At 73.2% G+C, this 99791-nt stretch carries 100 protein-coding genes, 2 pseudogenes and 1 riboswitch (1 of these 103 cut by a window edge); of the genes and pseudogenes, 61 read left to right on the top strand and 41 right to left on the bottom strand.

What is annotated here, in order from left to right:
- Positions 1-550 (bottom strand): Scr1 family TA system antitoxin-like transcriptional regulator (locus AB0E19_RS05730; RefSeq protein ID WP_362173759.1); only part of this gene is annotated, 550 nt, incomplete at its 3' end.
- A 193-nt stretch (positions 551-743) separates the two neighbouring features.
- Between AB0E19_RS05730 and AB0E19_RS05725 the strand changes: the two genes are divergently transcribed.
- A complete protein-coding gene (locus AB0E19_RS05725) occupies positions 744-1226 on the top strand; it encodes an ATP-binding protein (protein WP_362173756.1) in 483 nt (160 codons plus the stop codon).
- Positions 1227-1279: 53 nt separating this feature from the next.
- On the opposite strand, the gene AB0E19_RS05720 is transcribed toward AB0E19_RS05725, so the two are convergent.
- From AB0E19_RS05720 to AB0E19_RS05710, 3 genes are all read right to left on the bottom strand, one after another.
- Complete coding sequence (locus tag AB0E19_RS05720; RefSeq protein WP_362173753.1) at positions 1280-2926, bottom strand: ATP-binding cassette domain-containing protein; 1647 nt, start codon at positions 2924-2926, stop codon at positions 1280-1282.
- A gap of 257 nt (positions 2927-3183) precedes the next feature.
- The gene (locus AB0E19_RS05715) at positions 3184-3600 is read right to left on the bottom strand and encodes an SsgA family sporulation/cell division regulator (protein ID WP_362173750.1); all 417 of its coding nucleotides are present in this window, start codon (positions 3598-3600) and stop codon (positions 3184-3186) included.
- Positions 3601-3807: 207 nt separating this feature from the next.
- Positions 3808-4290 (bottom strand): (4Fe-4S)-binding protein, encoded by a 483-nt coding sequence (locus AB0E19_RS05710; RefSeq protein ID WP_362173745.1) that lies wholly within the window; start codon positions 4288-4290, stop codon positions 3808-3810.
- 147 nt (positions 4291-4437) lie between these two features.
- On the opposite strand from AB0E19_RS05710, the gene AB0E19_RS05705 reads away from it, so the two are divergent.
- Positions 4438-5520 (top strand): oxidoreductase, encoded by a 1083-nt coding sequence (locus tag AB0E19_RS05705; protein WP_362173823.1) that lies wholly within the window; start codon positions 4438-4440, stop codon positions 5518-5520.
- A 9-nt stretch (positions 5521-5529) separates the two neighbouring features.
- On the opposite strand, the gene AB0E19_RS05700 is transcribed toward AB0E19_RS05705, so the two are convergent.
- Both AB0E19_RS05700 and AB0E19_RS05695 read right to left on the bottom strand, forming a co-directional pair.
- Positions 5530-5829: a YciI family protein gene (locus tag AB0E19_RS05700; protein WP_360315913.1), complete on the bottom strand. Its 300-nt coding sequence runs from the start codon at positions 5827-5829 to the stop codon at positions 5530-5532.
- Positions 5830-5865: 36 nt separating this feature from the next.
- Positions 5866-6423 carry an SMI1/KNR4 family protein gene (locus AB0E19_RS05695; protein ID WP_362173741.1) on the bottom strand — a complete coding sequence of 186 codons (558 nt, stop codon included), beginning with the start codon at positions 6421-6423 and terminating at the stop codon, positions 5866-5868.
- Positions 6424-6465: 42 nt separating this feature from the next.
- Here AB0E19_RS05695 and AB0E19_RS05690 point away from each other — a divergent pair, with 42 nt between their 5' ends.
- From AB0E19_RS05690 to AB0E19_RS05675, 4 genes are all read left to right on the top strand, one after another.
- Complete coding sequence (locus AB0E19_RS05690) at positions 6466-7170, top strand: endonuclease V (RefSeq protein ID WP_362173738.1); 705 nt, start codon at positions 6466-6468, stop codon at positions 7168-7170.
- Between the two features lie 113 nt (positions 7171-7283).
- Positions 7284-7424, top strand: coding sequence for a hypothetical protein (locus AB0E19_RS05685; protein ID WP_360609339.1), 141 nt, complete (start codon positions 7284-7286; stop codon positions 7422-7424).
- Positions 7421-7801, top strand: coding sequence for a VOC family protein (locus AB0E19_RS05680; RefSeq protein WP_362173734.1), 381 nt, complete (start codon positions 7421-7423; stop codon positions 7799-7801). The genes AB0E19_RS05685 and AB0E19_RS05680 overlap by 4 nt, the downstream gene beginning before the upstream one ends.
- 52 nt (positions 7802-7853) lie before the next feature.
- A complete protein-coding gene (locus tag AB0E19_RS05675) occupies positions 7854-8288 on the top strand; it encodes a RidA family protein (protein WP_362173731.1) in 435 nt (144 codons plus the stop codon).
- A gap of 72 nt (positions 8289-8360) precedes the next feature.
- Here AB0E19_RS05675 and AB0E19_RS05670 read toward each other — a convergent pair whose 3' ends face one another.
- Complete coding sequence (locus tag AB0E19_RS05670) at positions 8361-9578, bottom strand: saccharopine dehydrogenase NADP-binding domain-containing protein (RefSeq protein WP_362173728.1); 1218 nt, start codon at positions 9576-9578, stop codon at positions 8361-8363.
- A 166-nt stretch (positions 9579-9744) separates the two neighbouring features.
- Between AB0E19_RS05670 and AB0E19_RS05665 the strand changes: the two genes are divergently transcribed.
- The 4 genes from AB0E19_RS05665 to AB0E19_RS05650 are packed head-to-tail and all read left to right on the top strand — an operon-like array spanning position 9745 to position 15523.
- Complete coding sequence (locus AB0E19_RS05665) at positions 9745-10893, top strand: CaiB/BaiF CoA-transferase family protein (protein WP_362173725.1); 1149 nt, start codon at positions 9745-9747, stop codon at positions 10891-10893.
- On the top strand, positions 10890-12041 hold the full coding sequence (locus AB0E19_RS05660) for an acyl-CoA dehydrogenase family protein (protein ID WP_362173722.1): 1152 nt from the start codon (positions 10890-10892) through the stop codon (positions 12039-12041). The genes AB0E19_RS05665 and AB0E19_RS05660 overlap by 4 nt, the downstream gene beginning before the upstream one ends.
- A gap of 48 nt (positions 12042-12089) precedes the next feature.
- Positions 12090-13304 (top strand): acetyl-CoA C-acetyltransferase, encoded by a 1215-nt coding sequence (locus AB0E19_RS05655; RefSeq protein ID WP_362173719.1) that lies wholly within the window; start codon positions 12090-12092, stop codon positions 13302-13304.
- 44 nt (positions 13305-13348) lie between these two features.
- Entirely contained in the window at positions 13349-15523 is a 2175-nt protein-coding gene (locus tag AB0E19_RS05650; protein ID WP_362173716.1) for a 3-hydroxyacyl-CoA dehydrogenase NAD-binding domain-containing protein, read from the top strand.
- On the opposite strand, the gene AB0E19_RS05645 is transcribed toward AB0E19_RS05650, so the two are convergent.
- From AB0E19_RS05645 to AB0E19_RS05635, 3 genes are read right to left on the bottom strand one after another with little or no spacing between them, the layout of a single operon-like run.
- Positions 15510-16247, bottom strand: coding sequence for a MerR family transcriptional regulator (locus AB0E19_RS05645; protein ID WP_362173713.1), 738 nt, complete (start codon positions 16245-16247; stop codon positions 15510-15512). The genes AB0E19_RS05650 and AB0E19_RS05645 overlap by 14 nt on opposite strands.
- Before the next feature lie 41 nt (positions 16248-16288).
- Positions 16289-16813, bottom strand: coding sequence for a Clp protease N-terminal domain-containing protein (locus AB0E19_RS05640; protein WP_362173710.1), 525 nt, complete (start codon positions 16811-16813; stop codon positions 16289-16291).
- Complete coding sequence (locus AB0E19_RS05635) at positions 16813-17022, bottom strand: helix-turn-helix domain-containing protein (protein WP_360609349.1); 210 nt, start codon at positions 17020-17022, stop codon at positions 16813-16815. Before AB0E19_RS05635 ends, AB0E19_RS05640 begins: the two co-directional genes overlap by 1 nt.
- A gap of 83 nt (positions 17023-17105) precedes the next feature.
- Between AB0E19_RS05635 and AB0E19_RS05630 the strand changes: the two genes are divergently transcribed.
- Together AB0E19_RS05630 and AB0E19_RS05625 are read left to right on the top strand one after the other, a co-directional pair.
- Complete coding sequence (locus AB0E19_RS05630) at positions 17106-17588, top strand: macro domain-containing protein (protein ID WP_362173707.1); 483 nt, start codon at positions 17106-17108, stop codon at positions 17586-17588.
- 93 nt (positions 17589-17681) lie between these two features.
- Complete coding sequence (locus AB0E19_RS05625; RefSeq protein WP_362173704.1) at positions 17682-18212, top strand: hypothetical protein; 531 nt, start codon at positions 17682-17684, stop codon at positions 18210-18212.
- A 10-nt stretch (positions 18213-18222) separates the two neighbouring features.
- Here AB0E19_RS05625 and sph read toward each other — a convergent pair whose 3' ends face one another.
- Positions 18223-19209: a sphingomyelin phosphodiesterase gene (gene sph, locus AB0E19_RS05620; RefSeq protein WP_362173701.1), complete on the bottom strand. Its 987-nt coding sequence runs from the start codon at positions 19207-19209 to the stop codon at positions 18223-18225.
- A 172-nt stretch (positions 19210-19381) separates the two neighbouring features.
- Between sph and AB0E19_RS05615 the strand changes: the two genes are divergently transcribed.
- Together AB0E19_RS05615 and AB0E19_RS05610 are read left to right on the top strand one after the other, a co-directional pair.
- Positions 19382-19873, top strand: a complete 492-nt coding sequence (locus AB0E19_RS05615; RefSeq protein ID WP_362173698.1) for a hypothetical protein — start codon at positions 19382-19384, stop codon at positions 19871-19873.
- A 134-nt stretch (positions 19874-20007) separates the two neighbouring features.
- The gene (locus AB0E19_RS05610) at positions 20008-20958 is read left to right on the top strand and encodes an oxygenase MpaB family protein (RefSeq protein ID WP_362173695.1); all 951 of its coding nucleotides are present in this window, start codon (positions 20008-20010) and stop codon (positions 20956-20958) included.
- A gap of 46 nt (positions 20959-21004) precedes the next feature.
- On the opposite strand, the gene AB0E19_RS05605 is transcribed toward AB0E19_RS05610, so the two are convergent.
- Positions 21005-22513, bottom strand: a complete 1509-nt coding sequence (locus tag AB0E19_RS05605; protein ID WP_362173692.1) for a M1 family metallopeptidase — start codon at positions 22511-22513, stop codon at positions 21005-21007.
- Between the two features lie 212 nt (positions 22514-22725).
- Between AB0E19_RS05605 and AB0E19_RS05600 the strand changes: the two genes are divergently transcribed.
- Positions 22726-24054 (top strand): M14 family metallocarboxypeptidase, encoded by a 1329-nt coding sequence (locus AB0E19_RS05600; protein WP_362173689.1) that lies wholly within the window; start codon positions 22726-22728, stop codon positions 24052-24054.
- Positions 24055-24170: 116 nt separating this feature from the next.
- Positions 24171-24476 carry a hypothetical protein gene (locus AB0E19_RS05595; protein WP_189946093.1) on the top strand — a complete coding sequence of 102 codons (306 nt, stop codon included), beginning with the start codon at positions 24171-24173 and terminating at the stop codon, positions 24474-24476.
- Positions 24477-24557: 81 nt separating this feature from the next.
- Here AB0E19_RS05595 and AB0E19_RS05590 read toward each other — a convergent pair whose 3' ends face one another.
- A complete protein-coding gene (locus tag AB0E19_RS05590; protein ID WP_362173686.1) occupies positions 24558-25514 on the bottom strand; it encodes an FAD-dependent oxidoreductase in 957 nt (318 codons plus the stop codon).
- A 52-nt stretch (positions 25515-25566) separates the two neighbouring features.
- Between AB0E19_RS05590 and AB0E19_RS05585 the strand changes: the two genes are divergently transcribed.
- The 3 genes from AB0E19_RS05585 to AB0E19_RS05575 are packed head-to-tail and all read left to right on the top strand — an operon-like array spanning position 25567 to position 28336.
- Entirely contained in the window at positions 25567-27204 is a 1638-nt protein-coding gene (locus AB0E19_RS05585; protein WP_362173683.1) for an ABC-F family ATP-binding cassette domain-containing protein, read from the top strand.
- A complete protein-coding gene (locus tag AB0E19_RS05580) occupies positions 27204-27935 on the top strand; it encodes a 2-phosphosulfolactate phosphatase (RefSeq protein ID WP_362173680.1) in 732 nt (243 codons plus the stop codon). Before AB0E19_RS05585 ends, AB0E19_RS05580 begins: the two co-directional genes overlap by 1 nt.
- Positions 27932-28336 carry a hypothetical protein gene (locus AB0E19_RS05575; protein WP_362173677.1) on the top strand — a complete coding sequence of 135 codons (405 nt, stop codon included), beginning with the start codon at positions 27932-27934 and terminating at the stop codon, positions 28334-28336. Before AB0E19_RS05580 ends, AB0E19_RS05575 begins: the two co-directional genes overlap by 4 nt.
- A 390-nt stretch (positions 28337-28726) precedes the next feature.
- Here AB0E19_RS05575 and AB0E19_RS05570 read toward each other — a convergent pair whose 3' ends face one another.
- A complete protein-coding gene (locus AB0E19_RS05570) occupies positions 28727-31123 on the bottom strand; it encodes a Tex family protein (protein ID WP_362173674.1) in 2397 nt (798 codons plus the stop codon).
- Positions 31124-31236: 113 nt separating this feature from the next.
- The gene (locus AB0E19_RS05565; RefSeq protein ID WP_362173671.1) at positions 31237-32103 is read right to left on the bottom strand and encodes a hypothetical protein; all 867 of its coding nucleotides are present in this window, start codon (positions 32101-32103) and stop codon (positions 31237-31239) included.
- Positions 32104-32230: 127 nt separating this feature from the next.
- On the opposite strand from AB0E19_RS05565, the gene AB0E19_RS05560 reads away from it, so the two are divergent.
- The gene (locus AB0E19_RS05560; protein ID WP_362173668.1) at positions 32231-33229 is read left to right on the top strand and encodes a GlxA family transcriptional regulator; all 999 of its coding nucleotides are present in this window, start codon (positions 32231-32233) and stop codon (positions 33227-33229) included.
- A 14-nt stretch (positions 33230-33243) separates the two neighbouring features.
- Positions 33244-33885, top strand: coding sequence for a DJ-1/PfpI family protein (locus AB0E19_RS05555; RefSeq protein WP_362173665.1), 642 nt, complete (start codon positions 33244-33246; stop codon positions 33883-33885).
- A 3-nt stretch (positions 33886-33888) separates the two neighbouring features.
- Here the strand turns inward: AB0E19_RS05555 and AB0E19_RS05550 are convergent, their stop codons facing one another.
- The gene (locus AB0E19_RS05550) at positions 33889-34650 is read right to left on the bottom strand and encodes an enoyl-CoA hydratase/isomerase family protein (protein WP_362173662.1); all 762 of its coding nucleotides are present in this window, start codon (positions 34648-34650) and stop codon (positions 33889-33891) included.
- 72 nt (positions 34651-34722) lie between these two features.
- Between AB0E19_RS05550 and AB0E19_RS05545 the strand changes: the two genes are divergently transcribed.
- The gene (locus AB0E19_RS05545; protein ID WP_362173659.1) at positions 34723-35388 is read left to right on the top strand and encodes a DUF308 domain-containing protein; all 666 of its coding nucleotides are present in this window, start codon (positions 34723-34725) and stop codon (positions 35386-35388) included.
- A 130-nt stretch (positions 35389-35518) separates the two neighbouring features.
- Positions 35519-36034 carry an ATP-binding protein gene (locus tag AB0E19_RS05540; protein WP_362173656.1) on the top strand — a complete coding sequence of 172 codons (516 nt, stop codon included), beginning with the start codon at positions 35519-35521 and terminating at the stop codon, positions 36032-36034.
- Here AB0E19_RS05540 and idi read toward each other — a convergent pair.
- The 3 genes from idi to AB0E19_RS05525 form a co-directional block, all read right to left on the bottom strand.
- Positions 36000-36533 carry an isopentenyl-diphosphate Delta-isomerase gene (idi, locus tag AB0E19_RS05535; protein WP_362173820.1) on the bottom strand — a complete coding sequence of 178 codons (534 nt, stop codon included), beginning with the start codon at positions 36531-36533 and terminating at the stop codon, positions 36000-36002. The two genes, AB0E19_RS05540 and idi, sit on opposite strands and share 35 nt — an antisense overlap.
- 261 nt (positions 36534-36794) lie before the next feature.
- Positions 36795-38060, bottom strand: coding sequence for a bifunctional class I SAM-dependent methyltransferase/N-acetyltransferase (locus AB0E19_RS05530; protein WP_362173653.1), 1266 nt, complete (start codon positions 38058-38060; stop codon positions 36795-36797).
- A 204-nt stretch (positions 38061-38264) separates the two neighbouring features.
- Complete coding sequence (locus AB0E19_RS05525; protein WP_362173650.1) at positions 38265-39218, bottom strand: cation diffusion facilitator family transporter; 954 nt, start codon at positions 39216-39218, stop codon at positions 38265-38267.
- A 409-nt stretch (positions 39219-39627) separates the two neighbouring features.
- Between AB0E19_RS05525 and AB0E19_RS05520 the strand changes: the two genes are divergently transcribed.
- The 17 genes from AB0E19_RS05520 (at position 39628) to AB0E19_RS05440 (ending at position 57370) form a co-directional block, all read left to right on the top strand.
- A complete protein-coding gene (locus AB0E19_RS05520) occupies positions 39628-41442 on the top strand; it encodes a DUF5941 domain-containing protein (RefSeq protein ID WP_362173818.1) in 1815 nt (604 codons plus the stop codon).
- Positions 41439-42176 (top strand): phosphocholine cytidylyltransferase family protein, encoded by a 738-nt coding sequence (locus AB0E19_RS05515; protein ID WP_351105465.1) that lies wholly within the window; start codon positions 41439-41441, stop codon positions 42174-42176. Before AB0E19_RS05520 ends, AB0E19_RS05515 begins: the two co-directional genes overlap by 4 nt.
- The gene (locus AB0E19_RS05510) at positions 42164-43225 is read left to right on the top strand and encodes an iron-containing alcohol dehydrogenase family protein (protein WP_360609371.1); all 1062 of its coding nucleotides are present in this window, start codon (positions 42164-42166) and stop codon (positions 43223-43225) included. The genes AB0E19_RS05515 and AB0E19_RS05510 overlap by 13 nt, the downstream gene beginning before the upstream one ends.
- Positions 43203-43982 (top strand): CDP-alcohol phosphatidyltransferase family protein, encoded by a 780-nt coding sequence (locus AB0E19_RS05505; protein WP_362173645.1) that lies wholly within the window; start codon positions 43203-43205, stop codon positions 43980-43982. Before AB0E19_RS05510 ends, AB0E19_RS05505 begins: the two co-directional genes overlap by 23 nt.
- Before the next feature lie 184 nt (positions 43983-44166).
- On the top strand, positions 44167-45066 hold the full coding sequence (locus AB0E19_RS05500) for an ABC transporter permease (protein WP_362173815.1): 900 nt from the start codon (positions 44167-44169) through the stop codon (positions 45064-45066).
- Complete coding sequence (locus AB0E19_RS05495; RefSeq protein ID WP_362173642.1) at positions 45059-45847, top strand: ABC transporter ATP-binding protein; 789 nt, start codon at positions 45059-45061, stop codon at positions 45845-45847. The genes AB0E19_RS05500 and AB0E19_RS05495 overlap by 8 nt, the downstream gene beginning before the upstream one ends.
- 169 nt (positions 45848-46016) lie before the next feature.
- Positions 46017-46652, top strand: coding sequence for a TetR/AcrR family transcriptional regulator (locus AB0E19_RS05490; RefSeq protein ID WP_362173639.1), 636 nt, complete (start codon positions 46017-46019; stop codon positions 46650-46652).
- A gap of 289 nt (positions 46653-46941) precedes the next feature.
- Complete coding sequence (gene hpnC / locus AB0E19_RS05485; RefSeq protein WP_362173636.1) at positions 46942-47847, top strand: squalene synthase HpnC; 906 nt, start codon at positions 46942-46944, stop codon at positions 47845-47847.
- A complete protein-coding gene (gene hpnD, locus AB0E19_RS05480; protein WP_362173633.1) occupies positions 47844-48791 on the top strand; it encodes a presqualene diphosphate synthase HpnD in 948 nt (315 codons plus the stop codon). Before hpnC ends, hpnD begins: the two co-directional genes overlap by 4 nt.
- Positions 48791-50194: a hydroxysqualene dehydroxylase HpnE gene (gene hpnE / locus AB0E19_RS05475; protein ID WP_362173630.1), complete on the top strand. Its 1404-nt coding sequence runs from the start codon at positions 48791-48793 to the stop codon at positions 50192-50194. The genes hpnD and hpnE overlap by 1 nt, the downstream gene beginning before the upstream one ends.
- Complete coding sequence (locus AB0E19_RS05470; protein WP_362173627.1) at positions 50191-51291, top strand: polyprenyl synthetase family protein; 1101 nt, start codon at positions 50191-50193, stop codon at positions 51289-51291. The genes hpnE and AB0E19_RS05470 overlap by 4 nt, the downstream gene beginning before the upstream one ends.
- 107 nt (positions 51292-51398) lie before the next feature.
- On the top strand, positions 51399-53396 hold the full coding sequence (gene shc, locus AB0E19_RS05465; RefSeq protein ID WP_362173623.1) for a squalene--hopene cyclase: 1998 nt from the start codon (positions 51399-51401) through the stop codon (positions 53394-53396).
- A complete protein-coding gene (locus tag AB0E19_RS05460) occupies positions 53393-54061 on the top strand; it encodes a 1-hydroxy-2-methyl-2-butenyl 4-diphosphate reductase (RefSeq protein WP_362173620.1) in 669 nt (222 codons plus the stop codon). The genes shc and AB0E19_RS05460 overlap by 4 nt, the downstream gene beginning before the upstream one ends.
- A 7-nt stretch (positions 54062-54068) precedes the next feature.
- Positions 54069-55085 (top strand): adenosyl-hopene transferase HpnH, encoded by a 1017-nt coding sequence (gene hpnH, locus AB0E19_RS05455; RefSeq protein ID WP_362173617.1) that lies wholly within the window; start codon positions 54069-54071, stop codon positions 55083-55085.
- Positions 55086-55095: 10 nt separating this feature from the next.
- Positions 55096-56481, top strand: a complete 1386-nt coding sequence (locus tag AB0E19_RS05450) for an aspartate aminotransferase family protein (protein ID WP_362173614.1) — start codon at positions 55096-55098, stop codon at positions 56479-56481.
- Between the two features lie 75 nt (positions 56482-56556).
- On the top strand, positions 56557-57186 hold the full coding sequence (locus AB0E19_RS05445; RefSeq protein ID WP_362173611.1) for a helix-turn-helix domain-containing protein: 630 nt from the start codon (positions 56557-56559) through the stop codon (positions 57184-57186).
- A gap of 19 nt (positions 57187-57205) precedes the next feature.
- A complete protein-coding gene (locus AB0E19_RS05440) occupies positions 57206-57370 on the top strand; it encodes a DUF6126 family protein (RefSeq protein WP_189848334.1) in 165 nt (54 codons plus the stop codon).
- Positions 57371-57392: 22 nt separating this feature from the next.
- On the opposite strand, the gene AB0E19_RS05435 is transcribed toward AB0E19_RS05440, so the two are convergent.
- Positions 57393-58214 (bottom strand): tyrosine-protein phosphatase, encoded by an 822-nt coding sequence (locus AB0E19_RS05435; RefSeq protein ID WP_362173606.1) that lies wholly within the window; start codon positions 58212-58214, stop codon positions 57393-57395.
- A gap of 394 nt (positions 58215-58608) precedes the next feature.
- A riboswitch (cyclic di-AMP (ydaO/yuaA leader) is annotated at positions 58609-58764 on the top strand.
- Positions 58765-58768: 4 nt separating this feature from the next.
- Here AB0E19_RS05435 and AB0E19_RS05430 point away from each other — a divergent pair.
- On the top strand, positions 58769-59725 hold the full coding sequence (locus tag AB0E19_RS05430; RefSeq protein WP_362173603.1) for a LysM peptidoglycan-binding domain-containing M23 family metallopeptidase: 957 nt from the start codon (positions 58769-58771) through the stop codon (positions 59723-59725).
- A gap of 161 nt (positions 59726-59886) precedes the next feature.
- Positions 59887-60699: an SGNH/GDSL hydrolase family protein gene (locus AB0E19_RS05425; protein WP_360609386.1), complete on the top strand. Its 813-nt coding sequence runs from the start codon at positions 59887-59889 to the stop codon at positions 60697-60699.
- Here the strand turns inward: AB0E19_RS05425 and AB0E19_RS05420 are convergent.
- Genes AB0E19_RS05420 through AB0E19_RS05400 form a run of 5 tightly spaced genes read right to left on the bottom strand, consistent with a single transcriptional unit; the run spans position 60686 to position 65862 of the window.
- Positions 60686-61555 (bottom strand): STM4011 family radical SAM protein, encoded by an 870-nt coding sequence (locus AB0E19_RS05420; protein ID WP_362173599.1) that lies wholly within the window; start codon positions 61553-61555, stop codon positions 60686-60688. The genes AB0E19_RS05425 and AB0E19_RS05420 overlap by 14 nt on opposite strands.
- An 8-nt stretch (positions 61556-61563) precedes the next feature.
- On the bottom strand, positions 61564-62901 hold the full coding sequence (locus AB0E19_RS05415) for an STM4012 family radical SAM protein (RefSeq protein WP_362173596.1): 1338 nt from the start codon (positions 62899-62901) through the stop codon (positions 61564-61566).
- Positions 62898-63719: an STM4013/SEN3800 family hydrolase gene (locus AB0E19_RS05410; protein ID WP_362173812.1), complete on the bottom strand. Its 822-nt coding sequence runs from the start codon at positions 63717-63719 to the stop codon at positions 62898-62900. The genes AB0E19_RS05415 and AB0E19_RS05410 overlap by 4 nt, the downstream gene beginning before the upstream one ends.
- An 11-nt stretch (positions 63720-63730) precedes the next feature.
- On the bottom strand, positions 63731-64906 hold the full coding sequence (locus AB0E19_RS05405; protein ID WP_362173593.1) for an STM4014 family protein: 1176 nt from the start codon (positions 64904-64906) through the stop codon (positions 63731-63733).
- Positions 64903-65862 carry an STM4015 family protein gene (locus AB0E19_RS05400; protein ID WP_362173590.1) on the bottom strand — a complete coding sequence of 320 codons (960 nt, stop codon included), beginning with the start codon at positions 65860-65862 and terminating at the stop codon, positions 64903-64905. The genes AB0E19_RS05405 and AB0E19_RS05400 overlap by 4 nt, the downstream gene beginning before the upstream one ends.
- 178 nt (positions 65863-66040) lie before the next feature.
- On the opposite strand from AB0E19_RS05400, the gene AB0E19_RS05395 reads away from it, so the two are divergent.
- From AB0E19_RS05395 to AB0E19_RS05385, 3 genes are all read left to right on the top strand, one after another.
- Positions 66041-66367 (top strand): hypothetical protein, encoded by a 327-nt coding sequence (locus AB0E19_RS05395; protein WP_362173587.1) that lies wholly within the window; start codon positions 66041-66043, stop codon positions 66365-66367.
- A gap of 108 nt (positions 66368-66475) precedes the next feature.
- Positions 66476-67513 (top strand): DUF6745 domain-containing protein, encoded by a 1038-nt coding sequence (locus AB0E19_RS05390; protein WP_362173584.1) that lies wholly within the window; start codon positions 66476-66478, stop codon positions 67511-67513.
- Between the two features lie 174 nt (positions 67514-67687).
- Complete coding sequence (locus tag AB0E19_RS05385; protein WP_362173581.1) at positions 67688-68491, top strand: SIMPL domain-containing protein; 804 nt, start codon at positions 67688-67690, stop codon at positions 68489-68491.
- Between the two features lie 254 nt (positions 68492-68745).
- Here AB0E19_RS05385 and AB0E19_RS05380 read toward each other — a convergent pair whose 3' ends face one another.
- Positions 68746-69351, bottom strand: a complete 606-nt coding sequence (locus tag AB0E19_RS05380; protein ID WP_362173578.1) for a TetR family transcriptional regulator C-terminal domain-containing protein — start codon at positions 69349-69351, stop codon at positions 68746-68748.
- Between the two features lie 129 nt (positions 69352-69480).
- Between AB0E19_RS05380 and AB0E19_RS05375 the strand changes: the two genes are divergently transcribed.
- The gene (locus AB0E19_RS05375; RefSeq protein WP_362173576.1) at positions 69481-70722 is read left to right on the top strand and encodes an MBL fold metallo-hydrolase; all 1242 of its coding nucleotides are present in this window, start codon (positions 69481-69483) and stop codon (positions 70720-70722) included.
- A 727-nt stretch (positions 70723-71449) separates the two neighbouring features.
- The gene (locus tag AB0E19_RS05370) at positions 71450-72412 is read left to right on the top strand and encodes a sigma-70 family RNA polymerase sigma factor (RefSeq protein WP_362173573.1); all 963 of its coding nucleotides are present in this window, start codon (positions 71450-71452) and stop codon (positions 72410-72412) included.
- Here AB0E19_RS05370 and AB0E19_RS05365 read toward each other — a convergent pair.
- Positions 72315-73361: a hypothetical protein gene (locus AB0E19_RS05365; protein ID WP_362173570.1), complete on the bottom strand. Its 1047-nt coding sequence runs from the start codon at positions 73359-73361 to the stop codon at positions 72315-72317. The two genes, AB0E19_RS05370 and AB0E19_RS05365, sit on opposite strands and share 98 nt — an antisense overlap.
- A 579-nt stretch (positions 73362-73940) precedes the next feature.
- Here AB0E19_RS05365 and AB0E19_RS05360 point away from each other — a divergent pair.
- The 4 genes and pseudogenes from AB0E19_RS05360 to AB0E19_RS05345 all read left to right on the top strand — a co-directional run bounded on the left by AB0E19_RS05360 (position 73941) and on the right by AB0E19_RS05345 (position 76972).
- Positions 73941-74531 carry a TIGR02391 family protein gene (locus AB0E19_RS05360; protein WP_242484344.1) on the top strand — a complete coding sequence of 197 codons (591 nt, stop codon included), beginning with the start codon at positions 73941-73943 and terminating at the stop codon, positions 74529-74531.
- 650 nt (positions 74532-75181) lie between these two features.
- A pseudogene (locus AB0E19_RS05355) lies at positions 75182-75850 on the top strand (hypothetical protein); the annotation flags it as partial.
- 275 nt (positions 75851-76125) lie between these two features.
- Positions 76126-76494 carry a cupredoxin domain-containing protein gene (locus AB0E19_RS05350; RefSeq protein ID WP_362173566.1) on the top strand — a complete coding sequence of 123 codons (369 nt, stop codon included), beginning with the start codon at positions 76126-76128 and terminating at the stop codon, positions 76492-76494.
- A 40-nt stretch (positions 76495-76534) separates the two neighbouring features.
- Complete coding sequence (locus tag AB0E19_RS05345) at positions 76535-76972, top strand: hypothetical protein (RefSeq protein ID WP_362173563.1); 438 nt, start codon at positions 76535-76537, stop codon at positions 76970-76972.
- On the opposite strand, the gene AB0E19_RS05340 is transcribed toward AB0E19_RS05345, so the two are convergent.
- The 10 genes from AB0E19_RS05340 to sigK all read right to left on the bottom strand — a co-directional run bounded on the left by AB0E19_RS05340 (position 76941) and on the right by sigK (position 85520).
- A complete protein-coding gene (locus tag AB0E19_RS05340) occupies positions 76941-77336 on the bottom strand; it encodes a hypothetical protein (RefSeq protein ID WP_190044984.1) in 396 nt (131 codons plus the stop codon). The two genes, AB0E19_RS05345 and AB0E19_RS05340, sit on opposite strands and share 32 nt — an antisense overlap.
- Positions 77337-77384: 48 nt before the next feature.
- The gene (locus AB0E19_RS05335; protein ID WP_362173560.1) at positions 77385-78146 is read right to left on the bottom strand and encodes an alpha/beta fold hydrolase; all 762 of its coding nucleotides are present in this window, start codon (positions 78144-78146) and stop codon (positions 77385-77387) included.
- Positions 78143-78973, bottom strand: coding sequence for a DUF1295 domain-containing protein (locus AB0E19_RS05330; protein ID WP_362173557.1), 831 nt, complete (start codon positions 78971-78973; stop codon positions 78143-78145). The genes AB0E19_RS05335 and AB0E19_RS05330 overlap by 4 nt, the downstream gene beginning before the upstream one ends.
- The gene (locus tag AB0E19_RS05325) at positions 78970-80256 is read right to left on the bottom strand and encodes a cyclopropane-fatty-acyl-phospholipid synthase family protein (RefSeq protein WP_362173554.1); all 1287 of its coding nucleotides are present in this window, start codon (positions 80254-80256) and stop codon (positions 78970-78972) included. Before AB0E19_RS05325 ends, AB0E19_RS05330 begins: the two co-directional genes overlap by 4 nt.
- Positions 80253-81587: a cyclopropane-fatty-acyl-phospholipid synthase family protein gene (locus AB0E19_RS05320; RefSeq protein WP_362173551.1), complete on the bottom strand. Its 1335-nt coding sequence runs from the start codon at positions 81585-81587 to the stop codon at positions 80253-80255. The genes AB0E19_RS05325 and AB0E19_RS05320 overlap by 4 nt, the downstream gene beginning before the upstream one ends.
- Positions 81584-82342 carry a DUF1365 domain-containing protein gene (locus AB0E19_RS05315; RefSeq protein WP_362173548.1) on the bottom strand — a complete coding sequence of 253 codons (759 nt, stop codon included), beginning with the start codon at positions 82340-82342 and terminating at the stop codon, positions 81584-81586. Before AB0E19_RS05315 ends, AB0E19_RS05320 begins: the two co-directional genes overlap by 4 nt.
- Positions 82339-83604: an FAD-dependent oxidoreductase gene (locus AB0E19_RS05310; RefSeq protein WP_362173545.1), complete on the bottom strand. Its 1266-nt coding sequence runs from the start codon at positions 83602-83604 to the stop codon at positions 82339-82341. The genes AB0E19_RS05315 and AB0E19_RS05310 overlap by 4 nt, the downstream gene beginning before the upstream one ends.
- Before the next feature lie 125 nt (positions 83605-83729).
- Positions 83730-84212, bottom strand: a complete 483-nt coding sequence (locus AB0E19_RS05305; protein ID WP_362173541.1) for a peroxiredoxin — start codon at positions 84210-84212, stop codon at positions 83730-83732.
- Positions 84213-84249: 37 nt separating this feature from the next.
- Positions 84250-84999, bottom strand: a complete 750-nt coding sequence (locus AB0E19_RS05300) for an anti-sigma factor (protein ID WP_362173538.1) — start codon at positions 84997-84999, stop codon at positions 84250-84252.
- Complete coding sequence (gene sigK / locus AB0E19_RS05295; RefSeq protein ID WP_362173809.1) at positions 84996-85520, bottom strand: ECF RNA polymerase sigma factor SigK; 525 nt, start codon at positions 85518-85520, stop codon at positions 84996-84998. Before sigK ends, AB0E19_RS05300 begins: the two co-directional genes overlap by 4 nt.
- Before the next feature lie 439 nt (positions 85521-85959).
- Here sigK and AB0E19_RS05290 point away from each other — a divergent pair, with 439 nt between their 5' ends.
- Positions 85960-86199: a chaplin gene (locus AB0E19_RS05290; RefSeq protein ID WP_351852149.1), complete on the top strand. Its 240-nt coding sequence runs from the start codon at positions 85960-85962 to the stop codon at positions 86197-86199.
- Positions 86200-86349: 150 nt separating this feature from the next.
- Here AB0E19_RS05290 and AB0E19_RS05285 read toward each other — a convergent pair whose 3' ends face one another.
- Positions 86350-86760 carry an ATP-binding protein gene (locus AB0E19_RS05285; RefSeq protein WP_362173534.1) on the bottom strand — a complete coding sequence of 137 codons (411 nt, stop codon included), beginning with the start codon at positions 86758-86760 and terminating at the stop codon, positions 86350-86352.
- Positions 86761-87161: 401 nt separating this feature from the next.
- Between AB0E19_RS05285 and AB0E19_RS05280 the strand changes: the two genes are divergently transcribed.
- The 3 genes from AB0E19_RS05280 (at position 87162) to AB0E19_RS05270 (ending at position 91575) form a co-directional block, all read left to right on the top strand.
- Positions 87162-89186, top strand: coding sequence for an MMPL family transporter (locus AB0E19_RS05280; RefSeq protein ID WP_362173531.1), 2025 nt, complete (start codon positions 87162-87164; stop codon positions 89184-89186).
- Positions 89187-89262: 76 nt separating this feature from the next.
- On the top strand, positions 89263-90837 hold the full coding sequence (locus tag AB0E19_RS05275) for a molybdopterin-dependent oxidoreductase (RefSeq protein WP_362173528.1): 1575 nt from the start codon (positions 89263-89265) through the stop codon (positions 90835-90837).
- An 84-nt stretch (positions 90838-90921) separates the two neighbouring features.
- Positions 90922-91575, top strand: coding sequence for a fasciclin domain-containing protein (locus tag AB0E19_RS05270; protein WP_190044977.1), 654 nt, complete (start codon positions 90922-90924; stop codon positions 91573-91575).
- 150 nt (positions 91576-91725) lie between these two features.
- Here AB0E19_RS05270 and AB0E19_RS05265 read toward each other — a convergent pair whose 3' ends face one another.
- A complete protein-coding gene (locus AB0E19_RS05265) occupies positions 91726-92595 on the bottom strand; it encodes a DUF4394 domain-containing protein (protein ID WP_362173525.1) in 870 nt (289 codons plus the stop codon).
- Between the two features lie 1010 nt (positions 92596-93605).
- Between AB0E19_RS05265 and AB0E19_RS05260 the strand changes: the two genes are divergently transcribed.
- The 4 genes and pseudogenes from AB0E19_RS05260 to AB0E19_RS05245 all read left to right on the top strand — a co-directional run.
- A complete protein-coding gene (locus AB0E19_RS05260) occupies positions 93606-95120 on the top strand; it encodes a DUF4331 domain-containing protein (RefSeq protein WP_362173806.1) in 1515 nt (504 codons plus the stop codon).
- Between the two features lie 336 nt (positions 95121-95456).
- On the top strand, positions 95457-96548 hold the full coding sequence (locus AB0E19_RS05255) for a tetratricopeptide repeat protein (RefSeq protein WP_362173522.1): 1092 nt from the start codon (positions 95457-95459) through the stop codon (positions 96546-96548).
- Positions 96545-98167 (top strand): nickel transporter, encoded by a 1623-nt coding sequence (locus AB0E19_RS05250; protein ID WP_362173519.1) that lies wholly within the window; start codon positions 96545-96547, stop codon positions 98165-98167. The genes AB0E19_RS05255 and AB0E19_RS05250 overlap by 4 nt, the downstream gene beginning before the upstream one ends.
- Positions 98168-98499: 332 nt before the next feature.
- Positions 98500-98847, top strand: a pseudogene (locus tag AB0E19_RS05245) (MBL fold metallo-hydrolase); the annotation flags it as partial.
- A 16-nt stretch (positions 98848-98863) separates the two neighbouring features.
- Here the strand turns inward: AB0E19_RS05245 and AB0E19_RS05240 are convergent.
- Both AB0E19_RS05240 and AB0E19_RS05235 read right to left on the bottom strand, forming a co-directional pair.
- The gene (locus AB0E19_RS05240) at positions 98864-99139 is read right to left on the bottom strand and encodes a hypothetical protein (protein WP_362173516.1); all 276 of its coding nucleotides are present in this window, start codon (positions 99137-99139) and stop codon (positions 98864-98866) included.
- Entirely contained in the window at positions 99136-99345 is a 210-nt protein-coding gene (locus AB0E19_RS05235) for a sigma-70 family RNA polymerase sigma factor (protein ID WP_362173513.1), read from the bottom strand. Before AB0E19_RS05235 ends, AB0E19_RS05240 begins: the two co-directional genes overlap by 4 nt.
- Between AB0E19_RS05235 and AB0E19_RS05230 the strand changes: the two genes are divergently transcribed.
- Together AB0E19_RS05230 and AB0E19_RS05225 are read left to right on the top strand one after the other, a co-directional pair.
- A complete protein-coding gene (locus AB0E19_RS05230; protein WP_362173510.1) occupies positions 99331-99516 on the top strand; it encodes a hypothetical protein in 186 nt (61 codons plus the stop codon). The two genes, AB0E19_RS05235 and AB0E19_RS05230, sit on opposite strands and share 15 nt — an antisense overlap.
- Before the next feature lies 1 nt (position 99517).
- On the top strand, positions 99518-99791 hold the start of the coding sequence (locus AB0E19_RS05225) for an MFS transporter (RefSeq protein WP_362173507.1). 989 nt of this gene lie beyond the right edge of the window; the window shows 274 of its 1263 coding nt (coding positions 1-274); it begins with the start codon at positions 99518-99520; the stop codon falls past the right edge of the window.

The following is a 99791-nucleotide window of genomic DNA, read 5'->3' as shown; positions in this document are numbered from 1 at the left end:
CTTTCGGGCCGCCGAACTGCATGCGCAGCGCCGCCTCGTGGATCACCGCCTCGTACGGCACCGGCCGGTCCAGGACCTCCTGGCGGCGCAGCCGCAGCGCGAGCCGGGCCTCCAGGTCGGGCTCGGGCAGCAGCGGGACGGCGGTGTCGAAGACCGCCCGCGCCTGCTCCTCGGTCTGCAGGAGTCCCGGTACGTGGGTGGTCACGGCGGTCGCCAACTCGGCCGCGTGGTACTCCAGTTCCGCGATGTCGAGCAGGGCGGGGGGCAGGAGTCCGCGGTGCTCCTCCCACCAGCCGCGGTCCCGCTCCTGGGCCATGGCGGCGAGCAGGTCGACCAGGCCCGCGTCGGGGCAGCCGTAGTTGAAGGCCAGGGTCCGCACCCGCTCGGGGCTGATGCCGAAGCGGCCGGACTCGACGTTGGGGATGCGGGTGCGGTCGACGCCCAGGAGGGCGGCGGCCTGCTGGGCCGACATCCCCGACTGTTCGCGCAGCTTGCGCAGTTCTGCCCCGAGCCGTTGCTGGCGTGCGGTGGGGCTGGTCCTGGGTGGCACGTCGTTCTCCCTCGTCCTGCCGGGCGGCCCCCTGCCGCCCGGCTCCCGCGCCGCCGTTTCGCCCTCTGGCCGGAAACGACGCCACTACCCGCAAGTAGTAGCACTGTGCTCCGCATCTGCGCTACGGTCGGTAGCGCAAGTCTCACACGGGGCGACCATGTCCGTGTGCAGAGCACCCCCACGTACAGGAAATGTGAGCAATCCGATGAAGGGCGCCCTGCGTTGCCTTCCGGCCGCCGCCGTCACCGCGGCGGCCGGGCCCATACCCCCCGCCACGGAGAACCTCAGCTACTCGATGCTGCTCCCCGGTGGCGCCTACTGCGCGGGCCTCGCCCGCCAGGCCGTCGACGGCCTCCTCACCCGCCACGGCCTCGCCGAACTCCGCGAGACCGCCCGCCTCGCCGTCTCCGAACTCGTCGCCGCCGCCTACCGGTTCACCCCCGACCGGGAGATGGCGCTGCGTGTCCGCTGGCAGTACGACGCCCTGCGGATCGTCCTCTACGACCAGCATCCGGCCCACCCGCGGCCGGACGAGGCGGAACGCTGCCGCGAACGCCGCAGCCGCAGCATGTGGCTGCTGGCCGCGGCGGTCGACGAGCAGGGCGGCGACTGGGGCCTGGCCCCCGCCCTCACCACGGAGGGCGGGACCAAGTCCTGGGCCTTACTGCACCGTTGACGCCCCCGAACCGGTGACATCGGCGCAGCGCTGACACCATCGCGCCGTCGGCATCACCGCGCCCTCGACGCGGACGGTGCCCGAAGCTCCTCCGCCGACGTCGGCCGCAGACGGCCGTCGAGGAGCACCCGGCGCGTGATCCCCAGCGACTCCAGGAATGTCAGGTCGTGACTGGCCACGACCAGCGCCCCCTCGTACGCGTGGAGGGCCGCCGTCAGCTTCCGCACCGACGCCAGGTCCAGATTGTTCGTCGGCTCGTCGAGCAGCAACAGCTGCGGAGCCGGCTCCGCGAGCAGCAGCGCCGCCAGCGTGGCCCTGAACCGCTCGCCGCCCGACAGGGTGCCCACGAGCTGATCCGCCCGGGCGCCTCGGAAGAGGAACCGCGCGAGCCGCGCCCTGATCGTGTTCCCCGACGCCGTGGGCGCGAACCGGGCGACGTTCTCCACGATGCTGAGCCCGTCGTCCAGGACGTCGAGCCGCTGCGGCAGGAAGCGGAGCGGCACCAGCCGTTCCACCTCCCCCGACACCGGCTCCAGCTCGCCCGCGACCGTCCGCAGCAGCGTCGTCTTCCCGGCCCCGTTGCGGCCCACGAGCGCGACCCGCTCCGGACCCCGCAGCTCGAAACCGCCCTCGACCCGGGCGCCGTACCGCAGTTCGAGGTCCGTCAGGCGCAGCACCTCGCGCCCCGGCGGCACCGAGGTGTGCGGCAGCTCGACGCGGATCTCGTCCTCGTCCCGTACCGCCTCCACCGCCACGTCGAGCCGCTCCCGCGCCTCCGCCAGCCGGTCCGCGTGCAGATTGCGGTGCTTGCCCGCCGACACCTGCGCCTGGCCCTGCCGGGTGTGGGCCACCACCTTCGGCACCGCCTTGTTCTCGAAGCTCTTCTGCGCGTACCGCCTGCGGCGCGCCAACTTCATCTGGACCTCGGACAGTTCCCGCCGCTGCCGCTGCAGGTCCGCCTCGGCGACCCGCACCATCCGCTCCGCCGCCTCCTGTTCGGCGGCGAGCGCCTCCTCGTACGCCGAGTAGGGGCCGCCGTACCAGCTCACCGTGGAGTCGTGGAGGTCGGCGATCCGGTCGACCCGCTCCAGGAGCTCCCGGTCGTGGCTCACCACCACCATCACCCCGGACCAGCCCTCCACCGCCTCGTACAGACGCGAACGGGCGTACAGGTCCAGGTTGTTGGTCGGTTCGTCGAGCAGCAGCACGTCCGGCCGGGCCAGCAGCAGCGCGGCGAGCCGCAGCAGCACGGACTCGCCTCCGGACAGCTCGCCGACCGTGCGGTCCAGGCCGATCGCGCCGAGCCCGAGCTGGTCGAGGGTGGCGCGGGCCCGCTCCTCCACGTCCCAGTCGTCGCCGATCACGGTGAAGTGCTCCTCGGCGGGATCCCCGGCCTCGACGGCGTGCAGCGCCGCCCTCTTCCGGTCGATCCCGAGGATCGCGTCCACCCGGCGGCCGGTGTCCAGGACCAGGTTCTGCGGAAGGTGGCCGATCTCGCCGGACGCCGTCACGGCGCCGCCGGTGGGGGTGAGCCGCCCGGCCAGCAGCCGGAGCAGGGTGGACTTCCCCGCACCGTTGGTGCCGACCAGGCCGGTGCGGCCGGGGCCGACCGTCATCCGCAGGTCGTCGAAGACCTCGGTGCCGTCGGGCCAGGAGAAGGAGAGCGAGGTGGCGGAGAGGAAGACAGGCTGATGTGACATGAGGGCCTCCGGTGCGTGCCGCGAGCACGGGTGTGAGCGTGGGCGTGGTGCGACGCGTGGAGACACCGGGGCGCGGGCAACGTGGGGAACGGCTCGTCCACCGAGGTCGAGAACGGCGCGCGGGGCACGGGGGCCAGGCGCGGCACGGTGTCTCGGGACCTCAGATGAACAACGTTCCTTCTCCGATCGGGAGGCGATGCGACCTGTCGACCGTAGAAGCCCTCGGGGGAGGAGGCAATCGAATTACGGGAGCCGGGCTACGGCAGTTCGCCCAGCAGCTCGGCCAGGTCCCGGTCCCAGTCCAGGTACTGGTGCTCCCGCCCGGCCGGCACCAGGTGCTGCGAGCGTTCCAGGAAGCGGCGCAGCTCGGAGGTGCGCACATGGACCATCGCCACGCCCTCCGGGGCGTGGAACTCGACGACCGTGCGGTCGTAGCCGTACGGACGCAGCCGTACGTCGCCGTCGCCGGCGGGCCGCTCGACCCCCTGGACCAGCAGGTCGCGGGCGAAGGCCCACGAGACCTCGACGCCCTCCAGGGTCGCCGGCGGCGGGAAGGCCATGCTGACCGCGTACGGATCCTCGCGGTCGTAGCGCAGGGTGGCAGGGACGGTCTCCATCCGGGGAGCGGAAGCGACCAGACGGGCCTGGACTGGCTGCTCGATCACGGCGGACACGGCGGACTCCTCTCGCGCGGGTTGTGATCCTGAGCGTCTCCCCGACACCAGGGCACCTGACACCCATGAAGACGAGCGGAACGGCCGGAACGTGCACCGACCCCCCACGTGAGGTGTGTCACCGAGAAAGGCGGCCGAAGGGGGAACCGAAGCGGAAGAGGCGGGAGCCGCAGGGAGGACGGGCAGGTCGGCGAGCCCGGCGGGGGCTCAGCGGTCCTCGGCCACGTCGTCGTCCGGCGCCGCGCACGGCCCCGAGTGGTCGCAGTACGGCTGGTTCGCCGAGGCGCCGCAGCCGCAGAGCATCACCCGGGTCTCGTGCCGGGCCCCGTGCGCGCCCATGACGAGGAGGTCGCCGCGCATCACCAGCTGCCCGGACGGCGAGCGCCGCACGGTGGTCGGCACGTCCGGTGCCTCCTCCGCGCCGCGGCCCTCCGGCGGGTGGTACCGGAGCGCGCCCGAGGGGCAGCGCCGGATCACCTCGGCGACCCGCTCCGGCGTGGCCGCGTCCGGCAGCACCCACGGGCGGCGGGAGAGGTCGAAGACCTCCGGCAGTCCGTGGACGCACTCGGCCGCGTGCAGACAGCGGCGCGGCTCGAACGTGACGGTGATGCCCTCGCCGTCGTACTCCTTCAGCCTCGGCTTCTCGGCGATGGGGTTCTCCGGCCCCGGCTCCACGGTTCCCTCGGTCATGCGCCCAGCCTAGGAACGCCCGCCGCGCCCCGCACCCCGGCGGGGGCCGGGAGGCCCTCTGGACGGGCCGGGCCGCCACCGCTAGCTTCCGGCGCCATGACACCTGTGCGAACGACGCGAACGACGCGACGCACGACGAGGGCGGGACTGGCGGGGCTGGCGGGACTCGTCGGGGCGGCGCTCGCGCTGACCCTCGCGGCCCCGGCGCGGGCCGGGGAGACCCCCGCGGCCCCCGTCACCGCCACCTCCGCGGACGGCTGGCGGCTCACCCCCACCGGCACCGACGCCCGCTTCCGGGGACTGGCGGCGGTGGACCGGCGCACCGCCTGGGCGGCGGGCTCCCGGGGCACCGTCCTGCGCACCACCGACGCCGGCCACAGCTGGCGAAACGTCTCACCGCCCGGCGCGGAGGGCCTTGAGCTCCGTGACGTCGAGGCCTTCGACGCCCGCCGGGCCGTCGTCCTCGCCATCGGCGAGGGCGAGGCGTCCCGGCTGCTGCGCACCGAGGACGGCGGCGCCACCTGGACCGAGGCCTTCCGCAACACCGATCCGCGCGCCTTCTACGACTGCGTGACCTTCCTCGACCGCCGCCACGGCCTCGCCCTGAGCGACCCCGTCGACGGAAGGTTCCGGATCCTCGCCACCCGCGACGGCGGCCGCAGCTGGGAGGTCCTGCCGGACTCCGGGATGCCGGCCGCCCTGCCCGGCGAGGCCGGTTTCGCCGCGAGCGGGCAGTGCCTGGTGACCGCCCCCGGCGGCGGGAAGGACGTCTGGTTCGCGACCGGCGGCGCCGCCACCGCCCGGATCCTCCACTCCGCGGACCGGGGCCGCACCTGGACCGTCACCGACAGCCCCGTGCCGGCCGGCGACCCCGCCCGGGGCGTCTTCGCGCTCGCCTTCCGGGACCGCGACCACGGTCTCGCGGTCGGCGGCGACTACCGCGCCGGGCAGCCCTCGCCGTCCTCCGCCGCCGTCACCGGCGACGGCGGACGGACCTGGACCCCGGCCGGCACGCCCCCGCCCGCGTACCGCTCCGGCGTCGCCTGGCTGCCGCACTCCCGTACGGCGGCCCTGGCCGTCGGCCCGACCGGCACCGACCTCACCCGGGACGGCGGCCGGACCTGGCGGACCGTCGACACCGGCTCGTACGACACCGTGGACTGCGCCCCGGACGGCGGCTGCTGGACCTCCGGCGAGAAGGGCCGGATCGCCCGGCTCGCCCGCGGCTGACGGACGGGGTCAGGCCGGCGGCTGCTCGCGGTAGCCGGCCAGGCCCTCGACCGTCTTCGACGCGTAGAACTCGGTGATCCGGTAGGCGCACACGCCCTCGGAGCTGAAGGGGTCGGCCGCCGCGATCCGCTCGATCGCGGCCCGGTCGACCCCGGCCGCCAGGATCACCCCGCCGTCGCGCGGGTTCTTCCGCCCGGACGCCAGGAACACCCCGGCGGCGTACTGCTCGTCCAGCCAGGCGATGTGCGCGTCCATGAGGGCGTCCGCCCGCTCGACGGGCGCGGTGTAGGTCAATTCCAGTACGAACATGCGTGCAAGGCTACCGGCGGCGTCCGGCCGGGCCGTTCACTCCCCGAGCGCCGCCGCGACCGGCTCGAAGAGGTGCGCGCCGAGCCCCCGCGCCTCGTACAGGTAGCCGAAGTACGCGGTGTCCGCCGTGCCGGTGAGCACCGCGTACAGGAAGGCCGCGCAACCCGGGCCGTGCCGCTCCCAGAGCGGGCCGCGGCCCTCGTTGTAGAGCACCGGCCAGGTGTCGGGGTGGCTGCCGGGCCGCACCAGCCAGTACAGGAAGGCCCCCGAGCCCTCCTCGAACGCCCACGGCACCACGACCGCGCCCGGCTCCGCCAGTTCCTCGGGGCGCTCCTCGCCGATCTCCCACAGCGACTCCAGGATCTCGTCCCGTTCCCGCCGCTGCGCGAGCAGGTCGTGGTCGAGGCGGCCCGCGTCCGGGGCGAGCAGCCACACCGTCTCGTCGAAGACGCCGGAGCCGTACGTCTCGACCAGCCGCTTGTAGTCCTCCGGGAGCGGCGTCCCGAGGGCGCGTTCGGTCCCCGCCCAGTCCACGGCGGGCGGCGCCACGGCGGGCGGCGGGCAGAGGCGCACGAGCGCGTCGATCGAGGTCACGGCGGGCACGGTATCCGACGCCGCCGCCGTAGGGTGGCCCGCATGGGGATCATCGGGGTTCCGGCGGGATGGCCCGCCGAGGAGGCGGCGGCGCTGGACGTCCAGCGCGCCCTGCGCGGGCGGCTCGTGCTCGACGAGGACGGGCCGGCCGTGGGGGAGGGGCACGTCACCGGGCTCGACGTGGCCTACGACGACGAGCGGGACCTGGTGGCCGCGGCCGCCGTGGTCCTGGACGCCGGATCGCTGGAGGTGGTCGAGGAGGCCACCGCCGTCGGCCGGGTCTCCTTCCCTTACGTACCGGGGCTGTTGGCCTTCCGGGAGATCCCCGCCGTGCTCGCCGCCCTGGACGCGCTCACCGCCGACCCGGGGCTCCTGGTGTGCGACGGCTACGGGCTCGCCCATCCGCGCCGCTTCGGTCTCGCCTCCCATCTCGGGGTGCTCACCGGACGGGCCGCGATCGGCGTCGCCAAGAACCCCTTCACCTTCACCTACGAGCAACCCGGCTCCGCACGGGGCGACTTCGCGCCTCTCCTCGCCGAAGGAGAGGAGGTGGGAAGGGCGTTGCGCACCCAGCGCGGCGTCAAACCGGTCTTCGTCTCCGTCGGCCACCGGATCTCCCTCGACAACGCCTGCGCCCACGCCCTCGCGCTCTCCCCGCGCTACCGCGTCCCCGAGACCACCCGGCACGCCGACGCGCTCTGCCGTCGCGCGCTCAAGGAGGCGCGGGCCGAAGAAGGCGCGGGCTGACGGCGACACGGGCCGAAGGCGACACGGACCGAAAAGGCACCACGCGCGGCTGAGTAGCGGCTGAGTACGCGTACGGATGTCCGCTGTCAGACCCCCACGGCACAGTGGGCCCCATGACAACCCCCGTCACCACGGGCCCCGGCCGTCGCTCCGGCGGCCGCGCGCTGCCCGCCGTCCTCGCCGTCGCCGCGCTCTCCGCGCTCGCCTGGACCTGCGCCATCCTGTACGTGCTCGCCGACTGGACCACCGGATGAACGGGCGGCTGCGCTGCGTCGTGCTCGACTGCCCCGACGCCTTCGGACTCGCGGGGTTCTACCGGGAGTTGCTCGGCGGAGAGGTCGAGTCGCCCGATGCGGCGCTCGCCGTCGGCGCCGGTTCCGCCGTGCTGCGCGACGCGCACGGCCCGGTCCTCGCCTTCCAGGACGTCGCCGACCACCAGCCGCCCGTCTGGGGCGCCCCCGAGCAGCAGTTCCTGCTCGACATCCGGGTCCCGGACCCGGCCGCCGCCCACGAGAGGGTGCTCGCTCTCGGAGCCGTACCGCTCGGCGACGCGGGCGAGTCGGCGGGCGCGCCGCTGTGGCGGGTCTACGCCGATCCGGCCGGGCATCCCTTCCGGCTCATGGGGCCCTGAGGCCGCCTCCCGACGGCGCTTCGAGCGGGCGCGGGACGGGCAGGATGTCCGGATGGACCTGCACGCCACCTCACGACGCCTCGTCTCCTCCGGTTCGCCGCTCGAACCGGAGATCGGCTTCTCCCGCGCGGTACGGCTCGGCCCGTACGTCTCCGTCGCCGGTACGGCCCCGATCGCGCCCGACGGCACCACCGCCGCGCCCGGCGACGTCTACGCCCAGACCGTCCGCTGCCTCGACATCGCCGAGGCCGCGCTCCGGGAGACGGGCGCCGGGCTCGCCGACGTCGTCCGCACCCGCGTCATGCTCACCGACGCCACCACCTGGCGCGAGGCGGCCCGGGCCCACGGCGAGCGCTTCGCCGGCGTCCGGCCCGCCTGCACCTTCGTGGAGGTGTCCCGCTTCATCGACCCCGCCTGGCTGGTCGAGGTCGAGATCGACGCGGTGGTCGCCCCCGCCACCGGCACCCCCGACATGATCGGCTGGTGACGCGCGCCCCCGGACGGCCGCGTCCGGGGGCGCACGTCACCCGCGTCCCTCCGGGCGCGCGCGTCGCCCGCGCTACTCGCTGTGCGCCACCCGGAAACGCAGCCCCGCGGCCCGCAGCCGGGAGATCAGGGCGTCGCCCATCGCCACCGCCGTCGTGACCTGGCCCGCCGTCTTCGGCAGCGGGTCCAGGGCGAGGCAGAGGGCGGACTCGGCGAGCATCTTCGCCGTCTCGTCGTAGCCGGGATCGCCGCCCGACACCTCGGTGAACACCCGCCGTCCGCCGCCCTCGCCGACGAAGCGGACCGTGAACCAGCTGCGGGCGCGCCGCTCGGCCGAGGGGCCGGAGCCCGCCGCGTAACGGTCCATCAGCCAGCGGCGCACGGGCGGTACTTGGGCCGTGGCGAGGGTCGCGGCGAGCGCCGCCGTGCCGCCGAGGGCCATCGGCAGCGTCTTCACCGAGGCGTAGTGCCGGTAGCGGAAGTCGGGGCCGTACCGTTCGAGCGCGGCGGCCGAGCGGGCCACGACCTGCGGGTCCAGGGTGGGCAGCGGCAGCGCCCAGGTGCCCGTCTCGGCGCTGAACCGGGGCCCGCCCAGCGGCGCGCGGGCCCGCCGGCCCACCAGGCGGGGCGCGTGCAGACGGCGTTCGCGGGCCGCCCGCAGCATCTGCGGGCCGCGCCCGAAGGCGGTCAGCGCGGAGGCGAAGGTGCCGCCGGAGAAGACCGCGCCGGCCCGGACGAAGCCGTCGATCCGCAGCGGCACGCCCTCGGGCAGCTGCCGGACGGTGAAGAGCACCCCGAGGTCGTGCGGGACGGAGTCGAAGCCGCAGGCGTGCACGATGCGGGCGCCCGTTTCCCGGGCGCGGGCGTCGTGGCGGACGTACACGAGGTCGACGAACTCGGGCTCGCCGGTCAGGTCCAGGTAGTCGGTGCCGGCCTCCGCGCAGGCCGCGACCAGGCCCTCGCCGTACCAGACGTACGGGCCGACGGTGGAGGCCACCACCCGCGCCGACCCGGCCAGCGCCCGCAGCGAGGCGGGGTCGCCGGAGTCGGCGGTCAGCAGCGGAAGCCCGGCGAGGTGCGGCCGGCCGGCGGCGAGCCGGTCGCGCAGCGCCGCCAGCTTCGCCGGCGAGCGGCCGGCGAGGGCCCAGCGGAATCCGGCGGGGGCGTGCTCGGCCAGATACTCCGCGGTGAGCTCGCCCACGAACCCGGTGGCCCCGTACAGGACCACGTCGTACGGCCGCTCCGCCGTCTCCCGCCCGGGCTCCCGCCCCGCGCCCGCCCCTGTCTCCATCGAGCCCCACTCCCGTCCCTCGGCGATGTCGTCGGCGGAGGATAGCGGACCCGGCCGCCCCGTCGAATTTCCAAGCGCTTGCTCGGCCGGGGGGCTTGTGCCGAGTGGAACACGTTCCTAGCATCTCCGGTGTTACATCATTGGTGTCACACACTCTGGGGGCTCGATGAGCACGAGGCAGACCGAGCGGACCGGCCCGCTCGCCGGTGTCCGGGTCGTGGAGCTCGCCGGCATCGGCCCCGGCCCCTTCGCCGCCATGCTCCTCGCCGACCTCGGCGCCGACGTCGTCCGCGTCGACCGGCCCGGCGGCCCGGGGCTCGGCGTCGACCCGGCCAAGGACCTCACCAACCGCAACAAGCGCTCGGTCCTCGTCGACCTCAAGGCCGCCGACGGCCCCGCGGTCCTCCTCGACCTGGCCGAGCGCGCCGACGTCCTGATCGAGGGCTACCGGCCCGGCGTCGCCGAACGCCTCGGCGTCGGCCCCGAGGAGTGCCTCGCCCGCAACCCCCGGCTCGTCTACGGCCGGATGACCGGCTGGGGCCAGGACGGTCCGCTCGCCCCCACCGCCGGACACGACATCGGCTACATCGCCGTGACCGGCGCCCTCGGCCTCGTCGGCCCCGACCCGGACGGCCCGCCGAGCATCCCGGCCAATCTGCTCGGCGACTACGCGGGCGGCTCGCTCTACCTCGTCGTCGGCGTCCTCGCCGCCCTCCAGCACGCCCGGACGCACGGCGAGGGCCAGATCGTCGACGCCGCCATCGTGGACGGAACCGCCCACCTCACCACCATGATCCACGCGATGCTCCTGGCCGGCGGCTGGCAGGACCGGCGCGGGGTGAACCTCCTCGACGGCGGCTGCCCCTTCTACGGCGTGTACGCGACCTCCGACGGCGGCCACATGGCGGTCGGCGCCCTGGAGGAACGCTTCTACGACGAGTTCGCCCGGCTCCTCGACCTGGCGGAAGCCGGGTCCCTCCGCCGCGACCTCGCCCGCTGGCCCGAGCTGCGCGAGGCCGTCGCCGCCCGCTTCCGGAGCCGTACCCGCGCCGAGTGGACCGAGGTCTTCGAGGGCACCGACGCCTGCGTCGCCCCCGTCCTCTCGCTCCGCGAGGCCCCCGCCCACCCGCACCTCGCGGCCCGCGCCACCTTCGCCGAGCACGGCGGACTCGTCCAGCCCGCGCCCGCGCCCCGCTTCTCCGCCACCCCCGGCACCCTCCGTACCGGCCCCGCCCTGCCCGGCGCCGACACCGCCGAGGTCGCCCGCGACTGGGCCGTCCCCGCCCTGCACACCCAGGAGTCGAAGACCGCATGAAGCGCACGCTCTACACCGAGGACCACGAAGCCTTCCGGGCGGTCGTCCGCACCTTCCTGGAGAAGGAGGTGCTGCCCCACTACGCGCAGTGGGAGAAGGACGGCATCGTCTCCCGCGAGGCCTGGCTCGCCGCCGGCCGGCAGGGCCTCCTCGGCCTCGCCGTCGAGGAGGAGTACGGCGGCGGGGGCAACCCCGACTTCCGGTACGCCTCCGTCCTCGCCGAGGAGTTCACCAGGGCGGCCGCCCCCGGCCTCGCCATCGGCCTGCACAACGACATCATCGGCCCCTACCTCACCAAGCTCGCCACCGACGAGCAGAAGCGGCGCTGGCTGCCCGGCTTCTGCTCCGGCGAGATCGTCACCGCCATCGCGATGACCGAGCCCGGTGCCGGCTCCGACCTCCAGGGCATCCGCACCACCGCCGAGGACCACGGCGACCACTGGGTCCTCAACGGCTCCAAGACCTTCATCTCCAACGGCATCCTCGCCGACCTGGTGATCGTCGTCGCGAAGACCACCCCCGAGGGCGGCGCCCACGGCCTCTCCCTGCTGGTGGTCGAGCGCGGCATGGAGGGCTTCGAGCGCGGCCGGAACCTCGACAAGATCGGCCAGAAGTCCCAGGACACCGCCGAGCTCTTCTTCAAGGACGTCCGCGTCCCCAAGGAGAACCTCCTCGGCGAGCTCGACGGCGCCTTCGTCCACCTGATGACCAACCTCGCCCAGGAGCGCCTGGCCATCGCCGTCGCGGGCATCGCGGGCGCCGAGCACCTCCTGGAGCTCACCACCCGCTACGTGAAGGAGCGCGAGGCCTTCGGCCGGCCGCTGGCCAAGCTCCAGCACGTGCGGTTCGAGATCGCGGAGATGGCCACCGAGTGCGCCGTCACCCGCGCCTTCGTGGACCGGTGCATCGCCGAGCACGCCGACCCCTCCGGCCTCGGCCTCGACCCCGTCAACGCCTCCATGGCCAAGTGGTGGGCGACCGAGCTCCAGAAGCGGGTCGCCGACCGCTGCCTGCAACTGCACGGCGGATACGGCTACATGAGCGAATTCCCGGTGGCCCGCGCCTTCACCGACGGCCGCATCCAGACCATCTACGGCGGCACGACGGAGATCATGAAGGAGATCATCGGCCGCTCCCTCCTCGGCTGACCCCAGACCTCCCCGCTCGTAGCAAACCCTCACCGCGAAAGGCTTCCCGTGAGCACCGAAGCGTACGTGTACGACGCGATCCGCACCCCGCGCGGACGCGGCAAGGCCAACGGCTCCCTGCACGGCACCAAGCCCATCGACCTCGTCACCGGCCTGATCCGCGAGATCCAGCGCCGCAACCCGAGCCTGGACCCGGCGGCGATCGACGACATCGTCCTCGGCGTCGTCGGCCCGGTCGGCGACCAGGGCTCCGACATCGCCCGGATCGCCGGCATCGCCGCCGGTCTCCCCGACACCGTCGCCGGCGTCCAGGAGAACCGCTTCTGCGCCTCCGGCCTCGAAGCGGTCAACATGGCCGCGATGAAGGTCCGCTCCGGCTGGGAGGACCTCGTCCTCGCCGGCGGCGTCGAGTCGATGTCCCGGGTGCCGATGGCCTCCGACGGCGGCGCCTGGTTCGCCGACCCGATGACCAACCTGGAGACGAACTTCGTCCCGCAGGGCATCGGCGCCGACCTCATCGCCACCATCGAGGGCTTCACCCGGCGCGACGTCGACGAGTACGCCGCCCTCTCCCAGGAGCGCGCCGCCACCGCCTGGAAGGAGGGCCGCTTCGCCCGCTCCGTCGTGCCGGTCGTCGACCGGGCCGGGCTGACCGTCCTCGACCACGACGAGTTCATGCGCCCCGGCACCACCGCGGACTCCCTGGCCAGGCTGAAGCCGTCCTTCAAGGACATCGGCGAGCTCGGCGGCTTCGACGCGGTCGCGCTGCAGAAGTACCACTGGGTCGAGGAGATCGACCACGTCCACCACGCGGGCAACTCCTCCGGCATCGTCGACGGCGCCTCCCTCCTCGCCGTCGGCTCCCGGGAGGTCGGCGAGCGGTACGGGCTGACGCCGCGCGCCCGGATCGTCGCGGCGGCCGTCTCCGGCTCCGAGCCCACCATCATGCTCACCGGTCCCGCCCCGGCCGCCCGCAAGGCGCTCGCCAAGGCCGGCCTCACCATCGACGACATCGACCTCATCGAGATCAACGAGGCCTTCGCCGCGGTCGTCCTGCGCTTCGTCAAGGACATGGGCGTCTCGCTGGACAAGGTCAACGTCAACGGCGGCGCGATCGCGCTCGGCCACCCGCTCGGGGCCACCGGCGGCATCATCCTCGGCACCCTCGTCGACGAGCTGGAGCGCCAGGACAAGCGCTACGGCCTCGCCACCCTCTGCGTCGGCGGCGGCATGGGCATCGCCACCATCGTCGAGCGCGTCTGACCCCCGTCCGCATCCCTCACACCGGCCACCGGAGAAGCATCAGCATGAGCGAGAGCACCACCATCCGCTGGGAGCAGGACGCCACGGGGATCGTCACCCTCGTCCTCGACGACCCGAACCAGTCCGCCAACACCATGAACCAGGCGTTCCGTACGTCGATCATGGCCGTCGCCGACCGCCTGGAGGCCGAGAAGGACTCCATCCGCGGCGTCATCTACACCTCCGCGAAGAAGACCTTCTTCGCCGGCGGCGACCTCAAGGACATGATCCAGGCGGGCCCCGAGCACGCCGAGGACATCTTCGGGGCCGCGATGGACATGAAGCGCGCCCTGCGCCGCATCGAGACCCTCGGCAAGCCGGTCGTCGCCGCCCTCAACGGCGCCGCCCTGGGCGGCGGTTACGAGATCGCCCTCGCCTCCCACCACCGGATCGCGCTCGACGCGCCCGGCTCCAAGATCGGCCTGCCGGAGGTCACCCTCGGCCTGCTGCCCGGCGGTGGCGGCGTCACCCGCACCGTCCGCCTCATGGGCATCACCGACGCCCTCCTGAAGGTCCTCCTCCAGGGCACCCAGTACGCTCCGAAGCGCGCCCTCGACAGCGGACTGATCCACGAACTGGCCGCCACCCCCGAGGAGATGATGGCCAAGGCCATCGCCTTCATCGACACGCACCCGGAGTCCGCGCAGCCCTGGGACGTGCCCGGCTACCGGATCCCCGGCGGCACCCCGTCGAACCCGAAGTTCGCCGCCAACCTCCCGGCGTTCCCGGCCAACCTGCGCAAGCAGCTGAACGGCGCCCCCTACCCGGCCCCGCGCAACATCATGGCCGCCGCCGTCGAGGGCTCCCAGGTCGACTTCGAGACCGCGCAGGTCATCGAGTCCCGGTACTTCACCGAGCTGGTCACCGGCCAGACCGCGAAGAACATGATCCAGGCGTTCTTCTTCGACCTCCAGGCCGTCAACTCCGGCGCCAGCCGCCCCAAGGGCGTCGAGAAGCGGCAGGTCCGCAAGGTCGCCGTGCTCGGCGCCGGAATGATGGGCGCGGGCATCGCCTACTCCTGCGCCCGCGCCGGCATCGAGGTCGTCCTCAAGGACGTCACCGACGAGGCCGCCGCCAAGGGCAAGGCGTACTCGGAGAAGCTCTGCGCCAAGGCCGTGTCCCGGGGCCGCACCACCCAGGAGAAGGCCGACGCCCTCCTCGCCCGGATCACCCCGACCTCCGACCCGCAGGCGCTGGCCGGCTGCGACGCGGTCATCGAGGCCGTCTTCGAGGACACCGCGCTCAAGCACAAGGTCTTCCAGGAGATCCAGCACGTCGTCGACGCCGACGCGCTGCTCTGCTCCAACACCTCGACCCTCCCGATCACCGTCCTCGCCGAAGGCGTCGAGCGCCAGACCGACTTCATCGGCCTGCACTTCTTCTCCCCGGTCGACAAGATGCCGCTGGTCGAGATCATCAAGGGCGAGCGCACCGGCGACGAGGCCCTGGCCCGCGCCTTCGACCTGGTCCGCCAGATCAACAAGACGCCGATCGTCGTCAACGACTCGCGCGGCTTCTTCACCTCGCGCGTCATCGGCCACTTCATCAACGAGGGCGTGGCGATGGTCGGGGAGGGCATCGAGCCCGCCTCCGTCGAGCAGGCCGCCGCCCAGGCCGGCTACCCGGCGAAGGTCCTCTCCCTCATGGACGAGCTGACCCTCACCCTCCCGCGCAAGATCCGCAACGAGACGAAGAAGGCGATCGAGGAGGCCGGCGGCACCTGGGTCACCCACCCCGGCGAGGTCGTCATCGACCGCATGGTCGACGAGTTCGCCCGCCCCGGCCGCAGCGGCGGCGCCGGCTTCTACGACTACGCGGAGGACGGCAGGCGCGGCAAGCTCTGGCCGGGCCTGCGCGAGCACTTCACCAAGCCCGGGTACGAGATCCCCTTCCGCGACATGCAGGAGCGGATGCTCTTCTCCGAGGCCCTGGACACCGTCCGCCTCCTGGAGGAGGGCGTCCTGACCTCGGTCGCCGACGCCAACATCGGCTCCATCATGGGCATCGGCTTCCCGGCCTGGACCGGCGGCATCCTCCAGTACGTCAACGGCTACGAGGGCGGCGTCGCCGGCTTCGTGGCCCGCGCCCGCGAGCTGGCGGAGACGTACGGCGAGCGCTTCGCCCCGCCGGCCCTCCTGGTGGAGAAGGCCGAGCGCGGCGAGACCTTCACGGACTCCTGAACGCGGAGCGCAACTCCTCGCTGAGGGACCGCTGAAAGGCGGTGACGAGGGCCTGGACCACGATCGGCTGCATGTGCGCGGACAGCGACTTCATGGCGGTCAGGTGGTCCGGGTCCTCCCCGCTCTCCCGGTACGGGTTCCACACCTCCTCCTGGAACAGCCGCGCCAGCTCCTGGGCGGCCGACCGGGCGTGGTCGAGCAGCACCGTGCGGGAGGCGAGGATCGTGTCGTGCTCGATCGGCACGTCGAGCATCTCGACACCGAGCCGCAGCAGCGAACCGTCGAGCCGGAACACCTCGGTGTCGCCGGTCGCCTCCAGCACCCCCATGACGGCGAGCCGTTCGACGTCCCGGTCGGCCAGCTCCCGCCCGGCGCGCCGCTCCAGCTCCCGCCGGGTGATGGTCTCGGCGGACTCCGGTGCCCAGGACGCCACGAGCGCCCGGTGCACCGCGAGGTCCTGCGCGCTGAGGTCGGGCGGCAGCTGCTCCAGGTACCGCTCGATCGCGGCCAGCGTCATGCCCTGCCGCTGCAGCTCCTCGATCAGCGCGAGCCGGGCCAGGTGCTCGGCGCCGTACCACCCGACCCTGCGGGGCCCGATCACCGGCGGCGGCAGCAGCCCCCGCGTCCCGTAGAACCGCACGGTCCGCACCGTCATCCCGGCCCGGGCCGCCAGCTCGTCGACGGTGTACCCCGGGGGCAGTCCCTCGCCGCTCTCGTCCTCCATGGTTCAACAGTATTGCTGTCTCACCAGGACTGTAAAAGCCCTCAGAGTGCGGTTTCGACGGAGGCGAAGGTGACGCCGTGGTCGGCCAGCGCCTCGGCGACGACCCCGCCGGACGCGGTGAGCGCCAGGAGCAGGTGCTCGTCGCCGATCTCCCGGTCCTTGCGGGCCAGCGCCACGCGCAGCGACTTCTCCAGGACGGCCTTCGCCTCGCCCGAGAACGGGCGGCGCCCGGAGCGCCTGCGGCGGGCGGAGAACGCCCCTGCCCCATGGGTCTCCTCGACGCGCGCGACGATCGCGTCGACGTCGATCCCGAGTCCCGCCAGCGCCTCGGAGTCCGCCCGGGAGAGACCGGCCCGCCGCCGCGCGTCGGCGAGCGCCGCGACCAGCGCGCCCCGCCGCTCCGCCGGACAGAGCCGCCCGAGCACCCCCGCCGCCCGGGTCCCGTCCCGGTCGAGCAGCGCGAGCAGCAGGTGCTCGGCGGTCACGGCCTCCGCCCCGCTCCGCTCCGCGTGCTCGGCCGCCCCCTTCACCACGTCCCGGGCCGCCTTCGTGAACCGCTCGAACATCACTGCCTCCCGTACTTCTTGTGAACGGCCTGCCGGCTGACCCCCAGCTCGGTGGCGATCTCCTGCCAGGACCACCCCTGGTCACGCGCACCGCGCACCTGGACTGCCTCCAGCTGTTCCAACAGCCGCCGCAGGGCGGACACGGCCCGCAACCCCACCCGGGGATCACGGTCGCCGGCCCGCGCGGCGAGATCGGTCGCATCGGTCATGCTGTCAATCTAGGTTGACACCCCCGACCTGTCAACTGCAGTTGACACCCGCCGTTGTCGGTGCCGCCGCCTACCGTGCCCCCATGAGCGAGATCGAGTACGTACGCGGCGACGCCACCGCGCCCCGGGGCGAAGGCGTCCGGATCATCGCCCACGTCTGCAACGACGTGGGCGGCTGGGGGAAGGGCTTCGTGCTCGCCGTCTCGCGCCGGTGGCCGGAGCCCGAGGCGGCCTTCCGCCGCTGGCACCGGGAGCGGGCGGGCAACGACTTCGGCCTCGGCGCGGCGCAGTTCGTGCGGGTCTCGCCGCACCTCTGGGTGGCGAACCTGGTGGGGCAGCGGGGGATCCGTACCGTGCGGAGCCCCGGCGTGCCCGTGCGGTACGAGGCGATCGACCGGGCGCTGGGGCGGCTCGCCGAGCGGGCCGCCGAGCTGGGGGCCTCGGTGCACATGCCGAGGATCGGCTGCGGGCTCGCCGGCGGGACGTGGGAGCGGGTGGAGCCGCTGGTGCGGGAGCGGCTGGTGAGCCGGGGGATACCGGTCACCGTGTACGACTTCGGCGCGTAAGGGGCGCGCGGCGGGGGCGGGCCGGTGAGGCGCGCCCCCGGGGGTTAGAGTCGGCGGCCGGTCCGCGTCGGCGGGCGGGAACAGGGGAGTGGGATGTACGCGCAACTCAGGGAGACGGCGGCGGAATTGGCCGGGGTCCTGTGGCGGGAGCACACGGTGTACCGGGAGCGGGGCGGGGGCGTCGTCATCCGCGGCGAGCACGTGCGCCGGTGGATCAGCCTCGCCCCGACGGGCGGCAAGGACCAGGCGCTGCTGCGGGCCGGGCGGATACTCGACGGGGGGACCACGGCCCCGGCCCGTACCGAGGTGGTCGTCGACCTGACGGCGCCGGTCGCCGAGCTGGCCACCGTCTGCCGGCGGATGCTCGCCGAGGTCGCCGCGGCGGCCGACGCGGGTCGGGGCGGGGACGTGGACGCCGGGCCCTCGCGGGCAGGCCGGCCGGGCAAGGGGCGGAAGGCGCGCAAGGAGCCGAAGGCTCCGAAGGCTCCGAAGGCGCCCAGGGCCTCCGCGGCGGGGACGGGCAGGAGCCGGCACACGAGCGCCGGCTCCTGGGTGGTGCTGGTTCTGGTCGGGATCGCCGTGGCCGCCTGGGCGTACACCCTCTTCGGCGGCCCCGGCTACTGACGCCCCGGGATCAGAAGCCGGTCACCGGGTAGTGGTCCGACAGGTTGGTGTACGTGTACGTCGTGCCCCAGCTGGAGACCGACCACGGCGCGGACGACTCCAGGACCACGTGGTTCGTCCAGTTCGCCGGGCGGGCGTTGCCGGCCCGGTACAGGACGTAGTCGAGGTCCTCGCGCGGGTCGTCCGGGTAGCGGTCCGCCGCGATCGAGTTCAGCTCGGTGTCGAAGGAGTACGGGTGCCCGGTGCGGGCGTCCGCCCCGGCGAGGCCCGCGTCGGCGAGCATCGTCGCGTACTCGGGCGTGCGGGAGTCCACGTTCATGTCGCCCGCGACGATCACCTGCTCGCCCGCCGGGATGTTCTTCGCGTCGAGGAAGGCGTCCATCGCCTTGAACTGGCGGCTGCGCATCTGCGCCGCCTCGCCCGCCGAACAGCCCGGGTCGGTGGACTGGGCGTGGGTGCCCACGACGTGCACGCGGCTGCCGTTCACGTCGAGGACCGAGTAGACGAAGCCCTTGTTCGAGTACCAGTCGGCGCCGCACGCGTCCTTGTAGACGTACTGCTCCTTGCGGACGATCGGCCACTTGCTGAGGATCGTCACCCCGCCGTCCTCGGGCGTGGTCGCCGAGTAGGCGCCGCTCGTGGCGTCCCAGCCGGTCTTCGAGCGGCCCATGACGGGCGTCTGGTGCGGGTAGGCCGCCGCGGCGTTCGCCTTGAGGGCGTCGGAGGAGGAGTTGTCGAAGGCCTCCTGGATCACCACGACGTCCTGGCCCTGGAAGAACGGGGCGGCGGGGATCGCCCGGGCCCGGTGGTCCTGTCCCCAGTTCGGGTACAGCGTCTTGCTGAAGAGGAAGGCGTTGTACGTGAGCACCTTCAGGCGGGGCGCCGCGGCGGCCTCGGGGGCGGCGGAGGCGGCGGGCGCGGTCGCCGCCAGGGTGGCGGCCGCGAGCGCGAGGGACACGGCGACACCGGGGATGCGGCGGAACGTGCTGAGGGACACGGGAACTCCCGTCGAGTGGTGGGGGGTTGTGCTCGGCGCGGCACATACAACCAGCCGTAGTTACCTTCCGGTAGCCTCCAGGTGCCGGGAATCTTGCCCGCGTCGTACGAGCGCGCCAACGATCACGGGGGTGTACGATCCGCCGGTTTCCGGACCAGGTAGGATGCGCGCCATGACGACCCTCGCCTCCAACGCCAAGATCTTCGACATGGACCTCGGCCCGCTCAACCCGGTCTGGGCCGAGCTCATCCTCGGCTTCGCCGTGTTCTTCGTGACCTTCTTCTTCCTGGCGAAGGTGATCCTCCCGAAGATCAAGCGCACGATCGAGGAGCGCGAGGACGCCATCGACGGCGGCACCGAGCGCGCCGACGACCTGCGCTCCGAGGCCGCGGACATCCGCGCCCAGTACGAGGCCGAGCTGGCCGAGGCCCGCCACGAGGCCGCCCGTATCCGCTCCAAGGCCGTCGAGGAGGGCTCCGCCGCCATCGCGGCCGCCCGCGCCGAGGGCCAGGCCGAGCGCGACACGATCCTCGCCGCCGGCACCGCGAAGATCGCCGCCGAGCGCGAGGCCGCCGAGCGCGAGCTCAACGCCGACGTCGACGCCTGGGCCCACGCCCTCGCCGGCCGCATCGTCGGCGAGCCGGTCGGCGCCGACCGCGCCTGACCGCACAGCACACCACCACGCCGGGGCCGTTCCCGGGGCCGACAAGCCCCCGGGACCGGCCCCGCCGTCGTCCGTACGCCCCGAAGGCGCACCCTGGAGGGGCGGCCACCGAGGCGAGAGGCAGGGGACCCCGCATGACCACCGACGACGAGGCGACGACCATCCCGGCGACGTCCACCGCGACCGGCTCCGCCGCGACCCCGGCCGCGCCGCCCGCCCGCGCGACCGGCCGGAAGGACCCCGACCCCGCCCCGCCGCCCGTCGGCGGCGTGCTCTGGTCCGTCGCCGGGGACGTCCGCGCGCTGCTCATGCTGCCCGCCGCGCTCACCATGCAGGTCGCGCACCCGGCGATCGGGGCGGGCGTCGACGAGCACTCCGTCTTCCGGACCGACCCCTGGGGGCGGGGCGAGCGCTCGCTGCGCTCCGTGCAGCTCTGGGTGTACGGGGGAGAGGCCGCCGCCGCCGAGGGGCGGCGGCTGCGCGCCCTGCACCGGGACATCCAGGGCACCGACGCCCACGGGCGCCGCTACCACGCCCTCACGCCCGCCTACTACGCCTGGGTGCACGCCACCGGCTACCCCGTCTACCGGCACGGCCTCGCCCTGCTCCACCGCCCGCTCACCGAGGCCCAGGACCGCCGGCTCTACGCCGAGTGGCTCCAGGTCGGCCGGATCCTCGGCATCCACGACCGGGACATGCCGCAGACCGTCGAGGAGTTCTGGCCCTACTACCGCACGGTCCTCGCCGAGGAGCTGGAGGCCACCGCCGTGGTCCGCGAGCTCATCGACCCGGACGCCCCCGTCCCCGCCCCCGACCGGGGCCCGCTCCTCCTGCGGCTCGTCCTGCGCCCCCTCTGGCCGGTGCTCCGCCGCCCCTTCCAGCGCATCCGCGCCTTCCTCACCATCGGCCTGATGCCGCCGGACGCCCGCGCGGCGATCGGCCTGGAGTGGACGCCGGAGCAGGAGCGGAGGCTGCGCCGGATCGCCGGGATCGTCCGCGTGGTCGTCCCCGCGCTGCCCGAGCGGCTGCGCTACCTGCCGCTCGCCCGGCGCGCCAGGGAGGCCGCCCGCCGCGCCCCGCGCTGACCGGACGGCCTCCCGTACGGATCCGGTCCGATCCGGAAGAGACGGCCTAGCGGTGCTCGTGCACCCCGTTCGTCGCCGCGATCTTCTTCCACGACTTCGGCTGGACCGGCGCCGGAGCCGGCGCCGTCCGGGCCACGGAGGCCGGAGCGGCGGCGGCCGACGGGCCGGCCGCCGGCTTGGCCGGCTCGTACAGCCAGGTCTCGAAGAGCTCCGCCAGCGGCTTGCCGGAGACCTCCTCGGCGTACCGGACGAAGTCCGCCACCCGCGCGTCACCGTGCGCGAACCGCTGCGGCCACCCCTTCAGGATCGCGAAGAAGTCCTCGTCGCCGATCTCGTTCCGCAGCGCCTGGAGCGCCAGCGCGCCCCGGTCGTACACGGCGACGTGGAACTGGTTCTCCGGCCCCGGGTCGCCCGGCTTCACCGTCCAGAACGGGTCCTCGGCGGTCCGCAGGGCGTACACGTAGTCCGCCAGCTCCTGGGCGGTGCCCTCGCCCTCCTTCTCCGACCACAGCCACTGGGCGTAGCGGGCGAAGCCCTCGTTGATCCAGATGTCCTTCCAGTCGCGCACCGAGACGCTGTCGCCGTACCACTGGTGGGCCAGCTCGTGGACGACCACGGAGACGTTCGAGCCGTTGGCGAACTGGCGCGGGCTGTAGAACGGCCGGGTCTGCGTCTCCAGGGCGTAGCCGCTGGTGACGTTGGGGACATAGCCGCCGAGCGCGTTGAACGGGTACGGGCCGAAGGCCTCCTCCAGCCACTCCGCGACCTCGGCGGTCCGCTCGATCGAGGCCCGGGCCGCGCCCGCGTGGTCGCCGAGGTCCTTGCTGTAGGCGTTGAGGACCGGCAGTCCGTTCGCGGTCGTGTCCGTCGTGATGTCGAACTTCCCGACCGCGAGCGTGGCCAGATACGGCGCCTGCGGCTTGTTGGAGCGCCAGTTGAAGCGGGTCCAGCCGAGCCGCGAGGACTGCGACTGGAGCACGCCGTTGCTGATCGCCTGGGTGCCGTCCGGCACCGAGACGGACACGTCGAAGGTGGCCTTGTCGCGCGGGTGGTCGTTGGACGGGAACCACCAGGCGGCCGAGTCCGGCTCCTGCGCGGCGACCCCGCCGTCCGGGGTGCGGTGCCAGGCCGACCAGCCGCCGACCTTGAACTCGGACGGCTTGCCCGCGTACCGGACCACCACCGTGACCTGCCGGTTCTTCGCCAGCGGCACGGCCGGAACGATCTCCAGCTCGTGCTCCCCGGTGGCCTTGAACGAGGCGCGCCGGCCGTCGACCCGCACCTCGCTCGCCTTCAGGCCCAGGTCGAGGTTGAACCGGGAGAGGTTCTGCGTGGTCGTCGCCAGGATCGTCGCCGTCCCCTCCAGGAGGTCGGTCGCCGGCTGGTACTTCAGGCGCAGGTCGTAGTGGGAGACGTCGTAGCCGCCGTTGCCTGCGGTGGGGTAGTAGGAGTCGCCGATGCCCGGCGCGCCCGGGACGTAGTCGGCCGCCGAAGCCGGGATCGCCAGCAGCAGCGCGGCCGCGAGGGCGCTCGGAAGGATGATTCTGCGGTGCACGGAGGGCTCCCCAAGTCGAGGGTGACGTAAGACGCGTGGGTGGCGTCTGTCCTTGATCCGGACTTGTTCGGACTCTATGAAGCACGCGACGGAGGGTCACGTAAAGGGCGCCTTCCGTCACACGATCGCCATTCGGCCGACATGAAGCACCGGTTCACCCGTTTCCCGCACGCGGTCTTCCGCACCCCGGGCGGGGCGAGTACGGTCCCGCCATGCCGATGCCCGCGCCCGTGCCGAAGCGTCCGCGTGCCGCCCGCCGCGCCCTGGCCCTCGCCGCCGGGGCGGCCCTCCTCGGGCTGCCCCTCGTCGCCGTCCCGGCGAAGGCGGCGGTCCCCGAGGCGCCGCCCGCCCCGCCCCGGACCGGCTTCGAGGCGAGCGGCGGGGCCCGCTGGACGACGGACGCGGAGGAGCGGGACTTCCTCGCCGCCGTCGACCGGCGCAGCGCGCGGCTCGCGGTCACCACCATCGGCACCACCGAGCAGGGCCGGCCGCTGCGGCTCGCCGCCCTCGGCCCGGCGCGCGGCGCGACCACGGTGCTGCTCGTCTGCAGCCAGCACGGCGACGAGCCGGCCGGGCGCGAGGCCTGCCTCACCACCGTCCGGGACCTCGCCCTCGCCCGCGACCCCGGGACGCTGCGGCTGCTCGCCCGCACCACCGTCCTCGTGGTGCCCAACGCCAATCCCGACGGCCGCGAGGCCGACACCCGGGGCAACGCCGCCGGCATCGACGTCAACCGCGACCACCTCGCCCTGCGCACCGCCGAGGCCCGCGCCCTCGCCGCCGTGATCCGCGACCGCGAACCCGACCTCGTCCACGACCTCCACGAGTACGGCGCCACCCACGGCTACTACGACAAGGACCTCCTCGCCCTCTGGCCGCGCAGCCTCGACACCGACGCCCGCGTCCACGCCGAGTCCCGGGTCCTCTCGGAGGAGTACGTCCGCCCCGGCGCCGCCCGAGCGGGCCGCACCCACGGCGTGTACGGCATCTGGACCGACCCCTTCACCGGCCGCCCGGTCAAACAGGTCGCGGGCGACGGCCAGGAGCGCATCCTGCGCAACACGGCCGGGATCAAGCACATGGCCGCCCTCCTCGCCGAGACGCGCGAGGACCCGCTCGGCGAGGCCGAGGAGCGCGACCCGGCCCTCTCCCAGCGGCGCAGGGTCGCCACCCACCTCACCGCCCTGAAGGACGTCTTCGCGTACGTCTCCGAGCGCCGCGCCCCGCTCACCGCGGCCACCTCCGCCGCCCGGCTCACGGGGCTCGCCGACGAAGGCCCCGTCTACCTCGGCGGCGCCGACAACGACCCGCCCGAGCCCGCCGAGATCATCGCCGACCCGCCGTGCGGCTACCGCCTCGACGCCGCCCAGTACGCCGAGGCCGGCGACGAACTCGCCCTGCACGGCGTGGCGTCGAGCCGGACGCCGGACGGCGGCGCGTACGTCCCGCTGCGCCAGTCGCAGCGGCTCCTGGTCCCGCTGCTCCTCGACGGGCGCGCCTCCTACCACCTCGTCAGTGGGCGTCCTGTGGAGGAGTGTTGACGTTTCCGTGGGCAAGGTGGGGCTTGTCCGATCGGTCCCGTTGGGGCAGGTAAAGTTACCGGCCGGTACTGACCATGCCTCAAACGGGCCGTCACGGCCCCGACTTGGAGAAACACATGTCCCACGCGACGCGTGCGCGCCGCACCCTGCCCGCCCTGTTCGCCACGATGCTGCTGGCCGGGGGCCTGCTGCTCGGACAGACCGCCGCCGCCCCGTCGGCCGAGGCCGCCTCCGGCCGCACCTGCAACCCCGCCCAGCTGTACAACCAGGCCCGCGCCGAGCGCGACCGGGCCGCCCAGCTCAAGCGCCTCAAGGCCTACGAGGAGTCCCGCCGCGCCTACGCCCGCGCCGACGCCCTGCAGCGCCGCGCCAAGCAGTGCGAGCGCGCCGACGAGGTCGTCGCCCCGCCGTTCGGGAGGTGACCCGCGCGGGACGCGCTGCGCGTCCCGCCGGCCCGCCGAAGGCCCCCGTCCCGCGCGGACGGGGGCCTTCGGCCGTACCCCTCACCCCGTCGCGAGCTCCGCCGCCCGCCGCGCGCAGCCCCACGCCACCGTGACCCCGGCGCCCCCGTGCCCGTAGTGGTGCACCAGCAGACCGCCGCCCGGCAGCCGCACCGCCTCGACGCGCACCCCGCCGGCCCGGGCCGGACGCAGCCCCACCCGGTGGCCGAGCACCCGGGCCCCGGCGATCTCCGGCCGGATCCGCGCACAGCGCGCCACGATCCCCGCCGCCGTCGCCGCGTCGGGCTCCCGCCCCTCCGCACCCTCCTCGGCCGTCCCGCCGAGGACGAGGCGTCCCGGCTGCGGGAAGAAGTACGTCGTCTCCGCCGCCCCCGCGTCCGCGGCCGTGAACCACTCCTCGACCCCCGGGTTCTCCACCAGCACCAACTGCCCCCGCACCGCCCGCAGCCCGGCGTCCGGCACCAGCTCCCGCGCGGCGAGCCCCGCGCAGTTCACCACCACCGGCGCCGCCGCGGCCGGCTCCTCCAGGCCCGCGGCCGCCCGCCGCTCGACGACCCCGCCCGCCGCCTCCAGGCGGCCCCGCAGCCACGCCAGGTGGACCGGCATGTCGATCAGCGGCAGCCGGGCCCCGAGCCCCGTCGCGTACGGCCCCGGGACCTCCCCGGGCGGCAGCTGCCGCAGCCCCGGGACCCGGGCCGCCCACGTCCCGAGACCGTCCAGGCGCGTGTCCGCGTGGACCCCCGGCACCCACCGCACCCCGGTCTCCTCCGGCGCCGCGGCCAGCTCCCGGTACACCTCGAGGGACTCCAGCGCCCAGCCCCCCGCCTCCTCCGCCGGCTCGATCCGGTACGGCCACCACAGGGCGCCCGCCACCGCCGACGTCGTCGCCTCCACCGGGTCCCGGGCCCAGACCCGCACCCGCGCTCCCCGCTCCGCCAGTGTCACCGCCGTCGTCAGCCCGACGACCCCGCCGCCCACCACGATCACGTCGCTGCCCATGCCCGGACCGTACCCGGGCGGCCCCCGCCGCCCACGTAGGATGCGTGGTCTGATGACTGCCACTCTCGTCGCCAAGGACCTCGCCGCCGGCCACGGCGAACGCACCCTCTTCGCCGGGCTCGACCTCGTCGTCGCCCCCGGCGACGTCATCGGCCTCGTCGGCGTCAACGGCGCCGGCAAGTCCAGCCTGCTGCGGCTGCTCGCCGGGCTCGACACCCCCGAGGAGGGCGAGGTCCGGCTCTCGCCGCCCACCGCCACCGTCGGCCACCTGCCGCAGGAGCCCGAGCGGCGCGCGGGCGAGACCGTGCGGGAGTTCCTGGCCCGCCGCACCGGCGTCGCCGCCGCCCAGGCCGCGATGGACGAGGCCACCCAGGGCCTCGTCGACGGCACGCCCGGCGCCGACGACGCGTACGCCACCACCCTGGAGCGCTGGCTCGACCTCGGCGGCGCCGACCTCGACGAGCGCGCCGAGGAGGTCGCCGCCTCCCTCGGCCTCACCATCGGCCTCGACCAGCCGATGACCGGCCTCTCCGGCGGCCAGGCCGCCCGCGCCGGCCTCGCCTCCCTCCTCCTCTCCCGCTACGACGTCTTCCTCCTCGACGAGCCCACCAACGACCTCGACCTCGACGGCCTGGAGCGCCTGGAGGCCTTCGTGAAGGGGCTGCGGGCCGGCACCGTCGTCGTCAGCCACGACCGCGAGTTCCTCACCCGCACCGTCACCAAGGTCCTCGAACTCGACCTCGCCCAGCAGCAGATCACCCTCTACGGCGGCGGCTACGACGCCTACCTGGAGGAGCGGGCCACCGCCCGCCGGCACGCCCGCGAGGAGTTCGAGGAGTACGCCGACAAGAAGTCCGCCCTGGAGAGCCGCGCGCTCATGCAGCGCAACTGGATGGACAAGGGCGTCCGCAACGCCCGCCGCAAGGCCACCGACAACGACAAGATCGGCCGCAAGCTCCGCGGCGAGTCCAGCGAGAAGCAGGCCGCCAAGGCCCGCCAGACCCAGCGCATGATCGAACGCCTGGACGTCGTCGAGGAGCCCCGCAAGGAGTGGGAGCTGCGGATGGAGATCGCCGCCGCCCCCCGCTCCGGCTCCGTCGTCGCCACCCTCCGCGACGGCGAGGTCCGCCGCGGCGACTTCACCTTCGGCCCCGCCACCCTGCAGATCGACTGGGCCGACCGCGTCGCCGTCACCGGGGCCAACGGCGCCGGAAAGTCCACCCTGCTCGCCGCCCTCCTCGGGCGCCTCCCGCTCGACTCCGGCCACGCCGTCCTCGGCTCCGGCGTCGTCGTCGGCGAGGTCGACCAGGCCCGCAGGCTCTTCCACGGCACCGAGACCCTCCTCGAAGCCTTCTGCGCCGCCGTCCCCGACACCGAACCGGCCGACGTCCGCACCCTGCTCGCCAAGTTCGGCCTCAAGGCCGACCACGTGCTGCGCCCCGCCACCACCCTCTCCCCGGGCGAACGGACCCGCGCCGCCCTCGCCCTCCTCCAGGGCAGGGGCGTCAACCTCCTCGTCCTCGACGAGCCCACGAACCACCTCGACCTGCCCGCCATCGAACAGCTGGAGTCCGCCCTCGACTCCTACGAGGGCACGCTGCTCCTGGTGACCCACGACCGCCGCATGCTCGACGCGATCCGGGTCGACCGCCGGATCGAGGTCGCCGACGGCAAGGTCACCGAACTCTGATGGGCGTCGCCTTCGGCTGGGGGCCCGTCGAGGCACGGGCCCTCGCCGCCGGAGCGGGCTGCCTGGTCGTCGTCGACGTGCTGTCGTTCACGACGGCCGTCGGCGTCGCGGTCGAGGCCGGCACGGCCGTGTACCCGTACCGCTGGCGGGACGCCACGGCCGCCGCCTACGCCCGCGAGAAGGACGCCGTCCTCGCCGTCGGCCGCGGCGAGGCCACCGGGGCTCACCCGTGGTCGCTCTCCCCGGCGGCGCTCCGCTCGGCCCCCGCCCCGGCCCGGCTGGTCCTGCCGTCCCCGAACGGCTCCACGATCGCCGCCGAGGCCGGGACGGCGACCGTCGTCGCCGCCTCGCTCCGCAACCGCACCGCCGTCGCCCACTGGCTCGCCGGCCACGGATACGGCTCCGGGGCACGCCCCCTCGCCGTGATCGCCGCCGGCGAACGGTGGCCGGACGGCTCGCTGCGCCCCGCCCTGGAGGACCTCCTCGGGGCCGGCGCGGTCCTCGACGCCCTGCGCACCCTCGCGCCGGGGCTCCCCCTGACCCCGGAGGCGACCGCGGCGGCCACGCTGTGGGCGGCGACGGACGACCCGGCCGCCGCCTTGCACGGCTGCGACTCGGGCCGTGAACTGTACGAGTACGGCTATCCGCGGGACGTGGAGGTGGCCGCCGAAGCCGACGCGTCGACGGCCGTCCCCGTCCTCGCGGACGGCGCATTTACGGAGGCACCATGACCGACGACAGCGTGACCCGGCTCCTCGCGATGCTGGACGACCTCGACGCGGACGTCGACGCCACGATCGACCTCGCCGACGAGATCGCGGCGGGCGGCGACCGGACCCTGCTGCCGCGCCTGGAGTCCGAACTGGACCGGGCCGTCGCCGAGCGCAACGGCTACGCCCGCGAACTCCTCGGCGGCGTCCTGGCCGCCCTCGGCGGCGCTGACACCCTCCCGACCCTGGTCCGGGCCTCGGCGGTGGACCTCGGCGACGACCAGGACGGCCTGGCCGCCGAGATCGTCGACCTCGTCCAGGCCGACCCGAAGACCGCCGAGCGCGTCCTCCGCCCCCTGACGGACGACGACGACCTCACCGTCTCGAACCGAGCCGACTGGGCGCTGCGCTTCCTGCCGTAGCCGCCGGGCCCGCGGCCACGCCCGCGAGCCGACCCGCGACAGCCGCCGAGCCGGACGCCCCGGAGGGAGTCCGGCCCGGCGGCATGCCCGACGGCGGCCCGGCGAGCGGGTGCCACCTGGTCCGCGGTGCGGGCCGCCGTCCGGTCCGCCTTGTGGGCAGCCGTGCGGGCCGCGGCATGGTCCGCCGTGTGGTTCGCCGTCCGGTGCGCCGTACCGGCCGCCGTGTGGTTCGCCGTCCGGGCGGCCGCCTCGGGCAGCCGTGGGGGCCGCCGCCTCGGGCCGCCGCGCGGGTCGCCGCCCGGTCCGCCCTGCAGGCCGCCGCCCCGGTCCGTACGCGCGCCGCCCCCGGTCCCGCCGTTCGGGCGGGGCCGGGGGCGGCGGCGTGGGGTGTCAGCGGCGCTTGCCGCCGCCCTCGCCGAAGAGCCCCGCCTTCCGGAGGGCGTCCGCCATCGCGCTGTTCGCCGGCGCGGCGGCCTGGCCGCGGCCCTGGCCCTGGTTCTGGCCCCTGCCCTGGGCGCGTCCCTGGCCCTGGCCCTGGCCCTGGCCGCGCCCCTGGCCCTGCCGCTGCTGGGGCGGGCGGCCGCCGCGCTCCCGCCCGGGTGCGGAGTCCTGGGCCGCCGCCTCGTCCTCCAGCCGCAGCGTCAGCGAGATCCGCTTGCGCGGGATGTCGACGTCGAGGACCTTCACCTTCACCACGTCGCCCGGCTTCACCACGTCCCGCGGGTCCTTGACGAAGGTCTTCGACATGGCCGACACGTGCACCAGACCGTCCTGGTGGACACCGACGTCCACGAACGCCCCGAACGCGGCCACGTTCGTGACCACGCCCTCCAGGACCATCCCCGCGACCAGGTCGCCGATCTTCTCGACGCCCTCCTTGAAGGTGGCCGTCTTGAAGGCGGGTCGCGGGTCGCGCCCCGGCTTCTCCAGCTCGCGCAGGATGTCGGTGACCGTCGGCAGACCGAAGGAGTCGTCGACGAAGTCGGCCGGCCGCAGCGACCGCAGCGTCCCCGTGTCGCCGATCAGCGCCGCGACCTCGCCGCCGGTGGTCTTGGCCATCCGCCGCACCACCGGGTACGCCTCCGGGTGCACCGCCGAGGCGTCCAGCGGGTCGTCGCCGCCCCGGATGCGCAGGAAGCCCGCGCACTGCTCGTACGCCTTCGGGCCGAGCCTGGACACGTCCTTCAGCGCCTTGCGGGAGCGGAAGGGGCCGTGGGCGTCGCGGTGCGCGACGATGTTCTCGGCGAGGCCGGAGCTGATCCCGGAGACCCGCGAAAGCAGCGGCGCCGACGCGGTGTTGACGTCGACGCCGACGCCGTTCACACAGTCCTCGACGACCGCGTCGAGCGAGCGGGAGAGCTTCGTCTCGGCGAGGTCGTGCTGGTACTGGCCGACGCCGATCGACTTCGGGTCGATCTTCACCAGCTCGGCCAGCGGGTCCTGGAGCCGCCGGGCGATGGACACCGCGCCGCGCAACGACACGTCCAGGCCCGGGAGTTCCTGCGAGGCGAAGGCGGAGGCCGAGTACACCGAGGCGCCGGCCTCCGAGACCATCACCTTCGTCAGGTTCAACTCCGGGTGCTTGGCGAGCAGTTCGGTGGCGAGCTTGTCGGTCTCGCGGGAGGCCGTGCCGTTGCCGATGGCGACCAGCTCGACCGCGTGCTCCTTCGCGAGCCGCGCCAGCTTCGCCAGCGACTCGTCCCACTTGTTGGCCGGGACGTGCGGATAGACGGTGTCGGTGGCGACGACCTTGCCGGTCGCGTCGACCACCGCCACCTTCACGCCGGTACGGAAACCGGGGTCGAGGCCCAGCGTCGCCCGGGTGCCGGCCGGCGCCGCGAGCAGCAGGTCCCGGAGGTTCGCCGCGAAGACCCGGACCGCCTCGTCCTCGGCGGCCGTCCGCAGCCGCACCCGCAGATCGATTCCGAGGTGCGTGAGGATCCGGGTGCGCCAGGCCCAGCGGACCGTGTCCTGGAGCCACTTGTCGCCGGGACGCCCCCGGTCGGCGATGCCGAAGCGGCTCGCCACCATCGGCTCGTACGACGACGGCCCGTCGGTGGCCTCCTCCGGTTCCAGCTCCAGGCTGAGGACGTCCTCCTTCTCGCCGCGCAGCATGGCGAGCACCCGGTGCGAGGGGAGCGCGGTGAACGGCTCGGCGAAGTCGAAGTAGTCGGCGAACTTCGCGCCGTCCTGCTCCTTGCCCTCGCGGACCTTGGCCGCGAGCCGCCCCCGGCCCCACATCCGCTCCCGCAGCTCGCCGATGAGGTCGGCGTCCTCGGAGAACTTCTCGGTGAGGATCGCCCGCGCGCCCTCCAGGGCCGCGGCCGCGTCCGCCACGCCCTTGTCCGCGTCGACGAAGGCCGCCGCCGCGGCGGCCGGCTCCACCGACGGGTCGGAGAGCAGCCCCTCCGCCAGCGGCGCGAGCCCGGCCTCGCGGGCGATCTGCGCCTTGGTGCGCCGCTTCGGCTTGAACGGCAGGTAGATGTCCTCCAGGCGCGCCTTGGTGTCGGCGGCCAGGATCCGGGCCTCCAGCTCCTCCGTCAGCTTGCCCTGCTCCCGTACCGAGTCGAGGACGGCGGTGCGCCGGTCCTCCAGCTCGCGCAGGTACCGCAGCCGCTCCTCCAGGGTGCGCAGCTGCGCGTCGTCGAGCATCTCGGTCGCTTCCTTGCGGTAGCGCGCGATGAACGGCACGGTGGAGCCGCCGTCGAGCAGCTCGACCGCCGCCCTGACCTGTCGCTCGCGTACGCCGAGCTCCTCGGCGATCCTTGCTTCGATGGACGTCGTCACCGTGTCCCGACCCGTCTGCTCGTACCACTGGCTTGCCCGTGCATTCTGCCGCGTCCGTCACCCGGACGCGGCAACCGGCCCGGTTCCGCGCGCGCCGCGCGGCGTCCCCGGGTTCAGTCCTTGCCGACGAGATCGGCGGGGAAGGCGCCCGCGCCCGCGGCGGCGGCCAGGAAACCGCGGCCCAGCTCGGTGAGGCGCTCCACGCCGGCCGCGCCGAGGTGCTCGTACGGGGCGGCGTCCAGGCGGTCCGTCGTCTCCTCCAGCTCCTCCCGCAGCCGCTTGCCGGACTCCGTCAGCTCGCCGTCCGCGTCGAGGTACCCGCGCTCGCGCAGCCGCTCCCGGGCGGTCTCCCAGTCGGAGCGGTTCCAGCCCCGGCTGCCGAGGACCCAGCGCGGTGTCATGCCCTTGCCGGTGGCGGTGTGGGAGACCAGCGCCTCGACCGGGTCGAGGCCCGCGGTGAGCAGGGCCGTCAGGTGCCCGTCGCCGCGGTGCTCGCGCAGCAGGGTCGCGGCGTGCCAGTAGGCGAGGTGCGGCGCCGCGGGGACCGGCAGGTCGGCGTTGGCGGAGTACAGCGGCCGGGCGTGCCGGGTACAGGCCTCGGCGGCCCGCAGGGCGAGCACGGCGGCCTCGGCCATCTCGGGGGAGGCGACGGCCTCCTCGCCGAGCAGCCGGCGCAGGGTGGCGTCGACGGCCCGCAGCCGGGCGTCGAGGACGGCGGCGGGGGCGGCGGTCTCCCAGACGGCGGGCAGGTGCCGGTCGAGGAGCTCCCAGCGGTAGTTGTAGAAGGTCGCGGCGACCGTGCCGGCGCCGACGGCGCCGAGCGGGGCGCTGCGGGCGGCGAGCCGCATGGCGGCGGGGTCGGCGAGGCCGAGGGCCCCGAACTCCCGGTCCAGGTCGGGGGAGAAGTACAGCGTCGAGTGGAACGGGTTCAGGGCGTTGTGGCAGCGGCGCCCGGCCCGCGGCGGCAGAGAGGTCGTCATGGCACCAGAACCTAACCGACTGCTTGGTACGGAGGGAACGGGTCCCCGGTCCACGGCCCGCCCGGATGGCAGGAAAGGTGGGGTGGCCGTCCTTGCGGCCGTCCCGGCCGGTCCGAAGGATGGAGGCATGACCCAGCGTCCCGTCCTCGTCGTCCTCTTCGACGGCGTGCAGAGCCTCGACGTCACCGGTCCCGTCGAGGTGTTCCACGGTGCCCAGTGGGCCTCGGGCGCCGCGCGGGACCCCTACCCGATCCGTACCGCCTCCCCGGGCGGCGGACCGGTCCGCACCTCCAGCGGCCTGCGCATCCTGCCCGACACCTCCCTGGAGGAGGCCGTCGCCGACGGGCCGCCGCACACCCTGATCGTGCCCGGCGGCGAGGGCACCCGGGGCGTCGACCCGGCCCTCGTCGACTGGCTGCGCGCCCACGGGCCGCGCGTCGAGCGGCTGGTCTCGGTCTGCACCGGGGCGCTGCGGCTGGCCGAGGCGGGGCTCCTCGACGGGCACCGGGCCACCACCCACTGGATCGCCTGCGAGCACCTCGCCCGCCGCCATCCCGAGGTCGAGGTCGACCCCGACCCGATCTTCGTCAGGGACGGCCGGATCGCGACCTCCGCCGGGGTCACCGCCGGCATCGACCTGGCGCTCGCGCTGGTGGAGGAGGACCTGGGCCGGGAGGCGGCCCTCGCCATCGCCAGGATGCTGGTGGTCTTCCTCCGCCGCCCCGGCAACCAGGCGCAGTTCAGCGCCCAGCTCGCCGCCCAGACCGCGCGCCGCGAACCGCTGCGCGACGTCCAGGCGTGGATCGCCGAGCACCCGGACGGGGACCTGTCGGTGGAGCGGCTCGCCGCCCGCGCCCGGCTCTCGCCCCGCCACTTCGCCCGCGCCTTCCACGCCGAGACCGGCGTCACCCCGGGCCGTTACGTCGACCGGATCCGCCTCGAACACGCCCGCAGGCTCCTGGAGGAGACCACGCGCGGCGTCGAGGAGGTGTCCCGGGCCGCCGGCTACGGCACCCCGGAGGCGATGCGCCGCGCCTTCGTGAAGGCGCTGGACACCGCCCCCGCCGACTACCGCCGCCGCTTCCACGCACCCGTCACCGGACCCGTCACCGCACCCGTCAGCTGAGAGGGATCACACCCATGCAGATCGCCGTCCTGCTCTTCGAGGGCTTCACCACGCTCGACGCCGTCGGCCCGTACGAGATCCTGTCCCGCCTCCCCGGCGCGCAGACCGTCCTCGTCGCCAAGCAGCCCGGTCCCGTCCGCAACGACCAGGGCAGCCTCGCGCTCGTCGCCGACAAGGCCCTCGCCGACGTCCCGCACCCGGACATCGTCCTGGTCCCGGGCGGACCGGAGACCCGCACCGCCATGAACGACCCGGAGATCCAGGAGTGGCTGCGCACCGCCGACGCCACCAGCACCTGGACCACCTCGGTCTGCACCGGCTCGCTGATCCTCGGCGGCGCCGGGCTGCTCGACGGCCGCCGCGCGACCACGCACTGGCTGGCCTACGAGGAGCTGCGCGCGCTCGGCGCCGAACCCACCGGCGAGCGGGTCGTCTTCGACGGCAAGTACGTGACGGCCGCCGGCGTCTCCTCCGGCATCGACATGGGGCTGCACCTGCTCGGCCGGATCGCCGGCGACGAGGCCGCGATGACCGTCCAGCTGCTCACCGAGTACGACCCCCAGCCGCCGTACGACGCGGGCTCGCCGCTGAAGGCCCCCGCCCACCTGGTGGCGCAGTGGCGCGACACCCGGACCGAGGACCTGCCCCAGGGCTGAGCCTCAGAGGCCGTACGTGAAGCGGGGCGCCCGGCGCTCCAGGAAGGCGGCGACACCCTCGGCGGTGTCGCCGCTGCCGTGCGCCTGCGCCGTCCAGTGGGCGTCCCGGTCGAGCCGGCCGTCGGCGAACTCCTTGGCCGCGGCCTGGGTGAGCAGCGAGCGGGAGGCGAGGATCCGGCAGAACTCCCCGACCCGCTTCGCCAGCTCGCCCGCCGGGTGCACCTCGTCCACGAAGCCGGTCCGCAGCGCCCGCTCGCTGTCGATGAGTTCGCCGGAGAAGAGCAGGTACTTGGCGGTGGCGGGGCCCACCAGGGCGGTGAGGCGCCGGGTGGACGACGAGGGGTAGACGATGCCGAGCTTCGCCGGGGTGATCCCGAAGCGGCTGCCCTCGGCGGCGAAGCGCAGGTCGCAGGCGCCGGCGAGCTGGCTGCCGCCGCCGACGCAGTAGCCGCGGACGGCGGCGAGGGTCGGCTTGGGGAAGGCGGCGAGCGCCTCCTCGGCGCGGACCGCGAGCGCCTGCTGCTCGTCGCCCGGCTCGCGCAGCGTCGTGATGTCGGCGCCGGCGCAGAAGGTGTCGCCCGCGCCGGTCAGCACCAGGACCCGGACCGCGGGGTCGGCGGCGAGGCGGTCGAGGACGGCGGGCAGCGACCGCCACATCCCCGCCGTCATGGCGTTCCGCTTGGCGGGGTTGCTGATGACGAGGGTCGCCACCCCGTCCGTGACGGTGTCGACGAGCTGCGGCCCCACGGGCTCCACGGTCTCCATGGGCCGGATGCTATCCACCGGTCCCGACCGTACGATCGGGAAGGGGTCGTCAGGCAGCCGCGAGGAGGCACGATGGCCAAGGAGAACCGGGACGAGGGCCTCGATCCCGTGCAGGAGATGGCCCGCGAGGGGAAGAAGCTCGGGCGGAGCTTCGGCTGGCTGGCCGCGCTCGGCGTGATCCTCGTGATCTGCGGCGTGGTCGGCCTGGTCTACACCGGGGTCGCCACCCTGACGTCCATGTGGCTCTTCGGCTGGCTGCTGCTCGTCGGCGGCCTGGTGGGCCTCCTCCAGGCGTACGGGTCCCGGGGCACCAGCTACTTCTGGCTGGCGGCGGTGGTCGCGGCGGTGAACCTCGCGGCCGGCTGCGTGGTGCTCCGTCACCCGGAGGGCACCGCCGAGGCGCTGACGATGTTCGCGGCCCTGCTCTTCCTCACCGGCGGGGTGTTCCGGCTGGTCGGCAGCGTCGTGACGCGCGGCCCGCAGTTCGGCTGGACGCTGCTCCAGGGCGCCTTCGGGGTGCTCCTGGGCGTGCTGGTGCTCTTCGACTGGCCGGACAGCAGCCGGTACGTCATCGGCTGCTTCTTCTCGCTGGCGCTGCTCTTCGACGGCCTGGGGCTGATCGCGATCGGTGTCGGCGGCCGGAGGATCGTCGGCATGGTCACCCCGAAGCCGGAACCGGCCGCTGCGGCGCCTCCGGTGACTCCCCCCGATATCGCACAGGATCAGTCGGGCAAGTGACGTCGGCGTGCGACATCGATCAGAAGGTGGCCGATAGGTGTCGACTTCTGGTCAGTAGGTCGGGATGCCCCTGCGGATTGCCAAGACTCCCATTGTGGCGAGAATCGAGCACGAGGGTGGGAACCGGACCATGGAGACCCGCGGAGGTGTCCCCGCCCGGCCACCGTCCTACGAAGGAGTCTGGCGCTTCACCGCTCCCGCGGTCGACGTCTCCGTCCCCCAGGCCCGGCACGCGGTACGCGACCTGCTGGCCCGCCAGGGAGTTCCGGTCCACGAGGACATCAGGCACGGGCTGTTGCTGATCGTTTCCGAGCTGGTCACCAACGCGGTGCGGCACGCGGCGCTGCTCTCCCCGGAGATAGCGGTCGAGGTGGCCATCGGGCCGGAGTGGGTCCGGGTGTCCGTCGAGGACAACCACCCCTACCGGCCCAAGGCCCTGGAGGCGGACTACGGCCAGACCGGCGGCCGGGGGCTGCTCCTGGTGAAGGAGATCGCCCTGGAGACGGGCGGCGCCTGCGACGTCGAGCACACCGCGGGCGGCGGCAAGATCATCTGGGCGGCGCTGCCCCTGGCCCCGATGGCACCGGGGCCGGGGACGGCGGAGGGCCGGGTCACCAGCCCCCGGCAGGACCCGTCAGCTCCCTGATCGCCGGACGCGCCGCGTCGAGCACCGTCATGAACCAGGCGGAGAACGGCGCGGCCGCGTGCCGCTCGGCCAGCTCGGCCGGGGTGACGAAGGCGTAGTCCTCGATCTCCTCCGGGTCCGGCCGCGGGGCGGCCTGCACCAGGCCGACGAAGAGGTGGTTGAACTCCTGCTCCACCAGGCCCGAGGCCGGGTCCGGGTGGTTGTAGCGGACGGTGCCGGCCTCGCCCATCAGGGTGGGGGAGACGCCGAGCTCCTCGAAGGTGCGCCGTGCGGCCGCCGCGAAGGGAGCCTCGCCCGGGTAGGGGTGCCCGCAGCAGGTGTTGGACCAGACGCCGGGGGAGTGGTACTTGCCGAGCGCCCGGCGCTGGAGCAGCAGCCGGCCCTCCTCGTCGAAGAGGAAGACCGAGAAGGCGCGGTGCAGCTGCCCGGGGGCCTGGTGGGCGGCGAGCTTCTCCGCCGTACCGATGGTGTTCCCGGCCTCGTCGACCAGTTCCAGCATGATCGGCTCCGGGGTGGCGGACGGCTCCCTGCCGTCCGACGCGAGCTGAGACGCAAGCCCCGGCGCGATCTCGGCCGTGGTGCCCTGTGTGGTCGGCATACCCATCCTTCGCTTCGGTCCTCGGCCCCTGGGGGCGCACCCAGTCTGCCGTACAAAAGCGGCTTGTCCGCACTTCGGCGGCCGGAGCCCGCCGCTCCCACCGCACCGGAGTACACCGGCGCGGGGGAGCGGCGGGCGTGACGGAGGACCGTCAGGGGCAGGTCAGACGCCGAAAGCCGCCGGATAGGCGATCGTGCCCGGCGGAACGGGCCCGGAACCGTCCAGGACCAGCGCCATCATCGCTTCGTCCGGAACGTCGAAACCTGGCTTGATTCCATACTCGGACGCCCGTGCGAAGCCGAACCGCGGGTAGTACTCCGGATGGCCCAGCACCAGCACCAGCCGCTCGCCCGCGAGGCGCGCCGCGTCGAGCACCGCCCGGGTGACGGCCTGCCCGGCACCGGTGCGCTGGTGCTCCGGCGCCACCGATACCGGCGCGAGCGCCGCCGCCGGCGCCCCGTCCACCCGGCAGCGGGTGATCAGCGCGTGCGCGGCGACCGAGCCGTCCGGGGCCTCGGCGACCACCGAGAGCCCCGGCAGCCAGGCGTCCGGGTCGGCGCGCAGGGCGTCGACGAGCTCGGCCTCGGCCGGCGACCCGAAGGCCGCCGCGGTCACCTCCCGCACGGCCGCGTGGTCGGACTCCCGCTCGGGGCGGGTGGGCCAGCGGGGGTCGGCCGGGCGGAGCACCAGGCCCGCGTAGCCGTAGTCGCCGCCGTGGTCGCGGCGGAGCGCGATCTCCGCCCGGGCGCCCGCCACCGCCTCGGCCATGCCGGGCACGGAGGTGTCGGCGGCGTCGGCGTGGGCGGCCAGCGGGACGTAGTACTCGTCCCAGTCGCCCTCGGGCTGGGTGAAGGCGCCGAGCACGTGGTACCCGGCCCCGACCGCGACGGCGGCGAGCTCGCCGACCGTACGGAGCGGATAGTGCGCGTCCCAGAAGGCGCGGGCCTCCGGGGCGGGCGCGCCGGTGGTCCACACGCACTCCGTGAGGACCAGCGTCCCGCCCGGCGCGAGCAGCCGGCGCCACTCGGCCAGCGCCCGGTCGAAGCCGAGCACGAAGACCGAGCTCTCGGCCCAGACCAGGTCGAAGGAGCCGTCGGGGAAGGGCAGCGCGCCCATGTCGCCGCGGACCGCGCGGACCGAGTCGGTGAGACCGCGGGCGGCGGCGGCCGCCCGCAGCTCGTCGAGGAACGGCTCGTGGGTGTCGACGGCGGTCACCTCGGCGCCCGCCTCGGCGGCCAGGAGCAGCGCGGAGCGGCCCGGGCCGCAGCCCAGGTCGAGCACGCGCGGACGCTCCGGCAGCCTCCCCGCGAGCGCGAGGAGACGACGGGTGGTGGCGTCGGAGCCCGGACCCTGCCGCGGAAGGCCGTGGTGCAGGGCGAAGAAGGCGTCGTGGGACGCGGAAGTGTTCTGGATGTCGTTGTCGGACAACGTGGAAACCCTTGGTGTGAAAGGGCTCCGGCCGACGACGTGACGGACCGGTGGAAGAACCGGGATCAGGTCAGCCGGAGACCCGGGAGCTGAAGCTGGACCGGGTGCGGCCGCGGACGGCGGCCTCCATCGCGACGGTCATCAACCTCAGCTCCTCTCACGCACGAGTTCGTACGACGAGCGTAACAGCCGGGCCCCCCGCCCTCACAGGCACAGCTTCGCCTCGTGCTGCGCGTGCCCGGCCGGCTCCAGCTGGAAGGTGCAGTGCTCCACGTCGAAGTGGTCGCCCAGGCAGCCCTGGAGGTCGTGCAGCATCTTCTCGTGGCCGACCGAGTCCAGCGCCCCCGCGTCCACGACCACGTGGGCGGAGAGGACCGGCATCCCGGAGGTGATCGTCCAGGCGTGCAGGTCGTGCACGTCCTCGACGCCCGGCAGCGCCAGGATGTGCGCCCGCACCTCCGCCATGTCCACGCCCTTGGGGGCCGCCTCCAGGAGCACGTCCAGGGTCTCGCGCAGCAGCTTGACCGTGCGCGGCACGATCATCAGGCCGATGACGAGGGAGGCGATCGGGTCGGCGTACTGCCAGCCGGTCGCCAGGATGATCGTCGCGGAGATGATCACGGTCACCGAGCCGAGCGCGTCGGCGAGGACCTCCAGATAGGCGCCCCGGACGTTCAGGCTCTCCTTCTGCCCGCGCATCAGCAGGGACAGCGAGACGACGTTGGCCACCAGGCCGACGACGGCGAAGGCGATGGCGAGCCCGCCCTTGGTCTCGGCCGGCTCCATGAACCGCTGGACCGCCTCGTACAGCACGTACCCGCCGACGCCGAGCAGCAGCAGGCAGTTGGCGAGCGCCGCCAGGATCTCCGCGCGGGCGAAGCCGAACGTGCGGTTCCCGGACGGCGGGCGGTTGGCGAAGTGGATCGCGAGCAGCGCCATCGCGAGCCCGATCGCGTCGGTCGCCATGTGCGCCGCGTCGGCGATCAGCGCGAGCGAGTCGGCGACGACGCCGCCGACGATCTCGACCACCATCACGGAGAGCGTGATCCCGAGCGCGATCCGCAACCGGCTGCGGTACGCGGCCCCCGCCGTACCCGTCGGCGGCGGGCCTCCGTGGCTGTGCCCGTGGCTGTGCCCGTGGTCGTGTCCAGCCCCCATGACATGGCCTCCCAAGTCCTGATCCGTCGGTGCCCCGATTCGCCAGTGAACTACGGGTGGGGGGTATGTGCAACACGGTACTGAACACCGTTGTCATTGCTCTGACCTGCGACGATGCCATCCGGTCCGGGATTCGTACGATCACCTGCCGGAATGCCGTCCGGGTGGTCCCCGGCACCGGTTTGGAGGGCGGGCCGCCGATCCCCGATGATGATCGCGCGGAGCGCGGCGCACCCCGGCGGCGGAGGGCGGACCGGGGGGCGTCCGGCGTGCGAAGCCTCGGTGAACTCACGCTCCGTCGATCCGATAGCCTCAGCCGACGTGCCGCCGCCCGGTGCCGGGGCGCACCGCCACGCCCGGGGCCGACAGGCCCCGTCGGCCCTCTGCCCGTTCCAAGGAGTGAGTTCGTCTGTCGACCGCCATCCTCACCGGCCCGCCGGCACCCGGATCCTCGCTCGACGGTGATCTGCGGTCGCTCGGCTTCCACGTCCGATGGGCCACCGGCGCCGAGGAGGCCCGTACCCTCCTGGCCGCCGTCCCCGCGGGCGAGCGCGTCGCCCTCGTCGACTCCCGCTTCGTCGGGCACCGCCACGCCCTGCGGCTCGCGCTGACCGACCCCCGCTTCCCGGCCGCCGCCGTGCCCGGGGCGCTCTCCGCGCAGCCCGAGGCCCGCCCGGCCCTGGTCCGCGCGCTGGCCGCCGCGCCCGCGCCGACCGCCCCGGCCGCCCCCGCGCCGGACCCCGACCTCACCGACACCGTCGCCGGCGCCCTCGACGCCGACGGCGTCGCCGTGCACCGGCCCGCGCTCGGCACCCTCGTCGCCGCCGTCCCCACCGACGCCGCGGCCCGCCACGAGGCCCGCGCCGCCGTGGACGCCGTCGACGACGAGGCCGTCCGCCTCCGCTCCGCCGTGAAGGCCCACGACGGCTTCTTCACCACCTTCTTCATCAGCCCCTACTCGCGGTACATCGCCCGCTGGTGCGCCCGCCGGGGGCTGACCCCCAACCAGGTCACCACCGCCTCGCTGCTCACCGCCCTGATCGCGGCCGGCTGCGCGGCCACCGGGGAGCGCGGCGGCTACATCGCCGCCGGCGTGCTGCTGCTCGTCTCCTTCGTCCTGGACTGCACCGACGGGCAGCTCGCCCGGTACGCGCTCAAGTACTCGACGATGGGCGCCTGGCTCGACGCCACCTTCGACCGGGCCAAGGAATACGCCTTCTACGCCGGTCTCGCCCTCGGCGCCGCACGCGACGGCGACGACGTGTGGACGCTCGCGCTCGCCGCCATGGTCCTCATGACCTGCCGGCACGTCGTCGACTTCTCGTTCAACGAGTCCAACGTCGCCGACTCGGCCGCCGCGGGCTCCACCGCCAGGACCAGCCTGGCCCTGTCCAGCAAGCTCGACGGCGTCGGCTGGACGGTCTGGGCCCGCCGCATGATCATCCTGCCGATCGGCGAGCGCTGGGCGATGATCGCCGTCCTCACCGCCGCCACCAGCCCCCGGATCGTCTTCTGGGCGCTGATCGCCGGCTGTGCCTTCGCCGCCTGCTACACCACGGCCGGCCGGCTGCTGCGCTCGGTCAAGCGCCGCGGGCCGCGCACCGACCGCGCCGCCCGGGCCCTCGCCGACCTCGCCGACTCCGGCCCGATCGCGCTCGCGGTCGCCCGGATCGTCCGCCGCCTGCCCGCGCCCGCCCCGGTCGCCGCGCTGCTCGGCGCCGCCCTGATGATCTCCGTCGCGGCCACCGCCCCGGTCGGGAGCTGGGCCACCGTCGGCGCCGCCGGCGGCTACGCGGTCCTCGCCGGGTTCGCCGTCGCCCGCCCCCTCAAGGGCGCCCTCGACTGGTTCGTCCCGCCGTTCTTCCGCGCCGCCGAGTACACCACCGTGCTGCTGCTCGCCGCCCGCTCGGACGTGCCGCAGGCCGTCCCCGCGGCGTTCGGCCTGGTCGCGGCGGTCGCCTACCATCACTACGACACGGTGTACCGCATCCGCGGCGGCACCGGCGCGCCGCCCGCCTGGCTGGTGCGCGTCACCGGCGGACACGAGGGGCGCACGCTCCTGGTGACCGTCCTCGCCGCCCTCCTGGTGGACCGCGGCGACGACTTCACCCTGGCGCTGACCGCCCTGGCGGGCGCGCTCGCCCTCGTGGTGCTCGTGGAGTCCATCCGCTTCTGGGTCTCCTCCGGAGCGCCCGCTGTTCATGACGAAGGAGAAACAGCATGATCGGCCTCGTTCTGGCAGCCGGTGCCGGACGGCGACTGCGCCCGTACACCGACACCCTCCCGAAGGCCCTCGTGCCCGTGGACGGCGACACGACCGTCCTCGACCTCACGCTGAAGAACTTCGCCGAGGTCGGCCTCACCGAGGCCGCGATCGTCGTCGGCTACCGCAAGGAGGCCGTGTACGCCCGCAAGGCGGAGCTGGAGGCGACGTACGGCCTCACCCTCACCCTGATCGACAACGACAAGGCCGAGGAGTGGAACAACGCCTACTCCCTGTGGTGCGCCCGTGAGGTCCTGAAGCGCGGCGTGATCCTCGCCAACGGCGACACCGTCCACCCGGTCTCCGTCGAGAAGACGCTGCTCGCCGCCCGCGGCGAGGGCAGGAGGATCATCCTCGCCCTCGACACGGTGAAGTCGCTCGCCGACGAGGAGATGAAGGTCGTCGCCGCCGAGGGCGCCGGCGTCCGGAAGATCACGAAGCTGATGGACCCGGCCGACGCGACCGGCGAGTACATCGGCGTCACCCTCATCGAGCCCGAGGCCGCCGAGGAGCTCGCCGACGCCCTGAAGGCCACCTTCGAGCGCGACCCCGACCTCTACTACGAGGACGGCTACCAGGAGCTCGTGAACCGCGGCTTCACCGTCGACGTGGAGCCCATCGGCGAGGTCTCCTGGGTCGAGATCGACAACCACGACGATCTCGCCAAGGGCCGGGAGATCGCGTGCCGGTACTGACCCGACTGATCCCGTCGCCGGTCGTCGTCGACATCCGCCGGGGCGCGCTGGAGGGACTCTCCGCGCTCATGGCGGACGAGAGGATCTCCAGCAGCGGCAAGATCGCCGTCGCCATCAGCGGCGGGTCGGGGCTCAGGCTGCGCGACCGGTTCGCCGCCGAGCTGCCCGGTGCCGACTGGTACACCGTCGCCGGCGGCACGATCGACGCGGCCGTCGAGCTGGCCGACGCCATGCGCGGCAAGCGGTACGACGCCGTGGTCGCGCTCGGCGGCGGCAAGATCATCGACGTGACGAAGTACGCGGCGGCCCGGGTCGGGCTGCCGCTGGTGGCCATCGCCACCAACCTCTCGCACGACGGCCTGTGCTCGCCGGTGTCCACCCTGGACAACGACAACGGCCGCGGCTCCTACGGGGTGCCCACCCCCATCGCGCTCGTCATCGACCTCGACGTGATCAGGGACGCCCCCGTCCGCTTCGTCCGCTCCGGCATCGGCGACGCGGTCTCCAACCTCTCCGCCCTCGCGGACTGGGAGCTCTCCCACCGCGAGACCGGCGAGAAGATCGACGGCCTGGCCGCCGCCATGGCCCGCAGCGCGGGCGAGGCGGTGCTCCGGCACCCGGGCGGAGTCGGCGACGACGACTTCCTCGTGACCCTCTCCGAGGGGCTGGTGATGTCCGGCATCGCCATGTCCATCAGCGGCGACACCCGGCCCTCCTCGGGCGCCTGCCACGAGATCAGCCACGCCTTCGACCTGCTGTACCCGGCCCGCGCGGCCAGCCACGGCGAGCAATGCGGCCTCGGCGCGGCCTTCGCGATGCACCTGCGCGGGGCCCGCGACGACTCCCTCGCGATCGTGGAGACCCTGCGCCGGCACGGCCTTCCGGTGCGGCCGGAGGAGATGGGCTTCACGGTCGACGAGTTCGTGCGGGCGGTCGACTTCGCCCCGCAGACCCGGCCGGGCCGCTTCACCATCCTGGAACACCTCGACCTCTCCACCGAACAGATCAGGGACGCGTACGCCGACTATGCCCAAGCCATCGGTAGCTGAACTCCGCCCCGTCGTCCACCCGCCGGGCGTCAAGGACCGGCGGAGCGGCGAGCACTGGGGCGGCCGCCTCTACATGCGGGAGATCTCCCTCCGGATCACCCGCCAGCTGGCGGACACCAAGGTCACGCCCAACCAGCTGACCTATCTGATGACGCTCTTCGGCGTGCTCGCCGCCCCGGCGCTGCTGCTGCCCGGGATCTGGGGCGCCGTCCTCGGCGTCGTCGCCGTGCAGATGTACCTGCTGCTCGACTGCGTCGACGGCGAGCTGGCCCGCTGGAAGAAGCAGTACTCGCTGGCCGGCGTCTACCTGGACCGGGTCGGTGCCTACCTGTGCGACGCCGCCGTCCTCGTCGGCTTCGGCCTGCGCGCCGCCGACCTGTGGGGCGAGGGCCGGATCGACTGGCTGTGGGCCTTCCTCGGCACCCTGGCCGCGCTCGGCGCCATCCTGATCAAGGCGGAGACCGACCTGGTCGGCGTCGCCCGCCACCAGAACGGCATGCCCCCGGTCAAGGAGGCCGCCTCGGAGCCCCGCTCCTCCGGCATGGCGCTGGCCCGCCGGGCCGCCGGCGCGCTCAAGTTCCACCGGCTGATCCTCGGCATCGAGGCCTCGCTCCTGATCCTGGTCCTCGCCATCGTCGACCAGGCGCGCGGCGACCTGTTCTTCTCCCGGCTCGGCGTCGCGGTCCTCGCGGGCATCGCGCTCCTCCAGACCGTGCTGCACCTCGTCTCGATCATGGTGTCCAGCCGCCTGAAGTGAGCGGGGGCCGGCCGGGACTCCCGCGTCACCGGCCGGCCACCGCAATGGCGTACGGTGTGGCAACCCCGATGACTCGCCGAGTCGCCACACCGGCCGTCCGACATCGTGGTAATCCGACGAGCCGCACATCTTGAACACGAAAGTTTCGACTGTGAGTGACATTCACCAGGGCGGGGCGGTCGCGATGAGCGCGCCCCCGTCCTCCGTCGACGAGGGCCTGGCGCCGGGCGACCTCGCCGCCAAGTACGGTCTGTCGGTCAGCGGCGCCCGACCCGGACTGTTCGAGTACATCCGTGAGCTGTGGAGCCGCCGCCACTTCATCCTGGCGTTCTCCTCGGCGAAGCTGACCGCCCAGTACAGCCAGGCCAAGCTCGGCCAGGTCTGGCAGGTGGCGACCCCGCTCCTCAACGCGTTCGTCTACTACCTGATCTTCGGGCTGATCCTGGACGCGGGCCGCGGCATGAGCAAGGAGGTCTACATCCCCTTCCTCGTGACCGGCATCTTCGTGTTCACGTTCACGCAGAACTCGGTCATGGCGGGCGTCCGCGCGATCTCGGGCAACCTCGGCCTCGTCCGCGCCCTGCACTTCCCGCGCGCCACGCTCCCGATCAGCTTCTCGCTCCAGCAGCTCCAGCAGCTGCTGTTCTCGATGGTCGTGCTCGCCGCCGTCGCGATCGCCTTCGGCAGCTACCCCTCGCTCAGCTGGCTGCTGCTGGTCCCGGCGCTCCTGCTGCAGTTCGTGTTCAACATCGGCCTCGCGATGATCATGGCCAGGATGGGCGCCAAGACCCCCGACCTCGCCCAGCTGATGCCCTTCGTCATGCGGACCTGGCTGTACGCCTCGGGCGTCATGTTCTCGATCCCCGTGATGCTCGCGGACAAGCCGGCCTGGATCGCGGACATCCTCATGTACAACCCGGCGGCGGTCTACATGGACCTGGTCCGCTTCGCGCTCATCGACGGCTACGCGGCCTCGAACCTGCCCGCCCACGTCTGGGCCACCGCCCTCGGCTGGGCGCTGCTCTTCGGCATCGGCGGCTTCGTCTACTTCTGGAAGGCTGAGGAGAGGTACGGCCGTGGCTGACACCCCCCAGAACCCCCTGGCGCCCACCGTCATCTGCGAGGACGTCCACATCGTCTACCGGGTCAACACCGGGGGCGGCGGCAAGGGCAGCGCCACCGCGGCCCTCAGCCGGATCGTCGGCAAGGGCAAGGCCGAGGTCACCCGCGGCGTCCGCAAGGTGCACGCCGTCCGCGGCGTCACCTTCACCGCCTACCGCGGCGAGGCCATCGGCCTCATCGGCACCAACGGCTCCGGCAAGTCCACCCTGCTGCGCGCCATCGCCGGCCTGCTCCCCACCGAGAGCGGCAAGGTCTACACCGACGGCCAGCCCTCGCTCCTCGGCGTCAACGCGGCCCTGATGAACGACCTCACCGGCGAGCGCAACGTCATCCTCGGCGGCCTCGCCATGGGCATGAGCCGCGAGGAGGTCCACACGCGGTATCAGGACATCGTCGACTTCTCCGGGATCAACGAGAAGGGCGACTTCATCAGCCTGCCGATGCGCACCTACTCCTCCGGCATGGGCGCCCGGCTCCGCTTCGCCATCGCGGCCGCCAAGAACCACGACGTGCTCCTCATCGACGAGGCGCTCGCCACCGGTGACCGCAAGTTCCAGATCCGGTCCGAGGCCCGCATCCGCGAGCTGCGCAAGGAGGCCGGCACGGTCTTCCTGGTCAGCCACAGCAACAAGTCGATCCGGGACACCTGCGACCGGGTGCTCTGGCTGGAGAAGGGCCAGCTCCTGATGGACGGCCCGACCGACGAGGTCCTCAAGGCGTACGAGCGCGAGACCGCCCGCTAGGCGACGCGAGCCCGGCACGATCCGGAAGAGACGGCCCAGGGGCCCGTCCCGGTTCCCCGCCGCACCCGCGCACAGCGCCCCCGCCCCACCGGCGGGGGCGCTTCCGGTTTTCGCCGGTCCCGCCCCCGCCTGGAATGTTCATACGGTCAACATCGGGCAGGATGAGCCCATGGCAGGGATCTCGGGCGGAAACAACTACCACCACGGCGACCTGCGCAACGCCCTGATCTGCGCGGCCGTCGACCTCGCCACCGAAGGCGGCCCCGAGAGGGTCGTCCTGCGCGAGGCGGCCCGCCGGGTCGGCGTCTCGCCCACCGCCGCCTACCGGCACTTCGACGGACGCGGCGAACTGCTCCGCACCGTCCGCGCCCACGCCAGGGCCCGGCTCGCCGAGGCCATGGAGCGGGCCGCCGCCCGTGAGCCCGGCGCCGACGAGCCCGCGCTCGCCGCCGAGCGCCGGCTCGCCGCCCTCTGCCGCGGCTACGTCGGCTTCGCCCTCGACCACCCCGGCCTCTACCGCGCCGCCTTCGGCACCGTCCGCCCCGCCGCCGGGGAGGCGCCGGCCTGCGCCCCCGCGCCCCCGGAGCCCGAGATCCGGGCCTTCACCCTCCTCCGGGAGACCCTGGAGACGCTCGACCGCAGCGGCGGGCGCCGCCCTTCCGCAGGCGCCGCCGCGTGGTCGGCCGTGCACGGCCTCTCGCTGCTCCTCCTGGAAGGCCCGCTCCGCCGGCTCCCCGCCCGGCGCCGCGACGACGTCGTCGAGACCACCCTCGCCATGGTCGTCTCCGGAGCCCGCGCCCGCTGACCTCCGGCGGCCCGTGTCATCGCCACAGGTCAGCCCGGCCGGCGCGGCCCCGCGCGGCGGCAGACCCCCCGAATGGCGACATCCCTCGTACAACGTAAGCTGTACCGGTCCGATCCACACCGCCCATGGCGCCCCCCGGGAGCGCCCGGCGGGCGCGTGCTCCGTGCGCGGCGGCGTGTCCGAAATAGGATGGATTGGATCGGCAGTGTAGAACGGGAGATATGACGGCCATGACGCAGAATCTCCAGCTTCACGTGGGTGTCGCCGTCCCCGCGCCGGGCGCCGCCCGGTGACGGCTCCCCGGCACGTGCGCGCCGAGGACCCCTCGCGCACCACACTCGGCAAGGCCGCGGACGAGAACTTCCCCGTGGCCCCCTTCTTCCTGCCCCGTGACTGGCGCGACGACCTCATGGCCGTCTACGGCTACGCCCGCCTCGTCGACGACATCGGCGACGGCGACGCCGCCCCCGGCGCGACCGGCCCCTTCGGCCTCGGATCCGACGCCGGCCCGCTCGCCCTCCTCGACGCCCTGGAGGAGGACCTCCACCGGGTGTTCGACGGGACCCCCCGCCACCCGCTGCTGCGCGCCCTCCAGCCCACGGTGCGGCGCCGCGGCCTCACCCCCGGCCCGTTCCTCGGCCTGATCCAGGCCAACCGCCAGGACCAGCTGGTCGGCCGGTACGAGACGTACGACGACCTCCTCGCGTACTGCGAGCTCTCGGCCAACCCCGTCGGCCGGCTCGTCCTCGGCATCACCGGCACCGAGACGCCCGAGCGGATCCGCCGTTCCGACGAGATCTGCACCGCACTCCAGATCGTCGAGCACCTCCAGGACGTCGCCGAGGACCTCGGCCGCGACCGGATCTACCTCCCCGCCGAGGACCTCAAGCGGTTCCACGTCACCGAGGAGGAGCTGGCCCGGCCCACCGCCGGATCCGCCGTGCGCTCCCTCGTCGCCTTCCAGGCCGAACGCGCCCGCGCCCTGCTGCACGCGGGCAGCCCGCTCGTCGGCAGCGTCCACGGCCGGCTGCGGCTGCTGCTCGCCGGCTTCACCGCCGGCGGACTCGCCGCGCTCGACGCCATCGCCGACGCCGGCTTCGACGTCCTCGCCGGACCGCCGAAGCCCACCAGGCCGAGCCTGGCGCGCCAGGTCGGAGCGGTCCTGCTCCGGGCCCGCTCCGAGGGGGGAACATGACCGTCGAGGACACGACCGTCCAGCCGTCCGCGCCGGTACAGGCCGCGTACAGCTACTGCGAGGCCGTCACCGGACAGCAGGCCCGCAACTTCGCCTACGGGATCCGTCTGCTGCCCGCCGACAAGCGGCAGGCCATGTCGGCCCTGTACGCCTTCTCCCGGCGGGTCGACGACATCGGCGACGGCACGCTGGCCCCCGAGGAGAAGCACGAGCGCCTGGAGGCCACCCGGGTGCTGCTCGACCGGGTCCGCAAGGGCGACGTCGCCGAGGACGACACCGACCCCGTCGCGGTCGCCCTCGCCGATTCGGCCCGCCGCTTCCCGATCCCCCTCGAAGGGCTCGACGAGCTGATCGACGGCGTCCTCATGGACGTCCGCGGCGCCACCTACCGCACCTGGGACGAGCTCAAGGTCTACTGCCGGTGCGTCGCCGGCGCCATCGGCCGGCTCTCCCTCGGCGTCTTCGGCGCCAAGGCCGGCGCCGAAGAGTCCGAGCGGGCCGCCGAGTACGCCGACACCCTCGGCCTCGCGCTCCAGCTCACCAACATCCTGCGCGACGTCCGCGAGGACGCCGCCAACGGCCGCACCTACCTGCCCGCCGAGGACCTCGCCCGCTTCGGCTGCGAGGACGGCTTCGGCGCCCGGACCCTGCCGGCCGGCGCCGACTTCGCCGGGCTCGTCCACTTCGAGGTCCGCCGCGCCCGCGCCCTCTTCGTCGAGGGCTACCGGCTGCTGCCGATGCTCGACCGGCGCAGCGGCGCCTGCGTCGCCGCCATGGCCGGCATCTACCGCCGGCTCCTCGACCGCATCGAGCGCGACCCCGACGCCGTGCTCCGCGGCCGGGTCTCGCTGCCCGGCCCCGAGAAGGCCTACGTCGCCGTCCGCGGCCTCTCCGGCCTCGACGCCCGCCACATCGCCCGCCGCACCGCGAGGAGGCCCGCCTGATGGCCCCCACCGGCACCCCCGGCCCCACCCCAGGGACACCCACCGCCGTCGTCGTCGGCGGGGGGATCGCCGGGGTCACCGCGGCGATCCGGCTCGCCGAGGCGGGGGTCGCGGTCACGCTGCTCGAAGGGCGGCCCCGGCTCGGGGGGCTCGCCTTCTCCTTCCGGCGGGGCGAGCTGACCGTCGACAACGGCCAGCACGTGTACCTGCGCTGCTGCACCGCCTACCGCTGGTTCCTCGACCGCGTCGACGGCGCCCGGCTCGCGCCCCTCCAGGACCGGCTCGACGTGCCCGTCCTCGACGTCGCGCACCCGCGCGGGCCCCGGCTCGGACGGATCCGGCGCGACCCGCTGCCGGTCCCCTTCCACCTGGCCCGCAGCCTCGCCACGTACCCCCACCTCTCGCTCGCCGAGCGGGCCTCCGTCGGCCGCGCCGCGCTCGCCCTCAAGAAGCTCGACCCCGCCGATCCGGCCCTCGACGGCATCGACTTCGCCACCTGGCTCGGCCGGCACGGCCAGTCGCCCCGCGCCATCGAGGCCCTCTGGGACCTCGTCGGCATCCCCACCCTCAACGCCCCCGCCCCCGACGCCTCCATGGGGCTCGCCGCCATGGTCTTCAAGACCGGGCTGCTCACCGACCCCGGCGCCGCCGACATCGGCTGGGCCCACGTGCCGCTCGGCCACCTCCACGACACCCTCGCCGGCAAGACCCTCGACGGACTCGGCGTCCGGACCCTGCTGCGCACCAAGGCCGAGCGGATCACCCGCGCCGACGACGGCCGCTGGGCCGTGGACGTGCCCGGCGAGCGCCTCGACGCCGACGCCGTCGTCCTCGCCGTGCCCCAGCCCGAGACCCACGGCCTGCTCCCCGAGGACGCCCTCGACGACGTCGACCGGCTCCTCGACATCGGCACCGCGCCCATCCTCGACCTGCACGTCGTCTACGACCGCAAGGTCCTGAAGCGGCCCTTCTTCACCGCCCTCGGCTCCCCGGTCCAGTGGGTCTTCGACCGCACCGAGGCCTCCGGACTCACCGGCCCCGGCCAGTACCTGGCCGTCTCGCAGTCCGCCGCCCACGACGAGATCGACACCCCCGTCGCCGCGCTCCGCGAGCGCTACCTCCCGGAGCTGGAGCGGCTGCTGCCGGCCGCCCGGGGCGCCGGGGTCCGCGACTTCTTCGTCACCCGCGAGCGGACCGCCACCTTCGCCCCCACACCCGGCGTCGGGCGCCTCCGCCCCGGCGCCCGCACCCGTGCGCCCGGCCTCTACCTGGCCGGCGCCTGGACCGCCACCGGCTGGCCCGCGACCATGGAGGGTGCCGTCCGAAGCGGCTTCAGCGCCGCCGGCGCCGCGCTCTCCGCCTTCGGCCGCCGCCACGACCATCCGCTGCAGGAGGCGGCATGAGTGTGATCACAGGAACCAGAGGAGAGACCGTGCCGACCGTGCCCCCGGGGACCCCGGCCGTCGACACCGCGGACGTCAGCGCCCTGCTGGAGAGGGGGCGGACCCTGTCCACCCCCGTCATGCGGGCGGCCGTCGGCCGTCTCGCATCGCCCATGGACACCGTCGCCGCCTACCACTTCGGCTGGATCGACGCCGAGGGCAACCCCACCGACGCCGACAGCGGCAAGGCCGTGCGCCCCGCGCTCGCCCTGCTCTCCGCCGAGGCCGCCGGCGCCGTGCCCGAGGTCGGTCTCCCCGGAGCCGTCGCCGTCGAGCTCGTCCACAACTTCTCGCTGCTGCACGACGACCTGATGGACGGCGACGAGCAGCGCCGCCACCGCGACACCGTGTGGAAGGTGTTCGGCCCGGCCCAGGCGATCCTCGTCGGCGACGCCCTCTCCGCCCTCGCCAACGAAGTCCTCCTGGAGCTCGGCACCGCCGAGGCCGGCCGCGCCACCCGCCGGCTGACCACCGCCAACCGCAAGCTCATCGACGGCCAGGCCCAGGACATCTCCTACGAGCACCGCGACCGGGTCAGCGTCGAGGAGTGCCTGGAGATGGAGGGCAACAAGACCGGCGCCCTCCTCGCCTGCGCCGTCTCCATCGGCGCCGTCCTCGGCGGCGCCGACGACCGCACCGCCGACAAGCTGGAGGAGTACGGCTACCACCTCGGCCTCGCCTTCCAGGCCGTCGACGACCTCCTCGGCATCTGGGGCGACCCGGACGCCACCGGCAAGCAGACCTGGAGCGACCTGCGGCAGCGGAAGAAGTCGCTGCCCGTCGTCGCCGCCCTCGCGGCCGGCGGAGAGGCGTCCGAGCGGCTCGGCCGGCTCCTCGCCCAGGACGCCGAGTCCCCTGATTTCGACTCCTTCACCGAGGAGGACTTCGCCTACCGCGCCGCCCTCATCGAGGAGGCCGGCGGCCGCGAGTGGACCGCCGGGGAGGCCCGCCGCCAGCACGCGATCGCGCTGCGCGCCCTCGACGAGGTGGACATGCCCGCCCGGGTGCGCGACCAGCTGATCGCCCTCGCCGACTTCGTCGTCGTACGGAAGAAATGACCACCCACAGCCAGATATGAGTGCGCAGTCGCCGGCCGGTGCCACCCGCACCGGCCGACGGCAGACCCGCAGGAGCAGAAGGAACCGACTGCCACGAAGGGGAAGCCATGACAGCGACGACCGACGGAAACGCCGGGGCTCTCGGCCCCCTCGCGCCCGCGGCCAGCACCACTTCACCGCACACCGCCGTCCCACCCGCGCGCCTCGACGAGGCCGCCGCCCGCGCCGTCCGCGCGGCCACCGACCACCTCCTCGCCCGCCAGGCCCCCGAGGGCTGGTGGAAGGGCGACCTGGAGACCAACGTCACCATGGACGCCGAGGACCTCCTGCTCCGCCGCTTCCTCGGCATCTCCGACCCCGACACCACCGCGGCCGCCGCCCGGCACATCCGGAGCCGGCAGTACGAGGACGGCACCTGGCCGACCTTCCACGGCGGGCCCGCCGACCTCTCCGCGACCGTCGAGGCGTACGTCGCCCTCCGGCTCGCCGGGGACCGGCCCGAGGCCCCGCACATGGCCCGCGCCGCCGCCTGGATCAGGGCCGAGGGCGGGATCGCCGCCGCCCGCGTCTTCACCCGGATCTGGCTCGCGCTCTTCGGCTGGTGGCGCTGGGAGGACCTGCCCGAGCTGCCGCCCGAGCTGATGTTCCTGCCGAAGTGGTTCCCGCTGAACATCTACGACTTCGGCTGCTGGGCCCGGCAGACCATCGTGCCGCTCACCGTCGTCTCGGCGAAGCGCCCGGTCCGCCCGGCGCCCTTCCCCCTCGACGAGCTGCACACCGACCCCGACCGGCCGGCGCCGAAGCGCCCGCTCGCCCCGCTCACCGGCTGGGACGGCCTCTTCCAGCGCCTCGACCAGGCGCTGCACGTCTACCACCGCTTCGCCCCGCGCGGACTGCGCCGGGCGGCCATGAACACCGCGGCCCGCTGGATCGTCGAACGCCAGGAGAACGACGGCTGCTGGGGCGGCATCCAGCCGCCCGCCGTCTACTCGGTGATCGCCCTCCACCTCCTCGGCTACGACCTGGAGCACCCGGTCATGCGGGCCGGCCTGGAGTCCCTGGACCGGTTCGCCGTCTGGCGCGAGGAGCCCGAGGGCCCGGTCCGCATGGTCGAGGCCTGCCAGTCCCCGGTCTGGGACACCTGCCTCGCCACCATCGCCCTCGCCGACGCCGGCCTGCCCGCCGACCACCCGGCGCTGGTGAAGGCCGCCGACTGGATGCTCGACGAGGAGATCACCAAGGCCGGGGACTGGGCCGTCCGCCGGCCCGGACTCCCGCCCGGCGGCTGGGCGTTCGAGTTCCACAACGACAACTACCCCGACATCGACGACACCGCCGAGGTGATCCTGGCCCTGCGCCGGGTCCGCCACCCCGACCCCGCCCGGGTCGACGCGGCCGTCGCCCGTGCCGCCCGCTGGACCGCCGGCATGCAGTCCGGCAATGGCGCCTGGGCCGCCTTCGACGCCGACAACACGGGCGTTTTGCCCAACAAACTCCCTTTCTGCGACTTCGGTGAGGTCATCGACCCCCCCTCCGCCGACGTCACCGCCCACGTCGTGGAGATGCTCGCCTGGGAAGGCCGGGCCGCCGACCCGCGCGCCCGTCGGGGCATCGACTGGCTCCTCGCCGAACAGGAGCCGAACGGAGCCTGGTTCGGCCGCTGGGGCGTCAACTACGTCTACGGCACCGGCTCGGTGCTCCCCGCCCTCACCGCCGCCGGACTCCCCGCCTCCCACCCGGCGATCCGCCGGGCCGTCGCCTGGCTCGCCGCCGCGCAGAACCCGGACGGCGGCTGGGGCGAGGACCTCCGCTCGTACGACGACCGCTCCTGGATCGGCCGCGGCACCTCCACCGCCTCCCAGACGGCCTGGGCGCTGATCGCCCTCCTCGCCGCCGGGGAGCGCGACTCCGAGAGCGCCCGGCGGGGCGTGGCCTGGCTGGTGGAGACCCAGCGCGAGGACGGCTCCTGGGACGAGCCGTACTTCACCGGCACCGGCTTCCCCTGGGACTTCTCCATCAACTACCACCTCTACCGGCAGGTCTTCCCGCTCACCGCGCTCGGCCGGTACGTGCACGGCGAGCCCGCCCCCGGCGGGAGCCCGTGAGGGAGCGCGGCCGTCCTCCGGGGGAGTCGGAGGCGGCCGTCCCGCCGCTCCTCGTCGCCTGCGCCCTCGGCATCGAGCGCTTCGCCCTGCGCGGCGGCGGCGAGCGCGGCGGGGCGCCGGGACCGGTCCGGGTGGTGCGCACGGGCATGGGGCCCGCCCACGCCGCCCGCGGGGTCGAGCGGGCCCTCGCCCGCGAGGGCTGGGGCGGCGCCGCCGTCATCGCCTCCGGCTTCTGCGCCGGACTCGCCCCCGGGATGCACCCCGGCGACCTGGTCGTCGCCGAGGAGACCCGCGGCCCGGACGGCGCCCTCGCCTGCGAGGGCACCGACCTGCTCGTCAAGGCGCTCGCCCGGGCGGTGCCCGGGCGGACCGTGCACACCGGTCCGCTCACCGGCTCCGACCACGTGGTGCGGGGCCCCGAGCGGGCCGCGCTGGCGGCCGGCGGGGCGATCGCCGTCGACATGGAGTCCGCCGCCACCCTGCGTACCGCCCGGGCCGCCGGACCCCGCCCGCTTGCGGCCGTACGGGTGGTCGTGGACGCCCCCGAACACGAACTGGTCCGGATCGGCACGGTACGCGGGGGAATATCGGCCTTCCGCGTCCTCCGTGCCGTCCTTCCCGCTTTCTTCGAATGGCACCGTTCTCTGCTGCTCCCCAGGAGGTGAGCCGGTCATGGCCATGCCGCTCCGTCAGTCCGTCCGGGTCGGGACCTATCTCTTCGAACAGAAGCTCCGCAAGCGGGACAAGTTCCCCCTGATCGTCGAACTGGAGCCGCTCTACGCCTGCAACCTCAAGTGCGAGGGCTGCGGCAAGATCCAGCACCCGGCCGGCGTCCTCAAGCAGCGGATGCCGGTCGCCCAGGCGGTCGGCGCCGTCCTGGAGTCCGGCGCCCCGATGGTCTCCATCGCCGGCGGCGAACCCCTGATGCACCCCCAGATCCACGAGATCGTCCGCCAGCTGGTCGCCCGCCGGAAATACGTCTTCCTGTGCACCAACGCGATGCTGCTGCGCAAGAAGCTCGACAATTTCACCCCCTCCCCGTACTTCGCCTTCGCCGTGCACATCGACGGACTGCGTGAACGCCACGACGAATCCGTCGCCAAGGAAGGCGTCTTCGACGAGGCCGTGGCGGCGATCAAGGAGGCCAAGCGGCGCGGATTCCGGGTCACCACCAATTCGACCTTCTTCAACACCGACACCCCGCAGACCATCATCGAGGTACTGAATTTCCTCAACGACGACCTCCAGGTCGACGAAATGATGATCTCGCCCGCCTATGCCTACGAGAAGGCACCCGACCAGGAACACTTCCTCGGCGTCGAACAGACCAGGGAACTCTTCAAGAAGGCCTTCGCCGGCGGCAACCGCCGCCGCTGGCGCCTCAACCACTCGCCGCTCTTCCTCGACTTCCTCGAAGGAAAGGCCGACTTCCCCTGCACCGCCTGGGCGATCCCCAACTACTCCCTCTTCGGGTGGCAGCGCCCCTGCTATCTGATGAGCGACGGCTACGTCCCCACCTACCGCGAACTCGTCGAGGAGACCGACTGGGACAAGTACGGCCGCGGCAAGGACCCGCGCTGCGCCAACTGCATGGCGCACTGCGGCTACGAACCCACCGCCGTGCTCGCCACCATGGGCTCCCTCAAGGAGTCGCTGCGCGCGGTCCGCGAGACCGTCCAGGGGAGCTGAGGGGCGGGCCATGAGCGACGGGTTCGACCTGCGGGCGCTGCTCGCCGAACGCGGCGGCGAGCGGTACGAGCTGCACGCCCGGTACCTCAACCCGCAGCTGCCGCGGATGCTGCACACCATCGGCTTCGACAAGGTCTACGAGCGGGCCGCCGGCGCCCACTTCTGGGACGCCGACGGCAACGACCACCTCGACATGCTCGCCGGCTTCGGCGTCATGGGCCTCGGCCGGCACCACCCCGTCGTCCGCGGGGCCCTGCACGACGTCCTCGACGCGGACCTCCCCGACCTCACCCGCTTCGACTGCCCGCCGCTGCCCGGACTCCTCGCCGAGCGGCTGCTCGCCCACAGCCCCCACCTCGACCGGGTCTTCTTCGGCAACAGCGGCACCGAGGCCGTCGAGACCGCGCTGAAGTTCGCCCGGTACGCCACCGGCCGGCCGAGGATCGTCTACTGCGACCACGCCTTCCACGGCCTCACCACCGGCGCCCTGTCCGTCAACGGCGAGCAGGGCTTCCGGGCCGGCTTCGACCCGCTGCTCCCGGACACGGCGATCGCCCTCGGCGACCTCGCCGCCCTGGAGCGCGAGCTCCGCAAGGGGGACGTGGCCGGCTTCGTGGTCGAGCCGATCCAGGGCAAGGGCGTCCACGAGGCACCGCCCGGCTTCCTCGCCGCCGCCCAGGAGCTGCTCCGCCGGCACGGGGCGCTGCTGATCGCCGACGAGGTGCAGACCGGCCTTGGCAGGACCGGCGACTTCTACGCCTACCAGCACGAGGACGGCGTCGAGCCGGACCTGGTGTGCGTGGCGAAGGCGCTCTCCGGCGGATACGTGCCGGTCGGCGCCACCCTCGGCAAGGACTGGATCTTCAAGAAGGTCTACTCGTCCATGGACCGGGTCCTGGTCCACTCGGCGAGCTTCGGCTCCAACGCCCAGGCGATGGCCGCCGGGCTCGCGGTCCTCTCGGTGATGGAGACCGAGGGGACGGTGGCGCACGTGCGGCGGGTCGGCGGCCTCCTGAAGGCCCGCCTGGAGGAGCTCGTGCCCCGCTACGAGCTGCTGCACGCGGTCAGGGGCCGGGGGCTGATGATCGGCATCGAGTTCGGCCGGCCGAGCTCGCTGGCGCTGCGCGGCCGGTGGGCGATGCTCCAGACGGCCCGCAAGGGGCTCTTCGCGCAGATGGTCGTGGTCCCGCTGCTCCAGCGGCACCGGATCCTCACCCAGGTCTCCGGGGACCACCTGGAGGTGATCAAGCTGATCCCGCCGCTGGTGATCGACGAGGCGGACGTGGACCGCTTCGTCACCGCCTTCACGGCGGTCATGGAGGACGCCCACGGCGGTGGCGGGCTGCTGTGGGACTTCGGGAAGACGCTGGTCAGGCAGGCGGTCGCGCAGCGCTGAGCCGGGCTCTCCCCGGGTTTTTGCCTCTGAGGCAAGAAACTTGCCTCAGAGGCATGTTCCTGGCGGAATGGACGCATGGACCACGTCCCCCGGGGCTCCACCCCGGAAACCGCCGCCCCCGAGCTCGTGCCCGACGTCGCCCCGCAGCTGCGGGCGCTGCGTCGGCGCCGGGGGCTCACCCTGGAGGCGGCCGCCCAGCGCGCCGGGCTGTCCCCGGCGCACCTCTCGCGGCTCGAGACCGGGAACCGGCAGCCCTCGCTGCCGATGCTCCTCGCCCTCGCCCGTATCTACGGTACGACGGTCGCCGAGCTGCTGGGCGAGACCCCGCCCGAACGCGACCCGGTGGTCCGGGCCGACCGCTCCGAACCGGTCGAGGCCGACGGCTGGATCTACCGGCAGGCGGGCGGCGCGGGCCGGGCCATGCAGTGCCTGCGCGTCCACGTGCCCTACGCCACCCGGGCCGACATCGTGCGCGTCCACCCCGGCGAGGAGTGGCTGCACGTGCTCGAAGGGCAGGTCCGGCTCGCGCTCGGCGACGCCGTGCACCTGCTCGGCCCCGGGGACAGCGCGCACTTCGACTCGCTCACCCCGCACCGGATCGGCGCGGCCGGCCGCGCCGGTGCCGAGGTGCTCTTCGTCCACACGCTCCTGCAGAGCCCCGCCGCCGAGCTGTGCCTGGGCGGCGGCACCCCGCACTCCCGCTGAGCCCGAAAGGCTGGTCGACATGTCCGACAAGTCAGTGAATTCCGCCCCGGTCACCGGTGAGGAGCGCGGCGAGGGGAAGTTCCCCAAGGGGCTGGTGCTCCGCCTCTTCGCCTACCTGATCGCCGGTCACCTCTTCGCCGGCTTCCTCTACCTGCTCTTCATGCTGGGCGGGCAGAACCAGTGACCGGGCGGGAGGGCCCGCGGCCTCACGCCTCCGTGAGGAACCGCTCGCGCAGCCGCTCGCGGGTCTCCGGCGCCAGCTCCAGGCCGTCCGCGAGGTAGGCGTCCACGGAGCCCCAGGTGGCGTCGATGGCCTCGAAGGCCGCCCGCAGGTACTCCACCCGCGCGTCGAAGAGCGGGCTCAGCAGCTCCATCACCTCGGGCGCCATCGCGTCCCGGGCGGTGGGGCTGCGGCGCACCTTGTAGCGGCGGTGCGGGGCGCCGGACTTCACGTAGTCCGCCTCGATGGCCTCGCGCTCCACGCCGAGGGCGAGCAGGGTGATCGCGATCGAGAGCCCGGCGCGGTCCTTGCCGGCCGCGCAGTGCATCAGGGCCGGGACGGCCTCCTCGGCGAGGGCGTGCAGGATGCGGCTGTGCTCGGCGGTCCGCTCCACGATCATCCGGCGGTACGCGGAGGTCATCCGGTCCGCCGCCTTTCCGTCGCCGAGCAGGTCCCGCAGCGTGTCGAGGTCGCCCTCGCGGACCATCCGCCAGAACTCCTTGCCGTCGGCCGGGTCGCTCAGGGGTATGTTCACGTTCCGCACGCCCGGGAGCTCCACGTCCGGACCCTCCACCTTGGCGTCGGCCTCGTTGCGGAAGTCGAAGATCGTGTGCAGGCCGAGGCCGGAGAGGAAGGCCGCGTCGGACTCGGTGGCGTCGGCGAGGTGACCGCTGCGGAAGAGGGTGCCGGGCCGGACCGCGCGTCCGTCGGTGGTCGGCAGGCCGGCCACGTCCCGGAAGTTGCGGACCGCCGCGAGCTCGGGCTCGCCGGGTTCGAGGGTCTTGACCTGCGGCAGCTGCTGCGTCACGGATGCTCCTGGTGGTAGGCGTTCACGGGGCCCGTACGAGATCGGTTCCCCCCGCAATCATCCCGTCGAGCGCGGCGCGGCGCACCCCCCTGGACGGTAATGGGCGATCTGTCCGTATTGGAAGGTCTTGGGGTAACGCGCCCCGGTTGAGGGGGAGATGGAATTCGGCGCGTGAGCAGGGTCATAGAGGTGACGGATCGTGGCCGACCGCCCGGTCCAACCCCCCTCCCCGAAAAGGGAATCGAGGGACCGTCATCCACGGAGGGTGACCGGAATTCCAGGCCCGAAGATCGTCCCGGAATGCCCGTCGAATTCCGTGGCTTGTTCGCGCCGACCCGGCTCGTCTAGCGTCGCCGTCAATCCGGTCGGACCGCCGAATCCTGCCACCGTCCGGAATTCACACCCGTCCACGCTGGCAGGAGCGGGGGACCCAAGGAAGTACGCCGGTCCCGCGACGCAGGACGGCTAGGGGTGAAGCCGCGTGAGAAACGCGGCCGGACATCTCCAGTCCGAACCCGACAGCTCACCTCGCAGGCGCCGGAGAGGAATTCGCCATGCCCGCGAAGGGTAAGCACCGCCGCCAGAAGTCCACCCTGATCACCCGTGGCCTCGTCGCCGCCGGCACCGGTGGCGCCGTCGTCGCGCTGCCGCTGATCGGCGCCACCGGCGCCCACGCCGCCGAGCAGGCCGCCCCGGCCGCCGTCTCCGGCACCGTGATCGCCGCCGCGCAGGTCCAGGCCAAAGCCGCCCCGGCCGCCAAGGCCGCCGCCCCGACCACGTACTCCGTCGTCGCCGGCGACTACCTGTCCAAGATCGCCGCCGACCACGACGTCGCCGGCGGCTGGAAGCGGCTCTACGCCGACAACCGCCAGGTCGTCGGCGAGAACCCCTCGCTGATCCTCCCGGGCATGAAGCTCACCCTCGGCGCCAAGAACCCCGCCAAGGCCGCCGCCCCGAAGCCCGCCGCCCCGGCCGCCGCGCCGAAGGCCGCCCCGAAGGCCGCCGTCAAGGCCGCCCCGAAGGCCACGGCGAAGGCCACCGAGCAGACCCGCGCCTCCCGCTCCGCCGAGCGCGCCGCGGCCCCGGCCGCCGCCGCCCCGGCCGCGTCCGGCTGGGTCGCCCCGGTCTCCGGCGGCGTCTCCACGCCGTACCGCGCCTCCGGCTCCATGTGGTCCTCCGGCTACCACACCGGTGCCGACTTCATCGCCTCCTCCGGCACCACCGTCCGCGCCGTCGGCGCCGGCACGGTCGTCTCCGCCGGCTGGAGCGGCGCCTACGGCAACGAGGTCGTCATCCAGCACGCCGACGGCAACTACTCGCAGTACGCCCACCTCTCCTCCCTGGCCGTCTCCGCCGGCCAGTCGGTGAGCGGCGGCCAGCAGATCGGTCTCTCCGGCTCCACCGGCAACTCGACCGGCCCGCACCTGCACTTCGAGATCCGCACCTCGCCGAGCTACGGCGCGGACATCGACCCGCTGGCCTACCTGCGCCAGCACGGGGTCTCCATCTGACCCGTCCGGACCAACGGACACGGCGAAGGCCCGGCACCCGCGTGCCGGGCCTTCGCCCTATTCCGGGCTTGGCAAATTCTTTATCGGTGGCATATATCACCCGCCGTCAACCCCTCCTTACGGTCGCGTAGGTCACATCCGGAAAGGAAGGATGTGCTGTCGTGGCAGACGATTCGAGAGCAACAGAAGAGAACGTGTTCGGGGCGGTCGGGGGATTCGGGTCGTACGCGGCGATCGGTGACAGCTTCACCGAGGGCGTCGGAGACCCGGGGCCGGACGGGACCTATGTCGGCTGGGCGGACCGCTTCGCGGTGCTCCTCGCCGACCAGCTGCCGGACCACCAGGAATTCCGCTACGCGAACCTCGCGGTCCGCGGCCGCCTCCTCGACCAGATCGTGGCCGAGCAGGTCCCCCGGGCCAAGGAGCTCGCCCCCGACCTGGTCACCTTCTGCGCGGGCGGCAACGACATCATCCGCCCCGGCACCGACCCCGACGACGTCGCCGAGCGGTTCGAGCGGGCGGTGCGGGACCTCACCTCCGCCGTCGGCACCGTCATGGTGACCACCGGCTTCGACACCCGTGACGTACCGGTGCTCAAGCACCTGCGCGGCAAGATCGCCACGTACACGGCCCACGTCCGCGCCATCGCCGACCGCTACGACTGCCCGGTCCTCGACCTGTGGTCGCTGAAGTCGGTCCAGGACCGGCGGGCCTGGGACGACGACCGGCTGCACCTCTCGCCCGAGGGCCACACCCGGGTCGCGCTGCGCGCCGCCCAGGTCCTCGGCCTGCCGGTGCCCGCCGACCCGGACCAGGCGTGGCCGCCGCTGCCCGCCCGCGGGCCGCTGGAGGTCCGCCGGGACGACATCCACTGGGCGCGCGAGTACCTGGTGCCGTGGATCGGGCGGCGGCTGCGCGGCGAGAGCTCCGGCGACCACGTCGAGGCCAAGCGCCCCGACCTCATGCCCCTGTAGCTCCCGGCGCCCGCCGGCCGGCGGGGATCCGCTCCAGGACCCCGCCGGCGAAGACGTCGTACAGCGGCAGCGACTCCAGGTGGACGTAGCCGATGTGGCAGTCGCACACGGCGAGGGGGCAGGCGCGGGGCCGCAGCGCGGCACGGTACGAGCCGTCGTACAGATTGCCCAGCTCCGCCTTGACGAAGTGGCAGCGGCGCACCGTCCCCGCGCCGTCCACCGACACCACCGACTCGCCGGTCCGGCAGGGCAGCCCCGCGGAGCGGTGCGGGTGCCGGCTGTAGCCGAAGAGCGGGTCGATGCCCGTCCACGCCGCCGCCTCCGCGTCGGTGTACGTGCGCCCCTCGGCGGCGTTCACCCACAGATAGACGTGGTCCGGCAGCGCCGCCCGCAGCCGCAGCGCCTCCGCGTGGTGCTCGGGCAGCCCCACCACGCCCACGCTGAAGCGGACCCCCCGGGCCGCCAGGTCCAGGGCCTTGCCGAGGAAGCGGTCGTACGGCGTCTGGCCGGGGTGGTACGTGCACCACAGCGCCAGCGTGTCCGGGTCGGCGTCGTCCAGCCAGGAGGTCCGGCAGCTCAGATTGGTCTGGATCGCCACCCGCTCCACGTGCGGCAGCCGCGACAGCTCCACCATCGCCCGCCGGTACCAGGAGCGGACGAGGCCCTCGCCCCACGGCGTGAAGAGGATCCGCAGCCGGTCCCCGTCCTGCCCGGCCGCCCACCCGGTGAACCGCTCCAGGGCCGCCCGGTCCGCCCGCAGCGTCTCCGGCGAGTCCCGGCGCTTGGCGAAGGGACAGTACGGGCAGTCGTAGTCGCAGGAGGCGAGCGGCCCCCGGTACAGCAGCGTCAGGTCCACGGCCGGCCCTACTTCGGCTCGTACGCGGCCATCGCGGCCCGTACGGCGGGGGAGAACAGCTCCGGGCCGAGCCCGTCCGAGTGCGCGAGCCCCTCCGGCGACAGCCTGAGCAGCCCCGCCGGCGCCGCACCGTCCAGCCAGCCGTACGCCGCGAACCGGTCGAGCTCCGCGCCGAAGTCCTCGTGCGCCGAGGTCCCGAACCGCTGCTCGTACCCGGCCAGCTCCATGCCCTCCGCCTGCAGCAGCGACTGCAGGAGGTGGCGGCGGCGGGCCTCCGCCCCGTCCACCCGGCGGCCCACCACGGCCCGGGAGAAGTCCCGGGTCTCCGTGTAGGCGTCGATGATCGAGCGGATCTCCCGCATGTCGACCGCGTAGTCGAAGGAGTAGTGCAGCGCGGCGGTGTACGAGCGGGCGCCGCACCCCAGGCCGATCATGCCGTCCGTCTGGCAGGCGTGGTCGTCGGGGCCCGCCGGGGCCGCGCCCGCCCGCCGGAACATCCGCATCGACACCTGCTCGTACCCCTCCGCGAGGAGGTGGTCCCTGCCCTGCCGGTAGAGCCGCAGCCGCCGCGCGTCCCACTCCGCGTCCGACTCGGCGGGGCCGGTCCGGCCCAGGCCGGTGAGCGGGCGCACGTACAGCGGGTACAGGTACAGCTCCTCGGGCCGCCAGGCCAGCGCCGCGTCCAGCGAGTACCGCCAGGACTCCGCGGTCTGCCCGTCGATGCCGTAGATGAGGTCGATGTTGAGCACCGGCACGCCGGCGTCCCGGATCCGGCCGAGCGCCGCCTCCACGTCCGCCCGCCGCTGGGGCCGGACCGCGGCCCGCGCCTCGGCGTCCACGAAGCTCTGCACCCCGATGCTCAGCCGGGTCGCGCCCCGCCCGGCGAGCACCGCAAGGCGGTCGGCGGTCGCGGTCGCCGGGGACGTCTCCACGGAGAGCGGCGCCGCCCGCAGGTCCGCGCCCATGCGGTGCTCGGCGATGTCGCAGAGCCGCTCCAGCTCGGCGGCGGTCAGGAAGGTGGGGGTGCCGCCGCCGAAGGCCGCCGCCGCGAACCGCACCGGCGCCGCGTCGCCCAGCGCCTCCCGGACGGCGACGGCCTGCCGGTCGAGCGCGTCGAGGTAGCGGGTGGTCAGCTCGTCCGGGGCGCCGATCCGGGTGAAGAGGTTGCAGAAACCGCAGCGGACCTCGCAGAACGGCACGTGCGCGTAGAGCGACAGGGCGTCCTTCGGCTCGTCCGCCCAGAGCGCCGCCAGCTCCGGCCGCTCGGGCAGCGGACGGTACGCCGTCTTGTGCGGGTAGGCGTAGACGTACGAGCGGTACGGGCGGGGGAGCGGGGTGCCGGTCACGCGGCGGCCCCCTCGGCCGGGCCGTCCAGCGTGAACTGCGCGTACGGCACCGTCCACACGACCTCGTGGCCCAGCCGGTGGCCCGTGTAGCCGTCGTCGCCGTACGCCGTGCCGTGGTCCGAGCAGACGATCGCGAAGCAGCGGCGGCGGCTGCTCATCGCCGCGAAGAGGCGCCCGACGTGCCGGTCGACGTACTCCAGCGCCGCCGCGTGGGTGGCCCGGGTGTCACCCGCCTCGCGGGTGGCGCCCGGCAGGTGGAACCAGTTCGGCTGGTGCAGCGCCGAGACGTTCACGAAGAGGAAGAGCCGGCGGTCGGCCGGCAGCGCGGCCACCACCTCCTCGGCCCGGGCCACCTGCGCCTCGAAGGAGGTCGGCGAGGCCACGCCGAAGGACGGCTCCCAGTGGCTCTCCTCGAAGAGGCCGGGCAGGACCGAGCCGAGCGGCGGCTGCCCGTTGAAGAAGCCGACGCCGCCGACGCACACCGTCCGGTAGCCCTCGGCGGCGAGCGCCGTGACCAGGTCGGGAGCGTCGTACACATAGGTGCCGCCGGCGGTGGTCTCGCTGCCCGCGAACCGGGCCGCGAAGAGCCTCGGATGCGGTCCGGGCGCGGCCGGAGTCGGCAGGAAGCCCGCGAAGATCGCCTGGTGGGAGGCGTAGGTGAAGCTGCCGGGCGCGTGCCGGCGCTCCCAGCGGCCGCCCGGGAGGTGCCGGGCGAGGTTCGGTATCCGGCCGGCGGCGGCCAGCTCGGCGGCCACGTCGTACCGGAGGGTGTCGAGGGTGACCAGGAGCAGGTCGTGGCTGCCGACGACCGCGTTCATGTCGGGCTGGTTCACGGGGCGGTGCTCGTTCCTGTGGTGCGGGGGTCGGTGGTGTCCGCGGGCGGGCGTACGGAGGGGGGCGCGGGCGGGTGTCCCAGCAGGTCGGCGACCTGGGCGCCGTAGGTGTCCAGGCCCTCGGCGCCGCTGCCCGCCAGGCCGGTGAGGCCGGGCAGCAGGTCCCCGAAGGCGTTGACCTCGCCGACCGCGAAGCGGCGCCAGCCGGCCCCCGGCAGCAGATCCACCCCGACGCACCGGGTGCCCGGGAAGGCCGCCGCCGCGCCCTCGCAGACGGCCACCGCGTCCTCCCAGCGGCCGCCGGCGGCGGTGATCGCCGTCCGCGCGGCGGCGAGGTCGCCGCGGGCGCCGCCGAGGTGCAGATTGGTCAGCGGCGAACGGCTGGTGCGGACCACCGCGTGGGTGGCGCGCCCGCCGGTCACCACCACCCGCAGGTCGGCCGCCCGGCCGCCCTGGACCGCCTTCGGCAGCCAGCGCTCCACGTGCAGCCCGTCGGGGGCGAGCGCGTCGACCAGCGCGCCGACCTCCCGCGCGCCCGTGTAGCGGCGTACCCGCAGCGAGTTGAAGAGCCGTCCGGCACCGTCCCGCTCGACCGAGGTGGCGGCCTGCACCCGCCCCGAGCCGGCCGTCTCCACGGCCAGCACCCCGGAGGCGGAGGAGCCGTGCGCGGGCTTGACGAAGACCCGACGCAGCCCGGCTCCGGCCATCAGCGCCACCAGGTCGTCCCAGCCCCGCACCGGCGCGCCGCCGGGACCGGAGGTCGGCGAGGCCGGCACGGGCACCCCGGCGGCGGCGAGCCGGCCGTGGGTGAGCCGCTTGTCGAAGAGGACGGCCGTCTCCGCCGGGTCGTCGACCAGCACCGCGCCGGCGCGGCCCGCCTCGGCGGCGAGCCCGGCGAGGGCCGCGGTGAACCGCTCGTACCAGAGCCGGCTCCCCTCCACCCGGGCCGGATCGTCCGCGCCGCGCAGCAGCAGGTCGACCTCCGGCACCTCCCCGGGCGAGTCGATCCGGACGGTCTCGCCCGCCGCGAAGCGGACCCCGCCGCGCAGGACGTCCGTCCACGGCACGGCCCGCGCCCCGGGCAGTCCGGCGGCGCGCAGCGCGTCCTGGAAGAACGCGACGCGACGCCCCGCCGGGTCGCCGACGACCACGAGGCGCGGGCCCGCGGTCATTCGGCGATGGCGACGTAGCGCCAGACGTCCCCGTCGCCGTCGTCCTCCGGGGTCTGCGCGTCGTCCAGGACGACCCGCACGCCGTGCGGGGCGAGCGCGGCGGTGAGCCGCTCGCCCATCGCCTCCGAGAGGTAGTGGTGCTCCAGGTCCAGCTCCGTCAGATGGGTCAGCGGCTGGCCGTCGAGCAGCGCGGCCGCGCCCTCGTCGGTGAGCACGCCCATGCTGAGGTCGAGCCGGTCGAGGCGGGCGACGACCGGGGCGCTCGCCACGGCCGCGGCCACCCGGTCCTCGATCACGCTGTTGCACAGGCCGAGGCTGCGCAGGGCCGGGAAGGCCTCGCCGGAGAGCAGCGGCGCCAGGTCGCCGGGCGAGGAGTCACCGCCGTACTCGTCGGTCCCGAGCCACAGTTCGAGCCGCTCCAGGGCCGGCAGGTCGCTGCCCGCGATGCCGCGCACGACCTCGGCGCCGAGCCCGCCGGTCTCCACGACCAGGGTCCGCAGGCCGGTGTGGCGCACCGGCGGGAAGACGAGCCCGGTGCCGCCGCGCACGCCGAGCTCCCGCAGCGCCGGGTAGGCGGCGAGCAGGGGCGTCACGTCGGACTGCACGATCCAGGAGATCTCGCAGTCCTCCATGGTCATGTCGCCGAGGAAGACCGCCTCCAGGGCGGTCAGCCGGTCGTTGGCGCCGATGAGGGCGGTGACGATCGCCGCCGAGGAGGCCTCGTACGCGTCCTCCCAGCCGCCCACGACGATCGCGCGGACCCGCGCGGTGTCGACGGTCTTCAGGAAGCGGTCGAAGACGGCGTCCCAGCTCTCCTCGTCGTCGTCGTTGTAGGTCGGGCTGGACAGCCGCCAGGCGACGGCCGCCGGGTCGGGCAGCGCGACGTCCGAGTCGGCGTCCGGGAGGTCGAGGACGGGGAGGCCGTGGAACTCCTCCAGGTAGGCCCCAATGGTCATGACGGTGCTCCAGACGACGGACGGCGGTACGGGCGTGACGCCAAGAAGTTGTACCAAGGCGCACCGACAGGAGGGGTGGGGGGTCGGCCCGACGGGCCGGACCGGGGCGTTGTCAGTGGCGGCCCCTAGCGTCGTTCCCGTGTTCGGGCAGCGGGTTCCGGACGGGAAGGGGAGAGCCATGTACCGGCAGGGGGACGTGCTGATCGTGCCCGTCGACGAGCGGGCCGTGCCCGCCCGGGCGAAGGACGCGCGGAGCGAGCCGAGGGACGGCCGGGGGCGGCTCGTGCTCGCCTTCGGCGAGGTCACCGGACACGCCCACGCGATCCCGGGCCCCGGCCGGCTGGTGCGGGAGCCGGGGCCGTACGGCCCCTTCCTGCTCGAACTGCCCGAGGGCGGACGGCTGGTGCACGAGGAGCACGCGCCGATCGTGCTGCCGAGAGGCTGGTACCGGGTGGTGCGGCAGCGGGAGTACGTGCCGGGCGCGTACCGGATCGTGGCGGACTGAGAGCGGACTGAGAGCGGACCGAGACGGGACCGGACGGTGCCGGACGGTGCCGGAGGAACGGACGGTCACGGGGGACAGAGGGACGGTCATGGGAACAGAGGGACGGTCATGGGGGACAGGACGATGAACGAGGGCGACGTGTACGAGAAGTGGCGGGCCGTCGCGGCCGCCACCGGGCCGGCCGACCGGACCGCCGCGGAGGCCGGGGTCCGGCTCGCCTACGCCTTCGCGGGGCTGCCCGCGCCGGAGCGGGTGGTGTGGGCCGAGTCGCCGCTCGCCGGCGTCGAGCTGGTCGCGGGCCTCGCGGACCGGGGGCGGTCGGTGCGGGAGGAGGTGCGGACCCTGCCCTGGGCGGAGGAGCGCCGCCGTCTCCACGACGCGCTCGGCCCCGCCGGGTGGACGGCGCACTGGCAGGCGACCGGAGCCCGGCTGTGGGACCCGGCGCGGGCGCTCGCCGAGCGGATCAGGACCGGGATCCTGGACGTGCTCGGCGACCGGGAGGAGCCCGGCGCGCTCACCGAGCTCGCGGGCCGTGAGCTGCTGTACGACGCGGTGCTCGGCCAGCAGGACGCCGCCTGGCTCGCCGCCTTCGACGGGCGCGGCACCCGGCTCGCCGGACTCGCCGCGGTCGCCGAGCAGGCCGGCTGGTGGTGGCCGTACGAGAGGGTCGCCGTCGTCTGCGAACGCCCCGTCGAGCTGCACCGGGACGAGGCCGGGCGGCTCGACCGGGGCGACGGCCCGGCGCTCGCCCACCGGGACGGCTTCGCCCTCCACGCCTGGCGCGGCATGCCCGTCACGGCCGACTTCCTGGCGGGGCTCGCGAACCTCGCCCCGGAGCGGATCCGTGACGAGGAGAACGCCGAACTGCGGCGCGTGATGCTGGAGTTCTACGGATACGAGCGCTACCTCGACGCCTCGGGGGCCCGCCCCGAGGGCCGCGACGAGGCGGGGGTGCTGTGGCGGATCGAGCTCGGCGACGACGAGGACGTGGTGATGGTCGAGGTGGTCAACTCGACGCCCGAGCCGGACGGGAGCCACCGCACGTACTGGCTCCGCGTGCCGCCCGGCACCCGGACCGCCCGCGAGGGCGTCGCCTGGACCTTCGGCCTGGGCACGGAGGCGTACGAGCCGCTCGTGCAGACCTGAGCGGGGGCGGGGAGCGCCGGCCCGCTCGCACGGAGAGCCGCTCGGAGGGAAATCCGCTGGTACGGAGGTGTGAAGAGCGGCGGCGGTCAGGAGTGGCGCCCGGGAGGGGGCGGCCCCGGGTGCTGGGATGTGCCCGCCGGAGCCCCCGGCACCCGACCGTCGAAGGGACCGCCCGTGCCGCACCGCCCCGCGCCCACCCTCCCGAACCGCGGCGCCCGCGCCCGCGCCGCCCGTCGGCTCGCCGCCGGCGCGGGCACCGCCGTCCTGGGAGCGCTGCTCCTGGGCGCCGCGGCCCCCGCGCTCGCCGCCGCTCCGGAGCACACCGCCCCGCGGGCGACCACCGTCCGGGCCGAGGCGCCGGCGACCGTCACCGTCACGGGCAGCGGCAGCGCCACCGCCGCCCCCGACCTGGCGATCCTCTCGGTGGGCGTGGAGGTCGCCAAGCCGACGGCGAAGGAGGCGATGGCGGCGCAGAACACGGCGGCGAAGGCGCTGCTCGCCGTGTTGCGCGAGGAGGGCGTCGAAGACCGGGACATCCGCACGGACAGCCTCTCCCTCAACCCCGTCTACACCCAGACGACCGGGGGCGAGTCCAAGGTGACCGGCTACCAGGCGAGCCAGAGCTTCTCCGTGAAGGTCCGGGACATCGACCGGGCCGGCCAGGTCATCGGCGCCGTCAACGGCGCCACCGGGGACGCCGGACGGGTCAACGGCGTCGTCTTCGACGTGGCCGACCCGAAGGAGCTGCGCGCCAAGGCCCGCGAGGCCGCGTACCGGGACGCGTACGAGAAGGCCTCCCAGCACGCCAAACTGAGCGGCCACCGCCTGGGCCGACTGGTCTCCCTCAGCGAGGGCGACTCGCTCCGGCCCGGCCAGGGCACGCTCCCGTCCCTCCCGGCCGACGAGCAGAACGTCCCGCTCGCCCCCGGCGAGATCGAGGAGCAGGTGACGGTCTCGGCGGTCTACGAACTCCTGTGACGCCCGGCTTCCGGCGCGGGGGCCGGGCGCGCGCCGGTACGCGGGCCCCGAGTGCGAGCCCCTGGCGCGGGCACCGGGCGCGAGCCCCGTACGCGGTCACCGAGGGCGAGCCCCGTACGCGGGCCCTGTACGCGGTCACCGGGCGCGAGCCCGTACGCGGGCCCTGTACGCGGGCCCTGTACGCGGGCACCGAGGGCGGGCCCGCGCCGCCCGGCCGTCGGCCCGTGCCCCGGGGCGGTGCCGCCGGGCGCCGCTCAGCTCCCCGGTGCCGGGAGGCCCAGCTCGCGGTCGAGGGCCGTGTCGGCCCAGCGGAGCATCGCCGCGCGGGAGAGGCCGCCGGTGTAGACCGTCGTCTGGACGGCGAGGCCGTCCAGGTAGGCGGTGAGCCGCCAGGCGGCGCCCGCCGGATCCGGGCAGGGGAACTCGCCGGCGGCGACCCCCTCCTCGATCACGGCGGTCAGGGCGCGCTTCCACTCCTGGTCGAGCGAGGCGGCGACCCGGCGCAGCTCGGGGTCGCGCAGGCCGGCCGCCCACGCCTCGATCCACAGCCGCCACCCCTTGGCCTGGCCCCTCGGGGCGTACCAGCGGATGGCGGCGCGCAGCCGCCGCACCGCCGTCGAGCGGCGCCCGAGGAGCCGGCGCAGCTCGGCGAGGTCGCTCTCGGCGGCGTGCGCGAAGGCCTCCGCGACCAGCTGCTCCTTGGTGGAGAAGTGATAGAGCACGAGCGCGTTGCTGACACCGAGGGCCGCGGCCACATCGGCGATGCGGACGGCGGTGGTGCCCCGGGCCTCGATCTGTTCCACGGCGGCCCGCAGCAGCTCCTCGCGCCGCTCGGCCACGCTCAACCGCACTCTCGCCACGCCGAGCAGCCTACACAGCACATGACAGCGTCATGATCATCGTCGCCGGCCGTTCCGCCACCCGGTCGCCCGCCCGTCCGCCTCCGCGTCCGCCCATAATGGAACGACCCCCAGAGTTCAGGAGGACTTGTGACCGGTACCGGCTCCGACCGTTCGCTGCGGGCCCGGCTGCGCGCCCTGCGGCCCGAGTCCTTCGGCGCCGAGCCCACGGGGGAGCGGCTGGCCCGCATCCGCCGCTCGCCCCACTTCGCCGACGGCGTCTTCCGGAATCCCGAGGAGGCCCGCCGGGGCCCCTCCGGCTCCACCGCCGACCTGATGAAGGTCTACTTCGAGCGGGAGGCGCGCGCCCGCCGGGCCCCGTCCGGGGTGATCCCCGTCCACCCGACGGCCGTGGCCGACCTGGCCCGCCCCGCCGCGAGCGACCTGCGGATCACCTGGCTGGGCCACTCCAGCGTGCTCGCCGAGATCGACGGCGTCCGGATCCTCTTCGACCCGGTCTGGGGAGAGCGCTGCTCTCCCTTCTCCTTCGTCGGCCCCAAGCGGCTCCACCCGGCGCCCGCGCCGCTCGCCGCGCTCGGCCCGGTCGACGTCGTCGTGATCTCCCACGACCACTACGACCACCTCGACCTGCCGACGATCAAGGCGCTGGCCTCCACCGACACCCTCTTCGCCGTCCCGCTGGGCGTCGGCGCCCACCTGGAGCACTGGGGCGTCCCCGCCTCGCGCCTGCGCGAGCTGGACTGGCACGAGTCCACCGAGGTCGGCGACGTCACCCTCACCGCCACCCCGGCCCGCCACTTCTGCGGCCGCGCCATCCGCAACCAGCAGCACACCCTCTGGGCCTCCTGGTCCGTCCGCGGGCCCCGCCACCGGATCTTCCACAGCGGCGACACCGGCTACTTCCAGGGCTTCCAGGAGATCGGCGCCGCCCACGGCCCCTTCGACGTCACCATGATCCAGATCGGCGCCTACTCCGAGTTCTGGCCCAAGAACCACACGGACTATACGCCGATGCCTGGGGCGTGGCCAGACATTCACATGACGCCCGCGCAGGGGGTCCAGGCCCATCTTGACCTGCAGGGAGGCGCTCCGGCCGGTGTGATGCTGCCGATCCACTGGGCCACCTTCAACCTGGCTCCGCACCCGTGGGCGGAGCCGGGGGAGTGGACGAAGGACGCGGCGGAGGAGGCGGGGCAGGCGGTGGCGTTCCCCCGTCCCGGTGAGCCGTTCGAGCCGGCGGGCAAGCTGCCCGCGGATACCTGGTGGCGCGGGGTGTCTCGGCCGATCGCCCGTCCGTGGCGCCGACCGAAGCCGGCGCAGATTCCTGCCGAGGCGTCCGAGCGGGATCTCGACCTGGCTGGTGACCGGTGACGTCGGGCGAGGAGGAGCTGGGCAGGCTCGTGGCCCTGCTGACCCGTCTCTCGGCCGACGAGCGTGATCGTGCGCTGCGTGCTCTGGATGGTCCGTCCCGGAGAAAGCCTTCCGCGAGTATCCAGCAGTTCGTGCCCTTGCCCTCCCGGGCAGCCTCGTCCGCGGTTGTCGTCCGAACATGCATCGTAAGTTCGTGAGCATGAACCCGGAGGGGCCTCGCCGGTTTGGCGGCGAGGCTCCCTTTTCGTCCTGTATCGGGTTACTCGGGTGCAGCTGAAGCGTTGAGGCTCTTCGTTGCTGATGCTTCCGGTGAGGGTGACGGCAGTGATGGTGGTCATGTGGTTGGTCACTGCGGAGGACGCGAGTGCGGAGGCTGCTGGGTATACGGGACGGTCGCCCCGTGCTCAGAGAAGGGCCCGTGTTGCGCGGCTGGTCCGTGCGGAGTGCGACTACGACCCCGCAAGTTCACCGACGGAGTCCCCGCTGCCCCACGAGGTACGGCTTCCCTAGCAGCCCAAGAAGCGACGGCTGGTGTGCGGGCGGTGCCGCAACGACGACGCGGACGATAGGGGGCGTCCGGCCGCGCTCGCCACGCGTCCTCGTGACCGGTGCCGCCACGGGGCTGAGGGCGTGAGCCAAGTCACCGCTTCGGCTACGTATCTGGCGTGAAGGCTGTCCCGTCGTACCGGTGTGTACAGCCATTCACCCTGCAAGGAGCCGTGAAGCGATGCCTCAGCCCTCTCTGTCCCCCGACCCCGGCCGACTGCCGCAGCCTCTGCTGGCGGTGGCGCAGGCCGCACGCCGCGAGTTCCTCGTCGTGCTGGAGCCGCTGCGCGGCGAGTTGTTCCGCTACTGCCGGCGCCTGACCGGCAGCGTGTGGGACGCCGAGGACCTGGCCCAGGAGGCACTCGCCCGGGCATTCACGCGGGCGGCACAGACCCATCAGCCGGTCGAGCGCCCCATGGCGTGGCTGGTGCGGATCGCAACCAACGCCTACCTCGACCAGGTGCGCCGCCCGGCTCCGCTGCTCGTGAAGCCGGTGGAGCGGGCCGCCCCTGCCGCCGCCGATCCCGCCGAGGTGCGCGATGCGCTCGCGGAGATGGCCACCCTGCTGGCGCCGCAGGAGCGTGCCGCCGTCGTCCTCAAGGACGTGTTCGACCTGCCGCTGAAGGAGATCGCCGCCATGCTGAGCACCACCGAGGGGGCGGTCAAGGCCGCACTGCACCGTGGCCGAGGGCGTCTGGCCGATCCGGAGCGGGAAGCTGCGCTCGCCCGTCGTACGGCTCCCGACCGCGAGACCCTCGACGCCCTTGCCGCGGCATTCACCGCGTATGACCTAGACGGGCTGACCGAGCTCTTCGTCCAGGACGCGGTCAGCGACGTGATCGGCGTCGCCCATGAGGTCGGACGGGCGCAGATCGCCGCTGGCTCGCTGCACCACACCCTGGTTGTGGAGTCCTCCGTCCGGTGGCGTGCCGAAGTCCGGGAGCTCGACGGCGAACCGCTGGTCCTGATGTGGGCCACCCCGGCCGACGGCAGTGGCCCCGAGGCGGTCGAGGACGTCCTGCGCGCCGAGATCGTCGACGGCGGGATCACGCGCCTGCGCTGGTACTACTTCTGCCCGGGCGTCCTCGCCGAGGTCGGCGACCGGCTGGACGTGCCCGTCCGACCCCACGGCCACCTCGTGTGACGAGTGTGGGCACCGTTCTTGCCTTGCCGCAGATAACAGGGGCGCTTCCACCGCGCGTCTGCGGCCCTGCGGCGGCGCACGCTGCCGAGCAGAACTGCGGCGGCACCTTTGGGCCCGTGCCGATCTGGAGCGCCGCACCGCAGGCACAGCGCCCGCTGGCGAGCTTCTGGATGCGGCGGTGTGCCGCTCGGGCCACCCGTTCCAGCCGGAAGTTCTCGGTGTCCATCGCGTAGTGCACATGAACGGCCTGCTCGCCGCAGTACACGACGTCGACCATCTCGGGCTCGTCGTAGGCCGCTTCGATCAGAGCCGTCTTGACCGGAAAGCAGGCGCCCTGGGCGACGGCGGCCGCGATCAGTCGGTCGCCCTCCTTTCCCAGCGGCACGGCGGCGGGGTCACCGGCACTGAACTCCTCACGCTGGCTGTGCCCCCACGCCCGGGCCATCTCGACGAGCTCGTCCTCAGGACGCTCGGCGAGGTGCCGGTGGACACAGTAGGGGATCGAGTGAGCCGAGACCGGCCCGGAGTCGCAGCCCGGGACGCGGCACCGCTCGGTGGCGTAGTCGTCCTGCGTGAGGACCATCTCGAAGCGGCGGCCGCAGCACGCCACGATCAGGGAGTGGAAGCCGTTACGGGACTCCAGCTCCAGCTCGGTGGACCTGCTGGCGGGCGCTAGCAAGCCGAGGAGCAGCATGACGGTCGAGTACGGCACCGGCTCGACCAGCGGGGTGAAGTCGAACATCTCCGGTGCCTGTTCGGGGTCGACGACCGAGTGCTGGCCGGTCCAGTCGGGCGAGGGCCCGCACGCGGTGAGCAACTTCCCCAGGGTGAACGGCCCGGGCTGGCCTTCGGCCGGGGTGGTCTTGCGGAGCTCGGCGGTGTACTTGCCCCCGGTATCGCGCTGGGCTTGCCGGGCACACTGGGCGGCGGTGTTCTGGTGACGCGGCATCGGTCTTCTCCGGACTCGAAGGGCATGCCCACGCTGCCCGTCGACGCAGAGGAACGGCGTCGGGGCGACGCGGGCCCCGAAGGGACTTGGCCGATTGCGGGAGACGGCGTGGGCGTCGTCCTGCGGCGGGTGGCGGTGCGCGTCCAGCAGAAGGCACCGTAGCGCAACGGCCGGAGGTCACGCTGTGAGCCGCTCCATCTGGTCGTGGCAACCGATCGACCGCGACTCCTCAGCGGCCTGACCATCGACGGGCTCGGCCTGATGCGCCCTCCAGGCACGGAGTTGATCTGGCTCCTGGGCGTGGTCGGAGGCCGCATTGGCCTTGCAGGCCGGCACGAGTAATGAGCATCGGGACGCCGGACGGCAGTGCCCCATGGGGAGGAGCCGGACGAAGTCGGAAATCAGACAGCGGGCGTCCGCGTTGCCGCGTAACGTGCATCCATGTTCACGTACGAGCCGCCGGTTCCGGCGGACCAGCTCCGGAAACTTCCCACTCGGGATGCCGCGCTTCTCCTGCTACAGAACCTTGCCAAAGGCGGCGGCGATCTTCAGTACGCCGGGCTGATAGGCGGTGCCCGCATGGCCTTCCAGGAGGAGAGGGACGTCGACCTGCTGACAAACCGGCTGTCCGACGCGTGGAGCTGGCTGGAGGCCCACGCGCTGTTGTCCCGAGTACCGCGCCAGTCCGAGAACTTCCGGCGGCTCTCCCGTGACGGCCGGGAGCTGGCGGCGGACCCGAAGGGCCTGGCCCGGTTCGAAGCCCGCACCCGGCTCGCCGGTCCGCTCCATCCGGACCTGGAGAAGACGGTGCGCACCAACTTCGACCTCGGGGACTACGAGACCGCGTGCTTCGCCGCCATGAAGGCCGTCGAAGTCGCCGTCCGCGACGCCTCTGGGCTCGACAACTCCCTCGTCGGCGTCGCGCTGATGCGCAAGGCGTTCCAACCGCACCAGAACGGCAAGCCCGGCGGCCCGCTGGCCGACGCCGGCGCAGAGGGCGGCGAGCAGGAGGCCGAGTCCGCGCTGTTCGCCGGCGCCATGGGCCGCTACAAGAACCCCTCCAGCCACCGCACCGTCGACTTCGCCGACCCGATCGAGGCGGCCCAAATCATCCAGTTCGCCGACCTGCTGTTGCGCCAGGTCGACCGGGCCCGGGCCAGGAACAGCTAACGAGGAGCACTGGAGCCCGCATCGTCCAACCAGCCCGGAGACATGTGGTGACCTGGTGGCTTCCTGCAGTCGTGATTATGGGGTCGGCAGGCGGCGGGCGAGGTCGGGGGCGAGTTGCCCGGCTGCTTGGCCGAGTCCGAGGGCGAGGTCTCGCCGACGGGGGATGCGGCGAGACCTCGCCCTCTCATGTTACGTCGTACATGCCCCGCAGACCTCTTGTCCTGACGGTTTGTTCGCTATGCACACAAACGGGAGATGACTGGTTTGACCTCAGGGTTCGTGGGGGCCGGGGGTGCCACCTGCTCTGATGGGAGCTGCGCGCATCACACAGCCGCGCTGCCGAGTAGCTGGCCGCCCTCTGCTCCGCCTGGGCCTCGAAGTGCTGACTGCCGTGCCCGTGGAAACGACAGTCGGCGCGTTCATCCCTGACCCCCGGGGCCAGCACTGATCGTCTGGACGTGTGCGGCTGTATCAGGCGAAGGCGAAGGGGGTGAGTTTAGCCTCTGCGATGCGCTCACGCGTGAAGAGTGGTGCGACCAGTACCCAATCCTCCTTCGGGGGCGCACCGAATGATGGGTGAAAGGGACTGAACGTCCGGACGCGATCCGGCCTCGTGCCGGTGAAATCTCCCCGGAAGGGGATGCATCGCGATGACAGTCAAGCGCTCCACCCGTCTGACCGCCCTCATGGCCCTGCCCGCGGCCCTCACCCTCGCCGTGGCAGCCCCGGCACTGGCCCATGACACCAACCACGCAGGTCAGCAGACGCAGCACGGCCGGAGCTACAAGGTCGACCTGCGGCAGCTGAACGATTCGGGCGCCCGTGGCACCGCCCAGCTCACCCTGCAGGGCCGCCAGCTCACGGTGAAGATCAACGCCCAGGGTCTGGTCCCCGGCCAGCCCCACGCGCAGCACATCCACGGCTCCACCACCGGGCACGACTTCACCTGCCCCGACGCCAGCGCCGACAAGAACGGCGACGGCATCGTCACCACCGCCGAGGGACTGCCCGCCTACGGGGACATCAACATCTCGCTGACCACCAAGGGCGACACGACCAAGGCCAGCGGACTGGCCGTCGACCGGATGCCGGTCGCGGACAAGAACGGCAACCTGTCCTACTCGCGGACGATCGCCGTCTCCCAGGCCGTCGCCGACAACATCACCCGCCTGCACGTCGTTCAGCACGGCATCGACCCCAATGGCAACGGGATGTACGACTTCGGCAAGGGCAAGAGCGAACTCGACCCCAAGCTGCCCCAGGAAGCCACCGCCCCCGCCACCTGCGGCACCATCGAAGGCCACTCCGGAGCCTCCATGGGCAAGAACTACTAGCCCTCCGGCAAGAAGGTGACGCCAACGGGCACAGCCGTAAGGGCTGTGGCCGTTCCGCCCGAACGACGGCCTCGGTGGCTACTCGACGCCGAGGCCGTCACCATCCTCAGCTGAAGACCTCGACCGCTTCCGGTTTGCGCGCCGCCTCGGTTGTTCGAGGAGCCCCGTTCGGAGAATCCGGCCTCTGTGTCCGTCGGACGTCTCGCCAGCGCACCCAGGAGAATCCCATGCTTGTTCGTCTCCGCTCCCGCCCACCACACATGGTCCTGACGATCGCGGCGCTGTGCATGCTCATCGTCCTCGTCGGCTGCTCCTCCTCCGGCGGGCCCGCGTCCACCTCCCCGTCGCCCTCGGCACCGTCCTCCGCATCGGTCAGCGAAGAGCGCATCGTCATCAAGGACTTCCGTTTCGAGCCGGTCGACCTGGCTGTCGCACCCGGAGCCAGGGTGTCCGTGGTGAACGAGGACTCCGCTTCCCACACCGTGACGGCCAAGGCCGCCGATGCCTTCGATACCGGCACCGTCAAAGGCGGTGAGACAGCCACGTTCACCGCACCGCCCGCTGCCGGCACGTACCGCTACGTCTGCAGCATCCATCCGTCCATGACCGGCACCCTCACCGTCCGCTGACCCGCGCAGGCCGCGCGGCGTCTCACCACGGAGCGATCCCATGCACCACGGTCCGATGCGGTCGAACAGCACACACCGGAGACTGCATGCCGTTGCCCGTCTTCTGGCCGCTGTCGGTCTTACAGCAGACGCCTACCTCCACGCGCGTCTCGCCGAAAGCTACGACGCCGTCAGCGCCACCCTCAGCCAGGGCACCCTCTTCAGGATCGAAGCCGCCACCGCCGCACTCGCGGCGCTGCTGTTCCTTGTCTGGCGCCACCCCCTGGCCGACGCCTTCGCCTGGACCGTCGCCGCCGGCGGACTTGCGGCCCTCCTGCTCTATCGCTACGTCGACGTCGGCGAACTCGGCCCCCTGCCCAGCATGTACGAACCGGCCTGGTTCACCGAGAAGAATCTCGTCGTCATCGCCCAAGTGCTCACACTTCTCGCCACCTCAGTGCTCCTTCTCACCCGTCGTCGCCGACGGGGCCACGCCTGACGTCCGGCATACCCGCGTGGCGGGCCCAGAGAATCAGCGGAACCTGGAGGGGAAGCCGCGCGTAGGCGACGGCTTTTGCGGTCGTCGAGCGGTGACGCCAGTCGTAGGCCATCTTGACGTTCGCCGGGAACACTCCGGCGAAGAAGAGGGCGGTCGCGTGGGCGCTCGCCCTTCGGGTCGCCGGCAGCGCGAGACCGGCTGCCAGAGCCAGCTCGACCACGCCGCTGGCCGTGGTCCAGGCTCGGGGGCCACCCGGCAGAGAGCCCGGCACGATGGCGTCGAACTGCCGGGGCGCGGCAAAGTGAGCGAGGCCCGCCGAGGCCATCAGACCGGCGAGCAGAAGCGCGGAACGAGCAGGGGACATGGGGTTCCTTCGGTCAAAAGGGCGCCGGGGCAGGCGTCCGGGAAACGTTCAGTGGCTGCGGCGCAGGCGGATCGGGTGACGTTCACCGGCGGACGGGGTGAACATGGCGGCGTCCAGCGGTCCTGCCCCCCACATTGTCTCCGGGGCGGAGGTACAGGGCGGGGAATCCAGACCGAGGGCTTCGGCTGTGCTGCGGGCGGCGAGGCTGTGCCAGAGACCCGAGCGGCTGATCATGGCGTGGCGGCCGGCGGGCATGCGGATGCCTCGGACGCGGGCCCCGGCCACTTCGGCGCGATGGAGGTAGGCCCACGTGTCGGTGGCCGAGGTGATCCGGTCAGCCGGATCATGGAGGGCGATCACGGTGCGGTGCGCCAGGTGGGTGGCCGGCTCACCGGGAGGGCACCAGGGAGCGAGTGCCACGACGCCACGGACGTGCGGATCGTCGGCGGCGCGCAGCGCGGCCCGGGCGCCCATCGAGTGCCCGAGCAGCACCACGGGCAGAGGCCCGACCAGGTCGGCGAGTTCGGCCAGGGCCCGACGCGTGTCGTGGACGGGGTCGGCGCGCTCTCCGTTCCAGCCGCGCATCCGGTAGCGGACGTACCCGATGAGGACGTCGGCGTGGCGGGGGTCTTCGCCGAGTACCCGGGCGAAAGCTCTCATCCGCAGGTCGGGCAGGTTGAGGGCAGACGGGGGCGCGAGGGAGTCGGCACGTCCGCCGTGCAGCAGCAGTACCGCGCCGGCCGCGGGCGGAAACCGGGGCTCGGGCACGTGCAGCGCAGGGAAGGCGCTGCTCCGCTCGGCTTCGCTCATGTCGTCCTCTCCGGTGTGCCGCGAGCGTTTTTACGGGGTGGCAGGGGGAGGAAGCCGCTGGTGCGCGCGGTGTACGCGGCGTAACCGGGGCGGTGGGCCATGTGCTTCTCCAGGAGGCGCTTGCCGCTGCCGATGGTGAGGAGCAGGGTCATCAGGACCGGGGAGACGAGGACGGCGAGGGCCGGCTGCCAGGCGGTGCAGGCGAGGAGGTACAGGCCCCACCAGACGAGGCTGTCGCCGAAGTAGTTGGGGTGCCGGGTCCAGGCCCACAGGCCCTCGTCCATGATTCGTCCCCGGTTGGCCGGGTTCGCCTTGAAGCGGGCCAGCTGGCGGTCGCCGACGGCCTCGAAGACGAGCCCGGTCGCCCACAGCGCGAGCCCGCAGTACGACAGGGCGTCCAGGGGCGCGGAGCTGTAGGAGGCGGCCTGGACGGGGAGGGAGATCAGCCAGACGAGGGCCGCCTGGCCGAGGTAGACGGTGCGCAGCGCGTAGAGGGTCCGGTTCCCGGGGGCCTTGTCGAGGAGGGCGGTGTAGCGGGGGTCCTCGCCGTGGCCGCGGGAGCGGTGGGCGATGTGGGCGGCCAGCCGCAGCCCCCACAGGACGGTCGTCGCGGCGACGAGCAGGCGTCGGCCGTCGTCGCCGTCACCGTCGGAGAGCAGCCAGGTGACGGCGGCGACGGCGGCGAAGGCGAGTCCCCAGGCGATGTCGACGATCCGGTGCAGCCTGCGGCGTACGGCGACGGCGAAGGTGGCGAGGAGCACCGCCGCCGCCGTGCCCGCGCAGACGGCGAGGTTGACGCCGAGGGCGCCCCAAGCGGTACCGCTCACGCGGGCCCCGCCTCGGCGTACCAGCCGGCGGGGGTCGCCGGCATGCCGGACGTCCCCTCGCGGGTGGGGCGGACGGCGAGGATCTGGTCGACTCCCATGCGGCGTTCGGTGAAGGCGAGCGACGCTCCGGCGAGGTACAGGCGCCAGGCGCGGGCGGTGGTCGTTCCGACGAGGGCCTCGATGTCGCTCCAGCGCTGTTCGAGGGTGGCGCGCCAGGCGTCGATGGTGGTCGTGTAGTGCTCGCGGAGCGATTCGACGGAGCGGACCTCCAGACCGGCGGTCTCCAGCACGTCCACGGTCCGGCCCACGGGGCGCATGTGCATGTCGGGGGCGATGTACGTCTCGATGAACGCCCCGCCGCCGGGCGCGTGGGCGCCGCGGGACATCTGCTGGATCAAGAGCCGGCCCTCGGGGCGCAGCGCGTCGTGCAGCTTGGCGGCGAAGGCGGGGTACTCGGCGTCGCCGACGTGTTCGCCCATCTCGACGGCCGCGGCCGCGTCGTAGCCGCCGCCGTCGATGTCCCGCCAGTGCCGCAGCTGGACGTCCACGAGATCGGCCACCCCCTCGCGTGCGGCCCGCGCGGTGACGAACTCGTGCTGGGCGCGGGACAGGGTGACCGCGGTGACGCGGACCTTGTGCGCGCGCGCCGCGTGGACGGTGAGGGAGCCCCAGCCGCAGCCGACGTCGAGCAGCCGGTCCCCGGGGCCCAGGCCGAGTTTGCGGCAGATCAGTTCGAGCTTGTCGCGCTGGGCGTCGGCCAGGGTGTAGGCGGGATCGTCGGGCCGGGTCCAGTAGGCGCAGGAGTACGCCATGGTCTCGTCGAGGAGGAGGGAGTAGAAGTCGTTGGAGAGGTCGTAGTGGTGGCTGATGCCCGCGCGGTCGCGCGAGACGCTGTGCAGGCCGCCGGTCAGGCGGGCCCGCCCGTCGGGGCGCTTCGGGGGCGGTCCGACGGCACCGAGGCGTACGGCGAGGGCGGTGGCCGCGGCCATGCCCGCCGGCCCGGGGCGTGCCGCGGGCCGGTCGCGGACGCTGCGGCCGGCTCGGGAGAGGGCGTCGGCGAGGTCGCCCTCGACCTCCAGGTCGCCGGTGACGTACGCCTCGGCCAGGCCGAGCTCGCCCGGCTGCCACACCAGGCGGCGCAGCGCGCCGGGCGAGCGGAGGACCACCAGGGGGGCGTCGGCGGGGCCCGTCAGGCTGCCGTCCCAGGCCCGGACGCGCACGGGGAGCGGCCCCGGGAGGAAGTGGCCGAGGAGGTCGGCGAGTCGGTCGGCGGCGGGCTTCATCGGGGGGTTCCTTCGGTGAGGAGGAGCTGGCGGACGTCGAGGTAGCGGGAGCGGAATCCGGCTTCCGAGTAGGCGAGGTAGAACTCCCACATGCGCTGGAAGACCGGGTCGAAGCCGAGGCCGGTGACGGCAGCGCGGTGGGCGACGAACTGTTCCCGCCACAGGCGCAGGGTCTCGGCGTAGTGCTCGCCGAAGCCGTCGTCGGCGGCCGTGTGCAGGCCGGCGGCGGCGGAGTGCGCGGCGATGGCCTCGCGGGAGGGGATCAGACCGCCGGGGAAGACGTACTTGCTGATGAAGGTGTGGGTGGCGGCGGTGTGGAGCATCTGCTGGTGGCCCATGGTGATGGCCTGCAGGGCGATCCTGCCGCCGGGGGCGAGCGCGTGGCGCAGGGCCGTGAAGTAGGCGGGCCAGTACTCGGCGCCAACCGCTTCGATCATCTCGACGCTGACGACGGCGTCGTACCGCCCTTCCGCGTCGCGGTAGTCGCGCAGCTGGACCTCGACCCGGTCGGCGAGACCGGCGGCCGCGATCCGCTCGCGGGCCAGGGCTGCCTGCTCGGCGGAAAGGGTCAGGGTGGTGACGCGGGCGCCGCGGGCGGCGGCCCGCAGGGCGAGCTCGCCCCAGCCGGTGCCGATCTCCAGCAGTCGGGTGCCCGCGCCCACGCCGGCGAGGTCCAGGAGCCGGTCGATCTTGCGGTGCTGGGCGGCGGCGAGGGACTCGAAGCGGGCGGGAAAGACGCCGAAGATCGCGGAGGAGTAGGTGAGGGTGGGGTCGAGGAACGTGGCGAACAGGTCGTTGGACAGGTCGTAGTGGCGCTGGATGTTGGCACGGGCCCCCTCACGGGTGTTCCGGTCCCAGGCGGGGCGGGCGGACACCCATAGGCCACGCAGCCGGCGCAGCGGCGCGGGGACCAGCTCGTCGACGTGACCGGCGAGCGCGGTGAGGACGCCGGCCAGATCGTTGCTGTCCCATTCGCCTGCCATGTAGGACTCGCCGAAGCCGATCAGCCCGTCACGCCCGATGCGCTGGTAAAAGGCATCGGAGTCGTGGAGCGTCAGGTGCGGGCCTACCGCCGAAGGACGCGTACCGGCCGGAGGACCGGTCAGGGACAACTTGTCCAGGGCCCGGCTCACCAGGTACCGGGCGACGGCGGTCCGGGCGGGGCCGGCCGAGGGGATCCGGACCACGTCCGGCCAGTGGTCGGCTTCGACGTCCGCACGGCTGAGGGGCGCGGCGGTCGCGGGGCCGCCCGGCGGCGTCTGTTCGGGGACGTCGAGGGTGCGGCCGGCGAGCCGGGAGCGGCTTTCGGAGGTGAGGGCGGGGCGGGTCACGACAGCGTGCCTTTCTGCGGGGCGGAACGGGGGCGCGGGTGCACGGGGAGTCCGCGCAGCAGCAGGTGAACGCCGTGTCGGCGGATGCCGGCCGAGACCGCGGCGGTGGACCAGGGTCTGCGGGCGGCGGCGGACAGCAGGGCGGGCACGGTGGCGGGCCTGCGGCGGCCGCGGACGACCGCGGTGAAGGCCCTGCCGTCGTCGTTCTCCAGGTGGATGGTCAGGGCCAGGCGCTCCCCGGGCAGCGGCAGACGCATCCGGTAGCGGCCGTCGACCGCGAAGAACGGCGAGACGTAGAAGGTTTTGTCCACCACGGCCTCGTCCGTCCGCAGCAGGTAGCAGTGGCGCTGCCCGTAGGTGTTGTGGACCTCCGCGACCACGCACACCAGGGCGCCGGCGGGATCGTGGCACCAGTACACGCTGAGCGGGTTGAAGACGTACCCGAAGACGCGGGCGTGCGCCAGCATCACCACGCGCCCGCCGCCCAGGTTGATGTTGTGTGCGGAGAGGAAGGCGTCGAGCCCGGCGCGGAGGGAGCCGGCGGTGCCGGCGAAGTGGTCGCGGGCGTCGAAACGGGCGAGCGGACGCAGTGGCCGGGGCAGCACCGGCAGGTGGTCGAGGTCCACGCACCACAGGTAGGTGCGGTGCCGCAGCCTGTGGTGCAGGGGCGTGCGGCGGACGTGCGTGATCACGCACTCGTACAGCGCCGGCGCCTCGACCGACGTGAACGCGGCGGTCGTCCCGGTCCTGGTCACCAGCTCACCCCCAAGGAGCGGGCCGCCTCCACGCCGGAGCGGCAGCCGTCCTCGTGGAACCCCCAGCCGTGCCAGGCCCCCGCGTACGCGGTCACACCGGTGTGGAGGCGGGGGAGCTCCTTCTGCGCCGCGACCGACGTGGGCGTGTAGACGGGGTGCTCGTAGACCATCCGCTCCACGACCCGATCCGGGGCGATGCCGGTGTCACCGCCCAGCGTGACGACGTAGCCGGAGCCTGCGGGCAGGCGCTGGAGGCGCTCCATGTCGTAGCTGACGTGTACGGGTGCGGTGGAGGGCTCGCAGCCGGTCATGCGGTAGTTCCAGCTGGCGCGCGCCTTCGGAGAGCGGGGCAGGAAGGAGGTGTCGGTGTGCAGCACGGTGGGGTTGCGCGAGTACGTGAAGGCGCCCAGGAGCCGCTTCTCGTCGGGGGTGGGGTCCGCGAGCATGCGCAGCGCCTGGTCGGGGTGCGTGGCGATGACCACGGCGTCGTACGCGTCGGTGGCGCCGTCGCCGGTGGTGACGAGGGCGCCCCGGCCCGTGCGCCGGACGGCGTCGACCGGGCTGGAAGTGCGGATGCGCTGGACGCGTTTGGCGACGGCGGTGACGTAGGCGTTCGAGCCACCGGCGACGGTCTTCCACTGCGGGGAACCGGTGATTGACAGCAGACCGTGATGGTGCAGGAAAGCGAACAGGTAGGAGGCCGGGTACGACAGCGCGGTGCGGGCCGGGCAGGACCACACCGAGGCGACGAGCGGCAGGGCGAAGTGACTGACGAAGTAGGGGGAGAACCCGCCCTCGCGCAGGAAGTCCCCGAAGGTGACACCCGCATGAGTCCCCCGCGCCAGCAGCCGCCGGGCACCCCGGTGGAAGACCGGCACCTCCGCCAGGAGCCGAAGGTACCGCGACCGCAGAGCCGCACGGGAAGCGAACAGACCTGCCGCGCCCCGGGCACCCGCGTACTCCAGCCCGCACCCGTCACACCGCACCGACATGCTCATCTCGGCGTCCTGCGTGCCGATCTCCAGCTCCCGGAACAACCTCAGCAGGGTGGGGTAGGTGCGCTCGTTGTGGACGATGAACCCCGAGTCCACGGCGAGTGCCCGACCGCCGGGGCCGGGCAGCTCGCGGGTGTGGGCGTGGCCGCCGAGCCGCCCGTCCGCCTCGTACAGGGTGACCTCGTACGAGGACGCCAGGACGTAGGCAGCCGTCAGGCCCGCCACACCGGCGCCTACGACCGCAGCCTTGCGCTGTTCGACCACCATCACTCCCGCCACTCGACACGCCGCCCGACTGCTGCGTTTCACCCGTACTTCGCGGCAGTCGGGCGATCGGATTGGCGTGATGTGTGACCGCGAGGTGGAAGGTCCGGTCGAAGAGGTGTGCCGGTTCAGCCGGTGAGACCGGCGAGATGCGTGCTCAGCGTGACGACGGGCGGGTAGCTGGCGCCTATGGCGGTGACGTGCTTCCAGTGCAGGCGGCCGTGGCCGTTGACGATGAACACCGACCGGCGCAGGCCGATCAGGGGTGCGCTGATCCCGAAGGACTTCGCCACCCCACGCTCCTCGTCGGACAGCAGGGGCATGCTCAGCCTGCGGTTGCGGGCGAACTTCTCATGACTGTCGAGCCCTTGCGGGCTGATGCCCCACACGGTGGCACCGGCGGACTGGAGTTGGTCCAGGCCGTCGGAGTAGGAGCAGAGCTGTGCGGTGCATACCGGTGTGTCGTCGCCGGGGTAGAAGACGAGAACGAGCGGCTTGCCGCGCTGCTCGCACAGGGTGTAGTCGCGGCGATGGAAGGTTTCGCCGTCCAGATGTCCGCCGGGCAGGCAGAAGTCGCCGACGATGTCCCCGATCTCCGGGATGCTTGCCATGAAGTACCTCGATCGCTGATCGATGCGGAGCGCCCGGTCAGGCGGGCAGGGCCATCAGCAGCAGCGGGTCGGTGGTGGGCTGAGGGGATCCTCCGTCGGGTTCAAGGGTGAGGCCGACGGCGCCCGCGTCGGCCGGGTTCCCGGCGAGGATCACCGTGCCGTCGTGGTCGATCAGACCGGCCGGGAGCATCGTGCCGTCGTGGTCGAGCCACAGCTGGTAGGTCTTCCCGGCGCCGGGCGCCGGCAGGTTGGCGGCGGTGAAGACGGCCTGGTTCCGCTGCTCGGAGGAGACGACAGTGGTCAGGGCCCCGTTGGCGGCCTTGCCGTGCACGGTTTGGGCGTCCGGGGCCGCCAGGACGGCACTGACCTCGTCGAGCTGCTGCTGGGCCTGGCGGGCCTGCTGCTCCAGCTCCTGTCCGTTCTGCATCTGCCAGACCGCGACGCCGCCCAGTGCGACGGCGGCCACGCTGGCGGCCAACGCCAGGGATACGGCACGGCGGCGCAGGATCCCGCCGAGGACGGGTGCCGCACCGGCGGCGGGGACGCGTGGGGGCAGCTGGCGTACGCCGTCGACGGCGGCCATGACCTGTGCTTTGGCTCCGGGAGGCGGCGGCTGGGCAACCGCGGCGGCCAGGCGCGCCGTGGTCGCCTGGAACTCGGCGGCTTCCTGGCGGCATGCCTCGCACGTTTGGAGGTGGGTGTCGAAGTCCTTGCGTTCGGCGTCGTCGAGTGCGCCGAGGGCGTAGGCGGCGGCGAGGGTGTGGGCGTCGGTGGTGTGGTGGTTCATGTGGTCACCCCCATGCAGTCGCGGAGCCGGATGAGCCCGTCGCGCATGCGTGTCTTGATGGTGGGAAGAGACGTGCGCAGGGCTTCGGCGACTTCACGGTAGGTCAACCCCTGGTAGTAGGCCAGGGTCACGGCCTGCCGTTGGAGTTCGGTCAGGCCGCGCAGGCAGCGGCGTACCTGCTCGGACTCCAGGCGGGTCTCGACCTGTTCGGCGACCTCGTCGTAGGCGGTGGTGTGTTCGCGGGCGGCCTGGGCGTGCTCGCGGTCGGTGGCTGCCTGGGCGGAGCGGACCCGGTCCACGGCCCGGCGGTGGGCGATGGTCGCTGCCCACGTCTGCACGCTGCCGGCGTCAGGCCGGTAGCGGGCCGCCTGACGCCACAGGTCGATCATGACCTCCTGGGCGACCTCCTCCGACTGCGCCCGGTCGCGCACCACTTTGAGCACGATGCCGAACACCAAGGGTGCGAGGGCGTCGTAGAGGGCGGAGAACGCCTGCTTGTCACCATGGGCCACCTTGCCCATGGTCTCGGTGAGGTCGCTGGGGGCGGCGCGGCCGTTGCGGCCGGTGCCGAAGGGAAGCGGCTGGTTCACCTGCACCGCTCCGGTCGTGGTGAGAAGGCGCAGGGGCGGCCTGGGCCGGCCGTCGGGGGGCGGGGCGTCCATCGCATGCCGGTCCTTGTGTCGTCGCTCGATCGTGCCGGGCCGCCCGGCGGCGGCCCGGTCGCGAAACCTGTGGGTGCTTCGTTGATTCTTCGTAGCGGACCGGCGGGTGGATGGGTGGTGCTTCGTCACCCGCGCCATCGTCGAGTAACTCGTTCGAGGGAAGGCGGGCGCAGGGGCCAAGCCGGAGGGCGGACGGCGGCGAAGACGGTGCGTGAGGTGAGCGGAGCGACGTTCTCTCGCTCTCCTCACCGGCCGCGCGGGTTGCTCGGCCGAGGCACCTTCATGGGAGGTAGTTCACATGGTTCGTATGCGGAATGGTCTGGCGGTGGCCCTGGCGGCCGGTGCGGTGGTCATCGGTGGCGCGTCGATGGCATCGGCCGATGCCGGTGCCCAGGGCGTGGCCGCCCACTCGCCGGGAGTGGGCTCGGGCAACCTCGTGCAGGTTCCCGTTCACATCCCGGTCAACGCGTGCGGCAACACCGTCAGCGTGATCGGTCTGCTGAACCCGACCTTCGGCAACACCTGCGTCAACGCCTGATCGAGCACCGCGAGAAGACTCCGGTCCGCCGCCGGCAAGACGGGGTGGCGCGGACCGGTGATCCGCCCGGAAGGCAGTGTGCTCCGAGCGGGTCGGCCGCGGGCGGCTGTCGGCACAGCCGCCCGCGGTACCACGGCCTTTGCGACCGGGCTACCAGGTCAGGACCGCGATGACCTGCTTGCCCCGGCCGAAGCGGCTGACGAAGAGGCCCGCCCCCAGCGAACGAACGATCCTCAGCCCCCGGCCTCCCGTCTCCTTGCACCGCCCTTCTCGACGGCTCCCGGCCAGGTCCGCCGTCCCGTCGCTGACGGCGATGCCCGCCTGGCCTCGTTCCAGGCTCAAGGTGAGCGCGTAGGGTCCGGCGGCGTGGAGCACCGCGTTGCCGACCAACTCCGAGACGATCAGTACGAGATCATCGGCGACCTCGCGAGGGCAGGCGTCCGCCTCCTGTTCCAGGAGTCGTGCCACGGCTTGGCGGGCCTGGCGGGCCGCGCGTTCGTCCGAGAGGAGCGGCAGATGCAGCGTGACCGGACATCCGCAGGGAACGGTGGCGGTGTCCATGATGATTCCTCGCAGTGAGCGGTCTTCGTCACCGAAAACGGGTGAAGGGGAACGTCGTGGGGTTGTGATGGTCCCGTGGACTCCGCGCCTGGTTGCCCATCGTCACAGTCCAAGGGTCCGGGAACCCAGTGGCTGACGCTGAGGCCGGCCATTCAGTGCTGCTTTCAGTAACGATTCGTGACGACTGCCGCGATGGATTGCCGGAATCCGGGAAAAGTCCCGAGCCGCCGTCCAGGTGATCTCCAGCGCTCCCTGCCATCCCTGCCCCGCTGCCGTGCCGAAGCGGATGAGGACAGCAATCAGGTGCCGTGCTCCGCTGCCGCCGGCGCCCGCAGCACGCCCCGGCAGCAGTACAGAGGGATGACTTCGTGCTGAGGCTCAACCGTGCAAGGCCGTACATCGTGTTGCTGCTGTGGCTGATCCTGGCGGTCGCCGCCGGCCCTTACACCGTCCGTCTCGGCGAGGTCGCGCAGGCCGGCGGGGACGTCACGCTGCGGGAGACTACGGAGTCGGCCCAGGTGGAGCGCCTGCTGAACCCCGCGGGGGCGCAGGCCGCGCTGCCACTGGCCGTGATCTGGACTTCCCGCCCGGAGGGCGAACAGATCACGGCGCGCCAGCAGCAGGCGGCGCGTCAGATCGTCATCCGCCTGACCGGAACCGCCGGAGCTCCGGTGCTCTCCCAAGACGGCCGCGCCATGACCGCGGTGATCGCCGCCGAACCCGACGGCGCGGCCGCCCGCCTGGCCGCCGTCGCGAAGGCGGCGGCCTCGGTCGGCGGCACGAGCGTGCACCTGGCAGGACCCGCGGCCGCTCAAACCGACCTCGACGCAGCCTTCTCGCAGACCGACGGCACCCTCCTGGCCGTCGCCCTCGGCGGAGTCCTGCTGATCCTGCTGTTGGTCTACCGCAGCGTGATCATGCCCCTGCTGGTGATCGTGAGTTCTCTCCTGGCCCTCACGGTGGCCTGCGCCGTCTTGTACGCACTGGCCCGGACGGACTGGCTGTCCATCGACGGCCAGACCCAGGGCATCGTGTTCGTCCTGGTAGTCGGTGCCAGCACCGACTACGCTCTCCTCCTGGCCGCCCGCGCCCGCGAGGAACTCACCGAACAGCCGGACACCCGCCGGGCGATGACCGCAGCGTGCCGCGCCACCGCGCCGCCCGTACTCGCCAGCGCCGCGACCATTGCCTGCGCCATGATGACGCTCGTCCTCAGCGACCTGCCCTCCGAGCGGGCCCTGGGCCCGGCGGTGGCGATCGCCATGGCGTGCTGCACCGCCGTGTCGCTGACCTTCCTGCCAGCCGTACTGGCACTGTGCGGGCGGCGCGTGCTGCGGCCACGAGCGGGAACACCGGGAGACTGGTGGGCACGGCCGGCCCGGGCGCTCGAGCACCGGCCGCGCCGGGCCTGGGCCGGCTGCCTCGCCCTCCTCGCCGCCGGAGCGGCTATGGCGCCGCTGCTCGCCCCGACTGGCGTCCCCCTCCACCAGGCCCTACCGGCCCAGGCCCCCTCGGTTGCCGGGCACACCGTCCTCGTACGCCACTTCCCCGCCGGCACCGCCAGCCCCCTGATCGTCCTCGCCCCTGCCGCCCGGTCGGCCGAGGTCCGCGACCGGATCGCCTCGACACCGGGCGTAGCGGCAACAGCCGTCATGCCGGCCGAGACCGGTGGGAGGGCGCAGATCCTGGCGACGCTGTCGGACAGCCCGGACAGCGCCTGCGCCCGGGACACGGTGGCCCGGCTGCGCGGCTCGCTGGCCGGGACCGGGGCGCTGGTCGGCGGACAGAGCGCCCAGCTCGCCGATCTGCACACGGCGTCGGTGCGTGGCCATCGGCTGATCATGCCTCTGGTGCTGGCCGTGGTGCTGGCCGTCCTGATCGTCCTGCTGCGCTGCCTGCTGTTGCCGCTGCTGCTGGTCGCCGCCGCCTGGGTCAGCCTGTTCACCGCGTTCGGGGCCTCCGCGCTCCTCTTCCAGCTGGTGTTCGGCAGCAGCGTGACGGAGCCCGCCGTGGTGTTGTTCTCCTTCGTCTTCCTCGTCGCGCTGGGGGTCGACTACAACATCTTCCTCGTCCACCGGATCCGCGCCGAAGCGATTAGGCACGGCACCGCGGTGGGGGTCCGCCGGGGGCTGGTGACCACCAGTGGCGCTATCAGCGCCGCCGGACTCATCCTGGCCGCCACCTTCGCCGCACTGACCGTAATGCCTCTGCTCTACCTCGCCCAGATCGGCTGCATCGTCGCCCTCGGCGTCCTCATCGACACCCTCCTCGTGCGCCTCTTCCTCGTCCCCGCCCTCATCCTTGACCTCGGCCCCCGCACTTGGTGGCCCACCCGCCTCCCGGGCGACCGGCGCCCGCCCGCCACAGCCTCCGCTCCGCGCACCCGTACCCCTGGCCGCGCCGCCGCCTCCACACCCACGCTGTAAGGCAACACCGGCAAGGGACTTCACTCTTTCGAGGGTTGGACCAATCCGCCGGGCGGAGGATGCCGAATGCAGCAACGTGAGCAGCCTCCGCAGCAAACTCGTCCGCGCCGCACTCGGCGCACTGGCCGGACTGCTGGCCGCGTTCACGGCTCTGGCCGTGGCCGAGCTGGTGGCCGGATTGGTGCGGCCCGCGGCGGGGCCGGTGACGGTGGTGGGCGGCGCGGTGATCGACCGGACGCCTGCCGCGGTGAAGGACTTCGCGATCCGCACGTTCGGGGAGAACGACAAAATCGTTCTCCAGCTGGGGATCCTCGCGATCCTCGCCCTCATCGCCATCGGCCTTGGCATCCTCGCCCTGTCGCACCGACGCGCCGGTGCCGCGGGGGTGTTGCTGTTCGGGATCGTCGGCGCCGCCGCCGCTCTCAGCCGTCCCGACTCCACCGGCACCGGTGACGTACTGCCCTCGATCGCCGGAGCGCTGGCGGGAGCTGTGGCTCTGTACGTGCTGGCGACCAAAGCCTCTCCCGTTCACGCCCCGGACGGGCAGCCAGGCACTGGGGGGTGGAGCAGGCGAGGGTTCCTCGCCGCTGCCGGTGTGACCGCCGTCGCCGCTACCTCGGCAGGTGCGCTGGGCCGGTACTTCACCGGCCGGCAAGGCCAGGGCGCGGTCGCCTCCCGGGAAGGCCTGGTGCTTCCCAAGCCGGCCTCCCCGGCCCGCGCGGTCCCGGCCGGTGTTCAGCTGAAGGTGCCCGGCATCACCGCCTTCACCACTCCCAACGCCGACTTCTACCGGGTCGACACCGCCCTGACGGTGCCCAAGGTCGACGCCGGGACCTGGCGGCTGCGGATCCACGGCAAGGGGGTCACCCGGCCCCGCACCTACACCCTCGACCAGCTCTTGGCGCGCCCCCTCGTCGAACGTGACATCACCCTGACCTGCGTCTCGAACGAGGTCGGCGGCCCCTACATCGGCAACGCCCGCTGGCTCGGTGTCCCTCTCGCCGACCTTCTGGAGGAGGCCGGCGTGATCCCTCCGTCGCGGGGAGGGAAAGCCGATCAGCTGGTGGCGCGCTCCGTGGACGGCATGACTCTCGGTTCCCCGGTGGAGGACGTGATGGACGGCCGCGACGCGATGCTCGCGGTCGGTATGAACGGCGATCCGCTCCCCTTCGACCACGGCTTCCCCGTCCGCATGCTCGTCCCCGGCCTGTACGGCTACGTCTCGGCCTGCAAGTGGATCGAGGACATCGAACTCACCACCTTCGACGCCTACGACCCGTACTGGGTCAAGCGGAAGTGGGCCCGCAAGGCGCCGATCAAGACCCAGGCCCGCATCGACACCCCCAAACCCTTCGCCCGCCCCACGGCCGGAACGGTCACCGTCGCCGGCGTCGCCTGGGCCCAGCACCGCGGCATCACCCGCGTCCAGATCCGCGTCGACGACGGGCCCTGGCAGGACGCCGACCTCGCCGCACAGGCAGGCGTCGACACCTGGCGCCAGTGGTCCTACCGCTGGAACGCCACCCCCGGCGGACACAACCTCACCGTCCGCGCCACCGACGGCACCGGCCAGGTCCAGACCGAACAGCGCACCCGGACCATCCCCGACGGAGCGAGCGGCTGGCACAGCGTCTTCGTCACCGTCCCCTAGACCACCCGGACGCCTCAAGGCACTCACCGGGCAGCACGACCAACCCCCTCGATACCCAGAGAAAGTCCCAAGGAGTAACTGGTCATGAACAGCATGAAGATCCGCCGTACCGCGATCGCCGTCGTCGCCGCAGCCGCGCTGCCTTTCTCCCTGGCCGCGTGCTCCGACTCCGGCAGCGACACCAAGGCCGCCCCCAGCGCGGGTGCCGAGGACGCCGCGAAGACGACGGAGGCGAGCACCCCCTCCGAGGCGCCGATGACCGACGACCAGCCCTTCGGCCCCGCCTGTGCCGGGGTGCCGAAGGAGGGCGCGGGCTCCTTCGACGGCATGGCCAAGGACCCCGTGGCCACCGCCGCGTCGAACAACCCGGCCCTGTCCACCCTCGTGACCGCGGTCAAGCAGGCCGGACTCGTCGACACCCTCAACAACGCCGAGAACATCACGGTCTTCGCCCCGACGAACGACGCCTTCGCGAAGATCCCGAAGGCCGACCTCGACAAGGTCCTCGCCGACAAGGCCACCCTCACCAAGATCCTCACTTACCACGTCGTCGGCCAGAAGCTGACGCCGAAGCAGCTGGAGAACGGCTCCTTCGAGACCCTCCAGAAGGGCATGATCACCACCGCAGGCTCCGGCGAGTCCTACAAGGTCAACGACACCGCCAACGTGGTCTGCGGCAACGTGAAGACCGCCAACGCCAACGTCTACATCATCGACACCGTCCTCATGCCCAAGTAGGCCAGCGCGCACGGTCCGCAAGCAACGGTGGCCCCGCACTCGCCCCCCATCGGGAGGATGCGGGGCCACCGGCATGATCTCTGGACCGGCAGCCGGACCACGAGCCTGGGCTCGGCAGGGTGCGGCGCCCAGGCCGGCTGCGGTCGGGGTCTACTTCTGGTTGATGGGCAGGGCCAGGTCAGTGACCTGGTACCTGGCCGGGAAGGCTCCCTTGCTGGTGGCCTTGCCGGTCAGGACGTCGACGGCGTAGAGGCGGTAGGAGCCACCGTTGCCGATGGCGGCGAAGCCGTGGTTCGTGCCGGCGGCCGGGTTGTAGTAGACGTCGAATCCGGCGTCCAGGGCGGCGTCCACGCCGAGGTTGCCGGTGGGGGCCAGGGTGCCGGCGTTGGCCGGGGACTGCAGGGAGATGCGGTCGGCCATCGTGTCCAGGTCGAACAGTGTCGTCGCGGTCGCCGCGTTCAGATCGTTGTTGGTGTAGGCGGCTCCGGTCACTCCCATGGCGGTCGACGGCGGCATGGTCGGGTTCGTCAGGGTTCCGTCAACGGTGGTCGTCAGCGGGGCGGCCGCGTCGTCGATGTTGTGCCGCAGGTTCTGGCCGGTGTTGGAGATGACCCGCAGCCTGTTGGCGGCGGGGTTGAAGTCCACGCCGAATGCGGCGCCGGCCAGGGCCACGGTCAGCTGCGAAACCTTCATGGCCTTGGCGTTGGTGGTGTTCAGGGTGTAGATGCCGCCCTTGTCGCCGACGCCGTAGAGCTTCTCGTTCTGGACGCGGAAGTCGATCCCGACGAGCTTGGTGTCCCCGGACAGCCCCGAGACCTTGCCCAGCGACCAGGTCTTGGAGGGCCTGTGGACGTCGAACTCGACCAGGCGCTGGTCGCCGGTCAGGCCGATGGCGTGCAGGGCCTTGTGGTCGTGGGCGGGCGGCGTCTTCGAGGCCGTGTCGGACACCGCCAGCGCGGGCGCTGCGCACAGGGCGGCCAGGACGACTGCGGAAGCCGCGGTCACGGTCCGGTTGCGCATGATCACTCCTTCATCGGAGCCTGGGCCCAGGTGGCTCAGGTCTCGCGGTGAATTCGCCGCCGGCGCCGCCGGGGATGGGCGCCGGGGCGGACGCCACCCGCACGGCCCAAGGGCATTGCCTGGGGCTGCGCCATCCGGGTGAGACCAGCCGCGCGCCGGTCCGCCGACGGGAGGATGCGACGCTGACGGTGGTGACGGTGTGGTCGTGGCTGGAGACGAGACATGGCGGCCCACGGACTGTGCGGGACTTGAGATCTGCTCCCATGGGAGCGAGGTGCGCGGGCTGCGGCTGCTGGGCTGGCAGGAGGCCCTGCCCCGCTCTCTTGCAGCCGTCCTGGACACCCGGCCCGCGCAGGCCGCGCGCCGGCCCGAGGGAACGAAGAGTCCGGCCGCCACAGACACTGTCCGGTCCTGGATGTGCGAGGACCGGTTCCTGGGCACAACGCTGCCGACGGGCCGATGACAGCAAACGGCCCGCGTGCTCAGCGGCTGCCACGACGGACAAGCGCCTTCGTTCCTTCGCCCTATGGACCCAGAGGTCATCTATGCAGCAACGACAGCTGAACGGACACTCACCACCAACGCTGCACTGTTGCAACTGAGTTGCAACAAGCGGTTGTTGGCTCATTCGGGCTAAGAGCGGCACTGCGTGTCGCGCCCGCCTTGAAGCCGGGACAAGAAATCCTCTGACCTGCACAATTGTCGCTCCTCGCGGACCCGGGCACGTCGGCGGCGGGCGGCGGGCAGGCGCGCGGCGATGTCCGGGCGTGGTTTCCTTCGCCCTGCGCAGCCCTGCGCGATGGTGTGTCCGGACCTGGTCAGTCCCGTTGCCTTTCCTGACCATGCCCGGGTAGTGCGAACTCCCCCGTTCGCCGCGGTGCCGACCGCCACCCGACAAGCCCCCTAGCGACACCGACGCCCGCCCTATCAGGCCGGGCTTGGTACGCACCTTGCTGGGAAGGAAGCACCTCTTCGTGAAGGCAACCTCCACGGCGTCCGGCCGGCGCCGGATGCTGGACCACTCCCTGCTCGTCCTCGGCTCCGGCGCCCTCGCGACCGCCATGGCCGTCCTCACCCTCGGCCCCGGCGTCAGCTCCGCCTCCAGCCACCGCGAGGCCCCGCTGATCGCCGGCGACCCGCGCGCCGACAACACCGACGTGTACGCGTTCACCAGCCCCGACAAGTCCGACACCGTGACCCTGGTGGCGAACTGGATCCCCTTCGAGGAGCCCAACGGCGGGCCGAACTTCTACGCCTTCGGCGAGGACCTCCGCTACAACATCAAGATCGACAACACGGGTGACGGCAACGCCGACGTCACCTACACCTGGCGGTTCAAGAACCAGATCCGCGACGACGCTAACCAGTTCCTCTACAACACCGGCCAGGTGACCACCCTGGACGACCCGGACCTGAACTTCCGGCAGGTCTACGACCTCACCGAGACCCGCGGCAGCAAGACCAGGGTCCTGCTCGCCAACGTGCCCGCCGCAGCCTCCCGCGTCGGGCCGGCCTCGATGCCGAACTACGCCTCCCTGCGCGCCCAGGCCGTGCGGAGTCTGCCAGGAGGCGGGAAGGCGTTCGCCGGACAGGCCGAGGACCCGTTCTTCGCCGACCTGCGGGTCTTCGACCTCCTCTACGGCGGGAACCTGTCCGAGCGTGGGCAGGACACGCTGGCCGGCTACAACGTCAACTCCGTCGCCCTGCAGATCCCCAAGAAGTACCTGGCGCTGAACTACACCCCGTCGCGCAATCCGGTCGTGGGCATCTGGTCGACCACCGACCGCAAGGGCGTGCAGGTCTCCGACTCGCGTACCGGGCACGGCGACAAGTGGAAGCAGGTCTCCCGCCTGGGCAACCCGCTGGTCAACGAGGTCGTTGTCCCGCTGAAGTACAAGGACGCCTTCAACACCCTCAACCCCGACCAGGACCGCACCGTCCAGCCGGTCGTCGACAAGGTTCTCGACCCGATCCTGCCCAAGCTGATCCAGCAGGTCTACGGCGTCCCTGCCCCGCCCGCCCCGCGCAACGACCTCGCCGAGATCTACCTCACCGGCATCTGCAAGGCGTGCGGGCCGATCCAGGCCGACCTCAACGCCCACCGCCTCAACCGCGACGCCAACCTCCGCCGCATCGTGCCCGCCGAGGAACTGCGTCTGAACATGGCCGTACCCCCGGCCTCGAACCCGAACCGGTATGGCGTCCTCGCCGGCGACCTCGCCGGGTTCCCCAACGGACGCCGTCTGACCGATGACGTCATCGACATCTCCCTGCAGGCCGTCGAAGGCGCCGCCCAGACCGGACAGCTCATCCCCGCCCTTGCCGACGGCGACAAGGTGAACGCCAACGAGGTCCCCTTCGGCACCTCGTTCCCCTACCTGGCCCTGCCCCACACCAAGTCCGTCAACAGCGGACCCTCCGGCATGGCCATGAGCAAGGAGAGGTCGGCGGCCTCCCTCGGCGGCGTGGGAGCCGTCCTGCTCGCGGCGGCCGGATGGCGGATGCGCCGCCGCAACCGCGCCTGATGTGACGCCACCGCACCATCAAGGCTCCCGGGGCCGGACCACGCCCGGTCTGGCCCCGGGAGCGCGTCACTCACGCAGGAAAGACACTTTCAGATGACCCCTGACCCGCCCGCGCGCGGCCGACGCCGACTGACGAAAGTCGCCGTCACCCTCGTCCTGGGAACCGCGATGTTCGCCGCCGGAGCCGTACTCATCCAACCCGCCATCCCTGGCACACCTCCTTTCCCCGCCTCCGCACCTACCGGCACAGCCGCCCGGCCCGCGGCCCCGGCCGCGGCGCTCACCGCTCGCCTGGAGCGCCTGCCGGGCGACTGGAACACCTGGACGGCCCTCGGGATGACCCGCATCGAGCAGGGCCGCACTACCGCTGACCCCGCCCTTTATGCCGCGGCCGAGAAGGCCCTGCGCCGCTCTCTTTCCGTGCAGCCTGGCGGCAACAGTGGCGCCGAAACCGGCATGGCCGCGCTCGCCGCCGCCCGCCACGAGTTCACCGCCGCCCGCACCTGGGCCGAGAAGGCCATCACCAGCGACCCCTACAACCCGGCCGCGTACGGGGTCCTGGCCGACGCCCATACCCAGCTCGGCCACTACCGCGACGCCGAGCGGACCGTGCAGAAGATGAACGACCTGCGCCCCGACGCAGCCTCCCTGGCTCGCGCCTCCTACGTCTTCGAGCTGCGCGGCAGCACCGGGCGGGCGGCGGAACTGATGCGGCGTTCCCTGACCGCGGCCACCACCGACAGTGAGCGCGCTTTCGCCCACGCCTGCCTGTCCGGCCTCGCACTCGAGGACGGCGACGCGCGCCAGGCGCTCAGCGAAGCCGAACGAGGACTGCGAAAAGCACCGGCCGACCCCGCGCTCCTCGATGCCCGAGCACGCGCCCGCGCCGCCCTCGGTCAGACGAAACAGGCACGCGCCGACTGGCAGCACGCGACGGACATCGCACCCCTGCCGCACCTCCTGCTCGCCCTCGGCGAGACGCATCAGGCTCTCGGACACGACGAACAGGCCGAAGCCTCATACGCCCTGCTCAGGGCACAGGAAACCTTGCGTACCTCCGCCGGCGGCTCGCCGGACACCGACGCCATCCTCTTCGAAGCCGACCACGGCAGCCCCGTGCGCGCCGTGGCGATGGCCGAGCAGGCCCTGCGTACAAGGCCGTTCGTCGCCGTCCACGACGCCTACGCGTGGGCCCTGCACCGCGCCGGACGCAGCCAGGAGGCCCTCGCACACGCCGACCAGGCCCTCGCGCTTGGCACCCGCAACGCCCTGTGGCACTACCACCGGGCCGCGATCCACCACGCCCTGGGCAACAACCAGGCCGCCACCGCCGATCTACGGTCGGCACTCGGTCAGGCTCCCGCACTCAACCCGCTGCACGCCGCCCAGGCGCGTGCCCTGTCCAAGCGAATCGGCACCCAACCATGACCCCAGCCCACCGCACCGCCGCCACAGCCGCCGCCCTGCTCACCGCCGCCTGCAGCCTGACCACCCCCGCCGCAGCAGCCACGCCGGCCCACCCCCTGGGCAACTTCACCGTCAACTACCACACCGGCCTCGTCCTGCACCCAGACCGCATCGACGCCACCGTCATCGTCGACCGCGCCGAAATCGCCGCCCTCCAAGAACGCCCCCGCATCGACACCGACCACAACAACACCCTCACCAAAGCTGAAAGCACCCGGTACGCCCGCACCACCTGCACGGCACTGGCCGGCCAGCTCACCCTGGGCACTCCCGCAGGCCCCGCCCGATGGAACTCCAGGGCCGCGCAGCTCACCTGGGAACCCGGCGAAGCAGGACTCAAGAGCAGCCGACTCACCTGCGCCTACACCGCTCCCACCCCACTGGAGCGCGGCGGCGTCATCAACGTCGAGACTCACTACGACACCACCCGCATCGGATGGCGGGAGATCACCGCCAAGGGCATCGGACTGCGCATCACCGGAACCGATCTCCCCGCCACCTCACCCACACAAGAGCTGCGCCGCTACCCGCCGGACCCGCTTGCCGCACCACTGGACCAGCGCACCGCCGAACTGCACACCACCCCCGCCGACGGCACCACCGACACCCCCGCACCTGCAGCCGGCCCCACGGGAACAACCGCCGGCCGGATCGCGAACTGGTTCGACGCCCTCGTCTCCCGACACGAACTCACCCTCCCCGTCGGCCTCCTCGCCCTCCTCCTCGCCATCGTCCTGGGGGCCTCCCACGCCCTCCTGCCCGGCCACGGCAAGTCGATCATGGCTGCCTACCTCGCTGGACGCCGCGGAACCCGGCGCGACGCCGTCACCGTCGGCGCGACCGTCACCCTCACCCACACCGCAGGCGTCCTGATCCTCGGCCTCGCCCTCCCCACCGCCACCCACCTCGCAGGCGAAACCATCCTGGCCTGGCTCGGCCTGACCAGCGGACTCATCGTCACCGCCATCGGCCTATGGCTTCTGACCCGAGCCCTCCGCCACAAGCCCACCCACAGCCACCACCATCACTCCCACGGACACAGCCACCACCATCATCACCAGCACAGCCACCCTCACGAGCACGGACACGAACACGGGGGAAGCCACCATCCGGCTCCTTCCACGGCGACCCATACAGGCGCGCCTGAATCCGCTGCTGCCACCACGCGCACCCTCACCGCTCCAGCCCAGGCCCCTGCCTCGCGCAGAACGCACGAGCATGCGCCGTCCGAGCACACACACGCTTCTCGTCCTGCCGGGAAAGCAGGCCTGATCGGCATGGGCATCGCCGGGGGACTCGTGCCCAGCCCCTCCGCCCTCGTCGTCCTCCTCGGAGCCGTCGCGCTCGGCCGCACCGCCTTCGGCATTCTCCTCGTCCTCGCTTACGGCCTCGGGATGGCGGCCACCCTCGCCCTCGCCGGAATGCTCCTCCTCCACGTCAAACATCGCATCAAGAAGGCTGGCGACCGCCCCCGGCTGCGCTGGTTCGTAGGTACCGCCTCACGCATCGGACCGGTGGCCACCTCCGCCCTGGTCGTCGTCGTGGGGCTCGGGCTGGCCGTACGAGCTCTGGCCCCCTGAGGCCGTCCCTGTTCCGCCGCGCTCCACGCACTGCAGAGGAGACCCGTACGCCCCGGCGGCGACGCTCGCACCTGTCACCGACTGCACCTCGTGTGGCGGGGAGCGGCTCAGCGCCTGTCGCTATACGGCGGCCAGCTCAGGGCCTGGAGCGGCAGCCTGAGCGCGTGATCTGAGAGAGATCGTGAATGCGATCCCCTATGTCGACCGCAGCCGGATCCCGCGCCGCTCTGGAGAGGTCGGTCCTGGGATTGATACGTCGTCTCCTTGGGCGCTTGGTCCCTCGGGGCACCGTGTGATGCCGGCCGGTTCAACGATTTCGATGTAACGCGTTGTGGCCCGACATCCACATGACCCCCGCCGAAGGCGTCCGCGCCCACCTGGACCTCCAGGGCGGCACGCCGGGCGGCGTGCTGCTCCCCATCCACTGGGGCACCTTCAACCTGGCCCCGCACCCGTGGGCGGAACCGGGGGAGTGGACCCGCGACGCGGCGCGGGAAGCCGGGCAGGCGGTGGCCCTTCCCCGCCCCGGCCAGCCGTTCGAGCCCGCGGGGAAGGTGCCCGCGGATCCCTGGTGGCGCGCCGTCTCCCAGCCCCTGGCCCGCCCATGGCGCCGCCCGGAGCCCCCGGAGCCGCGCGGCGAGGCCCCCCGGCGCGACCTGGACCTGGCGGGCGACCGCTGACGACGCGCGGGGAGCGCTAGCGCGCGGTACCGACGGCCGTCCGGTCCTGGGCGGCGGCGCTGTCGAAGATCACGTGGGTGTCCGGGGAGGCGTGGGAGAGGGTGAGGAGGCCGATCGCGCAGACGGCGGCGACGATGAGGAGGACCAGGGCCGCGACGACGCAGCGGCGGCGGTACTCGCGGCGGCGCCAGCGGGCCTGCTCCTTGCGGTAGGTGGCCGTCGAGCCGTCGGGGACCGTCGCGGCGAGGCCGCTGAGGGCGCTGCGCAGGAGGGCCTCGGTGTCCGTGTTCACGTGGCGGTTCCCTCCATGAGGCTCGTCAGCTTCGCCATGCCCCTCGCCGTGTGCGACTTCACCGCCCCGACGGAGATCCGCATGGTCTCGGCGATCTCGGTCTCCTTGAGGTCGAGCCAGTACTTCAGGACCAGGACCTGGCGCTGTCGTGACGACAGGGTACGTAAGGCCGCGACGAGCGCGCGCTGGTCGTGGTCGAGGAGCACCTGCTGTTCGGCGGAGCGGACCAGGTCCTCTATTACCGCCTGCTCGAGGAGGCGGCCGCCGCCGGCGTCACCACCCTGCACTACGGCCTCGGCAGCGAGCGGGCCAAACGCTCCCGGGGCTGCGCGGTCACGGAGCAGCGCTGCCACGTGCTCCGGCTGAGGACCTCCTGACGTGACGTCCACCGCCGTGAAGGACGCGCGCGGCCGCGCCCCGGTGCTCCCGCGCGGGCCGGGTGTCTTCTGGTTCGGGCTGACGGAACTCGTCAAGGCCCTGGGCACCGGCTTCTTCTACCCCTTCTCCCTGCTGTTCTTCACCGAGCTGTCCGGGCAGTCGCTGCGCTCGGTCGGCCTGGTGCTGACCGTCACGGCGCTCGCGGTCCTGCCGGGGCTCTTCGCGGTCGGCCGGCTGGTGGACCGCCTCGGGCCGAAGCCCGTGCTCGTCGCGG

The sequence above is a fragment of the Streptomyces sp. NPDC047974 genome (genome assembly GCF_040653375.1).
Taxonomy (GTDB): Bacteria; Actinomycetota; Actinomycetes; order Streptomycetales; family Streptomycetaceae; genus Streptomyces.
The sequence above is the reverse complement of the archived record's forward strand: the minus strand, read 5'-3'. Positions and strand labels throughout refer to the sequence as shown.

What these genes read in the sequence shown, in the direction of transcription:
- shc (WP_362173623.1), top strand. Translation starts at nt 51,399, where the DNA reads ATGACAGCGACGACCGACGGAAACGCCGGGGCTCTCGGCCCCCTCGCG.
- AB0E19_RS05645 (WP_362173713.1), bottom strand. Translation starts at nt 16,247, where the DNA reads ATGGAGGACGAGAGCGGCGAGGGACTGCCCCCGGGGTACACCGTCGAC.
- AB0E19_RS05615 (WP_362173698.1), top strand. Translation starts at nt 19,382, where the DNA reads ATGACGACCCTCGCCTCCAACGCCAAGATCTTCGACATGGACCTCGGC.
- AB0E19_RS05555 (WP_362173665.1), top strand. Translation starts at nt 33,244, where the DNA reads ATGCAGATCGCCGTCCTGCTCTTCGAGGGCTTCACCACGCTCGACGCC.
- AB0E19_RS05545 (WP_362173659.1), top strand. Translation starts at nt 34,723, where the DNA reads ATGGCCAAGGAGAACCGGGACGAGGGCCTCGATCCCGTGCAGGAGATG.
- AB0E19_RS05310 (WP_362173545.1), bottom strand. Translation starts at nt 83,604, where the DNA reads ATGGTGGTCGAACAGCGCAAGGCTGCGGTCGTAGGCGCCGGTGTGGCG.
- hpnH (WP_362173617.1), top strand. Translation starts at nt 54,069, where the DNA reads ATGGCCATGCCGCTCCGTCAGTCCGTCCGGGTCGGGACCTATCTCTTC.
- AB0E19_RS05445 (WP_362173611.1), top strand. Translation starts at nt 56,557, where the DNA reads ATGGACCACGTCCCCCGGGGCTCCACCCCGGAAACCGCCGCCCCCGAG.
- AB0E19_RS05250 (WP_362173519.1), top strand. Translation starts at nt 96,545, where the DNA reads ATGACCCCAGCCCACCGCACCGCCGCCACAGCCGCCGCCCTGCTCACC.
- AB0E19_RS05675 (WP_362173731.1), top strand. Translation starts at nt 7,854, where the DNA reads ATGGACCTGCACGCCACCTCACGACGCCTCGTCTCCTCCGGTTCGCCG.
- AB0E19_RS05635 (WP_360609349.1), bottom strand. Translation starts at nt 17,022, where the DNA reads ATGACCGATGCGACCGATCTCGCCGCGCGGGCCGGCGACCGTGATCCC.
- AB0E19_RS05430 (WP_362173603.1), top strand. Translation starts at nt 58,769, where the DNA reads ATGCCCGCGAAGGGTAAGCACCGCCGCCAGAAGTCCACCCTGATCACC.
- AB0E19_RS05345 (WP_362173563.1), top strand. Translation starts at nt 76,535, where the DNA reads ATGCACCACGGTCCGATGCGGTCGAACAGCACACACCGGAGACTGCAT.
- AB0E19_RS05395 (WP_362173587.1), top strand. Translation starts at nt 66,041, where the DNA reads ATGTACCGGCAGGGGGACGTGCTGATCGTGCCCGTCGACGAGCGGGCC.
- AB0E19_RS05285 (WP_362173534.1), bottom strand. Translation starts at nt 86,760, where the DNA reads ATGGACACCGCCACCGTTCCCTGCGGATGTCCGGTCACGCTGCATCTG.
- sigK (WP_362173809.1), bottom strand. Translation starts at nt 85,520, where the DNA reads ATGGGCAAGGTGGCCCATGGTGACAAGCAGGCGTTCTCCGCCCTCTAC.
- AB0E19_RS05565 (WP_362173671.1), bottom strand. Translation starts at nt 32,103, where the DNA reads ATGACGACCTCTCTGCCGCCGCGGGCCGGGCGCCGCTGCCACAACGCC.
- AB0E19_RS05585 (WP_362173683.1), top strand. Translation starts at nt 25,567, where the DNA reads ATGACTGCCACTCTCGTCGCCAAGGACCTCGCCGCCGGCCACGGCGAA.
- AB0E19_RS05685 (WP_360609339.1), top strand. Translation starts at nt 7,284, where the DNA reads ATGACAACCCCCGTCACCACGGGCCCCGGCCGTCGCTCCGGCGGCCGC.
- AB0E19_RS05690 (WP_362173738.1), top strand. Translation starts at nt 6,466, where the DNA reads ATGGGGATCATCGGGGTTCCGGCGGGATGGCCCGCCGAGGAGGCGGCG.
- AB0E19_RS05490 (WP_362173639.1), top strand. Translation starts at nt 46,017, where the DNA reads ATGGCAGGGATCTCGGGCGGAAACAACTACCACCACGGCGACCTGCGC.
- AB0E19_RS05390 (WP_362173584.1), top strand. Translation starts at nt 66,476, where the DNA reads ATGGGGGACAGGACGATGAACGAGGGCGACGTGTACGAGAAGTGGCGG.
- AB0E19_RS05270 (WP_190044977.1), top strand. Translation starts at nt 90,922, where the DNA reads ATGAACAGCATGAAGATCCGCCGTACCGCGATCGCCGTCGTCGCCGCA.
- AB0E19_RS05595 (WP_189946093.1), top strand. Translation starts at nt 24,171, where the DNA reads ATGTCCCACGCGACGCGTGCGCGCCGCACCCTGCCCGCCCTGTTCGCC.
- AB0E19_RS05340 (WP_190044984.1), bottom strand. Translation starts at nt 77,336, where the DNA reads ATGTCCCCTGCTCGTTCCGCGCTTCTGCTCGCCGGTCTGATGGCCTCG.
- AB0E19_RS05590 (WP_362173686.1), bottom strand. Translation starts at nt 25,514, where the DNA reads ATGGGCAGCGACGTGATCGTGGTGGGCGGCGGGGTCGTCGGGCTGACG.
- AB0E19_RS05370 (WP_362173573.1), top strand. Translation starts at nt 71,450, where the DNA reads ATGCCTCAGCCCTCTCTGTCCCCCGACCCCGGCCGACTGCCGCAGCCT.
- hpnE (WP_362173630.1), top strand. Translation starts at nt 48,791, where the DNA reads ATGGCCCCCACCGGCACCCCCGGCCCCACCCCAGGGACACCCACCGCC.
- AB0E19_RS05410 (WP_362173812.1), bottom strand. Translation starts at nt 63,719, where the DNA reads ATGAACGCGGTCGTCGGCAGCCACGACCTGCTCCTGGTCACCCTCGAC.
- AB0E19_RS05665 (WP_362173725.1), top strand. Translation starts at nt 9,745, where the DNA reads ATGAGCACGAGGCAGACCGAGCGGACCGGCCCGCTCGCCGGTGTCCGG.
- AB0E19_RS05600 (WP_362173689.1), top strand. Translation starts at nt 22,726, where the DNA reads ATGCCGATGCCCGCGCCCGTGCCGAAGCGTCCGCGTGCCGCCCGCCGC.
- AB0E19_RS05300 (WP_362173538.1), bottom strand. Translation starts at nt 84,999, where the DNA reads ATGAACCACCACACCACCGACGCCCACACCCTCGCCGCCGCCTACGCC.
- AB0E19_RS05540 (WP_362173656.1), top strand. Translation starts at nt 35,519, where the DNA reads ATGGAGACCCGCGGAGGTGTCCCCGCCCGGCCACCGTCCTACGAAGGA.
- AB0E19_RS05560 (WP_362173668.1), top strand. Translation starts at nt 32,231, where the DNA reads ATGACCCAGCGTCCCGTCCTCGTCGTCCTCTTCGACGGCGTGCAGAGC.
- AB0E19_RS05700 (WP_360315913.1), bottom strand. Translation starts at nt 5,829, where the DNA reads ATGTTCGTACTGGAATTGACCTACACCGCGCCCGTCGAGCGGGCGGAC.
- AB0E19_RS05255 (WP_362173522.1), top strand. Translation starts at nt 95,457, where the DNA reads ATGACCCGCATCGAGCAGGGCCGCACTACCGCTGACCCCGCCCTTTAT.
- AB0E19_RS05365 (WP_362173570.1), bottom strand. Translation starts at nt 73,361, where the DNA reads ATGCCGCGTCACCAGAACACCGCCGCCCAGTGTGCCCGGCAAGCCCAG.
- AB0E19_RS05440 (WP_189848334.1), top strand. Translation starts at nt 57,206, where the DNA reads ATGTCCGACAAGTCAGTGAATTCCGCCCCGGTCACCGGTGAGGAGCGC.
- AB0E19_RS05325 (WP_362173554.1), bottom strand. Translation starts at nt 80,256, where the DNA reads ATGAAGCCCGCCGCCGACCGACTCGCCGACCTCCTCGGCCACTTCCTC.
- AB0E19_RS05550 (WP_362173662.1), bottom strand. Translation starts at nt 34,650, where the DNA reads ATGGAGACCGTGGAGCCCGTGGGGCCGCAGCTCGTCGACACCGTCACG.
- AB0E19_RS05515 (WP_351105465.1), top strand. Translation starts at nt 41,439, where the DNA reads ATGATCGGCCTCGTTCTGGCAGCCGGTGCCGGACGGCGACTGCGCCCG.
- AB0E19_RS05290 (WP_351852149.1), top strand. Translation starts at nt 85,960, where the DNA reads ATGGTTCGTATGCGGAATGGTCTGGCGGTGGCCCTGGCGGCCGGTGCG.
- AB0E19_RS05640 (WP_362173710.1), bottom strand. Translation starts at nt 16,813, where the DNA reads ATGTTCGAGCGGTTCACGAAGGCGGCCCGGGACGTGGTGAAGGGGGCG.
- AB0E19_RS05575 (WP_362173677.1), top strand. Translation starts at nt 27,932, where the DNA reads ATGACCGACGACAGCGTGACCCGGCTCCTCGCGATGCTGGACGACCTC.
- AB0E19_RS05625 (WP_362173704.1), top strand. Translation starts at nt 17,682, where the DNA reads ATGTACGCGCAACTCAGGGAGACGGCGGCGGAATTGGCCGGGGTCCTG.
- AB0E19_RS05660 (WP_362173722.1), top strand. Translation starts at nt 10,890, where the DNA reads ATGAAGCGCACGCTCTACACCGAGGACCACGAAGCCTTCCGGGCGGTC.
- AB0E19_RS05650 (WP_362173716.1), top strand. Translation starts at nt 13,349, where the DNA reads ATGAGCGAGAGCACCACCATCCGCTGGGAGCAGGACGCCACGGGGATC.
- AB0E19_RS05710 (WP_362173745.1), bottom strand. Translation starts at nt 4,290, where the DNA reads ATGACCGAGGGAACCGTGGAGCCGGGGCCGGAGAACCCCATCGCCGAG.
- AB0E19_RS05360 (WP_242484344.1), top strand. Translation starts at nt 73,941, where the DNA reads ATGGCCTTCCAGGAGGAGAGGGACGTCGACCTGCTGACAAACCGGCTG.
- AB0E19_RS05525 (WP_362173650.1), bottom strand. Translation starts at nt 39,218, where the DNA reads ATGGGGGCTGGACACGACCACGGGCACAGCCACGGGCACAGCCACGGA.
- AB0E19_RS05580 (WP_362173680.1), top strand. Translation starts at nt 27,204, where the DNA reads ATGGGCGTCGCCTTCGGCTGGGGGCCCGTCGAGGCACGGGCCCTCGCC.
- AB0E19_RS05350 (WP_362173566.1), top strand. Translation starts at nt 76,126, where the DNA reads ATGGTCCTGACGATCGCGGCGCTGTGCATGCTCATCGTCCTCGTCGGC.
- AB0E19_RS05505 (WP_362173645.1), top strand. Translation starts at nt 43,203, where the DNA reads ATGCCCAAGCCATCGGTAGCTGAACTCCGCCCCGTCGTCCACCCGCCG.
- idi (WP_362173820.1), bottom strand. Translation starts at nt 36,533, where the DNA reads ATGCTGGAACTGGTCGACGAGGCCGGGAACACCATCGGTACGGCGGAG.
- AB0E19_RS05500 (WP_362173815.1), top strand. Translation starts at nt 44,167, where the DNA reads ATGAGCGCGCCCCCGTCCTCCGTCGACGAGGGCCTGGCGCCGGGCGAC.
- AB0E19_RS05405 (WP_362173593.1), bottom strand. Translation starts at nt 64,906, where the DNA reads ATGACCGCGGGCCCGCGCCTCGTGGTCGTCGGCGACCCGGCGGGGCGT.
- AB0E19_RS05450 (WP_362173614.1), top strand. Translation starts at nt 55,096, where the DNA reads ATGAGCGACGGGTTCGACCTGCGGGCGCTGCTCGCCGAACGCGGCGGC.
- AB0E19_RS05470 (WP_362173627.1), top strand. Translation starts at nt 50,191, where the DNA reads ATGAGTGTGATCACAGGAACCAGAGGAGAGACCGTGCCGACCGTGCCC.
- AB0E19_RS05610 (WP_362173695.1), top strand. Translation starts at nt 20,008, where the DNA reads ATGACCACCGACGACGAGGCGACGACCATCCCGGCGACGTCCACCGCG.
- AB0E19_RS05670 (WP_362173728.1), bottom strand. Translation starts at nt 9,578, where the DNA reads ATGGAGACAGGGGCGGGCGCGGGGCGGGAGCCCGGGCGGGAGACGGCG.
- AB0E19_RS05335 (WP_362173560.1), bottom strand. Translation starts at nt 78,146, where the DNA reads ATGAGCGAAGCCGAGCGGAGCAGCGCCTTCCCTGCGCTGCACGTGCCC.
- AB0E19_RS05400 (WP_362173590.1), bottom strand. Translation starts at nt 65,862, where the DNA reads ATGACCATTGGGGCCTACCTGGAGGAGTTCCACGGCCTCCCCGTCCTC.
- hpnD (WP_362173633.1), top strand. Translation starts at nt 47,844, where the DNA reads ATGACCGTCGAGGACACGACCGTCCAGCCGTCCGCGCCGGTACAGGCC.
- AB0E19_RS05265 (WP_362173525.1), bottom strand. Translation starts at nt 92,595, where the DNA reads ATGCGCAACCGGACCGTGACCGCGGCTTCCGCAGTCGTCCTGGCCGCC.
- AB0E19_RS05305 (WP_362173541.1), bottom strand. Translation starts at nt 84,212, where the DNA reads ATGGCAAGCATCCCGGAGATCGGGGACATCGTCGGCGACTTCTGCCTG.
- AB0E19_RS05680 (WP_362173734.1), top strand. Translation starts at nt 7,421, where the DNA reads ATGAACGGGCGGCTGCGCTGCGTCGTGCTCGACTGCCCCGACGCCTTC.
- AB0E19_RS05630 (WP_362173707.1), top strand. Translation starts at nt 17,106, where the DNA reads ATGAGCGAGATCGAGTACGTACGCGGCGACGCCACCGCGCCCCGGGGC.
- AB0E19_RS05260 (WP_362173806.1), top strand. Translation starts at nt 93,606, where the DNA reads ATGCTGGACCACTCCCTGCTCGTCCTCGGCTCCGGCGCCCTCGCGACC.
- AB0E19_RS05720 (WP_362173753.1), bottom strand. Translation starts at nt 2,926, where the DNA reads ATGTCACATCAGCCTGTCTTCCTCTCCGCCACCTCGCTCTCCTTCTCC.